The sequence below is a fragment of the Salinicoccus kekensis genome (assembly GCF_900220995.1).
Lineage (GTDB): Bacteria > Bacillota > Bacilli > Staphylococcales > Salinicoccaceae > Lacicoccus > Lacicoccus kekensis.
Map to the genome: position 1 here is coordinate 173,015 of NZ_OBQF01000005.1, position 82,453 is coordinate 255,467.

The following is an 82,453-nucleotide window of genomic DNA, read 5'->3' on the forward strand; positions in this document are numbered from 1 at the left end:
TCTCCTGTTTCAATGAAAATTCCAAAGTGAAGACGAAGCATCTGGAGGGTCTGGCGGAGTCCGGGATGATATTTACGAATACGCACGCGACTTCCGCCTTGTGTACACCGTCCCGCTACGGGCTGCTCACCGGGCGTTACAACTGGCGCTCGAAGCTGAAGAGCTACGTCCTGCCGGGGGACTCGATGCCATTGATCGAGGAGGACCGCCGGACGCTAGCGCATATGCTTAAAGACGAAGGCTATCAGACCGCGGCCATCGGTAAATGGCACCTCGGCCTCGGCTGGCAGCTGACGGATCAGCCGGACTTTGAGAAGTACGGCCTCGACCCTGAGGATTTCCCACGCATGGAGAAACGCCACGGCCGTGACGGCATATTCGACGTCCGTGCGGGGCTTGCTGATTTCGAGGGCCTCGATATCGATTACTCCAAGCCGATCACCTTCGGTCCGAATGAACTCGGATTTGACTATTTCTTCGGCACACCGGCCTCACTCGACCAGCCGCCGTTCGTCTACATCGAGAACGACCGTGTGACGGCGGAACCGAACGGCACGACGGGCGTATCGAACCTCGACCGCCTCGGCCCGAACAACCAGACGCAGTGGCAGAACGGCGTCATCGCACCGGACTTCGTCCATGAGGAGGTGCCGGACGTCATGCAGGAGAAGACGCTCGGGACGATCGACAAGTTCACGGAGGGTGATGATCCATTCTTCCTCTACTATCCGAACCACCTCGTCCACGGGCCTTTATTGCCGAATAAGGAATTCAAAGGGAAATCCGGCATCGGACTGTACGGCGACTTCATCCTGCAGCTCGACCATTACGTCGGGGAGATCATCGACAAGCTCAAAGAGAAGGATATATTCGATGAGACAATCTTCATCTTCACAAGCGACAACGGTGCTTCAGGTGTAGCCGGCTTCGAGGCGCTGCATGCCAAAGGGCACTACCCGAACCATATATTCAAGGGCGCGAAAGGCGATATATGGGAAGGCGGCCACAGGGAGCCGACGATCATTTCATATCCGCCGGCGATTGAAGCCGGCGGGGTTTCGAACCACCTGATCAGCTTATCCGACCTGTACCGCACAATCGCCGAACTGATCGATGCGGATGTGCCGGATGATGCAGCGGAGGACTCCTATTCACTGTCACCGATATTCGAAGGCCGGACGGAGGAAGTCCGGGAGGATGTCGTCCACTCTTCAGCAAACGGCGGGCTTGCCATTCGCCGGGGGAAATGGAAGCTTGACCTCGTTGAAGAGGGCGGCGGAATGGGCGTGACGCAAAAGCAGATGGAGCGCGGCGAACAGCCGTCATTCGAGCCGACCGAGCTGTATGACCTTGAAGCGGACATCCGGGAGCAGCATAACGTGATCGATGAGCATCCGGATCTCGTTGAAGATATGGTCACATCTCTTGCGGAGTACGTCCGCCTCGGCCGCTCGACACCGGGAGAACCTCAGGAGAATGAAGGCGGCAACGACTGGCCGCAGTTCGGTTGGATCGAGGAGTACAGGCAGTACGTCGATCAATTCCAGTATGACTGATCATCAAATAGACAAATAAGATGAAATAATTAAAGCCAGGCAGTATAATACAATTAAATAAAATAGTTCTCTTATTAAGAGTGAGTGAAGGGACTTGGCCCTGTGAAGCTCCGGCAACAGCTTGTAAAAGCGATGTGCCAAATCCAACAGTTGCTATAACTGGATGATAAGAAGCCGTGTTAAAGCTCTTCTTAATTCAGGAAGAGCTATTTTATTTGAAAAAATAAAAAGGTGGTAATCAAATGAAAAACGTACGCGAACTATTTTCAGAATTGGACGATTGGAAAGCATACACACCGGCCAGCACGATGAGCAGCATAGCGAAGTTGAATCATATCAGCAGTTTGGAGCGGGAAATCAAAAACCGCATCGATGTTGAGGATTACAAAGACTATATATTATCCAAAGAAGGAAACCGGTCACTGGAGAGTTGAGGAAAATCTGGAGCTCAATGTTTACTCCAGCAAAACCGGCCTGGGCATCTTAAAATCAGGATGCCCAGGCCTCTTTTTTATATATTTTTATAGATGAATTTCTGGTATAATTTAAGTGAATATTCTGTCATTCAAGGGGATGAGGCAATGGCGAATGAAAAAGAGGAACGGCATGAAGATCAGGAAGAGACCGGGGAGGTGGATGCCAACTACCTTGCCATCGGGCTCGCACTCGGCCCTGCTTTCGGAATGGTGATCGGTATGCTCGCCGGTAACGTCGGGATCGGAATATCCCTCGGGATGAGTTTCGGTCTGCTTTTAGGCACAGCGCTTGGTGCAAGGAAAAATAACAATTGAATGGACTGATATTATGTGGATACTCGTCATCGTACTTGCAGGCATACTCGCAAGCGTCATCAGTGAATACTTGAAGCACCGTAGGAAGATGGAGCAGATGCGGCTCGACCACATAGATAAGGAAATCGAGCTGGAGCGGATGAAGCAGGAAAACTACCTGCTCGAAAATGAGGAGATGCGCACCGTCCTCGACCGCATCAAGGAAGACAATAAACGTCTTGAAGCGCAGAAAGACACCAAATGGCTGATCCAGGAAACGCGTGAACGGCAGCTTGAGGAACGGAGCGGATGAAGTTGAAATAATTCACTTTTTCATATATCATATACAGGTTGGAATCTTACTATAAGCTGGAAAGAGTGAATGTTTTGCTGGACTTTTTAAAACGGCAGTCCCGTCATCTTTTCCCGGGCTACTTCGCAATGGTCATGGCGACGGGCGCGCTGTCACTGTCATTCTGGTACCTCAGTTTCGGGAAGGCAGCCGAATTTCTGATTTACTTGAATGTTTTCATATATATCATACTGCTTTCACTGAATGCCGCAAGGATCGTCTTCAATACCGATGAATTCCTGGGAGACCTCGCGAGCCATGCGAAAGGGCCTGGCTTCTTCACCCTGATTGCGGGGACTGAAGTGCTCGGCACCCAGCTGGTCGTCATCAATGACCTCGTCGTCTGGGGATTCCTCTTCTGGGCCGTTGCATTCCTGCTCTGGATCATCTTGATGTACACCTTCTTCACCCTCATCATCGTGAAGCAGGTGAAGCCCGTAATCGATGAGTCGGTCAACGGCGGCTGGCTGCTCGTCGTCGTATCGACGCAGTCCATTGCCGTGCTCGGTACACTCATATCACCCGGGATGGGTGCATTTGGTGAAGTGATACTCTTCATCTCCCTGTGCCACTTCCTGCTCGGGTGCATGCTTTACATCAATATCATCTCATTCATATTTTACCGGCTGATGTTCATCAAAGTGGAGACATCATCTTTGACGCCGCCTTACTGGATCAATATGGGCGCACTTGCCATCACGACGCTTGCCGGTTCGGTGCTGATCATGTACGGCACGGGCTTCACCACAGAAATCGCCGTCTTCCTCAAGGGGTTCACTTTATTCTTCTGGGTGCTTGGCACGTGGTGGATCCCGCTGCTCATCACGCTCGGCATCTGGCGTCATGTTGTGAACCGCCACCCGCTCACCTATACACCCGACATGTGGGGGATGGCGTTCCCGGTCGCGATGTACACCGTCGGGACGATCAACTTATCCCAGGTGCTCGGGCTGGATTTCCTGATGATCATCCCGTATGTGACGGTGTTCGCTGCCACAGGTGTGTGGCTTGCGGTCATGGCCGGGATGGCGGTCCATCACGCGAGAAGGCGGGTTTATTATAAAAACCGCATGCCGGGAGGGATTGATGTACGAAATCATGAACATATCAGTTGATGCAGGGCCCGGTTTATACGTTGATGGAATGGGTACTGAAAATTGAATGGATCAAAGATGGGAGGGTCGATCATGAGCCGTTTTGAAAAATTTGCCGCTGAACGGGATGTCATTGAAAGGATAGAAGCGCTCCGGGCCGACGGTTACCGGGATGATGAAATCACGGTGATATCGAAACAGAAGCTGGAATACGCCTATATGAAGTTCAGGGATGTCAATTTCAGGGATTCCGAAGGGACGACATGGGATAAGTTCCTCTCCATGTTCTCCGATGGCGGCCCCGAAGATAAAGTGCTCGGTGACCTGGATATCACAGACACCGAAAAGGAACACTTCAAAGAAGCGCTTGACAGGGGCGAGATACTGCTGCTGAAGGACGAGTACGGTGTGCGTGAGGAAGGCTACGTCCGGAATGAGACCCGGGACTTCCATGAAACCCAGCGCCAGGATGCGCAGGGTTTGGAATCCGAAGCGATGCAGGATGAAAGGCTGGAGATCCAAAAGGAAATGCGGCGCCGGTACGATGATTCATCTTACTCCTACCCGGACGCATCCCACGCCGCCGAGGACCGCACCTCGGGCAGCCTGAAGGTGGACGATGGAGAGTACGGCTACAGTAAGGAGCCGTATAAGCAGAAAGACCGCCGGTACGGAAAACTTGATGAAAATGAGTACAGCTATACAAAGAGACCGGGCAACGAGTATGGATATGAGCAAAAATAAGAACACCGGAGGGTCTCCGGTGTTCTTCTGTATGTCCGCGCAAGGATGTGTGAAGATTGAACCTCGATGCGATAGATGTGCTGTTTATGCACTACATCACCGGCAGGACGCCGGATGAAGTGAACAAATACGATTTCTGGCAGCTGCAGTACGGCAGGAGACCGGGCAATCTGCTCAGGCGGCTGATGGATGCAGGTGTCATATATGAAGATGACAGCCTGCCGGCGACCCTTCCGAAGCTGAGGGTCTTTGAGCTGAAATTCATCCTGAAGCAGGCCGGCCTGAAGATCTCCGGCAACAAACCGGAACTGGTGAAAAGGATTCTGCAGCATGCCGGGGCAATTGATTTCTCGGCTGTGCCTTTGAAGAATGTGTATGTGCTCTCAGATGGTCAGGCGGACTTTTATTCCGCCACGGGATTTTTAAATTTCTTCCACTTCAACGGTAATTTCGACCTGCATGAAGTGTATGAATTTTATCTGAAATCCGGCGGGTCGGATCCGCACCGGACGGCTGTCACGTTTTTGGAAGGGAAAGTCCGGACGCATCTCCACGACCGCAATAAATACACCGCGATCAAGGCTTATTTCCTCTTGTCGAATTACGCCCTGGAAGAGATGCAGGATATGCAGTCGTCCATATATTACCTCAACCATTTCATCATGCTCATCGTCCTCCAGGCGACGGAAGGTGGAGGCGGTGACGGTTCCGAGCCGCACTTCTATATCGATGCGTATACGCGGTCGCGCTACAAGTCATATATGGAAGCTGGAGGAATCGATGCTGTTGATCTCGTCCAGTATCTCGCCGGTTCCACCGCAGACCTCCCTTATCCGGGAGAGGCCCGCAGGAAAGCGGCTGAACTCATCGCAGCCTTTATAGAAGCGCCTGATTTTTATTAATGGACATGGCCGTGACGGGAGCTTTCCGTCTGGAAAGCCATGTCGCAGATGATGTCCTCGCCGTGGGCGCGGTCCCCGCATTCGATCTGGATCGTCACATGGCCGATGTTGTGCTTTTCCAGCCCGTCCTCGATTTTTTCAAGCAGATGCTGGGATTCGTACACCGTCATATCACCGTCGACAACGACGTGGGCGGACAGGGCGTTCATGCCGCTTGTGATCGTCCAGGCATGGAGGTCATGGATGCCCTTCACTTCGTCGATTTCTTTAATCTTTGAGACGATCTCATTGAGGTCGACATCGGCGGGTGTGCCTTCCATCAGTACATGGAGTGAATCTTTCGTCACCCTCCAGCCGCTGATCAGGATGAGCACCGCGACGATGACGCTCGCCAGCGGATCGGCGATTCCCCAGCCGAAGAATATCATGAGGAGTGCCGCAACGATCGCCCCGACCGATCCGAGCATATCGCCGATAACATGCAGGAACGCCGCCCTCATATTCAGGTTGTCCCCCGTGCTTCCGCTCCGCATCAGCATCCATGCGACGAGTATATTGACGGCGAGGCCGACCGTGGCAATGGCGAGCATACCGTAGGATGCCACTTCCGGCGGATTCTGGAACCTGCCGGCGGCTTCATAGAAAATGAAGCCGGAAATCAGTATGAGCGTCACGCCGTTGAAGACGGCTGCGAGTATTTCAAACCGCTTATAACCGTAAGTTTTACTGTAGTTCGCCGCCCGCTCCCCGAGTGTCAGCGCAATGACCGCCACCCCGAGGGAGATCGCGTCACTCAGCATATGCCCGGCATCCGCGAGGAGCGCCAGGCTGTTTGTGAGGAAGCCCCCCACCGCCTCCACGATCATGAAGAAGGTGATGATCAGGAATGCTGCGAACAGCGTCTTTTTATTCTTATCGTGCGAATGATCATGACTCATTATGCTGCCTCCTTAATCATGCTTGACGTGGCTGATCATCTGATCGAGCATCGTCATCACGTGTGCATCATCATGGGAATAGTAGATCGTCGTCCCTTCCCGCCTCGATTTGACCAGCCTCAAGTTTTTCAGCGTCTTCAGCTGATGGGACACCGTCGACTGCTTCAGTCCGAGCGTCTCCGAAATGTCGCCGACCGAATGTTCATCGTTGAAAAGGTATGTGAGTATCTTCATACGGGTCGGATCCCCGAGCGCCTTGAAAGTCTGCGTCACCCTTTCCATCGTGTCGTCGTCCAATGTTTTGTAGTCCATCTGGTCACCTCTGGTTTTTATTATGTATATCATTATATTAACATATGTTCATATATGGAAGAAAGGGAAATGGCAGAAAGGCCCGGCTTCCCTGCCATCAATCACGCCTGGTTCCGGAACTGTGCGCTCTCTTTCAGATGAAAAAGCGTCCAGAAGAGTGCGAGCAGTAATAATATAGCGGAACCGCCGATATATAGGTACGATAATCCGTATTCCATTCCAATGATCATGAAGCTGACGAACGGTCCGATGGAGGCACCGACATCCTGGATGATCGTATAGCCCGTCAAAAAGTTCATCGATGTTTTTTCATCGTCAATCGCGATGGCATCATTCATTGTCGTCATGACGGTGGCACCCGCCATGACGAGCAGTGTAATGGCGATCCAGGAGATGATCGGCAGATCAAAGGCGATCAGCCCGTACAGCACACCGGTGAAAATGAGCGAGCAGATGAACAGCGGCACCCTGCCGATCCTGCCATCCGACCACATGCCGACCTGCCTCGCGAGAAAAGGTTCCCAGATCCACCTGCACGATTGAAGGAGACCGGACAGGAATGCCGCACTCACAACTATTTGAAACAGTGAGACGAACTCACCCCGATGATTTTCAATCACCGAGCTCAGCGTGGACGTGAGGATTCCCTGGATCAGCATCGTCATGAAGAATCCGGTGATGCAGACGAGCAGCAGTTTATTTCTGAAATGTGCCATCTCGGCGGTGGTGAATGAAAGTCCCGGTAAAGGCCTGGAGATGACCGCTTTTCCGTTGTCTTTCTCCATGCAGATGAGAATGATGAGCAGGCCAGCCAGAGTCAGGATGCCGAAAGCGACAGCGACCGCCTTCAAACCGATGATTGGGACGAATATCCCGCCCAACAGCATGCCGAATAAACTGCCCAGCCGATGCAGTCCATTGTATGTACCCATGGATTTTCCCAGTTCATTCTTTTTTGAATAAACGGAGACGCTCGCCAGGCCGCCGATCCTGAAAAATGACCAGGCAATGCCCCACAGGCTCCGAAGGATGACCCATGCGATGAATCCGCTGAAAAATCCGTATCCCAAAGTGGTGAATGCACCGAGCAGGGTGGCGATGATGAGACCCGTCTTCAGTGAAATCCTCTTATACAGCCATCCGACGAACGGGGCGACGGGCAGTCTGACAAAACGGTTGATCGACAGAAGCACACCCACCTGCCACAATGACTCAAGCCCCGCCTGCTCCCAGTAGATCGGCAGCGCGATATACAGCATGGAGTCACCGAGCAGGCTGAGCGCGGTCACCAGTGCGACGACTTTTATCGTGCGCGGGTTTTTATTCTCCTTCATTTTCCGGCGTGATCATTCTTTTTATTCGAAGATTTTGGAAGATATCATCTGAGAGCACCGCGCTGATGTTCTCTTCATTTAAAGCGTAATAATGCCATGTCCCTTTTTTGGTCTGATTGATCAGACCCGCACTGAGGAGTATCTTCAGATGATAGGAAAGCTTCGATTGTGCCATATCCATAGCTTCTGTCAGATCACATACGCAGTTCGATTCCAGAGGTGAATCCGCCAGCAGATGAAGTATCTTCAGCCGCTTTTCATCCGCAAGCGCTTTGAATATCTGCTCATATTCTTTTAAAAGGTCACTTTTGACCAGATCCATCTGCATGATGCATTGCCCGCCTTTCTTATCAATTCATTCTGATGTATCCAGTATATATCAAAAATAATTGATGTACAAAGATGGCCCTTTCATGAAAGCGCTTAAACTGTATGTTTTGCATATTTAACTTTATATAGGGTAGAATAAATGTATGAGCTTTCAAAGCGATATTTTCAATCAATAGGAGGAATTTTTAATGGTAACGCCTTACAAAGCAGAGCCCGCAACCGATTTCACAGTGGAATCGAATAAGCAGGCATTTCAGGAAGCACTGAAACAAGTTAAGGAACAATTTGGTGGAGATTACCCGCTTATCATCGGCGGCAAAGAAGTGATGACGGATGATAAGACGACTGTCATCAATCCTGCAAATAAAGAACAGGTCCTTGGAAATGTTTCAAAGGCGAAACCTGAACACATTGAGCAGGCACTCGAAGCCGGCGAAGCGGCTTTTGAATCATGGAGCACCTGGTCAGCTAAAGAACGTGCCGATCTGCTTTTGAGAATCGCAGCGATCATCCGCCGGCGCAAGCATGAGTTTTCAGCGCTGATGGTTTACGAAGCCGGTAAACCTTGGAATGAAGCCGACGGTGATACGAATGAAGCAATCGACTTCATCGAGTATTATGCACGTTCATGGATGGATCTGGCAGATGGCAAGCCGACCCTTGACCGTGAAGGTGAATCCAATAAATACTTCTATCAGCCGATGGGCGTCGGGGTGACGATTTCACCTTGGAACTTCCCATTCGCGATAATGGCAGGTACAACGATCGCGCCGGTGGTGGCAGGTAACTCAGTACTGCTGAAACCTTCCGGTGATACACCGATCATTGCATATAAATTCATGGAAGTCCTAAAAGAAGCAGGACTCCCTGACGGAGTGGTCAACTTCGTGCCGGGCTCTTCAAGGGACATCGGCGACTATATGGTGGAGCACCATAAGACACACTTCATCACGTTCACAGGTTCGAAATCAGTCGGTCTCCACATCACCGAGAAAGCGGCGAAAGTCCAGGAAGGACAGCATTTCCTGAAGCGCACAATTTCTGAGATGGGCGGTAAGGATACGATCATCGTCGATAAGGATGCAGACATCGAAGTTGCAGCCGAGTCGATCGTCCATTCAGCGTTCGGCTTCTCCGGACAGAAATGTTCAGCCTGCTCACGTGCCGTCGTCCACGAAGATGTGCATGATGAAGTGCTGGCTAGATCGATTGAACTCGCGAAAGAACTGACAGTCGGTGACACGACGGAAAACACTTATATGGGACCTGTAGTCAACCAGAACCAGTTCGACCGCATCAAAGATTATATCGAGACAGGTAAAAAAGAAGGCAAGCTTGAATTTGGTGGGGAGACGGATGATTCCACAGGATTCTTCGTTCATCCGACGATTTTCTCCGACCTTGACCCTGAAGCGGTCATCATGCAGGAAGAGATCTTCGGACCTGTCGTCGGCTTCACTAAAGTGAAGGACTTCGACGAAGCGTTGAAAGTTGCGAACAACACCGAATACGGCCTGACCGGTGCAGTCATCACCAATACGCGTGAACACTGGCACCTCGCATGCCGCAAATTCGACGTCGGCAACCTTTACCTGAACCGTGGCTGTACAGCAGCGGTCGTTGGATACCACCCGTTCGGCGGATTCAAACTTTCAGGTACCGACCAGAAGACAGGCAGCCCGGACTACCTTCTGAATTTCGTCAATCAGAAAGTCGTTTCAGAAATGTTTTAGGGTTTGAAAGTGGAGACCCCCTCATATCAATGGATATGAGGGGGTTTTTATTTTTCTCTTTAAATTGGGAGGGGTGTCGGGTCGGTCTGTGACACAACTGGTCGGTCGGCGTCCGAGTTATGTCATTTGGAGGTGTTCTGTGACATAAGTGGCGGTCCGGTACCCCAGTTATGTCATTTGGAGGGGTTTCGTGACATAAGTGGCGGCCGAACACCCGAGTTATGTCATTTCAAGGGCTCTTGTGACATAAGTCGTCACCCGGGGCTCAAGTTATGTCATTTGAAGGGGTTTTGTGACATAAGTCGTCACCCGGGACTCAAGTTATGTCATTTGGAAACTTGCTGTGACACGAAACGCACTCCACAGACTATCTCGTGGCACACACAAAAAACCCGGACGAGCAGCACACGCTCATCCGGGTACAGTTATGAAGTTTATTTTCCTACGATCAGGTCGTTATGGTCTTTTGTGAATGGTGTCAGATATTCAAAGCCGTCTTCTGTGACGAGGACGCTGTCGCCGACCTGGGTGCGGTAATTTTCAGAGTCTGTACCGCCGTCGACCGCGAAGACCATGCCTTCTTCCAGGACGGCTTCGCTGTCCTGTGCGAGTTCGGGATAGGCGGTGTATGAAAAGCCTAGGGAACGGCCGGCCCTGAAAGGTACAGGATAGCCGTTGTCTTCTATGACATCTGCATATGCCCTGAAGACATCTTTGGCGTATGCACCGGGTTTGATTTCAGATAAAGCGGCTTTCTGTGCTTCTTCCGCAATATCCAGCATCTTTTCAACTTCTTTGTTGATGTCCCCCACGAATAAAGTGCGGTCGAACCCGACGAAGAAGTTCTTGAACTCCGCAGTGCCGCAGTGGCAGATGAAGAGCGGCTCACCATGCTCGAGCTTCGTCATGCCGCTCCTGTGATGGGTCATGGTGATGTCGCTGCCGGAGCTCATGATCTGCTTATTGCCGATGCCGGGATAATTGAACGGCTCGGCTTCCTGGTAATGTTCTTCCATCAGTTTTGCGGCGTGGCGTGTGCCTGCCTGTTTTGAAGCGAGTTCCACTTCATATTCATACACACCCGGTGCTGCGACTTTCATCGCACCTTTCAGCATCTCCACGGCCACTTCGCCGGCATGCCTTGCGATCTGGATTTCCTGAGGATCCTTGATGCTCCTCAGCCTGTCTATCTCCTGGCCGATGTCGGATATACGGTCTTTTGGAATCACTTCACCGATGTAATCCCAGACGATCCTCGGGAACGACATGTAGTCGACGGCGACTTTATCATTTTTATATTTCTCCAGATATTTCTTCAGAGGCGGGCGCCATTCACCGTCTGTGCCGTCGGTCCACGGAATCACCGTAGTGACATCGGTCTGCCTGTTCGCCATCTCCTCTTCCATCGACGGTATGATGAGCACAGATTCTCCGTCCACGGTCTGGATGAAGATGTTCGGTCTGCCCCATTCGATACCGAGGGCGGCGTGATAGCCCGTCAGATAATATACGTAGTTCGGATCCATCACGATTGCGACGGCATCACCCTGCTCCTGAAGTTTGTCGATGACCCGTGATCTTCTAGACTTGAAATCAAACATTCTATCCCTGCTTTCCTTTGGAATTACAAGTCCTCGCCCGTCAATCCTTTGACGGTGTCGACGAGGATTTCCCTGCCGTCCGCTTCAGCAAAGAAAAACGCTTTATAGACTGCCTGCTCCTTCACGATTTCAATTTCTGGATTCCTGAATGCATGGAACTTGAACATCACCCATCTCAGCACGAGCTTGCGGGCTTTTTTGACCGCCTCTTCATGTGAGACGATGGCCGGCACAAGTGCCGATGGTTTGATGTTGATGTCCGCCGTTTCCGGGAACATGTTGGAACGCAGCGGTACACCTTTCACAAGGTCCACCGTGATGACCGTCCATGCGACCCTCGGTTTCATGAACATCCGGGGCATGGACACCTTACAAAGTACGATAAGATAAGGATAACAAACCAGTTCCCTTCCGTTCAAGTCCATAGGTGTCTCTATCAGGGAGACTGATTCATATTCTTCGTTATCCATATCGATTCATCCTTTTATCCATTAGTCTGAAATGTGCTGGCCGACTTGAAGTCACGGTCGATCAGTTCCATGATGATTTCCTTCTCTGTCTTGTTATCAAGATTGCTGGCTTTCAGATTCCTGATCACTTCTTCATCAGAAGGCAGGAATGAGAATCTGCCGAGTTCGTTCTTCTCGGTATATTTATCCCACAGGCGTTCAAAGTCATCGCCTTCAGGCGGCTTCGTCATCAGGCTGACGAGCACAATCGTGATCATCGCCGCGATGAATGCCGGTCCGCCTTCATAAATGTCGACCGGCGGCCAGAAGTACCAGATGACGGTGACGACAGGTCCCACGATCATGCCGGCGATTGCACCGGCCTTCGTGACCCTTTTCCAGAACAGGGAAAGGATGATCGGCGGGCCGAAACATGTCGCAAGCCCCGCCCATGCGAAGACCGCAAGCCAGAATACCGAGTCAAGCGGGTTCAGGGCGATGATGATCGCCAGTCCGCCGAGGGCCGCCGTCGCGATCCTTGAGATGAGGATCGTCTTGTCTTCCCTCAGTTCACCTTTTTTGAGAATTTTATTCCACAGGTCTTCTGCGATCGTCGAAGATGCGATCAAAAGCATCGAGTCGATCGAGGACATCATCGCAGACAGTGCACCTGCGATGATGATGCCTGCAATCCACCATGGGAACAATTCCACGGCCATCGTCGGGAAGATGTGTTCAGGATCTGCAAGGTTCGGGAATAAAGCAAGACCCGACAGCCCGATCAGTACAGCGCCGTAGTAGGCGACCATCATCCATACGATGCCGATCATCGCGATGCGCTTCACATCGCGTGTATGGCGCAGCGCCATATAACGGACCAGTACGTGCGGGGATCCGTTGAACCCGATACCGATGAATAAGTAACTGATGATTGCGATGAGTCCGGCAAGCGTCAGTGCTGAACTGCCGAAGAACGGCGCAAGGAACTCCTGACCCATCATATCGGTGAGCTGATAACCCAGTTCATTGAAGCCACCGAGCTCGGTGATCGCTAGGATCGGCAGCACCAGGAATGCAAATGCCATCAACAGGCCCTGGATGAAGTCGGTCAGTGACACCGCAAAGAAACCGCCCATGATCGTGTAGATGATCGTGACGATGCCGCCGACGATTACACCTGTCGCAAAGTTGACGCCGAGGACGACTTCAAATAAAACACCGAATGCCACAAACTGGGCACAGACGTATACGGTCATGAACACCGTCATGACGACGATGGAGACCCATCTCATTATATGTGTATCATCTTTATAACGTGCCGACAGGAAATCCGGCACCGTGATTGAATTCTGAATTTCCGATAAGCGCCTGATCCTCTTGGCGAAGAACAGCCAGTTGAAGATCGAGAACACACTCGATACGGCGTTCCACGCCGCACTCATACCCGTCGAATACGCTTCGCCCGGCAGCCCCACGGTCATGAAACCGCTCGACTCGGATGCTTTCTCACTCATGGATAATACCCATGGACCGAGTTTCCTTCCGCCGAGAAAGTATTCCGCAGACCCTTGAGTACTTATTCTCGCCGACCAGATGCCGAGGGCCAGAAGTAATATCATGTATATGATCACTATGCTTAATATGCCGATACCACCCATACCCTACAACCCCTTGTCATCATATTTTTTTCTGAATAAATCATTTTCCAGTTTTTCCATCTTCACTTCACGTGCATACCATATGGCTACGGAACCTATCATGAGAATAGGCGGCAGAATCAAAATCAGCCACCCGGATATTGGAAAAGCGTCCATCATGAACATCCCCTTTCCTCTATATTTTTAATGTTGAATCCCACGGTAAGCTGTCAAGTGAACACACCGAATAATTCTGATAATTATAAAAAGCGTAGCACATTGAGCGGCCTTAGTAAACCGCGGGGTGGATTATTATGCAGTTAAAAAACAGTCCTATGCCATATATTTATTGGCACAGGACCGTTTTGAAATTTATCATTCGAGGTCTCTGTAAGCATCGTGGATATCTGCAAATTTCTGTGCAGAATATTCACTCATCCCGCGGTCCTCGACATCCTCGACATAGAGGGAGAGCATCATATCCTTCTCATCCTGGTCATAGCCGATGAACCATCCGGTCTCGGATCCTCTTGTGTCCTGGGACATTTTATTCTCGCTTGTGCCCGTCTTGCCGGCAAAGGATGCATAATCCCGTTCCATATCATCTGCATGGTAATCGGTGACGACGCTCCTCATCGCATCCTCCAGATAGATGAGGTCGTCTTCATCCGCAATACCTTCCACCTGGACCTCGGCCTCAGAATCCGCGAGTATGCGCGGGACATAGACGTCCCCACCGTTGACCACCCCGGAATAGATGGCGGTGATCTGGAGCGGTGAGATCAACAGCTCACCCTGCCCGTATGCACTGTCTGCAAGCAGGATTTCGCTCTCGATGGTGCCGTCGTTCGACACCTGGCTCGTGTAGATCGGATAGTCGCTGTCATATTCCTCACCGATTCCGAGTGCCTCCATCCCTTCGACGAAGCGGTCCGCACCGAGGTCAAGCATGGTCTGGGCAAAGTAGATGTTGTCGGAGCTCGTGATCGCCCGGGAAAGGTCGAATTCGCCATCTTCCACATGGTAGCGGTTCACGGTGTACCCGCCCCATGATTCGTCCGCCTGCCAGCTGCTTCCGGTGATCGTCCGCGTCGCATCACGGTCGAACCCTTCCGTATTCAAAGCCACGAGCGCGGAGAGGATCTTCTGGGTGGAGCCGGGCGAAGTCGCCCGGTTGAATTTGCCGAGCAGCGGGTTTTCTTCATCTTCCTCGAGCTCATCCAGCTCTTCCTGTGTGATGCCGAACATGAAGTCATACGGGCTAGGGGCCGGATAGCTCGCTGCAGCAAGGATGTCCCCGGTGTCCGGGGCGAGGGCGACACTTGCGCCCGAGTCCTCTTCAAGCTCGCCGTGGATGATTTCCTGAAGGTCCCCATCGATGGTGAGCACCACATCCGACCCGTCCTCGGCCTCTTCGCTGAACAGCGTGTCGACGGCATCACCGTTCACATCCGCGATGGCGATTTCATATCCGCCTGACGGCTGCAGGCGCTCATCGTATAATGATTCAAGGCCACGCTTTCCGGTCATATCCCCTGCCGCCAGGTAATCCGATGCCTCAATATCCTCGGCACTCGCCGCCCCGACGTAGCCGATCAGATGGAACGTTGCCTCATCCAGTGCATATTCGCGTGACGGCTGTTCCCGAACCTGCAGTCCTTCATAATTGAATTCCGATTTTTCCTTATCGGAGAAGCGGTGGGCTTCCTTCACGGGCACGAACATGCCGTCGCCGATCCACTCCTGGTTGAATGTGTTTTCGAGTGATTCCTCGCTGACTTCGAGCACGTCGGCGAGGTCAGTCAATTCGTCTTCCGACATCTCACCTGCCGTGAAACCGACCACTTCCTTACGGCCGTTGAACGCAAGCGGCTCGCCGGACTGGTCCTGGATTTCACCGCGCACACCGCTCGTGAAATTGAAGTCGAGCGTGCGGTTGCCGTTCAGCCCGGGGATGATCATATCGGGCGTCCATTCCACATGCCACGCGTTTTCCGCTTCATCGTAAAGCAGGCTGATGACGATATCCCTCGTCACTTCACCGTAAGCGGTCTCCACCGTCCAGTCCCCTTCATAGAGTCTGTTCTCGTCCGTCGACTGGTCCTCGTTCAATTCGAGGCCGTCGATGGACCGTGCTTCGACCCCGAGGTCCTCGTACAGCTTCTCATATCTTTCGGTGACTTCTTCCGGCGCATACCTCTCCTGCCTGTCATTGTGCAGCGATTCATATATCTCTTCGTAATCCCCGGCTTCATACTGAGATATATAATCATCCAGTGCCGCCTCTTCGCCCGCTTGGAATATGTTCGTATAATTGATCAGCAGGAACGCGCCCGCTCCGAGGACGACGATGCCCCCGATGATGATCCCAATCCATTTTTTCATTTTAACACCTGCAATCTTCCGTTATAAATTAATAAACGAACAATGACCAGCCATGCGGCTGAGTCATCGTTCGTCCGTGTTCATTTTTACTCGAGATTCAGTCTCGAATGTGTCCGTTCAAGCGAGCGGTCAAGACGCTCACGTATATCTGCGGGCAGGTTTTCATCATCCTGGAAATCCTCCACCGGCAGTATTTCATAATCGAACGGCGTGTCGTTCGTATCGCTGTGGCGGTACACCCACGTCGGTGTATAGTGCACATCAGCGACGACCGTCTCACCGGACTCGTGGTCTTTTTCGATATCGAAGTTCAGGATGACCCCGTCCTCATTCGGCTCGAAATCCGGGCCGATCGTCTCCAGACGCTGGTTGGAGATGAAGTTGCCCAGGGAATAAACGACGAATGACTCACTTTCCCCGTCGGCTGATTCAAGGTATTCCGCCCGCTGTATGACATGCGGGTGGGAACCGATGATCAGATCCACGCCCTGATCTGCGAGAAACTGTGCATATTCCTTCTGGTAGTCGCTCGGCTCCTCGACGTACTCAGGACCCCAGTGCATATATGTCAGTATGATGTCCGGATCGTCCGCTTTCGCTGCATCGATCGCTTCCGTCAGATTCTCCTCGGAAATGACATCGATCATATTGTACACTTCCTCATCAGTGTACGGGCCTTCCATGCCGTTCAGCATCTCCGTGAACGCAAGCATGGCCACCCTGATGCCGTCGACTTCCCTGATCACATGCCGCTCTTCCGGTGCGCCGTCATATGTACCGACCACGTCAAGGTCTGCTTCCTCCAGCATCTGCACCGTGCGTTCAACGCCCTGTGCGCCCATGTCGAGGCTGTGGTTGTTTGAAGTGACGAGGGCATCGAACCCTGCATACTTCACATCCTCAACAATTTCATCCGGCGTGTTGAACAGCGGATAGCCTGTGTAGCCGCGGTCTTCACCTGCGACGGTCGTCTCGAAGTTGCCGATCGCAAGATCCGCTTCCTCGAGGTAAGGCTTCACATGCTCAAACCACGGCTTGAAATCATATGAATCCGTCTCTTCGACATAAGCGCCCCAATACTGCTCATCATGCACCATGATGTCACCGACGGTTGAAATCGTGATTTCACTCGACCCTTCCTCAGCCGCCGCTTCGCCATTCTCCTCCGAATCTTCCGCCGCACCACTGTCCGCGGTTCCGTCCTCTTCCGAATCCTCCGATGCTTCTCCCTCTCCGGCCGTCTCCTCCACTGCCGCCTCTTCTTCAGAGTCATCACCTGAAAAGCTGAAAGCCATGAAGACCGCACCGGCAGCAATAAGCAGCAGCAGTATCGGTACCAGTATCTTCCACATCGACCTGTTTCCGTTATTCTCCGTCCTCTTCAATATCCATCCCACTCTCCTTGATATATTCCTCGTATGTAAGCCCGCTGTCATGGATGTCGGAAGCAAGTTCTGTCCCGAGATACCGCAGATGCCACGGCTCATATAAGTAACCCGTTATTTCTTCCTTACCTTCAGGGTACCGGATGATGAAGCCTGATTCATGTGCATTTTCACGCACCCATATCCCTTCATCCGTCTCCCCGAAAGCCTCGAGCAGTTCGAGGTTCACACTTTCTGCGGTCACATCCATCGCAAGGCCCGTCTGATGCTCGCTCGCACCCGGCGGGGCACTGAAACGGTTGGCCGCCTCTTCGCCGTGTGCCGCCCTGTAGCTGTCATAGAGGCTCGCCTGGGTATTATAGGAGCGGTAACCCGACCGGGCATATAAAGTGATGCCGTCTGCGAGCGCCGCATCGAACATCTCCGTCAGGGCATCCGAAGCTTCCTGCCTCAGCTGGTTGACCTCCGGGCTTTCCAGCACAGTCGGCACTTCGACGGGCACGAGATCCTCCGGTACATAATCCGCGCTTAGATGATGTTCTTTATTGACGAGGGCCTGGATGCTTCCGTCATCGGCCAGATCTTCCCCGTCGATGAGCGGTTCCGGCTCTTCGGATTCCGCTTCCTCATCCGGTGCATCGTCCGCCTCCGTTTCCGTCTGTTCCTCTTCCGGTACGGCTTCCTCTTCCGTCCCGCCGCATCCGGCAAGGAGCAGAATCAACAGGAGTGCTCCGGATATTTTTCCATATATGATATATTTCATCGGATCCACCTTAATATTTTTTACTTATCCTCATTTAACCACAGCACAGCGCCCGATACCACATCCAATACGAAAAAAAGACCCCGTCCCGGGTCTTTCCATCAGTCAAGATCATATGAATTGTTGTCATAATCCTGGATATGCCAGCCGATTTCAGGGTTCCATTCCGCAAAATAAACATCCTCGATGCGTTTGCCGATACCTTCCAGAGACTCTTCAATCCACCCCTTGTCCCGGTCCAGTTCCTTCAGTTCATAGTCGATGACCTTACCGTCGGCGATCAGTGTATAGGAGGGCACATCAACGACCCTGTCCTGTTCCGAACGTTTCTTAAGTACCGTGAGCTGTCCGCTGTTTTCAAAAATGGCATAATTGACTTCCCTGAAGGAGAAGATGCCCTGCTCCCTCAGCAGTTCACTAAGCTCTTCTATTTCCAGATTGAGCCTTTCCATCTGGTCATAGAGCATTTCACCATCCTTGACGATGGTGACTGGCTTGCCTTTGATGACATGGCGCAGCACACCCGACTTTTGCGTGAGCTTCTCGAATATATAGATGAGTGCACTCCAGATGGCGAGGACAAAAAGCATCTGCGGTATGGTCACCGCCGGGTCATACATCGCATCCTTGATGACGCCGCCGAGCACCAGTGCATAGACGAAGTCAAGAAGCGTCACCTGCGCCATCTCTTTTTTGCCGAGCAGGCGGATGACGATGATGACGCCAATCAGGCCGACGACCAGTTTCAAAGCCATATGGAGATATTCCGTCATTACATCCATCAACATTCATTCCTTTTCCTGTTTTGTCATATCATGATGCCTTATTCTGCGATCCAGCGCCAGGCGTCGTCGATTTCCGTCTTATTGAACGATTTGACGCTGATGCCGGGCAGCATGTCCGCAAAAGAACCGATCTTCTTGAGCATCCCGTCATCCGCCACCACCGCCAACTTATTGAACTGGTTCCAGTGCTGTGCATCGACCGGTATGCCCCGGAGCGCACCCCCGGGTGTGACGCCTTCCAGTTTTTTAACGTAGATGAGTGCATTCAGTTCCGCGTCCTCACCGTAATGCTCTTTTATGAAGGCTTCGGATTTTTCGGCATCTATATCCATCACATTTCCGTCGACCTCGACATGGACGACGTTTGGAAATTCGCTTTCCGATAATTTCAGCATTTGATCACACTCCTAATCAGTTATTATATAAACGCTACCCCTTAATTTCTCGAGAGAAACATGCCATGAGAAAAGCACCCTCACGGGTGCTTTATTCAACCGGGAGGACTGATTTTTGATCCGACTGTTATTTCCCGGGTAATAACTGATGTCCCATCATCCCCCCTTCAATTTATCAGATACAATTTCATACCAGGCAGAAGGAGTGATGATATCAGTCGGATATTTTTACAGGCTGCGGGTCTTTTTATTCGTCATCGACGTACTTGCCCTTCTTGGGCTTCGCGATGTCATCGAAGTTCTGGACCAGCTCGCCCAGCTGGGTGCCGAGTTCTTTACCGGTGAGCGGCGGGCCGTGGCCGGTGATGGCATATTTCGGTGTGAGGTCATACAGTTTCTTGACGGATTGATATGCGAGATCCCAGTCCGTCGTCAAATATCTCGGCGGGCCGTAGATGTTCTCCTTCTGCGACAGGACGTTGTATAGGGAGTCCTGTTTCACCGTGACGAATGCATCGCCTGAAATCAGCGCACCATCCTCTTTCCTGAAGAGGGAAACGTGGCCGGCTGAATGCCCCGGTGTATGGATCCATTCGAATCCGGGCATATGCGGTACACTGCCGTCTTCAGGCAGCGCCTGGACATTTGTACCGAGATCGATCGCCTTGCGCGGGAAAGCTGGGGCCATCTTCGGCACCATGCCGCCATCCACGGAAGGATCCGGCTTCGGATAGTCCTCTTTCCCTGTCAGGTAGGGCAGTTCTTCTTTGTGGGCGTAGACCGGCACATTCCAATGCTCGACGAGCTCTATCACCGCGCCGACATGGTCGAAATGACCGTGCGTCAGGATGATCGCCTTCGGTTTGCTTTCTGTGCCGAACCTCTTTTCCGCTTCCTCGATGATATCTTCGGATGATTTCGGCATGCCGGCATCGATGATCACGTAATCCCCGTCCCCTGATTCCGGTTTACCGTAAAAGACCATGTTCACGATCTGCACCGTATACTGATACAGATCCGGCAGCACTTCCACACCTTTGCCGCTGTTGACGGATGTCACCGGAAGCGCCTTATAGTCATCGCCATACTTCATCTTATCCATATTGATCCTCCTAAAAACAAAACACCGGTATCCCCGATGTTTTGTTTGATTTTATATTTGAATGTTTTCGATGTTAGAGTTTATCTTCAGGCAGCGTATTGTGTACGGATTTCGGTGAAGGCGGGATGGACGGTATTTCGCCCTCGAACGGCGGTTTCTCGACATAGCTGAAATGGCCGTCGCCTGCCGGGGTCTCCCCTTCGGCCCAGCTGCCTTCCTTGCTTTCTTCCGACTGGGAATGGTTGTACAGGCTGAACGCGATATCCTCACGCTGCTGTGCACGGTCGAATGTTGTCGGTACGATTTTACTGCCTTCTTTTTCTTCCAGTTCCTTGATCGCCTGCATCCACAGGTTCTGGTGGTAGGAATCGCGGGCAATCAGGACCGCAAGCATATCCCTGAGGCCTGGGTCGTTCGTCATTTCATAAAGGCGCACTGCCTGGACGCGCCCCTGTGATTCCGCACTCAAGTTTGAACGGAAATCGGCAAGCAGGTTGCCGCTTGAAATGATGTAGTTGCCCTGCCATGGATTGCCAATGCTGTCCGCAGGACGTGCGTTCAGGCCGGATACGATCGCGTGCTGCGGGTTCATACCGCCTAAAACCGCTGCGGTTGCAGGATCTTTCATCGCTTCTTCCTGATGGTCGAGGGAAGTGCCCTCAAGGAGTCTCGCCACCATTGTCGCGAGCATCTCGATATGGCCGAGTTCCTCGGTGCCGATATCAAGCAGCAGGTCCTTATATTTCTCGTTTCCTGCACGTACACCCCATCCCTGGAATAAGTACTGCATTGCAACTGTCATCTCTCCATACTGTCCGCCGATCAGCTCCTGGACCTTTTTCGCCATCAATGGGTCCGGGTTGACCGGCTTAGCTTCGAACTGCAGATGTTTGTCATGTAAAAACATGTTACCCCTCCATTTTAATAAGTCTTTCAAACATTATTTATATACCCGGTGCATATATATATAAACAGGGAATCTGAAAAATCATGGAAGGAAGGGAGCATGGGACAGACCTTTTTGGGTGAATAAAAAAACCGTGACAGGAAAAGTTCTTTCCATATCACGGTTCATCGCCCACACCTTATCCCCAGTGGAGTTCGTGCGATTCAACATGTGTGATTTGATTATTTTCATCGACGAAGACGACATGCGGCTCCAACGCTTCCACCTCTTCTTCGGACATCTGTGCCATGCTCAGTATGATGACAAGATCCCCCTCTGAAAAAAGATGGGCCGGCGGGCCGTTCAGACAGATTTTCCCGGATTCCGCTTCGGCGGGCAGTGCGTATGTCTTCCATCTCGTGGCATTCCTCAAGTTCGTGATCTGCACCATTTCATACGGCCGTATGTCCGCTGCCTTCATCAGCTTCGAGTCGATCGTGATACTCCCCACATAATCCAGATCCGCCTCCGTCACGGTCGCACGGTGGATCTTCCCTTTGCACATCAGTCTTAACATTCAATTCTCCCCTTTTTGAAATTCATGATATATCCCGAACCGGATAATATTCAATGTCACATTACCATAAATAAGAGTGTATGTGATAATCATATTATCCTTCCAAATAAAAAAATCCCGCGGAATACATCCACGGGATTCACACACATATCGGACATCCACACACTTGAATGTCCTTTATTTTACACACACAGTTCACACACGTAATTCGAAATCATTTCTATATCATTGAATATCTTCGCTGCATCTTAGAACGGAAGATCGTCATCACTGATATCAACCGGGCCATCCGCATTCGCAAACGGGTTCTCCTCGGCTCTGTTCTGTCCCTGTGATGACTGCGCCGGTCTTGAACCGGTGGACTGGTTTCCGAAGCTTGCCGCTCCACCAGCCGCGCCGCCTCCGCCATAAGCGTTCGCATAATTATCTGCTGAGTTATAGTTGCTTTGAGATTGATTACTGCCCTGTTGACCTTTCGGCTCCAAAAACTGCACACTGTCGCACACCACTTCGGTCACGTAAACTCTCTGGCCATCTTTGTTCTCGTAGTTTCTCGTCTGGATCCTGCCGTCAATGCCGACAAGACTGCCTTTTTTAACATACTGATTGACGTTCTCCGCCTGTTTGCGGAAAGTCACACAGTTGATGAAATCCGCACCACGTTCACCATTCTGTCCCATGAAAGGACGATTGACCGCCAGGTTGAAAGTTGTGACAGATACATTATTCTGACTGACTCTAAGTTCCGGATCGCGGGTGAGGCGACCGACCAGTACAACACGGTTTATCATGCAATCAACTCCATGTCATTATTTGACTAACTTATTTTTGCTTGTTTTCTTCTGCCTGCTCATCACGGACAACGATATGACGAATGATATCGTTGCTGATTTTTGCAAGACGTTCGAATTCCTGAGTAGCTGTTCCATCATCGTTGACTTTGATGATTTGGTAAAAACCATCTGTGAAATCATTGATTTCATAAGCTAAACGACGTTTACCCCACTCTTTTGATTCGACGATCTCCGCACCGTTTGAAGTCAACAGGTTGTCAAAACGCTCTACTAAAGCTGTTTTTTCATCCTCTTCAATGTTTGGGCGGATAACATATAAAATTTCATATGCTCTCATCTTCTGCACCTCCTTATGGACTTTGGCGGCTGATGACCATAGGCCATCAGCAAGGAATAATTTTCATTACTCACAATCAGTTATTATATCAGTAAACAGGTGTTATTACAATATTTTTCTCGCTTTTTTAAGATGGAAATTTATTAACTGTCATGTCGGGGACTTATAGTGGGTGAGTGCGGCATAACTCACTACTTCAAACCCAACTTATGCCGTTTGGAGGGCATTTGTGACATAACTTGCCGCTTCAAACCTGACTTATGTCATTTCGAGGGCATTTGTGACATAACTCACTGCTCCAACCCCGACTTATGTCGTTTGGAAGCCGTTTGCGGCATAACTTGTCACTTCAAACACGACTTATGCTGCCTCGGCAAAAAAATACCTCCTGAAATAAAAAATCACCGCAGCTCATAAGAGTTGCGGTGATATTTATTATACGTTGAACCTGAAATGGACGACGTCGCCGTCCTTCATGATGTAGTCCTTGCCTTCAAGGCGGACTTTCCCGGCCTCTTTGGCTTTCAGCTCGCTGCCTGCTTCGACCAGGTCGTCATAGGCCACGGTTTCTGCGCGGATGAAGCCTTTTTGGAAATCCGTGTGGATGATGCCGGCGCATTCCGGTGCGGTCATCCCTTTTTTGAACGTCCATGCGCGGACTTCCTGTTCGCCTGCAGTGAAGTAGGTCGCGAGGCCGAGCAGGTCGTAGGAGGCACGGACCAGCTTATCAAGACCCGACTCTGCCAGCCCGAGGTCTTCCAGGAACATTTCCTTCTCGTCATCGTCCAGCACTGCGATTTCCTCTTCGACTTTCGCCGAGATGACGATCACCTGCGAGCCTTCCTTTTCGGCATACTCATTGATCGCATCCAGATATTCATTGCCGGAGAGGTCCATCAGATCATCTTCCGAGACGTTTGCCACATACAGCATCGGCTTTGCCGTGAGCAGGTGGAAATGTCTCACAGCCGCCTGTTCCTCCTTGGAGAATTCCAAAGCGCGGACCGGCAGCCCCTCTTCCAGGCCTTCCTTGATCCTGGTGAGCACGGCATGCTCCGCCATCGAATCCTTATCTTTCTGTTTGATCATCTTCTCAAGCCTCGGCAGCCTTTTTTCAACACTTTCCAGGTCTGCAAGGATCAGCTCCATATTGATGACTTCAATATCCTCGATCGGATCCACTTTTCCTGAAACATGGGTGACGTTCTCATCATCGAACGCACGGACGACCTGTGTGATGGCGTCCACTTCACGGATGTTTGCGAGGAATTTATTCCCGAGCCCTTCACCTTTTGAAGCACCTTTGACGATGCCTGCGATATCCGTGAATTCGAATGCCGTCGGCACCGTCTTCTTCGGTTTCACCAGTTCAGTCAGTTTATCGAGACGTGCATCCGGCACCTCGACGATCCCGACGTTCGGATCGATCGTTGCGAACGGGTAGTTTGCAGCCAGTGCTCCCGCCTTTGTGATTGCGTTGAATAATGTGGATTTGCCGACGTTCGGCAAGCCGACGATACCTGCTGTTAAAGCCATAATTTTTCTCCTTTAGTCATCATTATTGATTTTTTTTACGATACGCTTCATGCGTTTTTCGAAGTCGCGCCGCGTCATCATGATGGTGCGTGCGCATTCCGTGCATTTGATCTTTATGTCTGCACCCATCCTCGTAATCTGGAAGTTGCTGTTGCCGCACGGATGCTGTTTCTTCATCTCAACTATATCATTTAATCCGTATTCTTTTTTCATCTTGTCTCTACACCCTTTTTCACCGATTCATCGAAGTCCTGTATATCCATTGTCGGCACGGAAATGTAGACGCCGTTTTCTGCGAGGTGGTTCTTGATCTCTTTCCTCACGCGTCTCGTCGCCCCGAAATGTTCCATCGGCTTCGTCACGATCATCACCCTCATGATGGCTTCGCCGTTGACGATGCCGTTCAGGCCGAGGACTTCAGGCTTCTCGACGAGTGACTCTTCCGATTCCATGGCGGTTTCGGCATAGTCGTTCAAGAGCTCCTCCACGCGGTCCAGATCTTCATTCAGCGAAAGATTGACATCCAGGAAGGAAATCGAGTTGTATTTGGAGAAGTTGATCACTTCATTGATTGTACCGTTCGGGATGATGAACAGTTCACCCTCATACCCCTGGATCTTTGAAATGCGCAGCCCCATGGACAGCACTTCGCCTTCTGCGACGGTCGTGCCGGATGTATTGATGCGCACGAAATCACCGGTGTCGAACTGGTTTTCAAGCAATATGAAGAATCCGGTCAGCATGTCCTTGACGAGGCTCTGGGCACCGAAACCGATCGCCAGGCCGACGACACCGGCACCGGCGAGCAGTGTGGCGACCGGCACGCCGAACGTTTCCAGGATCATGACGAATACGATGAACCATACGACGATGCTCACTGCATTCTGGAGCACATTGATCAGCGTCCTGTTGCGCTTTTCATTATTTTTGCCGTTCTTGCCGTTCTTACGTTTTCCATTGGCTTTCAGAGCCGCTTTGGATTTGAATGTAAAATAATTTTCGATGATGCGGTTGACTACTTTGATGATGATGCCTGCGACCGTAATCAGAACGACGGCAAACAGTACACTCATGCCGATATTCATCCACAGCTCCGGGTCACTCATCTCCTCAGCGATTTCCTGGAAGAATGTCAGCGATTCATCCACCCCGCTCTGCGCGGTACTTAATATATTGAATAAAAACGATAAAACCAATACTAAGCCTCCCTATGATTCTTCAAACAATTTCATCAATCGGTTGAATTCTTCTTCATTTTTAAATTCAAAGGCTATCTGGCCCTTGTTTCGGGTCTTTTTTATTTCGACGGATGTCCCGAACTTCTCCTTCAGGCTGCTCTCATGCCTGAGCAGGAATTTCGGTTTATCCTTTGGCGCCTGCTTCTTTTTCATCGTCTGCATGCTTCTCACATACTCTTCCAGTGCACGGACGCTCATATCTTCCGCAACGGCTTTTTTGGCAGCCGCTTCCTGTGAAACCGGATCTTTCAGGCCGAGCAGCGTCCTGCCGTGTGCACCGGATAATTTCTTTTCATTGATCAATTTTTTGACCGCTGCCGGGAGGTTGAGTATGCGCAGCATATTGGCAATGTAGGGCCTGGATTTGCCCAGACGTTCAGCGGTCTCAGCCTGTGTAAGGCTGCGCTTCTCCATCAATTGCTTATAGCTCATCGCTTCTTCCAGCGGATTCAAATCTTCACGCTGCAGATTTTCAATGATGGCAAGCTCCATCATGTCGTCATCCGACAAATCCTTCACTATTGCCGGGAGGGTCTCCATTTCTGCAAGCCCGGCTGCGCGGTATCTTCTCTCCCCGGCGACGATATCATAGCCTTTGACCGATTTCCTCAATATGATCGGCTGTAGCACACCATGGGTGCGGATGGAGTCCGCAAGCTCTTCCAGCTTTTCAGGATTGAACTCGACCCTCGGCTGATATGGGTTTTTGCGGATTTCAGACAGCTTCACTTCCGTGACCGCTTCTTTATCCGCCGTATCCGTATTGAACAGGGCATCCAGCCCTTTGCCCAGTCCCTTCCTACCTGCCACGTTCGATCACCTCTTCCGCCAGACGTGAATAGTTTTCCGCCCCCTGTAACTTCGGATCGTACACTGTGATGGGCTGACCGTAGCTCGGCGCTTCGCCGAGACGCACATTTCTAAGTATGACCGTGTCATACACCTTCTCCCCGAAGTGATCCCTCACTTCTTCGGAAACCTGGGCTCCGAGGTTCGTCCGGGCATCCAGCATCGTCAGAAGGATCCCTTCAATCTCAAGCCCGGTGTTCAGATGACGACGGACCAGTTCTATCGTATTGATCAGCTGACTCAATCCTTCAAGCGCATAATACTCTGCCTGGACGGGGATGATCACACTGTCGGCAGCCGTAAATGCATTGATCGTAAGCAGGCTGAGTGACGGCGGACAGTCGATGATGCAGTAGTCATATTCCTTATCCAGTTTTTCAAATGCTTTCTTCAGCCGGAGCTCCCTGCTCATCGCGGATACGAGTTCAATTTCTGCACCCGCAAGCGAGATGTTCGCCGGGATGAGGTCGAGGTCCATATTCGATGTCGTACAGCGGACCTCATTGATATCCGCCTCATCCAGCAATACATCATATATGGACTTCTCCAGATCATTCTTCCCGATGCCGAGTCCGCTGGTCGCATTGCCCTGGGGATCGATATCGGCAAGCAGGACCTTCTTTCCGCTGTCCGTCAATGCAGCACTGAGATTCACTGCTGTCGTCGTCTTTCCTACGCCGCCCTTTTGGTTGGCTATGGCAAAAGTCTTCATTGAGGTGTCGCTCCTTCTCAAAAATCACATAAACATATTATATCAAGGAGGTCATCAAAAGTAACACAAAACATGAAAGCACCCAACGGGAGTTGAGTGCATTACTTGTAGACCTTTATCGATACTTCGACATATCCGTCCGCATCCGTACTTACGTATGCAAGCGAGTGCCCTTTGTCCTTGAGTTTTTCGACCTGGGCCGTTATATCATTGACGACGAAGGACACATCATTATTGAAATTGATCTGTTTGATGTCTTTTTTCGACCGTTTTTTGACGACATCCTCAGTCTCCTTGACCGTGAGCTTCTTATCCCTGATATCGCCGAGCACTTCGCCCTGCTCTTCGTCTTCCAGGCTGAGCAGGCTCCTTGCATGCCGCTCCGTGATCTCTCCGGTACCGAGCGCTTCGATCACACTGTCCGACAATTTCAGAAGACGCAGCTTGTTGGCGATGAAGGACTGGGACTTGCCGAGGTTCTGGGCAAGGTCCTTCTGGGTGATGTCCTCCATCTCCAAAAGCTTCCGGTATGCCCGGGCTTCCTCGATGCTTGATAAATTCTCACGCTGTATGTTCTCTATCAGGGCGACCGCCGCCGTTTCCTGGTCCGTCAGGTAGCGGATCAATGCATCCGTCTCTTCAATGTGCAGAAGCTTCATCGCCCGAAAACGCCGTTCGCCTGCGATGATCTCGTACATGTTCTCCTCTATCGGACGGACGGTGATCGGCTGCAGGAGGCCGTGTTCCCGGATGGAGTCGGCCAGTTCCTGGATCCGTTCATGATTGAACACGGTCCGCGGCTGATAGCGGTTTGGAACAATATTTTCAAGCGGCAGCTTCTGCAGACTTTCCGTATCCGGCTTCGCCTCACTGCTTTTATCAATTAAATTAAATAACTTTGAAAATGGCTTCTTCATTGTCCCACCGCCTCCCTGATTTTATTTTAATGGTGATTTGTTCGGGGTGCCAGGTTTCCTTGGATACTTCTTGGGTGTCTTATGCACCTTTTTGATATCCAGTATATAACGTTCGCTGTCTTCTTCAGGCAGGGTGAAGCTGTGCGTTTCAACCACCTCACCGCCGAGCAGGTCCAGGGCGAAGTCGCTTTCTGCAAGTTCTTCAAGCCCCTTCTTCCCTTTCAGTACGAGGAATCTGCCGCCCGTCCGCGCCAGCGGCAAGCATAACTCGAGCAGCGTGTTCATATTGGCGACCGCCCTTGCCGTCACCATATCGAACATATGCCTGCCCTTATGCTGACCGAAAGTCTCCGCACGGTCATGGACGAGGTGCATATCGGTGATCGACAGTTCCGCCGTCAGCTCGTTCAAAAACGTGATCCGCTTATTTAAAGAATCGACAATTGTCACTTTAAGGTCGGGCCGTACGATCTTCATCGGGATGCTCGGGAACCCCGCCCCCGCGCCGACGTCGCAGAGGCGTGTGCCTTCCGGAATATCCGTATAAAACAGCGGTGTCAGCGAATCATAGAAGTGCTTCAAATAAACTTCCTCTTCATCCGTCACAGCCGTCAAGTTGATTTTTTCATTCCAGTCGATCAGCATTTCATAGTACTTTTCGAACTGTGCAATCTGTTCATCATTCAGCTGGATGCCGTGGCTTTTAAGTTCTTCTGTGAATTGCTGCCGGTTCATGCTTCCACTCTTTTCACATTCCCCTGTTCGATGTAGACGAGGAGTATTGAGACGTCCGCCGGGTTGACGCCGGAAATCCTGGATGCCTGGGCGATGTCGAGCGGCTTCACTTTCTTCAGTTTGTCACGGGCTTCGGTCGCAAGTGAATTCACTGCATCATAATCGATATCTTCAGGTATCTTCTTCTTCTCCATGCGCTTCATCTTGTCGACCTGCACAAGGGATTTTTGTATATAGCCTTCGTATTTCGTCTTGATTTCAATCTGCTCGTATTCAAGCTGATCCATATTATTTTCTTCCCCGAGTATTTCCAGTATGGACATGTAGTCCATTTCAGGGCGACGCAATAGGTCGAGTGCGAGTATGCCGTCTTTCAGCGGCGTGCCGCCGCGGGATTTGATGATGTCCTGTGTATGCTCATCCGGTTTGATGCGGATCTTGGACAGACGTTCCATCTCCGCTTCTATATTATCGCGTTTTTGGTTGAACCGCTCGTAGCGCTCCTCTGAAATCAGGCCGTTCTTATAACCGATGTCTGTAAGCCTCATATCCGCATTGTCATGCCTTAAGAGCAGACGGTGTTCCGCGCGGGAAGTCAGCAGACGGTACGGTTCATTCGTACCTTTGGTCACAAGGTCATCGATCAGTACGCCGATGTATGCATCGGCACGGCTCAGGATCAGCGGCTCTTCGCCGAGGATCTTGTTTGCGGCATTGATGCCTGCAACAATCCCCTGGCCCGCCGCTTCTTCATAGCCGCTCGTGCCATTGATCTGTCCCGCAGTGAAAAGATTTTCGATTCTTTTCGTCTCGAGCGTCGGCCACAGCTGGGTCGGGTCGAGTGCATCATATTCGATCGCATAGCCTGCGCGCATCATGCGCGCATTTTCAAGGCCCGGGATGGTTGCGAGCATTTCACGCTGCACATCTTCCGGCAGGCTTGTCGACAGTCCCTGTACATAAACTTCCTTTGTATTGCGGCCTTCCGGCTCAAGGAAGATCTGGTGGCGCGGCTTATCATTGAAACGCACGATCTTATCTTCGATGGATGGGCAGTATCTCGGACCCGTACCCATCTTCATCCCCGAATACATCGGCGATAAGTGCAGGTTCTCATTGATCACTTCGTGTGTATTTTCGGATGTGTATGTCAGCCAGCACGGCAGCTGGTCCATGATGAAGTCGGTCGTATCGAAACTGAATGCACGCGGGACATCATCCCCGGGCTGTATTTCAGTTTTTGAATAATCGATCGAATCGGAGTTCACGCGCGGCGGTGTACCGGTCTTGAACCTCACGATATCGAATCCGAGGTCCCGGATCTGGTCCGCAAGTGCGATCGACGGCATCTGATGGTTCGGGCCGCTCGAATATTTCAAAGGTCCGAGGACGATTTCCCCGCGCAGGAACGTACCGGTCGTGATGATGACGGATTTTGCATTGTAGACCACACCGATATTCGTGCGGACACCCGTCACCCGACCGTCTTCAATGATCAGTTCATCGACCATGCCCTGTAATATATCGAGATTTTCCTGATTTTCGAGTATGCTCTTCATTTCCTGCTGGTAAAGCACTTTGTCGGACTGTGCACGGAGTGCCCTGACAGCCGGTCCTTTACCTGTGTTCAACATGCGCATCTGGATATGTGTCTTATCCGTCACTTTGGCCATGACACCGCCGAGCGCGTCGACTTCACGCACCACTATGCCTTTTGCAGGGCCGCCGACGGACGGGTTGCAGGGCATGAATGCGATATTATCCAGATTTATGGTCAGCATCAGCGTCTTCAGGCCTTTACGGCTTGCAGCAAGTCCCGCTTCAACGCCCGCATGGCCTGCACCGATGACGACGACATCGTAATTCATTTCGTTCATCATTTTCCTCCTAATTACTATTTACCGAGACAGAACTGGCTGAACAGCTGATCGATGAGCTGCTCACTCACATCTTCCCCGATCACTTCACCCAGCAGTTCCCAGGTTTTCACTAAATCTATCTGCACGATATCGATCGGCACGTCCATTTGCGCCGAGTCGATTGCATCGTTGATTGCGCTGTTGGCCTGTTCAAGCAGTCCGATATGGCGGTTGTTCGAAAGATATGTCGAATCCGCACTTGTGACGGCACCGCCGAAGAACAGTTCTGCGATTTTATCTTCAAGGTCATCGACGCCGGTGCCTTCGATGATGGATGTTTTGACGATCGGAAAATCATATCTCTCTTCCAGTTCGCCGATATCCAGGTTGTTTTCAAGATCCAGCTTGTTGATGATGAGGATGACATTATCCTCCTTCACGGAATCCAGGATCTCGATGTCGCCTTCGGTCAACTCTTCATTATTGTTCAGTACATAAAGGATGAGTTCGGCCTGTTCGAGTGCCTGGCGGCTCCGCTCCACACCGATTTTCTCCACGATGTCATCCGTATCGCGTATGCCCGCAGTATCGACGAGCTTCAGCGGGATACCGTTGACGTTGACGTATTCCTCGAGGATATCCCGGGTCGTCCCCGCAACTTCGGTGACGATCGCTTTATTGTCCTGGATGAGGTAGTTCAGCAGTGAACTCTTACCGACGTTCGGTTTGCCGACGATGACCGTCCCGAGCCCCTCCCGCATGATGCGGCCCTGGCGGCTCGACTTCAGCAGGTCCCCGATCTCACTCTTCACCTTTTCCGCTTCTTCAAGCAGGAATTCCGTCGTCGCTTCCTCGACGTCGTCATACTCGGGGTAGTCGATGTTGACTTCCACCTGTGCGAGTATATTCAAAATGCGCTGCCTGAGGCCTTCTATATAGACTTTCAGGCGGCCCTGCATCTGGCCGCTTGCGACTTTCGACGCTTCGGTCGTTTTCGAGCGGATGAAATCCATCACGCCTTCGGCCTGTGACAGGTCGATCCGTCCGTTCAGGAATGCACGTTTTGTGAATTCACCCGGCTCCGCCATACGTGCCCCGTGTTTCAATGTCAGCTGCAGTATGCGGTTGATCGTGTTGATGCCACCGTGGCAATTGATCTCAACGATATCTTCACGCGTATAAGTCTTCGGTGCACGCATCACAGCGGCCATCACTTCCTCCACCACCTCTTCGGTGTCCGGGTCGATGATATGGCCGTAATTGATGGTGTGGGATTCCACTTCGTCCAGCGTCTTATTTCCCCGGTATAATTTATTGGCAATTTCCAATGCATCGATGCCCGACAGCCTGACGATGGCGATCGCCCCTTCCCCGACGGGGGTGGAGATACTGGAAATCGTTTCTAATTGCATGATGGCAAGACTCCTTTACTTCTTTTCTATCACTAAATAACGGTTCGGTTCGCTGCCTTCCGAGTATGTGTTGAGGTCATCGCGCCCGCTCAGTACATTGTGCATGATCTTCCTCTCAAAGGAAGGCATCGGCTCAAGCTTGACCGGCTGATTCGTCCGGAGCGCCTTCTTCGCCATGTTGACCGCAAGATTTTCAAGCGTTTCACGCCGCTTTTCACGGTAATTTTCCACATCTAGGATGATCATGCCGTAGCTTCTGTAAATCGTGTTCAAATAATTCTGCGCGATTTCCTGAAGGGCATTCAAAGTCTGTCCCCGTTTGCCGATCAGCTTGGCGGCAAGGTCCGACTCAAGTTCGATGTATGCACGGTTATTATCTATCTTATATGTGGCTGCGTTCTCTATGTTCATATCGCTGATGACATCCTGGATGTACCTCGCCGTACGGGCCGCCGCCTCATCGAATGACAGCCTGTCATCCGCTTCCTCCACAGGAGTTTCGTCTTCCACAGCTTCTGTTTCAGCTTCCGGCTGTGCCGCTTCCTGCAGCACCGCATCTTCTTCCTGCACATCATCTTCCGTTTCAGGGTGGGGCACGGCTCCGCTGTCCGTTTCCGCCTCTTCGGCCGGCAATTCATCTGAAGACGGAGTCCTCTCTTCCGCCTGCCCGCGGTTGATGACCTCTTCGATGCTCCCGTAGGTTTTGAGTTCAGGGTTTATGATGGTGAGCTTCACTTCGGCATCTTTTTTCCCAAAGCCGAGGAAACCTTTGGATCCGCCTTCCAATACATCGATCCTGACATCCTCTTCCGCAACTTTCAGTTCTTCAAGCCCGAGTGCGATTGCATGGTCGACTGTTTCTGCTCTGTAAATTCTCTCCATTGAAAGTACCTCCGCGTCATTTTATACATTTCGCTATCTTCAACACGTGTAATAATGACTTCTCCATCTGGTGGTAGTCCATATCGCTGACCGGATTCCGTGCTATGACGATATATTCCTTCGGTTTCAGCTCGTCCTTGTGCTGCTGGAAAAACGCCCTGATGCGCCTTTTGATCTTATTCCTTTTGACCGCATTCCCGAGCCGCTTCGAGACACTTATACCCAGCCTTAAATGAGCGACTTCCGGATGGTCACCCAAATAAACGACAAACTGCCTGTTTGCGTATGATTTCCCTTTTTTGAAGACAAGCTTGAAATCCTGTTCTTTTTTGATCCTGAACCGTTTTTTCATCATTATTACGCTCTTTCACAGTATGATATATTATTATAGCAAAATTTACACCAATCAAAAAATCATCCACTTTAGACCATAAAAAAAGATCACCTATTCTTGACATAGATGATCTTTGGATGATTATGCGGAAAGTACTTTTCTTCCTCTTCTTCTGCGGCGCGCTAAAATCTTGCGGCCGTTTTTAGTGCTCATTCTCTTACGGAATCCGTGCACTTTGCTGTGTTTACGTTTATTTGGTTGGTAAGTACGTTTTGTCATCTCTAAACACCTCCATAGACCATTTCTCACTTACATACATATTCTTCTCTTTGATTGCAACTATTAAAGGATAACAGAAACGACTCCCCATTTCAATATTTTTTTCATGATTACCAAGCCTGCTCCTGTGGAACATTTAATAAGATGTGGATAACTTTTCAGGCCGTTTTAAGTTATCAACATGTGGATAAGAGGGTTATCCAGGTTATTCACAGGTGTTGATGTGCAAATTGTGGATAATTGTGGGTTATGTGAATAACTTCAGAGAAAATGCATGGGAATCATTGTTTTTCACCCTGACTTTAGGTAGAATTTGAATATATCTCTGTGGACAACCGTATTTAACAGCACAGTTATCCACAGACTGTGCGTAACTTGTGGATAGTTTTCCAGAGGTGTGGAATTGTCTTATCCACAGGGTGTGATTTTTGTGAAGAGAGAGGATAAATATGAGTTCTATTAATGACATTTGGCAAAAAACACTGGATGCGATCCAGGAGGAAATACCGATTACGAGCTTCAAGACCTGGTTCAATGACACGACTTTGATCCATCTGGACAATAAAACCGCGGTCATCAAGGCGGAGACCAACTTCCAGCGGGACTGGCTGGAAAACCACTATACGGACATGATCAAGCAGAAGATTTACGAGTCCATCGGCGAACAGCCGTCCATCCAGATCACAATCGATGATGAACCTGGTGATGCACCTGCCGAGGCAGGCACAGGCAATACTGCCGCAGCTCCCGTCGACGTCCCCCTTCCGCCGCAGCTGAACATGAACAATACATTTGAAACTTTCGTCATCGGAAGCGGCAACCGCTTCAGCCATGCCGCTTCCCTTGCGGTCGCGGAAGCCCCGGCAAAAGCCTACAACCCGCTGTTCATATACGGGGGTGTCGGTCTCGGCAAGACCCATCTGATGCATGCGATCGGCCATTACGTGCTCGAGCACAAGCCCAACGCAAAAGTCGCCTACCTGTCCAGCGAGAAGTTCACGAATGAATTCATCAACTCCATACGGGACAACAAAACCGAGGAATTCCGCAACAGATACCGGAATGTCGACGTACTTCTGATCGACGACATCCAGTTCCTAGCAGGCAAGGAATCCACACAGGAAGAATTCTTCCATACATTCAATGCCCTGCATGAGGACAATAAACAAATCGTCATTTCAAGCGACCGCACACCAAAGGAGATCCCGACGCTTGAGGACCGCTTACGTTCACGTTTCGAATGGGGGCTGATCACAGACATCACCCCGCCGGACCTCGAGACACGGATCGCCATACTCCGGAAGAAATGCGAAGAGGAGAAAGTTGAAATCCCGAACGAGGCGATGATCTACATCGCAAGCAACATCCAGACGAACATCCGTGAGCTGGAAGGTGCACTGACGCGCGTTGCCGCATATTCGAAACTCTCCAATCAGCCGCTGACTTCGGATGTGGTCGCTGAAGCGCTGAAGGACATCGTCTCACAGAAGAAGCCGAAGAAGATCACCATCCAGGAAATCCAGGACGTCGTCGCTGCCTACTACGGTGTTCAGACCGAGGAATTCTTATCGAAGAAAAGGACCAAATCCATCGCTTTTCCAAGGCATGTCGCGATGTATCTTGCACGCGAGCTCACGGATAGTTCACTGCCCAAAATAGGAGAGGTGTTCGGCGGACGGGACCATACCACCGTCATCCATGCCCATGAAAAAATCTCCAAGCTCGTCAATGAAGATTCGCTCTTCAAGGACGAATTGGATGAAATAGAGAAAAAGCTCAATTAATCGGCCCGTATTTGATAGAATAGGAAGATGTGGACAATGTGGATAAATGATACACTTGAGCCAACAGTTTATGCACATGTGGATAACTCGGCATCATTGAACTCATCGGAGTTATCCACATATTCACAGGCCCTATTACTATTATTACTATCTTTTAAATAATTATTAATATATAAGGAGTTATGAATCATGAAAATTAACATCAACCGCCAATATTTCATCGAACAATTAAATCATTGCCTGAAAGCAATTTCCCCAAGAACGACCCTGCCGATTCTGACAGGCATTAAAATTGATGTAAAAGATGATCATATGATTCTGACAGGCAGTGATTCCGAAGTATCCATCGAAATCACCGTTCCTTTGGAAGTGGACAATGAAGAAGTCCTGGAAATAGAAAGATCAGGTGCCGTCGTACTCTCCGGCCGTTTCTTCGTCGACATCATCAAAAAACTTTCAGGGGAATTCGTCCAACTGGAAACGAATGATTCCTACCAGACGAAGATCACCGCATCCAAATCAGAGTTCAACTTAAGCGGCAACAACCCGGAGCAATACCCTTTGCTGCCTGAAGTCAGCGATGAGGAAAGCCTCGTCATTTCGGCATCGGTATTGAAGGATGTCATCAACCAGACGAACTTCGCCGTTTCCTTATCGGAGACGAGACCTGTGCTCACCGGCGTCCACTGGCAGTTCGACAACGATGAGATCACATTTACGGCAACCGACTCACACCGGCTTGCCCTGCGTAAACTGAGGGGCGGGCAGTTCAACAGCGACCTCGGCAATGCGATCATCCCGGGCAAATCCTTATCCGAACTGAACAAGATCATCAATGACACGGATGAGGAAGTGGAGATCCATCTTTCCCAAAACCAGGTCCTGTTCAGCTACGGCAACATGCGCTTCATCTCAAGACTGCTCGAAGGCAATTATCCGGACACTTCCAGACTGTTCCCTGAAAACTATGAAACGAAAGTGACCGTGAAGAACGCCGAGTTCTTCCATGCGATCGACCGCGTCTCGCTCCTTGCAAGGGAAGGCGGCAACAATGTCATCCGCATGAATGTCAACACCAGCAGTGTCGAGCTGTCTTCAAACTCACCTGAAGTCGGCACCGTGAATGAAGACATCAACACCGGGGAGATCGAAGGTGAAGGCCTGAAGATTTCCTTCAACTCGAAATATATGATGGATGCACTGAGGGCAATCAACAACGAAGATGTCACGATAGAATTCTACGGTACGATGCGCCCGTTCACATTGAAATCGAGTGAATCGGATGAAGTCGTCCAGCTGATCCTGCCGATACGCACTTACTGAGCCCTTTTAAAAAACAGAATAAGCACAGACCGTCCTGAATTTTGCAATAAAAACTATGGACGGTCTTTTTTTGTTTGTAAGTAGGTTGATACCAAATGGGCCTAAAAACGCTATAAGCGCCAAATTTGGGCTTTTAAAGTGAATTTTGCCTTAAAATGGTGTATAATATAATAGTGTGAAGTTTTAGGAGGCTGCGTATATGGAAACTAAAATTTTCGACGATATCATCACTTTGGGCCAGTTTTTGAAACATGAAGGCATCATCGGAAGCGGTGGCGAAGCGAAGTGGTTTTTAAGTGAGAATGAAGTCAGATTGAATGAGGAAATTGAAAATCGCCGCGGTAAGAAACTGCAGCATGGAGATGTGCTCGATCTGGGTGAACACGGGCGGTACAAAATAGAGTATGAACAATGATTTTAACGGATATCAGTTTAAGCAATTTCAGGAATTATGACACCCTGGATCTTGAATTCCACCCAAAGCTCAATATATTCATCGGTGCAAACGCTCAGGGAAAGACGAATCTCCTTGAGTCCATTTATTTTTTGGCCCTCGCCAAAAGCCACCGTACGGCCAAGGACAAAGAGCTCATCCGTTTCGATCAGGAAGAAGCGTTTGTGAACGGCCACATCACCACATCCTACAGTACCCTCCCCTTATCGATCAGCGTCAGCAAAAAGGGAAAAAGAGCGAAGGTCAACCATCTGGAAGTATCCAAACTCAGCCAGTATATCGGTCATTTGAATACCGTCCTGTTTGCGCCGGAAGATTTGAACATCGTCAAAGGTTCACCGCAGGTGAGAAGGCAGTTCATCAACATCGAATGCGGCCAGATATCCAAAATCTATCTGAGCGCCCTCAGCAACTATCAGAAAGTGCTTGCGACGAAGAACCAGTATTTGAAGCAGCGCAATCCGGACAGGATGATGATCGAGGTGCTGAATGAGCAGCTTTCGGATTATGCGGCGACCGTCATATTGAAGCGGGCGGAATTCATAAGGACGATCGGGGAGTTCGCTGCAGGGATACACAGGGATATATCGAATGACAGTGAAGAATTGAAAGTGGAATACGCACCGAATATAAAATACGAAAGCGATAACGCAGAAGACCTGAGAGGAGAACTCGGCGGCCTGTTCGCAGAAAATCTGCCCAAGGAACTCGAACGGATGCAGACCCTGAACGGTCCGCACAGGGACGACATCACATTCAGCATCAACGGCTTTGATGTCCAGACCTACGGTTCGCAGGGCCAGCAGAGGACGACTGCACTCAGCATCAAACTCGCTGAACTTGAACTGATCCGCGAGGAAGTCGGGGAATATCCGGTGCTGCTTTTGGACGATGTCCTGAGCGAACTGGACGAGAACAGGCAGGCACATCTGCTGACCTCGATCAGGGACCGGGTGCAGACATTCGTCACGACGACGTCGATCAGCGACATCAACCACGCGATAATGAATGACATGAAGACATTCAAAGTGACGGACGGGCAGGTCAAAGCATAATGGAAGGTGAGAACATGGAAGAGAATAATTTAGAACAATACGGCGCGAGCCAGATACAGGTGCTGGAAGGCCTTGAAGCGGTAAGGAAGCGTCCGGGGATGTACATCGGTTCCACAGCTTCGAGGGGCCTTCATCATCTGGTGTGGGAAATCGTCGACAACAGCATCGATGAGGCGCTCGGCGGCCACGCGGATACGATCAACATCACGATAGAGAAGGACAACTGGATTAAAGTGACGGACAACGGACGCGGCATCCCCGTGGATATCCAGGAGAAGATGGGCCGGCCTGCAGTCGAGGTCATACTCACCGTCCTGCACGCCGGCGGCAAGTTCGGCGGCGGCGGCTATAAAGTCTCGGGCGGCCTCCACGGCGTAGGGTCATCGGTCGTCAACGCCCTCAGTGAAACGCTTGAAGTGTACGTCCACCGGGACGGCAAAATCCATCACCAGAGCTATACGCGCGGGGTGCCCGATTTCGATCTGAAAGTCATCGATGAGACGGACAAGACGGGCACGGTGATCCGTTTCAAGGCGGATCCCGAAATCTTCACTGAAACGACGGAATACGAATATGAAGTGTTCCAGCACCGTGTGAAGGAGCTCGCTTTCCTGAATAAAGGGCTCGAGCTGAACTTATCCGACGAACGCGGTGAGGAAGTTGTCAGCGACCAGTATTATTTCGAAGGCGGGATCAAATCATACGTCGAGCAGATCAACGAAGCGAAGGAAGTCCTGCATGACGAAGTGATCTACCTTGATAAGGAAAAAGAGGATGTGGAAGTGGAAATCGCGATCCAGTACAACAAAGGCTACGCGACCACCCTCCTCTCCTATGCCAACAACATCCACACCTACGAAGGCGGTACGCATGAAGAAGGCTTCAAGCGTGCACTGACGAAGGTGATCAATAATTATGCAACGAAGAACAACCTCATCAAACCGAATGAGGACCGCCTGAGCGGCGAAGATGTGCGCGAAGGCCTGACGGCCATCGTTTCCATCAAGCATATGGATCCGCAGTTCGAAGGCCAGACGAAGACGAAATTCGGGAACTCCGAAGTCCGTCTGATCACGGACCAGCTGTTCACGGAAGGTTTTGAAAGGTTCCTGCTTGAGAACCCTTCAGTCGCGAGGGTGATCGTCGAAAAGGGCATCACTGCCCAGCATGCGCGCATGGCTGCGAAAAAAGCACGTGAAATGACACGACGGAAGTCGGCGCTCGAAGTCTCAAGCCTGCCGGGCAAGCTTGCGGACTGCTCCAGCAAAGATCCTGCGGACAGCGAACTTTTCATAGTCGAGGGTGACTCTGCGGGCGGATCGGCCAAATCCGGCCGCGATTCCACCACGCAGGCGATCCTTCCGCTGCGCGGGAAGATCTTGAACGTCGAAAAAGCGCGCCTCGACCGCATATTGAACAACAATGAGATACGTTCGATGATCACGGCACTCGGCACGGGCATCGGCGAGGAATTCGACCTGTCGAAGGCACGCTACCATAAAATCGTCATCATGACGGATGCGGATGTCGACGGTGCGCATATCCGGACACTGCTCCTCACGTTCTTCTACCGTTTCATGAAACCTTTGATTGAAGCGGGCTATGTGTATATCGCACAGCCGCCCCTGTACAAAGTCGAACAGGGCAGGAAGAAATATTATGTGTATGATGAGGCGGCGCTTGATGAACTGAAAAAGACACTGCCTGCAACGCCGAAGTTTTCATTGGCGAGGTACAAGGGTCTCGGTGAGATGAACGCCGACCAGCTGTGGGACACCACTATGGATCCGGACCACAGGGTCCTTCTGCAGGTGCGCCTCACGGATGCCGTGGAAGCGGACCAGACATTCGAAATGCTGATGGGTGACATCGTCGAACACAGAAGGAACTTTATCGAGGAAAATGCACTGTATGTGCAGAACCTGGATATTTAATGATGGAGGTCAGTATCAATGGCAGATGAAAAACGAGATCAAATGCAGGAAATCAACATAAGCAAGACGATGCGCACATCCTTTTTGGATTATGCGATGAGCGTCATCGTCTCGCGTGCCCTGCCAGATGTCAGGGACGGCATGAAGCCGGTCCACCGCCGCATATTGTACGGCATGTATGACAACGGCATGACTGCAGATAAACCTTATAAGAAATCAGCACGTATCGTCGGTGACGTCATGGGTAAATACCATCCCCACGGCGACTCGTCGATATATGAAGCGATGGTCCGCATGGCCCAGGACTTCAGCTACCGCTACCCGCTCGTCGACGGCCAGGGCAACTTCGGCTCGATGGACGGCGACGGTGCTGCAGCGATGCGTTATACGGAAGCGAAGATGAGCAAGATTTCAGCAGAGCTGATGCGTGACATCAACAAAGATACGATCGATTACATGGACAACTATGACGGCAACGAACGTGAACCCGTCGTCCTGCCCGCACGGTTCCCGAACCTGCTCATCAACGGGACGAGCGGCATCGCCGTCGGCATGGCGACGAACATCCCGCCGCATAACCTGACCGAAGTCATCAATGCAGTGCTTGAAATCTCAAGGGACCCTGACGTTACGCTGTCCGAACTGATGGAGCACGTGCAGGGGCCGGACTTCCCCACTGCCGGGCTGATCGTCGGCAAGAGCGGCATCCGCCGTGCGTATGAAACCGGGCGCGGATCCGTCCTGATGCGGGCACGTTGTGAAATTGAAATGATGAAGAACGGCAAGGAACGGATCGTCGTATCGGAGATCCCCTATCAGGTGAACAAGGCAAGGCTCGTCGAAAAGATCGCCGAGCTCGCCAGGGATAAAAAGATCGAGGGCATCACGGACCTCAGGGATGAGACGAGCCTGAAGGAAGGCGTCAAGATCATCATTGAAATCCGTAAGGATAAGAATGCGAACGTCATCCTGAACAACCTGTACAAGCAGACGCCGCTGCAGTCCACATTCGGCGTGAACATGCTTGCGCTGGTCAATGGCGAGCCGGTCATCCTCGGACTGAAGGAAGCGCTCGTCCATTACCTCGATCACCAGAAAGTCGTGGTCAGGCGCCGTACGGAATTTGATCTGAAGCGGGCACAGGACCGTGCGCATATCCTGGAAGGGCTGCGCACCGCCCTCGACCATATTGACGCGATCATCTCCCTGATCCGCGGTTCATCCAATGATGAAGAAGCGAAGAACGGCCTGATGTCGGACTTTGATTTATCCGACCGCCAGGCCCAGGCGATCCTCGACATGAGGCTCCGCCGTCTGACGGGACTCGAGCGGGATAAGATCCAGGCTGAGTATGATGAGATCATGAAGACGATCGAAGAGCTTAAATCGATCCTCGCAAGCGAAGAGAGACTGCTTGAAATCATCAGGGAGGAACTGGTTGAGATCAGGGACCGTTACGGTGACGAACGCCGTACGGAAATCACCCTCGGCAGCCTCTCCGACATCGAGGATGAGGATCTGATACCTGAAGAGCAGATCGTGGTCACACTGAGCCACAACAGCTACATCAAACGCCTGCCTTCATCGACATACCGTGCACAGCACCGCGGCGGCCGCGGCGTGCAGGGCATGAACACCGTCGATGACGACTTCGTCAGCCAGCTCGTGACGATGAGCACGCACGACTATATTTTATTCTTCACGAATAAAGGCCGCGTGTACAGGCTGAAAGGCTATGAAATACCGGAGCTGTCACGCCAGTCGAAGGGCATCCCGATCGTCAACATGCTTGAAATCGACAAGGATGAGAAGATCAGCACGATCATCGGCGTGAAGGATAAGGATACGGAAGGCATGCATCTTGTCTTCGCAACGAAAAAAGGTGTCGTCAAACGTTCCTCCCTCGACAACTTCGACCGCATCAACAAAAACGGTAAGATCGCGATCACTTTCAGGGAAGATGATGAGCTGCTCGCCGTCAGGTTGACGGATGGGGAGAAGGAAGTCATCCTCGGCACGAAGAAAGGCGCCCTCATCAGGTTTGATGAGAGGCAGATCAGGAACATGGGCCGGACTGCTGCGGGTGTACGCGGCATCAGGCTGCGCGGGGATGATGAGGTCATCGGCCTTGATGTCCTCTCTGAAGGCCAGGAAGTGCTGGTCGTGACATCGAACGGTTACGGCAAACGCACACCGGAAAGAGAATACCGCAGTGCAAACCGCGGCGGCATGGGTGTGAAGACGGCGAACCTGAACGACCGCATCGGCGACCTCGTCTACATTGCGGCCGTGAACGGCGATGAGGACCTCATGATCGTCACGGACTACGGTGTCATCATCCGGCTTGTGATGGAAGAAGTTTCCGTGACCGGCCGGAACACCCAGGGCGTGCGGCTGATACGCCTCGCCGACGAGCATAACGTCGCGACGGTCGCAAAAGTCAAGGAGGAGCTGGAAGAAGAAGAGCTCACCCTTGACGGTGATGAAAAGATCGAAGAACAGATCGAGGAAGAGATGGAAGAGAGACTCGATGAAGAGGATCATGAAATAACGAGTGATGTCGAAGAACCGGTGGAAGAAGATGACGGTTCGGCGGATCGCCCGGAATAATGATTGATGGCAGGGCGTCAGTGAAATGACGCCCTGTTTTTTTTGGAAAAGGCTTTTTATTCTGATTGTGTGAAATAATTATCATTTACAAAATTTGTCTGGTCTGCTATCTTTCAATAGATTGGACTTTTTAATTTCAAGGAGGTTTCTTATGGAATTCAGTATTTGGGATGTCTTGATCGACTTCTCCATCATTTCGGGGTTACTGCTTGTGGGTGTGCTTCTGAGAGCGAAATTCGTCATCATTCAAAAGTCATTCATGCCGGCAAGCATCATCGCAGGGCTTCTCGGTCTGATACTTGGGCCGTTTGCACTTGATATTCTGCCATTTTCGGAACTGATCGGTACATATCCGGGCATGCTGATCGCCTTCGTCTTTGCGGCACTGCCTTTTGCGACGGGTAAATTCAAAGTCAAGGAAGTCATCAACAAAGTCGGCGGACTGTGGTCCTATTCGCAGACGATCATGATACTTTTCTACAGTCTTGGACTGCTGTTTGCACTTGTCGTCCTGGCGCCTTTCTTCACCGACTTACATAACGGCTTCGGCCTCCTGCTTGCGGCAGGTTTCGTCGGCGGGCACGGTACTGCCGCTGCGGTCGGTGAAGCTTTCGCGCTGCAGGGATGGGAGGATGCAACTTCCATCGCGATGACGTCGGCGACGGTCGGCGCACTGACGGCGATCACCGTCGGCCTGCTGCTGATCAAGCGGGCTGCGTCCAAAGGGCAGACGAATTACATCGAGGATTTCAAAAATCTGCCGAACGGGCTGCGTACCGGCCTATTGCCGGAAGATGAGTGGAAATCCGCGGGTGAAAGCAAGATTTCATCCATTGTGATCGATCCGCTCGTATACCACCTGATGTTCATCGTCATTGCGACGGGCATCGGATATTACTTGAGTGTACTCGGTGAACAGCTCCTTCCGGACGTTGCGATACCGGCATTCTCCCTTGCATTCATCGTCGCCCTCCTCATCAGGCTGGCGACGGAGGCGACGGGTGCGGACAAGTATCTGGACAGGGAGATCTTCTCCAAGATCAGCGGCGGAGCGACGGATTACCTGGTCGCTTTCGGCATCGCATCCATCAACTTGACGATCGTTGCACAGAATCTTGTGCCGTTCATCCTGCTGATGGCTTTCGGCATACTCCTTGCGATCTTTTTCTACCGTTTCCTTTCCGGATACTATTTCCAGGAAAACTGGTTTGAAAAAGGAATCTTCACATTCGGATGGATCACAGGCGCTGTGGCGATGGCCATCGCACTCATCCGGGTGGCGGATCCGAAACAGGAAAGTGAGACGCTTGAGGACTTCGGTCTCGCCTACGTGCCGATTGCACCGGTTGAGATCGCCTTGATCACATTCGGGCCGCTCTTCATCGCGGGCGGACAGCACTGGCTGTTCATAGGCATATCATTCGTCCTTGTACTGATGATTTTATTCTTCTCATACTCCCAGGGATGGGTCAAAAAATCTCGTACATGATGAATATCGGAAGGACAGCTTACGCTGTCCTTCTTTTTATTTGATTGATAACTTTTCATGAAAGCGCTATAATTAAGACAGTCAATAGTGATCAGAAGAGGTAAAGAATAATGGGGAATGGACAGATGAATGATATCGGCAGGCTTGCGGCACTTGTGGTGCTGACGGATGAAGAGACGGCCCGGGGCATTGCGCCGCATTTATCGGAATATGAAGTGGTGACGGGCAGGGTCGGATCAATGGAACTGAAGAAAGTGATCGCTTCTGTTGAAACCGCAGCGAAACGCGGCAGTCTGATCGATGGGGACGTCTACCGGGAGACACATGCACTGTATCATGCCATCATCGAAGCGGCTGAAGGTGTCACAAGGGGAAAACTCAGCGTGGGCGAAATCATGCGCACGGTGGGATTGTCATTTTCAGTGGTCAGGGGCAGACCTTACGAAGACGAACGTGAAGGCGAATGGCTCGCCGTCTGTTTTTACGGGACGATCGGGGCGCCGATAAAAGGCAAGGAACACGAGACGCTCGGTCTCGGCATCAATCATATATAAAATCATTGTCATAGATATCAGTTAACAGGGACATCGTTACCAGGGGGTAACCATGTCTTTTTTTAATGGAAAAAAGGAGGGGGAGACATGACTGTTTTGGAGTTGACGGGTGAAGATTTGACGATTGAAATGATCAAAGATTTCCTGGGAAATAGTGATGCGGTGGTGGAAATCACGGAAGAAGGCTACAGGAAAATAAACGCCTCAAGGAAAATCGTCGAGAACATCATCCGGGAAGGGAAGACGATCTACGGTATAACGACGGGGTTCGGGCTGTTCTGCGATGTCCTGATCTCAAAGGAGAAAGCGATCGACCTGCAGGCGAATCTGATCCGCTCCCACTGCTGCGGCGTGGGCAGGCCGTTTTCGGAGGATGCGGTGCTTGTGATGATGATACTCCGGCTGAATACGCTGGTCAAAGGCCATTCAGGTGTCACGGCGGACCTGGCGGATCAGCTGAAGATGTACATCAACGAAAGGATCATACCGAAGGTGCCGGAACAGGGGTCGCTCGGCGCATCGGGGGACCTCGCCCCACTCGCCCATATCGCGATCACGCTGATGGGCGAAGGGGAAGTCTACTACGAAGGGGAACTGAGGCAGACTGCGGACGTGCTTGAAGTGCTTGGCATCACACCGCTTGCGCTCCGGGAAAAGGAAGGCCTCGCAATGATCAACGGCACGCAGCCGATGACGGCCCAGGGGGTGCTGAACTACATCGAAGCGGAACATCTGATGGAGGCGTCGCTCTGGATTGCCGCCCTAACCCATCAGGCACTGAACGGCATCACGGATGCCTACAACGAAAAAATCCACGCATCCCGCGGCTATACAGCACAGATATACGCCGCAGAGCGGATGCGCGAATACTTGGAAGGATCACGCCTCACCACACGCCAGGGGGAGGTGCGTGTGCAGGACGCCTACTCCATCCGCTGCATCCCGCAGGTCCACGGGGCTTCATTCCAGACGCTCGAATATGTGAAGGACAAGCTCGAGACCGAGATGAATGCGGCGAACGACAACCCGCTCATCTTCAGCGAGGATGAAGTGTTCTCGGGCGGGAACTTCCACGGGCAGCCGATTGCGATCGCGATGGACCTGCTTAAGATCGGCGCGGCTGAAATTGCCAATATATCGGAGCGGCGCATTGAACGTCTGGTCAACCCCGCGCTGAACGGGGATCTGCCGGCATTCCTGAGCCCGGAGGAAGGGTTCCAGTCGGGTGCGATGATCCTGCAGTATGCGGCGGCGAGCCTGGTATCGGAAAATAAAACCCTCGCCCACCCTGCAAGCGTCGACTCGATTCCATCGTCGGCCAATCAGGAGGATCATGTATCGATGGGGACGATCGGTGCGCGGCATGCGCGGGATATCATAGACAATATGCGGAATGTGCTTGCGATTGAACTGCTGATCGCGCTCACCGCCGTCGAATTGAAGGGGAAGGAAAAACTGTCGCCGAAGACAAGGGAGAAATTTGAGGAATACCGCCTGGTTGCGGATTTTATTGAAAAAGACCGTGTGTTCAGCATGGATATCGAAAATTTAAGTCTGGCACTGAGTGCCGTAAAATAAGGGGTGTCGGTATGTCGAGGAAAATAACTGCCAAAAAAGGTCTGGAGATCGAATGCAAGGGATGGGAGCAGGAAGCGGCGCTCAGGATGCTGTACAACAATCTGGATCCGGAAGTCGCAGAAAGGCCTGAGGACCTCGTCGTCTACGGGGGCATCGGCAAGGCCGCGCGCAACTGGGAGGCGTTCGAGGCAATCGAGAATACGCTGCGTGAGCTGGAGAAGGATGAAACGATGCTGATCCAGTCAGGCAAGCCGGTCGCGGTGTTCAGGACGCATGAAGAGGCGCCGAGGGTTTTATTGTCGAACTCGGTACTGGTGCCGAAATGGGCGAATTGGGAGCACTTCAACGAGCTCGATAAAAAGGGGCTGATGATGTACGGCCAGATGACCGCGGGTTCGTGGATCTACATCGGCTCGCAGGGGATCGTCCAGGGGACATATGAAACGTTCGCAGAACTTGCGAATCAGAATTTTGAAGGATCGCTTAAAGGCAAAATCGTCCTGACCGCGGGCCTCGGCGGCATGGGCGGTGCACAGCCGCTTGCGGTGACGATGAACGGGGGCGTTGCACTGTGTGTTGAAGTGGATGAATCGAGGATTGACAAGCGCCTTGAGACGAAATATCTGGATGTGAAGGCTTATACTCTGGAGGAGGCGCTGAAGCTCGCGGGAGATGCACGGGACGAGGGCCGGCCGCTGTCGATCGGACTGCTCGGCAATGCAGCGGAGATGCTGCCTGAAATTTTGAAGGGGGATTTCAGGATCGATGTGGTGACCGACCAGACTTCGGCGCATGACCCGCTGAACGGCTACATTCCGGAAGGTTTTTCACTTGAGGATGCGGCGGAACTGCGGAAGGAAGATTCAAAGGAGTATGTGAGTGCAGCATCTGCATCGATGGCAAAGCATGTTGAGGCGATGCTCGGCTTCAAGGAGAAAGGCGCCGTCGTCTTCGACTACGGCAACAATATCCGCCAGGTCGCATTCGATGAGGGGGTTGAAAATGCTTTCGACTTCCCGGGGTTCGTGCCTGCCTACATCCGCCCCCTCTTCTGTGAGGGCAAGGGACCGTTCAGGTTCGTCGCACTGAGCGGGGATCCGGATGACATCAAAGTCGCAGATGATAAAATGCGCGAGCTGTTTCCGGAGAATGAGAAACTGCTGCGCTGGCTCGATATGGCACAGGAGAAGATCGCCTTCCAGGGGCTGCCTGCGCGGATTGCGTGGCTCGGCTACGGTGAACGGATGAAGATGGGACTTGCATTGAATGAGCTGGTGGCGTCGGGTGAGATTTCGGCACCGGTCGTCATCGGACGGGATCATCTGGATTCCGGGTCCGTTGCGAGCCCGAACCGCGAAACCGAAAGCATGAAGGACGGGAGTGATGCGGTCGGCGACTGGGCGATTTTGAATGCGCTTGTGAACACCGCTGCCGGCGGTTCATGGATCAGCGTGCACCACGGTGGCGGCGTCGGCATGGGCTACTCCCTCCATGCGGGGATGGTCGTCGTTGCGGACGGCACTGAAAAAGCGGCCCGCCGGCTTGAACGTGTGCTGACGACGGACCCGGGGATGGGTGTCGCAAGGCACGCGGATGCAGGATATGACATTGCGATCGAGACCGCGTCGACGCGCGGCGTGAATATACCGATGCTGGAGGAGAATGAAAAATGAACGATCTGATCATAAAGAACATAAAGTCACTGATACTGCCGAAGAAGTCGGATGGGCCGTTGAAGGGCGCGGAGATGGATGAACTTGAAATCATCGATGATGCGATGATCGTCGTGGATGACGGTAAAGTCGTCTATGCCGGGGAGACCTCGGATGAATATGATGCGTCCGAAGTGGTTGATGCCGGGGGCAGGGTCGCCTCCCCCGCCCTCGTCGAACCGCATACGCATGTCGTCCACGGCGGCTCGCGCGAACATGAGATGGCGCTGAAGCGGCAGGGCGTTGATTACCTGAAGATACTGGAACAGGGCGGCGGCATTTTGAACACCGTCGAACAGACGCGGAAGGCGACGTTTGATGAACTGCTTGAAAAGGCGTCGACGAACATCACCCGCATGATCCAGCATGGCGTGCTGACGGTCGAAAGCAAGAGCGGCTACGGCCTGGACCGTGAAAATGAGCTGAAGCAGCTGAAAGTGTCGAAGGCACTGGAGGAGAAGTTCCCTATCGTGATGCGCCACACCTACCTTGGACCGCACGCGATACCTAAAGGCCGGAATGCCGATGAATTCATGGATGAGATGATCGCCCTCCTGGATGAAGCGAAGGATTACGCGGATTTTGCGGACGTGTTCACCGAGACCGGCGTGTTCACGGTCGAACAGTCGAGGAAGTACATGGAAGCGGCACGTGAGAAGGGTTTCCGCGTGAAGATCCATGCCGATGAAATCGACCCGCTCGGCGGGCTGGAGCTTGCGATCGAGCAGGATGCGGTGAGCGCGGACCATCTTGTTGCGGCAAGCGAGGAAGGGAAAAAGCAGCTCGCGGAGTCGGACACCGTCGCCGTCCTGCTGCCCGGTACGACGTTTTATCTCGGGAAAGAGAAGTACGCCGATGCACGCGGCATGATCGACGGCGGCGGTGCAGTGAGCCTCGCCACCGACTACAACCCGGGAAGCTGTGTGACCGACAACCTGCAGATGATCATGGCGATCGCCGCCTTGAAGCTCAAGATGACGCCGAACGAGATTTGGAACGCGGTCACCGTCAATGCCGCGCACGCCATCGATGCGCCCGACCGCGGGACGCTTGAAGTTGGGGATGCTGCCGATATCGTCATCTGGGACGCGCCGAACCATGAGTACATCCCCTACCACTACGGCGTGAACCATGCATATCAAGTTTTCGCCGACGGACGCCTGTTGTATGAACGGCCGGGGCTGAAGTTTTGATGATGAAGGACATCTGCGGTGGAAAAATCCGCAAGGTCTGTCTGTGAACCCACGCAGGGTTGCGAAAATCGTGTCCGGATTCGCAAGGTTGATCTTTGAACCCATGCAGGGTTGCGAAAACCGGGTCTGGATTCGCAAGGTTGGCCTGAAAACCTATGCAGGGTTGCGAAAATCGGGTCCTGATTCGCAAGGTCGGCCCGGAAACCCACGCAAGGTTGCGAAAACCACCTCCGGATTCGCAAAGTTGGGACAGAACCTCACCCAGAGTTGCGAAAAATGACCGACATACAATCCAAAACCCGCCACCCTGCCCTATCGGGCTTGCATTTTCCGCCGCTGCGTTATAAAATGGCACCAAGTCAATTGAATATTCACTGCTTTGAAGGAAACAGTAGCATGATCCAATTTCAGAGAGGCCATGGTCGGTGGGAATGGTCAGCGGACAATGTGAATTTCCATCCTTCGCACAAAAAGCAGCCGGCATTTCCAAGTGCCGTTAAATGAATGAGATGGTGCCGTCACGGCACTAATTAGGGTGGCAACGCGTAATCCAAACCACGTCCCTTACATAAGGGGATGTGGTTTTTTATTTTACAAATAAAAATCGCAGGAGGCGGATATAATGCTTGATATAAAAGTGATCAGACAGGATACCGAAATGGTGAAGGAGAAAGTGACGAAGCGAGGCATGGATGCAGGCGTGATCGACGAGATCCTGAATCTCGACGGGGAACGCAGGGACCTCATCCAGAAGACCGAGGAGCTGAAGAGCCGGAGGAATAAAGTATCCGGTGAGATCGCGCAGAAGAAAAAGAACAAGGAAGATGCCGAAGACGTGATCAAGGAGATGCGTGACGTCGGTGAGGAGATCAAGCAGATCGACAACCGGCTGAACGAGGTCGAAGACAAGTTCCATGACTTGATGAGCGGCATCCCGAATCTGATCCACGACGATGTGCCGGAAGGCGCGGACGACTCTGAAAACGTCGAAGTGAGGCGCAGCGGTGAAACGCGGACGTTCGACTTCGAACCGAAACCGCACTGGGATATCCTCGAAGACCTTGAGCTTGCCGATTTCGAGCGTGCAGCCAAAGTGTCCGGCGCCCGTTTCGTCTATCAGACCGGCGACGGCGCAAGACTTGAGCGTGCGCTGATGAACTTCATGCTCGATGTGCACAATAAAAATGATTACCGTGAAATGATGACGCCGCAGATCGTAAGGGCCGGTGCCATGTACTCGACCGGCCAGCTGCCGAAGTTCGCAGAGGACCTGTTCAAACTCGAAGACACGGACATGTATACGATCCCGACATCTGAAGTGACGCTCACCAACTACTACAAGGACGAAACGCTCCCAGACGACATGCTGCCGGTCAAGTTCACGGCACAGACGGCATGTTTCAGGAGTGAGGCGGGTTCTGCAGGACGTGATACACGCGGCCTGATCCGGCTGCACCAGTTCAACAAAGTGGAGATGGTGCGCATGGAGCGCCCGGAGGATTCTTGGGCCGCGCTCGAGGAGATGACGCAGCATGCGGAAAACATCCTCGACCTGCTTGAAATCCCCTACCGCACAGTCATACTCTGCACCGGCGACATCGGCTTCGGTTCTTCAAAGACATACGACGTTGAAGTCTGGCTGCCGAGCTACAATGACTACAAGGAAATCAGCTCTGTTTCAAACATGACCGATTTCCAGGCGCGCCGGGGCAACATCAAGTTCAAGCGCAGCAAGGATTCGAAGCCTGAACTGCTCCACACGCTGAACGGGAGCGGCCTTGCGGTCGGCAGGACGATGGCGGCGCTCCTCGAAAATTACCAGAACGAAGACGGCACCGTCACGATTCCCGAGGTGCTTAAGCCCTATATGGGTGGTCAGGAAGTCCTTAAAAAGGTATAATGAACCATAGTCAATGCTCCTATTCTCCATAGGAGCTTTATTGCGTATTGAAAGGGTGTTTATTTGAAACCAAATGTTTCGCTGGGTCAGACGTTTCTTGCGATTTTAATCAGCTTCGTGTTCATTGCCATCACCACCATAAGCGTTTTGCTCGGCGCGGTGATCCTGCCGCTCGTGGTCTATTATCTGCTCAACATAAAGCATAAAAGTAATTATCATTTCTGGCTGATATTCATCAGCTTCCTGCTGCCTGCATTTCTGTTCCTCTCCCCCGTGATTTGGATGTGGTTTGTGGTATTATATATACTGACTGCAGTGATCTACCATACTTTAAGCAAAGGTTTTTCACAGGAACTAACGCTCTTCTACGGCACATTCGCACTGATGCTGAGTGTCGTGGGCGGATTGAATCTCCTTCAGATGACAGGGGTCATCAATCCCCTGGCGGATACATATATGGATGTAAGGAACTGGTATGTCGAACAGGTTGAGGGCATGGGGGCCCTGAACTTCGCAGCACTTGATATCGACGTGTTCCGGATGGCGCTCGACCAGCTGTTCATCCAGCTGCCGGCCTTCATCACGATCATTTCATTTTTTGTCGTGCTCTACACCGTATTGATGTTAAGATTATTGTTACAGAATAAAGAACTTAAACCGTGGCCGTACTTGTCGTTCAAAGACTGGGCGTTCCCGAGGTTCATATTATATTTATTTTTCATCTTGTATATAGTCTCACTCTTTACATCTCCTGAAGACACATTCGGAACGATCATCAGCAACGCCTATGTGGTGGTTGAATGGGCAGTGTTCCTGCATGGACTCAGTTTCGCTTATTTCTTCTTCCTTGAGAAGAACATGAATAAAGTCCTCGCCATCCTGCTGCTGATTCCGCTTGCGATACTCAGACCCTTGACAGTCATAATCGGTCTCCTGGAAATGGTCTTCAGATTCAGATTATCGATGAAACTAAAAAGGAAGTGAAGCAGATGTTCAACATTATAGACAAGAAATTGATTTATATCCCGTTTGGAATAGCTGCGTTCCATATACTAGTGTTGAATATCTTTGTGATGGCCAATCACGTGCGTCTCGGCCTTATTGTACTGTTATTCAGCATCATTTTGATGCTTGCCGTATTCATGTACCTGGCGCGTTCGATCACAAGCAGCGAAGAACGTTCAAGGAAGATCGTCTACGGCATCGCCGGTTCACGGAAATATGCGGTCGATGAACTGCCTGCCGGCCTGATCCTCCTGAACGATGATGACGAAATCGATTATATGAATCCCCAGATACTGGAGGAACTGACCGAAGAAAAGATCGGTGAACCGATCAACCGGATCTTCTCAAACATCATGACCGCACTCAAGGCGAACAACATGAAAGTGATCGAGTCCTCCCATAACGGGAAGGACTACCGGATCTTCTGGGAAGAGGAGCACAAGGCGCTCCATCTGCTCGACATCAGCAAGCAGCGGCAGCTGGAGAACCGTGTGGAGGAAAAGACGCCGGTCATCGGCATCCTTTATCTGGATAACTACGATGAAGTCACCCAGAACATGAGTGAGGCTTTAAAGAGTGAGCTGAACAACTCGGTCACCAATACGATCAATGACTGGGCGGACCGCCATCACGTCTACATCAGGCGTTTCTCACAGGACAGGTTCATCATCGTCCTGAACTCCAAAATACTGAAGGATATCGAGGAGACGCGGTTCAACCTGCTGGATGAAGTCCGCGACCGTTCCGATGAGATCGGCGTGCAGATCACGCTCAGCATCGGCATCGGGGAAGGCACAGATGAGTTCATCGAGATCGGCGAGCTCGCCCAGTCCTCCCTCGACCTTGCGCTCGGCCGCGGCGGTGACCAGGTGGCCATCAAGGCGGCAAACGGCAACGCACGGTTCTACGGCGGCAAGACCGACCCGATGGAAAAACGCACACGCGTCAAAGCACGCGTCGTCGCCCACGCGCTCCGGGACATCCTGCTTGAGGGGGACAATGTGCTCATCATGGGCCATAAACGCCCCGATATGGATTCGCTCGGCGCTTCCCTCGGAATCGCGAGGCTTGCTTCAATGAACGACATAGAAGCGCGTATCATTTTAAACGAGGAAGACATAGATGATACCATGCAGAGGGTGATGAATGAAGTCATCGAGCGCGAGGAACTGATGGAGAAATTCGTGACCAGCGAGGATGCATGGGATTTGATGAATCCGAAGACGACGGTCGTCGTCGTGGATACGCACCGTCCGGCGATGGTCCTTGATGAGGACATACTGAACAAGGCGACCCGCAAAGTGGTCATCGACCATCACAGGCGCGGGGATGACATCATCTCCAATCCCCTCCTCGTCTATATGGAGCCGTATGCATCCAGTGCAAGCGAACTGGTGGCCGAACTGATCGAATACCAGAACGTCGAGAAGCGGCTGTCGCGCATCGAGGCGACGGTGATGCTGACGGGGATCATCGTCGATACGCGGAACTACACGCTGCGCACGGGTTCAAGGACATTCGATGCCGCAAGCTTCCTGAGGAGCCACGGCGCGGACCCGGTGCTTGCCCAGACGTTCCTGAAAGACGATATCGATACATTCATCGCACGGAGCGACCTGATCAAATCGGCGGAAATCCTCGACAACGGCGTCGCCATCGTCAAATCCGATGCATCGATGAGCTATCATCCGGTGACGGTCGCACAGGCGGCCGACCAGCTGTTACAGATCGAAGGCGTCAAGGCATCGTTCGTCATGGCATACCGCGAAGATGATTCGGTCGGCATCTCCGCACGCTCATTCGGCGAGATCAACGTCCAGCTCGTCATGGAGGCACTCGGCGGCGGCGGCCATCTGACGAATGCGGCGACCCGCATCCAGGACCGCCCGATCGACCTTGTATATGAAGATTTAGTGAAAGCAATCGACGAAGCTTTAGAAAACAGGAGTGAAGAAGAATGAAAGTAATTTTGTTGAGTGATGTAAAAAACCAGGGTAAAAAAGGTGAAGTCAAAGAAGTCGCAACAGGTTATGCACAGAACTTCCTGATCAAAAAAGGCCTTGCCGAAGAAGCGACGCCTGCCAACCTCGAGAAGCTCAAAAAGCACAAAGATCAGGTTGCACAGGAAAAGGAGCAGGAGCTCGTGGACGCACAGCTTCTGAAAACGGAGCTTGAGTCCAAAGAAGTGGAAATAAAGACCAAGTCCGGCGAAGACGGCCGCCTGTTCGGTTCCATCAGCTCGAAGCAGGTTGTCGATGCGTTCGAAAAACAGCACAACCTTAAGATCGACAAGCGGAAATTGAACATGGACCAGCCGCTCAAAAGCCTCGGCTACCATAAAATGAAGGCGAAACTTCATCCGGAAGTTGAAGCTGAGATCAAAGTCCACGTTGTTGAACAGTAATATGCACAGTAAAGGAGGGATTGATTATGAATGGCAATCACCAGATGCCGCATGATGTTGAAGCGGAACAGTCGGTTCTGGGTGCGATTTTAGTCAATCCCGAAATTTTCATCACGATCCAGGAAAGGCTGGATCCCGAAGATTTCTACCGCAATGAGCATCAGCAGATATACCGCGCGATGGCGCTGCTGAGTGAGGAGCGGACACAGATCGACCTCGTGACGCTGACCAACCAGCTGCGCACGATGGACCAGCTGAACGTGGTCGGCGGCCCCCGGTACCTCGGGGAATTGTCCGAGTTCGTACCGACCAGTCTGAACTGGTCTTTTTATTCCGATATCGTCAGCAAGTATTCACTGCGGAGGAAATTGATCGAAACCGTGAGCCAGATCGCAACCGACGGCTTCTCAGAAGATGTTGAAATCGAGGACATCCTGAATGAGGCGGAATCGAAGATCATGTCGATTTCCGAATCCCGCCGCAACGAAGGATTCAAATCGATGAAGTCCGTCGTCCATGAAGTGTATGAGCAGGTCGAGGCGCGGGCCGGCCAGAAGTCGCTGACCACCGGGATCCCGACGGGTTACCGGGACCTCGACTTCATGACGTCCGGCTTCAACCGGAATGACCTCATCATCATCGCCGCCCGCCCTTCCATGGGTAAGACGGCATTTGCACTGAATATCGCAGGCCACGTCGGGACGTCACAGGATAAATACACTGTGGCGATTTTTTCCCTTGAGATGGGTGCCGACCAGCTGGTCACGAGGATGATATCCTCAAAAGGCATGATCGATGCGACCAAGCTCAGACAGGGCAACCTCGAACATCAGGACTGGGACAACTTTACGACGGCCATCGGCCAGCTTGCGGATTCGAAGATATTCATCGATGACACCCCCGGCATACGGGTCACCGACATCCGTTCAAAATGCATGCGGCTGAAGCAGGAGCACGGGCTCGACATGGTCATCATCGACTATCTGCAGCTGATCCAGGGTTCCGGTTCACGGGGCAGCGACAACCGCCAGCAGGAAGTCTCGGAAATCTCGAGGATGCTGAAGGCGCTCGCCCGTGAGATGGAATGCCCGGTCATCGCCCTCTCACAGCTGTCTAGAAGCGTGGAATCGCGGCAGGACAAGCGGCCGATGATGAGTGACCTGCGTGAATCGGGTTCGATCGAGCAGGATGCGGACATCGTCGCCTTCCTCTACCGCGAGGATTACTACACACGCGGTGACGGCGAGGAAGAGGATGCCGGCGCCCAGAAGGAACAGGATGAGATCGAGATCATCCTGGCCAAGCACCGTAACGGTCCGACAGGCACGGTCAATCTGATCTTCAACAAATCGTATAGTACGTTTTTTGACCAGGATACACGGGATTACGGGGATGGATACATCCCGCCAAACTAAAATGCGAATGTTTTTATAGGGTGTCTATAAAAACGTTCGTATTTTTTGTTGCATCTTGCATGCTATATTGGTAGAATGTAACGGTATTCTATTGAATAAATTGGAGGCTCTTAAATGTCTGGTACAGTAGTGGTTGGAACGCAGTGGGGAGACGAAGGTAAAGGGAAGATAACGGATTTCCTGTCGGAGGATGCAAACATCATTGCACGTTTTTCCGGCGGCAACAACGCGGGTCACACGATTCAGTTCGGCGGGGAGACTTATAAACTGCATCTCGTGCCGTCGGGTATATTTTACGATGATAAGCTGTCCCTGATCGGCAACGGCGTGGTCGTCGATCCATTATCCCTGATCAAGGAGCTGGATGGCCTGATCGAACGCGGCATCGATGTCGACAACCTGCGCATCTCCAACAGGGCTCAGGTCATTCTGCCGTATCATCTTGCACAGGATGAGCTGGAAGAAGAAGAACGCGGTGCAAACAAGATCGGTACGACAAAGCGCGGCATCGGCCCGTGCTATGTGGACAAAGTGCAGCGCATCGGCATCCGCATGGCCGACCTCATAGACGATGAAGTGTTCAAGAAGCGTCTGGATGAGAACCTGAAGATCAAGAATAAAACGCTCAAAGCCCTGTACGGTCATGACGGTTTTGACTTCGAGGACATCTACATCCCCTACCGGGAAGCGGCGAAACGTCTCGCACCTTATGTGGCAGATACTGCGAAGATCCTTGACGATGCCTTCCAAAATGATGAAAAAGTTTTATTTGAAGGTGCACAGGGTGTGATGCTCGATGTCGACCACGGCACGTATCCATTCGTGACTTCAAGCAACCCGATCGCAGGGAACGTCACCGTCGGCTGCGGCGTCGGCCCGACAAACGTGAAGAATATCGTCGGTGTGTGCAAAGCGTATACATCGCGCGTCGGCGACGGGCCCTTCCCGACCGAGCTGTTCGATGACCAGGGAGAGCACATCCGTGAAGTCGGCCGTGAATACGGTACGACGACCGGACGTCCGCGCCGCGTCGGCTGGTTCGATACGGTCGTCGTCCGCCATTCAAGACGCGTGAGCGGCATCACCGATCTTTCGTTGAACTCGATTGACGTACTGAGCGGCCTTGAGACGGTCAAACTCTGCACCGCCTATGAAATCGACGGCAAGGAGATCACCGAATACCCTGCCACACTCGATGCACTCGAGCGTGCAAAACCGGTATACAAAGAAATGCCGGGCTGGAGCGAAGACATCACAGGCGTCAAACACCTGGATGAGCTCCCTGAGAACGCGCTCAACTACCTGCGCGAAATCGAAAGACTGTGTGATGTGAAAGTGTCGATCTTCAGTGTCGGCCCGGACCGCACACAGACTAACCTTTTGAAGGATTTCTGGAAATAGGATTTTGAATCGGACCCGCTGCTGCGGGTCTTTTTTTGTTTTTGGTGAATTCGATTAAGTTTGCGATTTTGTGTGACTTAATCGAATTTGTCCTCGCATTTCGATTAACTTGGCGATTTAGCGTGACTTAATCGAATTTACCTCCGCATTTCGATTAACTCCCTGATTTCCCGAAACTTAATCGATTCCAGCCCACAGCCGAATAAACTCCTCCACCCTCCCCGTCATCCATCTCCCCCACCCACCTCCAAACCGCAAAAGTTTCACAACAAAACAGCCAAAACTAAAAAAATCTCATAAATTCTTCATAATCAACTTGAAATCAAAAATGCTTTCATGTTATAATCAATCTTGTGCCATATGATGATGGCCCGTTGGTCAAGCGGTTAAGACACCGCCCTTTCACGGCGGTAACACGGGTTCGAATCCCGTACGGGTCACTTTTTTACAATTTCATAAACTGACATCTTTAATGATATGGTCCCGTGGTGTAGCGGTTAACATGCCTGCCTGTCACGCAGGAGATCGCGGGTTCAATTCCCGTCGGGACCGTCTTCAGAAAGTCATCAACATAATTGTTGGTGACTTTTTTGTAATCTCCAATTTTCTGGATGATGGATAAATTCATTCAAAAATGATACATTATGAATGGGTAATTTTATAATTTGGCCATTAATGTGAAAGAAATATCAATATAACCGATAATTAAAGTGAGGGAAGATAATGCCAAAAAAAATAGTGGTCGTCGATGATGAACGTCCAATTGCGGACATACTGGAATTCAACCTGGAAAAGGAAGGGTATGAGGTCCACAGTGCATATGACGGTAATGATGCACTCGAGCTTATCCTGGAAGTGGTTCCGGATATAGTGCTCCTGGATATCATGCTGCCGGGCATGGACGGCATGGAAGTCTGCCGTGAAGTCAGGAAGAAACATGATATGCCGATCATCATGCTGACGGCAAAGGACTCCGAAATCGATAAAGTGCTCGGGCTTGAACTTGGCGCGGATGATTATGTCACCAAGCCTTTCTCGACGAGGGAACTGATTGCGAGGGTCAAGGCGAACCTGCGGCGCAACACCGCCCAGGCGAAAGTCGAAGAAGAACCTGAAAACAATAATATACAGATCAAGGACATCACGATCATCCCGGAATCGTATGCGATCAAGAAAAACGGTGAAAGCATCGACCTGACGCACCGGGAATTCGAGCTGTTCCATTATCTGACCCAGCACATCTCCCAGGTGATGACACGTGAACACCTGCTTGAGACTGTATGGGGCTATGACTATTTCGGGGATGTGCGGACGGTCGATGTGACTGTGCGCCGCCTGCGGGAGAAGATTGAAGATGATCCTTCCCATCCGGAATATCTGATGACACGCAGAGGTGTGGGATACTTTATCCAAGGCACCGAATAAAGGAGCATAATATATGAAGCAGTTTTTAAGAAATCTGCAATCCCTGCATATTAAATTGGTCATTATATATGTGCTCCTGATCGTCATCGGGATGCAGATCATCGGTTTGTATTTTACAAACACCCTTGAACGTGAACTGACCGAAAATTTCCAGGATAACATCGAAACACAGGTGGATCTCATCGATACGAGGATTCAGGAGTTACATACCGAATATCAGGATGATCTGGGCACATTGAGTGAGGAAGTCCAGAGTCTGTTGTCCGAATTCGGGAACCGTCCTGAAATCGATGAGATCCGTTTTATAAACAGCGACAATATCCTGGTCGCCACCACCCGCATTTCGAACGAACCGAATATCGGTTCGCGCATCAACGAGCCTTTGACCCGGGAAGCAATATCCACGGGTTCAAGGAATGACGAGATATTCGTCAATGTCAATCAGGATAATCAGCGCACATGGCTGCTCAACCATCCGGTCGTGAACAACGGCCAGGTGCTGGGTGCGGTTTACGTTTCCTCGAATATCGAAACCGTCTATCAGCAGCTCGAGGCGATCAACAATACATTCATCATCGCAACCATCATCTCCCTGATCATCACAAGCATCCTCGGCATCTTCATAGCCAGGACCATCACCAAACCGATCACGGATATGAGGAACCAGGCGCTGATGATGTCGGAGGGCGATTACACTTCCAGGGTTAAAATCTACAGTAATGATGAGATTGGCGAACTCGCCGGCTCCTTCAACATCCTGTCGAAACGCGTCCAGGAAGCTCAGGCCAACACCGAAAGTGAAAGGAAGCGCCTGGATTCGGTCATCACGAACATGTCGGAAGGGATCATTGCGACCGACCGCAAAGGCCGGATCACGGTCATCAACGAGATGGCGCTCGATATGCTGAACATACCTAAGGATGAAGATCTCCACGGGAAGAATATGCTGAAAATACTGAGGCTCGACGAGGAGATGACGCTTGAAGACATCCAGGAGATGAATGAAAGCCAGCTCCTCTTTACAGACAGTGATTATGAAGCAGCCATACGGGCAAACTTCTCGACCATATATAAAGATACAGGATTCATGAACGGTTATATCGCCGTACTCCACGATGTGACGGAGCAGGAGAGGATCGACAACGAACGCCGCGAGTTCGTGGCGAATGTATCCCATGAACTCCGCACACCGCTGACTTCGATGCGCTCCTACATCGAGGCACTGCAGGAAGGTGCATGGCAGGATGACCAGCTCGCCCCGCGCTTCCTCAGCGTTACACGGGATGAGACCGACCGCATGATCCGCCTTGTGGAGGATCTGCTCCAGTTATCCAGGATGGATAACGAAGCCGAAGAGATCAATAAAGAAATCGTCGATTTCAACATGTTCTTAAACCGGATCATCGACCGCTTCGAAATGACGCACAAGGGCGAGGTCGAATTCATCCGGAATATACCGGATACTGCGATGTTCTCAGAGATCGCCATGGATAAGATGAGCCAGGTGCTGGATAACGTCATATCGAATGCGATCAAATATTCGAACAGGGAAAACAAACGCGTGGAATTTCATGTGAAACAAAACGTCCTGTTCAACCGTATGACCATCCGCATAAAGGATAACGGGATGGGCATCCCGGCCAACAAAGTCGACCGCATATTCGAGCGTTTCTACCGGGTGGACAAGGCGCGTGCACGCAAAAAAGGCGGCACAGGCCTCGGTCTCGCCATCTCCAAGGAGATCGTAGAGGCGCATAACGGACGTATCTGGGCCAACAGTCTGGAGGGGGAAGGCACGACGATATTCATCAATCTGCCGTGTGAGACACTCGGAGAGGATGGTTGGGATGAATAAGGAGAATGTGAAATCAGTCGTCCTCCTCCTACTCGTCATTTCAAGCCTTGTCCTCACCCTCATGGTATGGAGCTATCAGCCTGAATTCTCCGAAGTGGAGACCGAGATCGAAAGGACCGCCAACCTCGGCCCGGGCGAACCCGTGCCGTTCCAATCGGTGATGCGCGCCTACCAGCTCGTCTGGGTGAATGATGAAGATGTTCAGGGGACGATCGAAGAAGAAGCGGTCGTCGGCATACGCGAGTACATCGACGGGACGGAAATCACGGACATCGATGTCTACAACAGCTTAAGCCGGCTGTCGCCGAGCAGGAACGAAGAGGACGATGAAGAATTCCTCATCGTGGATTATGCATCCGATATGCCGACCCACTCACTGTTCGAAGTGCTTGATTTCGAATATGAAGGTGATTATCCGGACTACAGCTATAACCGCATCATCGTGGATCTGGTTGAGCCGCAAGTCAACTTTTATCTGATCAATGAAGCGCTGGACAGGGTCGCCATCGCAAAGACCAATCTCGAAAGCGACTATTTGAAGTCTCTGCTTGAAGCGCACAGCGGCCTGTTCGAAGACTACACGGCCGTGATCACCAACCAGCAGACATCCAACAATAAGACGGCGATTTACGGCCCCACCGCCCCCGGCGAGATGCCGGTCGAGACATTCCTGTACAATGTGCTCAGTGTGGACACCGTGAACAACATGCTGTTCCTGGATGATGAGTACACGATGGAAGGCAATGACGGGCCGTACGTATATGAGGGTGAATCGAACATCGCGACATACAACAGCGACTCATATGCCTACAGCTATAATAATCTGGAGGAATCCCTGACCGGCGGGAGCGATCCGCATCAGACGATTCAGCTCAGTTTTTATTTCCTGAGGTCCCATATCGGGATCGATCAGCGGCATGTCCTGTTCGACTACATCGGTGATGAGAACAATTCGGTGTACCGCTCCTCGATGAACGGCCATTTCGTCTTCAGTGACGAGATCTCCACGACGATCTCCGTCAAATACGGCGAACATGCCGTCTATGAATACGCAAGGCCCCTGATCCGGGTGAATGCCCAGGTACCGGGGTCGGAGAGCCGGGAGCTGCCGCCGATTGAAAATGTCAGATATGAAATCGCGTTGAATGAAAATTATGACCTGCAGCATGTGACGAAAATAACGATCGGCTATAATATGGCGTTTTCGACAGCCGAAAATGAAATCAACGTCGTTCAATATACACCTTCCTGGTACGTCAAATATGACGGCCAGTGGATGAGGTTCGATGAAGGGAGCCTGAACTGATGGATTGGAAATTGACTAAGTCCCTCTATATCGTCGTCTTCCTTCTGATGAATATCGCCCTGATTTATATATACATGTATGAACACCGGGAGGCTGTGGATGAAATCGAGCAGTCGCCCGATATTTTAAGCCGCACGGACATCAATATGGAAAATATCGAAGGCTACGACCCTGTCGAGATGAATATACTGACCGGTACGATCGAGGATTTTACTACCGCGGACGACCTGCCCCCGGAGGTGGAGGCGGATGACCTGACCGGTACGAAGATCACTGTGGAGTTCGAGGAAAGCGGCCCGACGATGCTCGAGCAGAATCTCGAAAATTATACGGATGATTATGTTTACAGAGGGCAGGAGTACAAGTATGATGAAGTGATGAGTACACCCGAACAGTTCGTCTTCAACCAGGTATATGAAGATTTTCCGATCTTCAACCATGAGGCGGCACGGATCGTCTTCCGCGGCGAAGGCCGTCAGGTCAAAGTCATGGAACAGACCCGGCTGACGGACCTTGTGGAGAACGAGTACACCCTGGATCTCCCGGCCAAATCCCCGACGGAAGTGGTCGAGGAGCTGTATGAACTGGAGAAGATATCTGATGAAGCCGTAATCAATAAAGCCCGCCTCGGCTATTACATCATCCTCGCAGATGACGGCAACGTGATGCTGAGACCTAAATGGGAGCTCGAGATCACGGATCAGGAACTGACCAAGACGATGTATGTGGATGCGACGACGGATTCAGGTGAAATAATTGAAAGTGAGTGAGTGACATGAGAATGAGCGTGTTAGCCAGTGGATCATCAGGCAACAGCACTTATGTGGAAACAGAAAAAGGCAGCCTGCTCATCGACGTGGGACTGACGTGCAAAAGGATAGAAGAAGGGTTGAACCATATCGGCACCTCCCTTAATAATATAGATGCGATACTGATCACCCATGAACATTCCGATCATATAAAAGGCCTGAAAGTCATCGCGAAAAGGTATGATATACCGATCTTTGCGAATGCGCAGACATGGCTGCAGCTCGACCGGAAGAACATAGAAGTGCCTTCGGAGCAGAAGTTCCATTTCAATCCGCTTGAGACGCGGGAGATCATCGGTATGGACGTCGAATCGTTCCACGTGTCCCACGATGCGATCGACCCGCAGTTCTATACATTCATGAAAGACGGCAAGAAACTTTCCGTCCTCACCGATACGGGTTATGTATCCGATCAGATGAAAGGCATCATCAAAGAAAGCGACTGCTTCATATTCGAAAGCAACCACGATGTGGACATGCTCAGGATGGGAAGATACCCCTGGGTGACGAAACAGCGTATCCTTTCGGATGTGGGCCACGTTTCAAATGAAGATGCGGCACATGCGATGAAGGACGTCATCACGGACCGGACGAAGCGGATCTATTTGAGCCACCTGAGCCTCGACAACAACATCAAAGAGCTCGCCAAAATGAGCGTCGAGCAGATATTGAACCAGTACGACATCGATACGGATAACGATATCCAGCTGCATCATACAGATAAGAACACCCCGACGGAGATTTATACCATCTGACTTACCCACAGGCTGTGGATAAACCCTGTTGATAACTGTGGATAAAAATATGCAGAAACACCGCATCTTAATGAGAGGATGCGGTTTTTTTTATTTGAAAAACCTGTTATACCAGGCTTCCGGCGTATCTTTTCCAGAGTCTGAAAATGAATATGCACCATCACCCGCAGCGTTATCCACAGAATATTGTAACATCTGTGGGTAAAGTATATTTTTTGTGAATAGTTTGATAAGATTGTGGATAAGTGAATGAATGATTAAAAACTTATTGGAGGAATTGAAATGGCGACTTTACCGAACTGTCCGAGCTGTGATTCGGAATATACGTATGAAGACAGCGGATTGCTCGTGTGCCCGATGTGCGGTCATGAATGGACGAAAGCATCCGAACTGGAAGCCGAGGAAGAGGCCCTTGTGAAGGATGCGAACGGGAATGTGCTGAATGACGGGGACAATGTGTCCGTCATCAAAGATCTGAAAGTGAAAGGCTCTTCAAATGTCATCAAGCAGGGGACGAAAATCAAGGGAATCCGCCTTGTCGACCCGGATGACGGGCATGACCTCGACTGCAAAGTGCCGGGTTTCGGCAAGATGGCATTGAAATCTGCCTTCGTCAAAAAGATAGACTGAAGATATTTCGATGAAGTTATCCACAGAATATTGTGAGCAACCTGTGCAAAACTGTGGATAACTGTGAAAAAATCGTGGATAAGGCGAGTGGAACCCGCATGAATAGGGTTTTCATTCGCTTTTATGTTTTAATGTAAGTAATAAATATAAGTGGTGATGCATATGACGGACTTGCTTGAAAATGAAGAGAAAATCAAAGACGTGGTGATGCTCGCGGCCCGGATTCTGCTCGAAGCAGGCGCCGAAGGCACCCGTGTGGAGGATACGATGACTTACATATCCTCAGCGTGCGGCTATAAGTCATCCAACAGTTTTGTCACGAACACGGTCATCACTTACCTGCTCCATAACGGCACGCACCCCAGAATATACAGGATCCAGACGAGGGACACGAACCTCATCCGGATATCGGAGACGAACCGCGTCTCCCGTCATATCGTTGAGGGGAAGATCACGCTCGATGAGGCATGGGATAAGCTGAAATACATCAATGAAAGAATCGATGACCATCCCCTGCCCTTCAAGGCATTCGCAGGCGGCATGGTGGGGCTGAGTTTCCTATATCTCCAGGGCGGCCTCCTGATTGATGTGCCGACCGCAATACTTGCAGGTGGGATCGGCTATTTCATCACGGAATATTTATCGCAGAAGATCGAAGCCCAGTTCATCCCGGAATTCATCGGCTCATTCATCATTGCACTGCTCGCGGCCTTCGGCCATATGCTGGTGCCCAGCGGCGAGCTCTCCATCATCATCATCTCGGCGGTCATGCCGATCGTGCCCGGGGTGCTCATCACTAATGCCATCCAGGACATGTTCGGCGGGCATATGCTGATGTCGATCACCAAGCTTCTGGAGGCGCTCGTCACCGCCTTCGGCATCGGGGCCGGGGTCGCCACGGTATTGATATTCTTATAAAGGAGGGATGGCCATGACATGGCTTTTGCATTTGGTATTCAGCTTCACTTCATCCTACTTCTTCGCCGTGCTCTTTGATGCACCGAGGCGCTTATTCTTCTACGCTGGCGTCACCGGTGCGACCGGCTGGATGTTCAGCCGCATACTCCTTGAGGCATTCAGCATGCATGAAGTCTATGCGACGGCGTTCGGCAGCCTTGTGCTTGGCATCATGTGCCATCTGATGGCGCGCATGCTGAAGGAACCGGCGACGATGTTCATGGTGCCCGGCATCATCCCCTTCGTGCCCGGGGGCCTGGCCTATGAGGCGACGAGCCTCCTCGTCCAGTTCGAATACAGTGCATCACTCAACACCATGCTTGAAGTGATCCTGATCGCAGGCGGCGTCGCAGTGGGTCTCCTGTTTGCGGACTTCCTCTCGAAGATGTTCATCCACAGGAATAAAAACTATGCGGATGCACGTTCCAGGAAGGTCGGCTGACCTTTCATAACCTTTCTTTAATATTTTTGATTAATTTTCCATATTAAGGGGAAGAGGATTGGAAATCGAGAAGAAAAGGAGATATGGATATTATGAGTGCGGATCAGATAGGGTTTGCATTACTTTACTTAGGATTGTTTTTACTGCTTGGAAAATGGATCAGAATGCATTCGACGCTGATGCAGAACCTTTTCCTCCCCGCCTCGGTGATAGGCGGCTTTCTCGCACTGATAGTGGGTCCGGAAATCCTCGGCCGGATCCTGCGGAATTTCACGGGGGAGGACTCATTTTGGTCGACGGGCCTGGTGACGCCTGAAATCATGGAAGTGTGGTCGGCCCTCCCCGGCCTGATGATCAACATCGTCTTTGCCACACTCTTCATAGGCACGGTGCTCCCTAACCTGCAGAGGGTCTGGGATGTCGGTGGACCGCAGCTCGCCTTCGGCTGGACGCTCGGCTGGGGCCAGTATGTCGTCGGTATACTGCTTGCGATGCTTGTACTCGTGCCATTCTATGATATGCCGCCATTCATCGGTGCGCTCATCGAGATCGGCTTTGAGGGCGGACACGGTACGGCAGCCGGACTGCAGGACACATTTGTGGATCTGGGCTTCCCGGAAGCATATGATATCGCCGTCGGTCTTGCCACCGTCGGTATTTTGACGGGTGTCGTCGTCGGTATTGCACTGGTCAACTGGGGTGTAAGGAGAGGCAAGACTAAAATCATCACTGATGTGAAAGGCTTGTCACCGACGCAGAAAGCAGGCATCGTTGAGCCTGAAGACCGCGGAAAAGGTGCCCAGAAGACGGTAAGACCCGAGTCGATTGATACATTCACTTTCCATTTTGCGATTGTGGGACTCGCGATTCTCGTCGGTTACATCATCTTACAGGCCATCACATGGCTGGAAGCGGCATTGTTCGGTTCGGATTTCATGACATATGTGCCTTTATTCCCGCTCGCGATGGTCGGCGGTTTCGTTGTACAGCTCTTCGTGAGCAAATTTGATACATCCAAGCTTGTGAACAGGGAGACCATAACCAGCATACAGGGCTTCTCACTCGACATATTGATCACGAGCGCAATCGCGACCGTCTCCATTGCGGTCATCGGCGATTACCTTGTACCGTTCCTGCTGCTTGCAGGGTTTGGTATCGCCTGGAACGTATTCGGATTCTTCGTCTTCGGTCCGAGGATGATGCCGGATTACTGGCTTGAAAGAGCCATCGGTGACTTCGGCCAGTCCACGGGCGTCACGGCGACAGGTCTGATGCTGATACGCGTCGCCGACCCGGAGATCAAATCCCCGGCGACTGAAGGTTTCGGTTATAAACAGCTTGTGTTTGAACCATTCCTCGGCGGCGGTCTCGTCACCGCACTATCCGCCCCGCTCATATTCATGTGGGGGCCATGGCCGTTCCTCATATTCTCGGTCGTCATGACCGCGATCGGCCTCGTGGCAGGACTGTTCTACTTCGGGAAGAGGAAACTCAATTAAATGAAAGAATAAAAGGACGCTCCCCCGCATCATGGGGAAGCGTCCATTTTATTTTGAAGCGGACATGGTAAAATAAGACCAAAGACATTGATGTACAGCCGAGAAATGGGAGGAAGCAGAATGAAGATCACGTTGATCACGGTGGGCAAGCTGAAGGAGAAATACTGGGTCCAGGCGGTGGACGAGTATAAGAAGCGAATCAGCAAGTACGCGAAAATCGAGCTCATTGAAGTGGCCGATGAAAAAGAGCCGAACAACGCCGGCGAAAAGGATATCGAGCAGATCAAAAATAAGGAAGCGGAACGGATACTTTTTAAAATAAAAGACAACCAGCACGTCGTGACACTTGAGATACACGGGAAGACATATACGAGTGAAAAACTCGCAGCCGAGTACCAGAGATGGATGAATACCGGCAAGAGCGACGTCGTCTTCATCATCGGCGGCAGCAACGGCCTCGGCGAAGCGGTGAAGAAGCGGAGCGACCAGGAAATCAGCTTCGGCACCCTCACCTACCCCCACCAGATGATGAAAGTCATGCTGATGGAGCAGCTATTCAGGGTGAATAAGATATTGAGGAATGAAGCATATCATCGTTGATGAGGTTTTTATAAATTTTAAATAGCCTTAGCAATCCCTAAATCGGCTGCTAAGACTATTTCTTAAATTAATTAATAATCTTTTTAATATTACCGGAATAAGTGAATAATTCTTCTATTTTTTCTACGATACGTTGTTGTTCATTTAACGGTGGCATAGGAATTGGAATTTCTTTTAAGAGTTTTGCTTTTATTCCCTTAACAGTGGTCCCTGTTGAATAATTTTCAATAAAAGAGAATATGTTTGGAGCAAGAATGCAATACATCATATATTTCGAAGTTATTTTATAATAGTTTTGGATTGTAATTAATCTTTGCGCCGTAGAAAATGGCTCCTCAATTGTATTGATTGCAACGTTACCAAGGGGGGCTTCAGTAGTGAAGAACAAATCACCTATTTCGGGGTAGCCTCTAGTCATTCTATCATTATAATCAGTTTCGCTAATAAACTCTTCTGGCTTAAGTGATATAAAACCTTTTTTAATATTTTTTGCTGTTATCAATCTTATTCCAGATGATATTTTAGTAGGCGTTTTTCCCCTATAATCAATAAAATTACTAATTTCCCCAATTTTAACCCATTCCCATGTTTCGGGTATGGGAAATGGAAATTCATCATTATTTAAAGAGGAGGGGATATCACTTCTCTTAATTTTTTTATCTCGTAAAAGTTTTTCTTTTTGTTCTTTTAATTTTTTTATAAGTAAACTTGCTGGTTCATCACTTGGATCTTGGTATACTAATTTGCCTTGTACAGCATACTGCAATATTGATTTTTCCATATTTATAGAGAAATTATTATTCAATGAAGTTATTTTTTTCTCAAGAATATCATATTCCTCTACTTTAATAAAAAGTTCTTCTATTTTCTCAACGATTCGATTTTGTTCCTCGAGAGGGGGAAGGGGGAATAATGCCAACTTAGCATCTTTTGTTCCCAATCTTGGCATCTTTACTCCATATGAACATTTGTTTACATAGTTTAAAAAATATGGAGACATTAAGGTATATTTAGCATACTTACTATTAACAAAATCCCCAAAGTGTAGTGGGAGAATTTCAGTAGTACAGTAACCATCGTCATCCGCTACTATAACTTTGTTTAAATAAGGACGTAATTTTCCATACATAACATTATTTTTTTTAAATACATACTTATTACTGTTTACACTTTTTTGTGATTTCTTGACTTTATTGAGGAGATTACCTTTGTTAGATTCTATCTCTTCAAGATCTAAAACCCAATCATTCTCTTTAATACTGTCTTTAGTTGCACTTTTAAAATTTCCGATATTTGAAATCTCACTTAACCTAGCCCAACACCAGGATTCTGGAATTTTAAATGGTATCTCACTTTTGTCTATAGGAGGGATATTATTATTCTTCAGCTGTCTTTCTGAAAAAAGAGTTCTTTTTTCTATTTTAATTTTCTCGAGCAGCAAGTTTGCTGGTTCTTCATGAGAGAATTGTGGGACTAATTTCCCTTGAGTTGCATATTGTAGAATTGAATTTCTTAAATCTTGTGATTTCATAATTTTTCACCCAGTACTGATTGGATATCTTCTAATATATTGTCTATTTGTTTATTCAATTGCATCCTCTCTTCTTGATAATTTTCTATTAATTCATCTGGTTCAAGAATGATTTCTTCTTCTTTTGGAAAACCACAAAGATCTAAATTGTAATTTCCTTCAATGATTTCTTTTGCTGTGTATTTCTTAGATTTATAATGATCATCCACTACTATCTCTTCACGACTAGCCCACCATTCAATTAATGGTTCAAAATGTTCTATTTTAATAGGTTTAGTTTTAGAAAAGTTTTTATATCCTTCAGGCATATCCAATCGGTAAAACCATGTATGCTCGGTAGGATGAGTGTTGTCGAAAAATAAAATATTCGTGTGGATAGAAGTGTATGGCGCGAAAACGCTATGAGGTAAACGAATAATTGTATGCAAATTATATTCTTTAACCAGTTTTTCTTTAATGGCCATTTTACTATTATCCGTACCAAACAAAAAACCATCAGGTAATACTATAGCTGCTCTTCCCTCTTTCTTTAGTCGGTACATGATGACAGACATAAATAGATCAGCTGTTTCGCTACTTCTTAACTCTAAAGGGAAATTCATTTTTATATTATCTTTTTCGGACCCACCGTATGGCGGATTCATTAATACGACTTCAAATTTATCTTTTTCTACATAGTCTCTCACATTTTTTTCAAGTGAATTACCATGTACAATATATGGATTATCTATATCATGAAGTAAAAGGTTGGTAACAGATAATAAGTGTGGGAGGGCTTTCTTCTCTATCCCAAATACTGAATGGTTATATTTCTCCCTGTCTTCTACAGAATCAATTTGTTTTTCAAGATAATTGAGCGAAGATGTTAAGAAGCCCCCGGTGCCACATGCAAAGTCTGCAACTTTTTCTCCCAATTTAGGTCGGATCATTTCTACAATAAAGTCAGTTACAGCTCTAGGGGTGTAGTACTCTCCTGAGGAGCGCTGGTTCTGCAAATCCTTTAGTATTTGTTCATAAATGTCATTGAAATTATGGCGTTCTTTGTGGTCAGTAAAATCAATTTCATCGATTACATTAACTACTTGTCGCAAAAGTACCCCATCTTTCATAAAGTTGAATGTATCCTCAAACGCAAACTTTACAATGGCTTTACTTATAGGTGTGTACTCATCAACTTCTATTCTCTTTAGAGACGGTATCAGTTGCTCATTAATAAAGTCTAATAAGCTTTGACCTGTCTTTGCTTCTCCATCTTTATTGTCAGTAGCCCAATTTCTCCATCTATATTCTTCTGGGATAATAGATTGATAGTTGTCATCATGAAACTCCCATATTTCTTCTTTGGCATCATAAACTTTTAAGAATAACAGCCAGACTATCTGTTCAATACGCTGTGCATCACCATTGACACCTGAATCATTGCGCATGATATTTTGCAATCGTTTAATAAAAGAGTTAATCGTCATTTTTCTTGCTCCTTAGTCATTTATGGAATAAATCTCATCCTGCAATTGTTTCACTGCCTGTAAGTACTTCTCTTTTCCTCCAAAAGCTTTTACAATCTTGAATTCATTTCCAAACTTTTCGAACTCCCTTAATTGCAACACTTTTGTGCCCTCAATCTCTTCTATTCCCGAATCTTTATATTTTTCAAGGAGAATTTCAAGCACTTCTCTAGCTACGTCTTGATATCGATGAATATAACCCCGCTTCTTTACATTGTTCACACGCTCAGCTTTTGTTAATGCCGGTTGATCGAAGGCTAAGTGGCATATTAAATCAAAGTCATCAAGATCTTTCAAATGCTCGTGTTCCTCTCGAAGTGCATCAAGGAGCACACCATTTTCAGCAAGCTCCTGTGTGATGGTTTCTTTTTTATCTTCCGACTTCCATTTTTTTAAGAATTGGTCAAGGGTGGTGTACTCTTTCAATATATTCTTTTTGGTATAAGTTTTTAGCTTTTCCGTTACCAATTGACCATTTTTATCGTAATATTGGACACGTTCATTCAGGATACGTACGTTAACATCATTTACTCTATATTTTTTTGATTTATCACCCTCCTCTTCTGGAAGGTCTTCGCCATCTTTTTGAATAATATAATCACCGTTATCTTCATATAAAGAAGTTGGTGGAGGATCACCCATGCCTGGTTCTTCAATTTCTCCAACTGGGGTAATATCTTTCACTGCTTCAGGGATACCATCAAAAGCAGGGTCTGCGAAGAGACGACTGGCGTTCCGAAAGTCCATGATAGTGAAATACTCTTTACCACGCTCGGGGTCTAAACGTGTACCACGCCCAATAATCTGCTTAAACTCTGTCATCGAATTAATATTTGAATCTAATACGATAAGTTTACAAGTTTTTACATCAACACCAGTTGTCAATAACTTTGAGGTTGTAACTATAGTGGGATATTTACTTTCTCGATCAGCAAAATTATCTAACTGTGCTTTTCCTTCGTTATCATCACCAGTTATTTTCATGATATATCGATGGTTCTCAGCTACCATGTCTTGATTCTCTCTCACAAGTGCTTCTCTCATTCGAGTTGCATGATCAATATTCACGCAAAATACAATCGTTTTTGCGAAACGGTCAGTTTTCTTTAAAAACTCGGTAATACGTTTGGCTACTTCTTTAGTCCGGTCATCAATAATCATTGTTTTATCAAAGTCCTTGGAGTTATACTCACGATCTTCAATAATGTTACCATACATGTCTTTTTTATCTTTCTCAGGTCTGTAGCCTTCGTAATCAACATTCAAGCCGACTCTTAAGACTTTGTAAGGCGCCAAGAAACCATCATCAATACCTTGTTTCAAGCTATAGGTATAGACAGGCTCTCCAAAATAACCCGTACTGGAAGCTTCTTTAGTTTCTACAGGTGTGGCTGTAAGTCCGATATGGGTAGTACCATCCAAGCTGAAATAATCCAGTATCTTTCTCCAAGCACTCTCTTCCCTCGCTGAACCTCTGTGAGCTTCATCTATGATTATTAAATCAAAGAAGTCACGTTTAAATTGGCGAAAAGGCTCGTAGCCATCATCGCCAGCTAATTGATGATATAAGGCCATGTAAATCTCATATGAGCTATCCAACACACGATTTTCAACTTTTGTCATGACTTTTTCAAATGGTTTAAAATCATTTGTCATGGTCTGATCAATAAGTATGTTTCTATCGGCAAGAAAAAGTACTTTTTTCTTTTTGCCCGCTTCCCACAATCGATGAATAATTTGAAATGCGGTGTATGTCTTGCCCGTGCCTGTCGCCATCACTAAAAGAATTCGATTCTGTTCACGAGCCACTGCATCCACCGCTTTATTAATTGCTACTCGTTGGTAATATCGCGGTGTTTTTTCATTTAATTGGTAATAGTATGGTTGATTAATCATTTCAATTTGTTCTTGATTAAGATTTTTAGTATTTTTGAACCTTTCCCAGAGTTCTTCCCGTGTAGGGAATTCATCCATTGAAAGTTCTCTCTCCATCCCCGTCATCATGTCATGTTCAAGGAAGCCGTCACCATTTGAACTATATGCGAAAGGAACATTTTGAATTTCGGCATAGTCTATTGCCTGTTGAATACCCGAGCCGATAGAGTGTTTATTATCTTTGGCTTCTATGATCGCAATGGGATTGTTTTTCTTGTACATTAAAAGGTAATCGGCACGTTTTCCCCTTGCTCTGGTGGTAAGTGACCCCCGAACTATTACGCGGCCATCCGTAAAACTATGTTCAAAAAAAACTTTATCTGATTGGACATCCCATCCGCTTTTAGAAATTGCGGGAGTAATGAATTTATTTTTAATGTCTTCCTCAGTCATTTGTTTTTTTGATTTCATTGTATCCCTCTTTTCATCTGAATACTCTTCGGCCAGCAGCTATCCTATTTACTTCTATTCTAATATAGTGTGTAATAATTAGAAAGGTTTGAAATCTGTACCACATTTATCCATGTGACATATACTTAAAATGTTACTTTATTCTATATTTGAAAGAGGCTTATATTAAATAGCTGAACATCTAGTAAGCATTAAAAAATCGGCACTGTTTTTTACATGTTCCCAAGGTGGAATACGGGGCTTTCACCGACCCAATCCATTTTTTAATTTTCAGATTATGTTAAAAGAATTTATGAAGATAAAACTATAATCGATAAAGATGGAAATGGAATACCTTATTTGGAATGACATCATATGGACTGGTCGAGTTGTGAGGGAGAAGGTATGAAGAGAATAAACGAGAAAGTTTTTGATTAACAAATTGGCAAGTGCAGCAGTTAATAAAAGTTCTGGAGAGGAAGATTTACATGGGTAAGAACGCTTTTATATCATATGCTCGAACTGATGAATTTCATATTGAAAGAGTAGTAAAAATTGCAACGACTCTAATGGAAGATCACGGCATAAATGTTATTTTAGATTTATGGGATTGTAAGGAAGGGGATGACTTACATGTATTCATGGAAAGGATGGTAAATGATCCCTCAATTGATTATGTAGTCATAATTAGTGATGTTAATTATAAGGAACGTGCGAATAATAGAACAGGCGGTGTAGGTAAAGAATCTACAATCATTTCTTCTAAAATATATAATGAAGTTAAAGATAGTAAGTTTATTCCTGTATTCACCGAAATAGATACTGATGAATCTATTCTGCCAACTTTTTGCAACACTAGAAATGCAATCGATATGACCAATATTGAGCATGATTATGAAAAAATAGAAGAAATAGCAAGGAGGATTCATAATAAGCCTAAATATCAAAAACCACAGTTAGGAAATGTTCCGGACTATGATAATGATGGTACTGAATTGAATAATCTTATTAGAAAATTACAAAGCTCAAAACCTTATAATAACTTAAAGAATATAAATCAAATTTTAAAATATACAAGAGAAAAAATTTTAGCCATTGATGATACAGAGGATACTATTACTGATAATTCTTTTTATAAGTTAAAACCATATTTAGAAGCTTGGGAAAAAATTGTTAGCTATGCAATCCATACTAGTGTAGATTTAAGCCTGATTATTATAGAGTTTTATAATAAATTTCTATTAGAACTTAGAGATGAAAATAAAAGGCCTTTATCAAGGCTGTTTCTATATTTCTCATTTTTAAATCTCACGTCTATCTTAATGTATAATGACAAACCTGACACTTTGAAAAGTTTTATTTATGGAAAATATACTTTTTTAAATCGTGATTTGCAATTCGAAGTGTTATCTATTTATCCAAGAAAAATTACTCATTTTACAGATTATGAGAGTATAAATATCAGAAGACATGTTTGTGACCTCTTGTACTCTGATGAGGAAATCTCTCGATTAGAAGATGTAGATGTGATTCTCAATACAACTACAATAATCAACCCAGCGTTAGAAAGAGGTCATAGTAATTGGCATGGTACTCTTTTGATGACCGATTTTAGTTTTCCAATAAATAATAGAAATAATATGATAATCGACAGCTTCAGAAGCAAAGACTATTATGAAAAATATAGTTTTCTTTTTGGTATGGATCTGGATCAATTCAAAGATAAATTATCTGAAGTGAGAGTTACTAGTCGAGATTTACCTATAATCAGAGATTTTATTGATATTAATCAAATAGGTCGATATTAGATTTTACACGAAATTTCATGTGTATATTTAAAAGAGAAAACAAATTATAAAATGATGTACTAATAAAACTAGTCCTTCAGTTTCTATTGATGTAGATTTAGAACCTAATATGAAATGAGGGGTCAAATATGGCAGACATTCATTATTTTCAACGGTATTCCAGTAAAGAGAATACGGTAACGAACAACACGCTACTATTGTTTAGCCGATTGTATCATCATGATAGCAGGGCATTCAAACTGTTCTTAAATCAACTGCTTGATGAAGAAACAAGCGAAATAAACACGATGATAAAATTTGAACAGCAGACAAGCGCAAGTCATAGTGTCCCGGATGGCGCAATCACTCAGGAAAGTTTCAAGATAGTTATAGAAACCAAACTATATGGGCAAGAGAACATCGACCAGATTCTCAGGCATACAGATAGCTTTGGTGAAGAAAGTAATCACTTTCTGATGCTGATCAATGTTCACGAAATCCCGGAATATTTTAAGAAAGAGATTAGAAAGAAATTAACTGAGAAAGGAACAAAGGTTAAACTCATCGATACAACCTTTGAAGATATAATCACCAGTTTCAGATCAGTCATCGCTGACTATGACACAGAAATGAACATGATTATTGATGATTACGAAGATTATTGCAACAGTGAGAATCTCATCAGTATCGAAGACAGACTGATGAGAGTACTTCCGGTTGGTAATACGTCAGAGCATAACTTTAAATACAAGCTGTACTACGCACCGACAAGTAGATCTTATAATAGACGGCATAAATATTTAGGCTTATATACTCAGAAGGAAATTAAAGGTGTCGGAGAAATTCAACTCATTGTCGATGCTGAATATTTCAAGGAGACCAAAGAACTTAAATGTAAAGTGATGGAAGGTAATGAAGATCTATTAACAGACGCAGTCAAAGACAATATTTTGCAGGCAATGATTCATGGAGAGGAAGACTTTGGCTATCAAATTTATACGGGCCACAGGTTCTTTATAGTCCCAAAGTTCCTTAAAACAAATTTTGAAAAAGATTCTCCTGGCGGACTCCTGGGGGCCAGATACTTTGATTTGACCGAGTACAAAATAGACAAAGAAGAATTGAGTATCGAAGTAATTGCTAAAAAGCTTAACAATCAGAAGTGGGAATAATCTTTATGAGATTGCTTTAAATATCAAGTAACATTGCGCTTTTCTCAGGTAATTTCTCTATTCAGGAGTTCAAAAAAAACCGCAGCATGAAGCGATACGCTGAAAATTACCATAAATAAAACCATGCAATATAATGAGAAAGTTGCAATTTCTTAATGAGAGGTAATTCATATCGTCAATTTTAAAGCTTTAAAATTTAAATGATGTTTTGAATAATTTGAGTAATCGACCCCCCTGCTTAAATTTTAGAAGATATCCCTCGCAGTCTCTATATAGTCCAAAAACCTACTACATTCTATATTATTGTATGTTGTTAATTACACAAGTTATTGAACAGGAAAACCTACAAAAACAGAATAAATATCAATGTTGAAAAAAGTTCAATAAATGGTCGTTAAATGGTCTCACTTTAAGAGTTAATTTGTCCCTGTTTCAAGTGCTGTTTTGCATATAGGGATATATCTAACTGTTGGAAGTTCTATAAGCTAAGTGAATCTTAATCTTTGTTAATGAGTGTTTCACCTCATCTCATGAAGTGAATACTATAATTAATGAAATTAAAATACGTTCAGAGAGTAGGTTGACACTTGAAAAGGCTAGTGACAGGCACGTTAGTGGGCATGTTATTCTTAACAGCTTGCGGAGATGAAGAACAGGACGAAGCAGTAAATAGTCAACAAGACACTGAATCTCAGGAAGAAGCAGAAAACAATAATATGGAAAACAAAGAAAAAAATAACGAGCTTGAAGAAGATGCTGAAGCTGAGAATAATGAGGAAACACCGTCAAATACCGAGGCTGAACAAGATGCTCATGAAGATAGTGAAATGGAAATGAATGATGCAGCATCTGTTGACACAGATGAGGGTACTTCTTCTGAAGAAGACACCCATACCAAAAACACCCATTTTGATATAAATTCCAAGGCGGTACAGGATGAATTATTTAATATAGATGATAATACCCTCACTTTTTCACAAGATGTGATTACGGAAGGCATGACACAAAGTGAAATTGAAGATTTATATGGAGAATATGATCTGGTTTATCCTGGGCATGGCCGTCCTGTAGTGATATACGATAATTTGGGCGTGATTTACTCAGAATCATTTCCCTATGGCACAGATGACGAACAGGCCAGAGAAGATATCAATCCGGATGAAAACAGGGTGGAAGATGTATTGTTCTATGCAGGTCTGCCTTACGATGAAGTAATATCAGCGATTGGTGAACCAGACACCGATGTATATGAAACGACTGAAGGTCCTGTAAGTGGTTTATTATTAATGGAATATAATATAGATGAACAAGAGGATACGATCACTAAAGGACAATTCAGCTTACATGAGGCTGAAAATGGAGAGTTAATGGTCAACATCCTGCAAATTAATGAGGAACCGACTGATGCTGAAGCAACAGGGATGAGTGAATCGGATGTCTCAGACTATGATGAGGAGACAATCACTTCTTTTATAGAATCGTACATTGATAGCTTGATGGATTACTATAATAATGGAGATGAAGATATCCTTCTTACCATGACGCCTAAAGAGTCCCCCAATTTTCAGAAGATAAAAAGAAACAAAGAAAGTGATAACTTCTCAAACCACGAAACATATCATATAGAAGTATTAGATATCACTAAAGAGTCAGGTGAATATTCAGTTACAGTAGAAAGAGAATATTCACATGCTTCTTCCGATGGCAGAGAAACGACTGAAGTTATTTATACTATTGTTAATACAACGAATGGTTTTCGTGTATTTGACTATGAAGAGTAGTAATAAGATTTAGTAAGGGCTCTCGGCTACTGGGTTTCAACAATTTGCATGCAAAATAAGACTCAAAATTGACGCGACTTTCTACCAAATTGACAAGCTGATCAAAAATTCAAGACATCTCTAGACTGGTACTGTCTATAAATAGACATAATCACTCTGCTTTTAATACACTAGGAAATACAATGTCGCAAATATTGGCTGAATACTACTCAGTGTAAATCATAAACAATTTACGCCCTGCAAGAGACTCCTGTCACTTTCAATTTTATTTTGCACTGATTTAGGAGAGAGCTTTCACCATAGTTAAGAAAACCAGTTTATCTTTGCAAAGAGACAGCTGGGTTTTAAAGTTGGCCGTGCAAAAGATATGAAATTTACCGTCAAAAATGACATATTAGAAAGTCGTGGGGAAAATAATAAACGAGCATGACTCATAAGTCATGCTCGTTGTATAATATTTAACCTTTTGGTGGATGGGGATCATTTCCATAAGAATCTGCATCTCGAAATTTACCATCTTTTCCTTGAATACGATGCTCAGAATTATTTTTTCTAGCTTTATTTCTAGAATAATTAATAGCTTCTTTTTGCGTATCGAATTTTTTACTGAGCCTACTAGCACCTTCTTTTCTAGATCCCCAACCCTCTCCACTTCTTACAGTATAAATGTTTTCCCCCATATTCTTCACTCCTTTATAATTCAATAAATATTGATGTTAGCTTTGAGTTCTTACTTAAAATTTTCAGATTCAGACGGTTTGTTAGTATATCTAAAATATCCTTGTTTTTTATTCTCATTTACTTTTTCAACAAACTTCGACCATTCATGTAAATATCTTTAATTTTCCAACCTCTGAGTGTTTTCTCCATTCTAAATACTATACCCTCAACAACAAGATGATCAGCAGTTAGTACAAAAGAAACCTTAACTTGTGGTAAGAAAAAGGTCCTCGCTTCAGTTTTATTTTTATTGAATTGAATATTATCACTCATACCTAGATCTTTTATATTACCTAAGCTGTGGTATATATTAATAAGTATTTCACGGTTAATCAATTTAATAGATTTAAAATATGCTTTATAAGTTTTTGGATTAAAATTTTCACTTTCAATTTCTTGTATGAAATTCCAGCCAAGCCCAAGAATATATCCTTTTTCCTTCGTTATTATTCTGGGCTCATCGCTTAACGCTTTCCCTGAGGTATTTATCCAATACTCGTTCTCGACTATTTTATCTTCCTCTTTAGGTAATTCTCCATATTTTATTACAGGGGCTGTTGAAAAGAGGTTGAACACAGTCCTTTATCTTCCAACCTCTTTAAGTTTATCTCACCCAATTACCAAACTATCTCGTGCAGCTTCAACAACTTCTGTTGTAACGGTTTCAAGATGATTAATCTCAAGTATTCTTTCAATCTGAGTGAAGAGCCTTTGTATCAATCTAAAGTTTTCGCCAGTAATTTTAATGATACTGGTGATTGCTTCGTAATCAGAAAAGTCTTCAAGATTTATAGAAATACCTAACTCATCCCCCTTATACTCCAAAAACTGTTTGCCGACTGGCTGGTCAGATCGATGGAGTTCCGCCTGTCGATACCGCCGCATCCATGTGAAAATCTAAGACCTGTTCTTGATGCCATATTTCTCCATGGTTTCCTTTGTCGTCAATTCCCCGCTATATTCGCTTTCACTACCGTCCATTTCACATCACTCAGGTATACGTTTTTGCCCATACAAAAACACCGCCGATTGTGTACTTTGTTCATTGTACCATTTCGAAGGTGTTTTATATTGTCTCAAATCGTTAGTTTAGTCTAGATGAATCTAAGTGTTTTTGACCTTGGTTTTTAAAACTTCTTTTCTAATAATATAAGATGTCTAACGAATTATAAACAAAATTACGTGGCGGGTTTATTACAATTATATACCAGCAGTAGTTCCGCCATCGAAAATAAATTCTGATCCCGTAGAATAACTTGAATCATCTGAAGCTAAAAATAAAACAAGTTTTGAAGCTTCTTCAACTGTCCCCAATCTTCCTAATGGGATATTACTCGCATTTGCTTCAATCATTTCTTTTGAAGCTTCAATCATCGGTGTTTCTATCACACCTGGATGAACGGGAACGCATACGCAAACGGCAACGGGAAGGGATTGAGGCAGCAAAGAATCAAGGAAAAGTTTTTGGCCGGCCGAGAGTACAGATTACAGATACATTCATGGCTGTCTATCATGAATGGAAAAAAAGGTGAAATGACAGCGACACAAGCGATGCAGCAAGCGAATGTAAAAAAACAACGTTCTATAAACTGGTTAAGCAAGTCGAAAGCGATTCTGCAGACACTTGATATTCCAATCATTTTAGGTAGGAGTGGGCTCTATCCAAAGAGTTGGGTAAAAATATTATCATATTTAGATTTAAAATTATCTTGTTAAATTAATCCGATTTCTTCATTTTAAAAATTGACCAATAAACCGTGGAATCATTAATATATAATCTAATAGAGAAAGTGTAACTTCTGTTTTATCCCATTTATCCATTCTATTCTCTTCTAAATTATTTTCATTAATATTTAAACTTTGAGCAACATAATCGCCTTGGATAGGTTTAGTTCCATTTGAAAATCGAATAGGTAAGGAGCAACAATTATATAAATCAGGACTGTCCATTACCTGAAAGTGAATATGTGGTTCAGAAGAATTTCCTGAGTTACCACATAATCCTAACTGTTGCCCCTTTTCAATATATTCTCCTTCTTTAACTATAATAGTAAATTGCTTGAAATGTGCAATTAAGCTATATTCGTTTTCTGCATGTTCAATAATGACATAATTGCCAAAAGGATCGGTTTCATTCATTTCTCCGGGTATATTATCATGAATGTCGTTTACTATTTCTCTAACCTTTCCTTCAGCAGGAGAAATAATATTTTTGTTAAATGCATAAAAATTTTCATTTTTAATACTATTATTTTCAAAAGTACATTCGTCATTCATAATAACTAAATCGTATGCATATCTTTGCGGTTCATGTAAATAGTGATAATTAAGAAATTCATTCTTACCGCCCCATATGACAGTCCATTGCTCCTCGATAGGCATTGTATATGAGATATCGGTCTCTAGATTATCTGTTTCAGGGAATTTGACGTAATTTTTTACAATGATACGATGTATGTTTCTCAGATTATCAAAAACCACACTTATTATTTTTTCATTTTTATCGTCTATCCATATAAAGTGCATATTACCATTCAGATAAGATTTCTCTTCAAGATAATAATATTGTACGCCTTGGTTAAATGATTCTACTAATTCTTCAAACTCTCTAAGGGTTATCATTTCTCGAAATTCTTTAATACATAAATTATAAATATTTATCGGTTCATCATTTAAAAATACTTCACCAAAGTTATCTTTTACATATTCAATATCATATTTAAACAAATAATTACCCTTTCTTTATTAGTTTTTAGGAAGAATATTTACGAATTCTTTTTAAAAGTATAAATTCCATCTACAATATTCTGTACAAAACTATCTAGATTGTTATCCGCTTTTATACGTTCATACTCTGTTAGATTGTGAGCTAGAAAAACAATTGTCATATCATTAAATTCTTGTTCTACTCTTACCGCTCTATTGATTATGTTTACGGTCTTACCACTCTTACCATAAAAAAAATAAGAATCAGTTTTTTTAAAAGATAATAATTTTTTAATTAACTCTTTAGAATCAGTATTCGAAAGTATATTATCGAAATTATTTAATATATCTCCATAATCTTTAGCAGTGGACTTCGGGCTATTATTAGACCAAACCTCTTGCTCTTTAATTGTTGGAAAGTAATTTTGTAATTCTTCTTTGTCATAGTTATCGTATTGTAGATACTTATTCACATCATTTACAATTCTATTATATTGATCTTCGGTATAATTTTTAATTGTTTCGATTACTAATGTTTCTTTAACGTCTTTAACATCTTTTAAATAGTAAGGAATCACAACACTCGCTCCAATAGGATTTATTGTACTATGGTTTTTTTTGGTTATCCTTTTAGCTGTAGCATTTATGTTCTCTATACCTAAAGCATCAATTAAATAGTCTGTATTTGGATTAGCACTATAAGTCATCATCCCTCGTGCTATTTCAAATACAGTAACGTACTTATTCTCTCCCACCATATCTCTCTTCCATTCCAGATAATTCGGGTTGGTTCTTTCAATATAATTATATTTTTCTATATCTCCAATAGGTTCAGTTCCGTAAATGTAAATACTCTGTAGATCCCCAGTATATTGGAAAGACGGTCGAAATTGAACTGTCGGATACTGAGGATGACATACACA

Annotated in this window: 74 protein-coding genes, 2 tRNA genes, 3 pseudogenes and 1 riboswitch (1 of these 80 only partly in view); of the genes and pseudogenes, 42 read left to right on the forward strand and 37 right to left on the reverse strand. The window is 48.3% G+C overall.

The genetic code is table 11. The annotated features are described in order from the left end of the window. The 7 genes from CRN96_RS10400 to CRN96_RS10430 form a co-directional block, all read left to right on the forward strand. On the forward strand, positions 1-1,556 hold the 3' portion of the coding sequence (locus CRN96_RS10400; protein ID WP_097041870.1) for a sulfatase family protein. It extends 61 nt beyond the left edge of the window; the window shows 1,556 of its 1,617 coding nt (coding positions 62-1,617); the start codon falls outside the window, past its left edge; it ends in the stop codon at positions 1,554-1,556. 68 nt (positions 1,557-1,624) lie between these two features. Further along, positions 1,625-1,729: riboswitch (SAM riboswitch) on the forward strand. Between the two features lie 69 nt (positions 1,730-1,798). Then, positions 1,799-1,990, forward strand: a complete 192-nt coding sequence (locus tag CRN96_RS10405; protein WP_097041872.1) for a hypothetical protein — start codon at positions 1,799-1,801, stop codon at positions 1,988-1,990. A gap of 93 nt (positions 1,991-2,083) precedes the next feature. After that, complete coding sequence (locus CRN96_RS10410; protein ID WP_218839932.1) at positions 2,084-2,347, forward strand: glycine zipper domain-containing protein; 264 nt, start codon at positions 2,084-2,086, stop codon at positions 2,345-2,347. A gap of 13 nt (positions 2,348-2,360) precedes the next feature. Beyond that, on the forward strand, positions 2,361-2,639 hold the full coding sequence (locus CRN96_RS10415) for a hypothetical protein (protein ID WP_097041877.1): 279 nt from the start codon (positions 2,361-2,363) through the stop codon (positions 2,637-2,639). Between the two features lie 74 nt (positions 2,640-2,713). After that, the gene (locus tag CRN96_RS10420) at positions 2,714-3,793 is read left to right on the forward strand and encodes a tellurite resistance/C4-dicarboxylate transporter family protein (protein WP_097041879.1); all 1,080 of its coding nucleotides are present in this window, start codon (positions 2,714-2,716) and stop codon (positions 3,791-3,793) included. Positions 3,794-3,865: 72 nt separating this feature from the next. Beyond that, positions 3,866-4,516, forward strand: coding sequence for a general stress protein (locus CRN96_RS10425; protein ID WP_179647191.1), 651 nt, complete (start codon positions 3,866-3,868; stop codon positions 4,514-4,516). Between the two features lie 56 nt (positions 4,517-4,572). After that, positions 4,573-5,418 carry an SAP domain-containing protein gene (locus CRN96_RS10430; protein WP_097041883.1) on the forward strand — a complete coding sequence of 282 codons (846 nt, stop codon included), beginning with the start codon at positions 4,573-4,575 and terminating at the stop codon, positions 5,416-5,418. On the opposite strand, the gene CRN96_RS10435 is transcribed toward CRN96_RS10430, so the two are convergent. The 4 genes from CRN96_RS10435 to CRN96_RS10450 all read right to left on the reverse strand — a co-directional run bounded on the left by CRN96_RS10435 (position 5,415) and on the right by CRN96_RS10450 (position 8,324). Then, positions 5,415-6,356 (reverse strand): cation diffusion facilitator family transporter, encoded by a 942-nt coding sequence (locus CRN96_RS10435; protein ID WP_097041886.1) that lies wholly within the window; start codon positions 6,354-6,356, stop codon positions 5,415-5,417. The genes CRN96_RS10430 and CRN96_RS10435 overlap by 4 nt on opposite strands. 12 nt (positions 6,357-6,368) lie before the next feature. After that, on the reverse strand, positions 6,369-6,668 hold the full coding sequence (locus tag CRN96_RS10440) for an ArsR/SmtB family transcription factor (protein ID WP_179647193.1): 300 nt from the start codon (positions 6,666-6,668) through the stop codon (positions 6,369-6,371). 101 nt (positions 6,669-6,769) lie between these two features. Then, entirely contained in the window at positions 6,770-8,002 is a 1,233-nt protein-coding gene (locus CRN96_RS10445; protein WP_097041890.1) for an MFS transporter, read from the reverse strand. Further along, entirely contained in the window at positions 7,989-8,324 is a 336-nt protein-coding gene (locus CRN96_RS10450; RefSeq protein ID WP_097042035.1) for an ArsR/SmtB family transcription factor, read from the reverse strand. Before CRN96_RS10450 ends, CRN96_RS10445 begins: the two co-directional genes overlap by 14 nt. Positions 8,325-8,520: 196 nt before the next feature. Here CRN96_RS10450 and pruA point away from each other — a divergent pair, with 196 nt between their 5' ends. Continuing rightward, the gene (gene pruA, locus CRN96_RS10455) at positions 8,521-10,065 is read left to right on the forward strand and encodes an L-glutamate gamma-semialdehyde dehydrogenase (RefSeq protein ID WP_097041892.1); all 1,545 of its coding nucleotides are present in this window, start codon (positions 8,521-8,523) and stop codon (positions 10,063-10,065) included. Between the two features lie 434 nt (positions 10,066-10,499). Here pruA and CRN96_RS10460 read toward each other — a convergent pair whose 3' ends face one another. The 25 genes from CRN96_RS10460 to rpmH form a co-directional block, all read right to left on the reverse strand. After that, the gene (locus CRN96_RS10460) at positions 10,500-11,666 is read right to left on the reverse strand and encodes a M24 family metallopeptidase (protein ID WP_097041894.1); all 1,167 of its coding nucleotides are present in this window, start codon (positions 11,664-11,666) and stop codon (positions 10,500-10,502) included. A 23-nt stretch (positions 11,667-11,689) separates the two neighbouring features. Further along, the gene (locus CRN96_RS10465) at positions 11,690-12,136 is read right to left on the reverse strand and encodes a hypothetical protein (protein ID WP_097041896.1); all 447 of its coding nucleotides are present in this window, start codon (positions 12,134-12,136) and stop codon (positions 11,690-11,692) included. Positions 12,137-12,150: 14 nt separating this feature from the next. Continuing rightward, positions 12,151-13,773, reverse strand: a complete 1,623-nt coding sequence (locus CRN96_RS10470; RefSeq protein ID WP_097041898.1) for a sodium/proline symporter — start codon at positions 13,771-13,773, stop codon at positions 12,151-12,153. 354 nt (positions 13,774-14,127) lie between these two features. Then, on the reverse strand, positions 14,128-16,137 hold the full coding sequence (locus tag CRN96_RS10475) for a penicillin-binding transpeptidase domain-containing protein (protein WP_097041900.1): 2,010 nt from the start codon (positions 16,135-16,137) through the stop codon (positions 14,128-14,130). Positions 16,138-16,223: 86 nt separating this feature from the next. Then, entirely contained in the window at positions 16,224-17,489 is a 1,266-nt protein-coding gene (locus CRN96_RS10480) for a CapA family protein (RefSeq protein ID WP_143544315.1), read from the reverse strand. A gap of 13 nt (positions 17,490-17,502) precedes the next feature. Next, a complete protein-coding gene (locus tag CRN96_RS10485; RefSeq protein WP_097041903.1) occupies positions 17,503-18,285 on the reverse strand; it encodes a M15 family metallopeptidase in 783 nt (260 codons plus the stop codon). A gap of 101 nt (positions 18,286-18,386) precedes the next feature. Beyond that, positions 18,387-19,073, reverse strand: a complete 687-nt coding sequence (locus tag CRN96_RS10490) for a DUF421 domain-containing protein (protein WP_097041905.1) — start codon at positions 19,071-19,073, stop codon at positions 18,387-18,389. A 35-nt stretch (positions 19,074-19,108) separates the two neighbouring features. Next, positions 19,109-19,465, reverse strand: a complete 357-nt coding sequence (locus CRN96_RS10495; RefSeq protein ID WP_097041907.1) for a SpoIIAA family protein — start codon at positions 19,463-19,465, stop codon at positions 19,109-19,111. A gap of 247 nt (positions 19,466-19,712) precedes the next feature. Beyond that, positions 19,713-20,567 carry an MBL fold metallo-hydrolase gene (locus tag CRN96_RS10500; RefSeq protein ID WP_097041908.1) on the reverse strand — a complete coding sequence of 285 codons (855 nt, stop codon included), beginning with the start codon at positions 20,565-20,567 and terminating at the stop codon, positions 19,713-19,715. A gap of 73 nt (positions 20,568-20,640) precedes the next feature. Further along, a complete protein-coding gene (locus CRN96_RS10505) occupies positions 20,641-21,474 on the reverse strand; it encodes a manganese catalase (RefSeq protein WP_097041910.1) in 834 nt (277 codons plus the stop codon). Positions 21,475-21,652: 178 nt separating this feature from the next. After that, positions 21,653-22,030: an aspartate 1-decarboxylase gene (gene panD / locus CRN96_RS10510; RefSeq protein ID WP_097041911.1), complete on the reverse strand. Its 378-nt coding sequence runs from the start codon at positions 22,028-22,030 to the stop codon at positions 21,653-21,655. Between the two features lie 248 nt (positions 22,031-22,278). Further along, positions 22,279-22,821: a single-stranded DNA-binding protein gene (gene ssb / locus CRN96_RS10515; protein ID WP_097041913.1), complete on the reverse strand. Its 543-nt coding sequence runs from the start codon at positions 22,819-22,821 to the stop codon at positions 22,279-22,281. Between the two features lie 31 nt (positions 22,822-22,852). Next, positions 22,853-23,161 carry a 30S ribosomal protein S6 gene (rpsF, locus tag CRN96_RS10520; protein WP_097041915.1) on the reverse strand — a complete coding sequence of 103 codons (309 nt, stop codon included), beginning with the start codon at positions 23,159-23,161 and terminating at the stop codon, positions 22,853-22,855. A 435-nt stretch (positions 23,162-23,596) separates the two neighbouring features. After that, positions 23,597-24,697 (reverse strand): redox-regulated ATPase YchF, encoded by a 1,101-nt coding sequence (ychF, locus tag CRN96_RS10525; protein ID WP_097041917.1) that lies wholly within the window; start codon positions 24,695-24,697, stop codon positions 23,597-23,599. 12 nt (positions 24,698-24,709) lie between these two features. Continuing rightward, complete coding sequence (locus CRN96_RS10530) at positions 24,710-24,910, reverse strand: DUF951 domain-containing protein (protein ID WP_097041919.1); 201 nt, start codon at positions 24,908-24,910, stop codon at positions 24,710-24,712. Further along, on the reverse strand, positions 24,907-25,893 hold the full coding sequence (locus CRN96_RS10535) for a mechanosensitive ion channel family protein (RefSeq protein ID WP_245844644.1): 987 nt from the start codon (positions 25,891-25,893) through the stop codon (positions 24,907-24,909). Before CRN96_RS10535 ends, CRN96_RS10530 begins: the two co-directional genes overlap by 4 nt. Positions 25,894-25,905: 12 nt before the next feature. Continuing rightward, the gene (locus CRN96_RS10540; RefSeq protein WP_097041921.1) at positions 25,906-26,745 is read right to left on the reverse strand and encodes a ParB/RepB/Spo0J family partition protein; all 840 of its coding nucleotides are present in this window, start codon (positions 26,743-26,745) and stop codon (positions 25,906-25,908) included. Beyond that, complete coding sequence (locus tag CRN96_RS10545; RefSeq protein WP_097041923.1) at positions 26,735-27,496, reverse strand: ParA family protein; 762 nt, start codon at positions 27,494-27,496, stop codon at positions 26,735-26,737. The genes CRN96_RS10540 and CRN96_RS10545 overlap by 11 nt, the downstream gene beginning before the upstream one ends. A gap of 101 nt (positions 27,497-27,597) precedes the next feature. Next, entirely contained in the window at positions 27,598-28,413 is an 816-nt protein-coding gene (locus CRN96_RS10550; protein WP_097041925.1) for a ParB/RepB/Spo0J family partition protein, read from the reverse strand. A gap of 21 nt (positions 28,414-28,434) precedes the next feature. Beyond that, the gene (gene rsmG, locus CRN96_RS10555) at positions 28,435-29,148 is read right to left on the reverse strand and encodes a 16S rRNA (guanine(527)-N(7))-methyltransferase RsmG (RefSeq protein ID WP_097041927.1); all 714 of its coding nucleotides are present in this window, start codon (positions 29,146-29,148) and stop codon (positions 28,435-28,437) included. Beyond that, positions 29,145-31,028, reverse strand: coding sequence for a tRNA uridine-5-carboxymethylaminomethyl(34) synthesis enzyme MnmG (mnmG, locus tag CRN96_RS10560; RefSeq protein ID WP_097041929.1), 1,884 nt, complete (start codon positions 31,026-31,028; stop codon positions 29,145-29,147). The genes rsmG and mnmG overlap by 4 nt, the downstream gene beginning before the upstream one ends. A gap of 14 nt (positions 31,029-31,042) precedes the next feature. After that, positions 31,043-32,419, reverse strand: a complete 1,377-nt coding sequence (mnmE, locus tag CRN96_RS10565) for a tRNA uridine-5-carboxymethylaminomethyl(34) synthesis GTPase MnmE (RefSeq protein WP_097041930.1) — start codon at positions 32,417-32,419, stop codon at positions 31,043-31,045. Between the two features lie 15 nt (positions 32,420-32,434). Then, positions 32,435-33,301 (reverse strand): RNA-binding cell elongation regulator Jag/EloR, encoded by an 867-nt coding sequence (jag, locus tag CRN96_RS10570; RefSeq protein ID WP_097041932.1) that lies wholly within the window; start codon positions 33,299-33,301, stop codon positions 32,435-32,437. A gap of 16 nt (positions 33,302-33,317) precedes the next feature. Next, the gene (gene rnpA / locus CRN96_RS10575; protein ID WP_179647196.1) at positions 33,318-33,653 is read right to left on the reverse strand and encodes a ribonuclease P protein component; all 336 of its coding nucleotides are present in this window, start codon (positions 33,651-33,653) and stop codon (positions 33,318-33,320) included. 123 nt (positions 33,654-33,776) lie between these two features. Continuing rightward, on the reverse strand, positions 33,777-33,914 hold the full coding sequence (gene rpmH / locus CRN96_RS10580; protein ID WP_097041937.1) for a 50S ribosomal protein L34: 138 nt from the start codon (positions 33,912-33,914) through the stop codon (positions 33,777-33,779). 449 nt (positions 33,915-34,363) lie between these two features. On the opposite strand from rpmH, the gene dnaA reads away from it, so the two are divergent. From dnaA to rlmH, 29 genes are all read left to right on the forward strand, one after another. Beyond that, positions 34,364-35,698: a chromosomal replication initiator protein DnaA gene (gene dnaA / locus CRN96_RS10585; protein WP_097041938.1), complete on the forward strand. Its 1,335-nt coding sequence runs from the start codon at positions 34,364-34,366 to the stop codon at positions 35,696-35,698. Positions 35,699-35,884: 186 nt separating this feature from the next. Beyond that, the gene (gene dnaN, locus CRN96_RS10590; protein ID WP_245844653.1) at positions 35,885-37,021 is read left to right on the forward strand and encodes a DNA polymerase III subunit beta; all 1,137 of its coding nucleotides are present in this window, start codon (positions 35,885-35,887) and stop codon (positions 37,019-37,021) included. A gap of 199 nt (positions 37,022-37,220) precedes the next feature. After that, a complete protein-coding gene (gene yaaA / locus CRN96_RS10595) occupies positions 37,221-37,436 on the forward strand; it encodes a S4 domain-containing protein YaaA (protein ID WP_097041942.1) in 216 nt (71 codons plus the stop codon). Beyond that, a complete protein-coding gene (gene recF, locus CRN96_RS10600) occupies positions 37,433-38,530 on the forward strand; it encodes a DNA replication/repair protein RecF (RefSeq protein WP_097041945.1) in 1,098 nt (365 codons plus the stop codon). The genes yaaA and recF overlap by 4 nt, the downstream gene beginning before the upstream one ends. Further along, a complete protein-coding gene (gene gyrB, locus CRN96_RS10605; protein ID WP_281254134.1) occupies positions 38,530-40,464 on the forward strand; it encodes a DNA topoisomerase (ATP-hydrolyzing) subunit B in 1,935 nt (644 codons plus the stop codon). The genes recF and gyrB overlap by 1 nt, the downstream gene beginning before the upstream one ends. Positions 40,465-40,482: 18 nt before the next feature. Then, on the forward strand, positions 40,483-43,074 hold the full coding sequence (gene gyrA, locus CRN96_RS10610) for a DNA gyrase subunit A (protein WP_097041947.1): 2,592 nt from the start codon (positions 40,483-40,485) through the stop codon (positions 43,072-43,074). Between the two features lie 151 nt (positions 43,075-43,225). Then, positions 43,226-44,563: a sodium/glutamate symporter gene (locus CRN96_RS10615; RefSeq protein ID WP_097041949.1), complete on the forward strand. Its 1,338-nt coding sequence runs from the start codon at positions 43,226-43,228 to the stop codon at positions 44,561-44,563. Positions 44,564-44,673: 110 nt separating this feature from the next. Continuing rightward, the gene (gene hutP / locus CRN96_RS10620; RefSeq protein WP_097041952.1) at positions 44,674-45,117 is read left to right on the forward strand and encodes a histidine utilization transcription antiterminator HutP; all 444 of its coding nucleotides are present in this window, start codon (positions 44,674-44,676) and stop codon (positions 45,115-45,117) included. A gap of 87 nt (positions 45,118-45,204) precedes the next feature. Continuing rightward, entirely contained in the window at positions 45,205-46,695 is a 1,491-nt protein-coding gene (gene hutH, locus CRN96_RS10625; protein WP_097041953.1) for a histidine ammonia-lyase, read from the forward strand. An 11-nt stretch (positions 46,696-46,706) separates the two neighbouring features. Further along, on the forward strand, positions 46,707-48,368 hold the full coding sequence (gene hutU / locus CRN96_RS10630; RefSeq protein WP_097041955.1) for a urocanate hydratase: 1,662 nt from the start codon (positions 46,707-46,709) through the stop codon (positions 48,366-48,368). After that, positions 48,365-49,600: an imidazolonepropionase gene (gene hutI, locus CRN96_RS10635; protein ID WP_097041957.1), complete on the forward strand. Its 1,236-nt coding sequence runs from the start codon at positions 48,365-48,367 to the stop codon at positions 49,598-49,600. Before hutU ends, hutI begins: the two co-directional genes overlap by 4 nt. A gap of 622 nt (positions 49,601-50,222) precedes the next feature. Then, complete coding sequence (gene serS / locus CRN96_RS10640; protein ID WP_097041959.1) at positions 50,223-51,500, forward strand: serine--tRNA ligase; 1,278 nt, start codon at positions 50,223-50,225, stop codon at positions 51,498-51,500. Between the two features lie 63 nt (positions 51,501-51,563). Beyond that, positions 51,564-52,484 carry a DUF2232 domain-containing protein gene (locus CRN96_RS10645; RefSeq protein ID WP_097041961.1) on the forward strand — a complete coding sequence of 307 codons (921 nt, stop codon included), beginning with the start codon at positions 51,564-51,566 and terminating at the stop codon, positions 52,482-52,484. Between the two features lie 5 nt (positions 52,485-52,489). Continuing rightward, positions 52,490-54,466 carry a DHH family phosphoesterase gene (locus CRN96_RS10650; protein ID WP_097041962.1) on the forward strand — a complete coding sequence of 659 codons (1,977 nt, stop codon included), beginning with the start codon at positions 52,490-52,492 and terminating at the stop codon, positions 54,464-54,466. Then, positions 54,463-54,909, forward strand: coding sequence for a 50S ribosomal protein L9 (gene rplI, locus CRN96_RS10655; RefSeq protein WP_097041964.1), 447 nt, complete (start codon positions 54,463-54,465; stop codon positions 54,907-54,909). The genes CRN96_RS10650 and rplI overlap by 4 nt, the downstream gene beginning before the upstream one ends. 26 nt (positions 54,910-54,935) lie before the next feature. Beyond that, a complete protein-coding gene (gene dnaB / locus CRN96_RS10660; RefSeq protein ID WP_097041966.1) occupies positions 54,936-56,324 on the forward strand; it encodes a replicative DNA helicase in 1,389 nt (462 codons plus the stop codon). Positions 56,325-56,438: 114 nt separating this feature from the next. Continuing rightward, positions 56,439-57,725: an adenylosuccinate synthase gene (locus CRN96_RS10665; protein WP_097041968.1), complete on the forward strand. Its 1,287-nt coding sequence runs from the start codon at positions 56,439-56,441 to the stop codon at positions 57,723-57,725. 368 nt (positions 57,726-58,093) lie between these two features. After that, positions 58,094-58,165: transfer RNA gene (locus CRN96_RS10670), tRNA-Glu, on the forward strand. Positions 58,166-58,204: 39 nt separating this feature from the next. Continuing rightward, positions 58,205-58,277: transfer RNA gene (locus tag CRN96_RS10675), tRNA-Asp, on the forward strand. Between the two features lie 171 nt (positions 58,278-58,448). Beyond that, the gene (gene yycF, locus CRN96_RS10680; RefSeq protein WP_097041970.1) at positions 58,449-59,150 is read left to right on the forward strand and encodes a response regulator YycF; all 702 of its coding nucleotides are present in this window, start codon (positions 58,449-58,451) and stop codon (positions 59,148-59,150) included. 13 nt (positions 59,151-59,163) lie between these two features. After that, the gene (gene walK, locus CRN96_RS10685) at positions 59,164-61,005 is read left to right on the forward strand and encodes a cell wall metabolism sensor histidine kinase WalK (RefSeq protein ID WP_097041972.1); all 1,842 of its coding nucleotides are present in this window, start codon (positions 59,164-59,166) and stop codon (positions 61,003-61,005) included. After that, positions 60,998-62,311 (forward strand): YycH family regulatory protein, encoded by a 1,314-nt coding sequence (locus CRN96_RS10690; RefSeq protein WP_097041973.1) that lies wholly within the window; start codon positions 60,998-61,000, stop codon positions 62,309-62,311. Before walK ends, CRN96_RS10690 begins: the two co-directional genes overlap by 8 nt. Then, positions 62,311-63,081, forward strand: coding sequence for a two-component system regulatory protein YycI (gene yycI / locus CRN96_RS10695; RefSeq protein WP_097041975.1), 771 nt, complete (start codon positions 62,311-62,313; stop codon positions 63,079-63,081). Before CRN96_RS10690 ends, yycI begins: the two co-directional genes overlap by 1 nt. Positions 63,082-63,086: 5 nt before the next feature. Further along, complete coding sequence (locus CRN96_RS10700; protein WP_097041976.1) at positions 63,087-63,875, forward strand: MBL fold metallo-hydrolase; 789 nt, start codon at positions 63,087-63,089, stop codon at positions 63,873-63,875. Between the two features lie 282 nt (positions 63,876-64,157). Then, complete coding sequence (locus CRN96_RS10705) at positions 64,158-64,505, forward strand: zinc ribbon domain-containing protein YjdM (RefSeq protein WP_097041978.1); 348 nt, start codon at positions 64,158-64,160, stop codon at positions 64,503-64,505. 156 nt (positions 64,506-64,661) lie between these two features. Continuing rightward, positions 64,662-65,423, forward strand: coding sequence for a threonine/serine exporter family protein (locus CRN96_RS10710; RefSeq protein ID WP_097041980.1), 762 nt, complete (start codon positions 64,662-64,664; stop codon positions 65,421-65,423). A 13-nt stretch (positions 65,424-65,436) separates the two neighbouring features. Further along, positions 65,437-65,904 carry a threonine/serine exporter family protein gene (locus tag CRN96_RS10715; RefSeq protein ID WP_097041981.1) on the forward strand — a complete coding sequence of 156 codons (468 nt, stop codon included), beginning with the start codon at positions 65,437-65,439 and terminating at the stop codon, positions 65,902-65,904. Positions 65,905-65,996: 92 nt separating this feature from the next. Continuing rightward, on the forward strand, positions 65,997-67,403 hold the full coding sequence (locus CRN96_RS10720) for a sodium/glutamate symporter (RefSeq protein WP_097041983.1): 1,407 nt from the start codon (positions 65,997-65,999) through the stop codon (positions 67,401-67,403). 120 nt (positions 67,404-67,523) lie between these two features. Further along, a complete protein-coding gene (gene rlmH, locus CRN96_RS10725) occupies positions 67,524-68,003 on the forward strand; it encodes a 23S rRNA (pseudouridine(1915)-N(3))-methyltransferase RlmH (protein WP_097041984.1) in 480 nt (159 codons plus the stop codon). A 67-nt stretch (positions 68,004-68,070) separates the two neighbouring features. Here the strand turns inward: rlmH and CRN96_RS10730 are convergent, their stop codons facing one another. From CRN96_RS10730 to hsdR, 3 genes are read right to left on the reverse strand one after another with little or no spacing between them, the layout of a single operon-like run. Continuing rightward, complete coding sequence (locus CRN96_RS10730; RefSeq protein WP_097041986.1) at positions 68,071-69,534, reverse strand: restriction endonuclease subunit S; 1,464 nt, start codon at positions 69,532-69,534, stop codon at positions 68,071-68,073. Continuing rightward, positions 69,531-71,000, reverse strand: a complete 1,470-nt coding sequence (locus CRN96_RS10735; RefSeq protein WP_097041988.1) for a class I SAM-dependent DNA methyltransferase — start codon at positions 70,998-71,000, stop codon at positions 69,531-69,533. Before CRN96_RS10735 ends, CRN96_RS10730 begins: the two co-directional genes overlap by 4 nt. A gap of 12 nt (positions 71,001-71,012) precedes the next feature. Beyond that, the gene (gene hsdR, locus CRN96_RS10740; RefSeq protein WP_097041989.1) at positions 71,013-73,385 is read right to left on the reverse strand and encodes an EcoAI/FtnUII family type I restriction enzme subunit R; all 2,373 of its coding nucleotides are present in this window, start codon (positions 73,383-73,385) and stop codon (positions 71,013-71,015) included. 467 nt (positions 73,386-73,852) lie between these two features. Between hsdR and CRN96_RS10745 the strand changes: the two genes are divergently transcribed. The 3 genes from CRN96_RS10745 (at position 73,853) to CRN96_RS10755 (ending at position 78,104) form a co-directional block, all read left to right on the forward strand. Then, entirely contained in the window at positions 73,853-75,172 is a 1,320-nt protein-coding gene (locus CRN96_RS10745; RefSeq protein WP_097041991.1) for an SEFIR domain-containing protein, read from the forward strand. Positions 75,173-75,300: 128 nt separating this feature from the next. Then, positions 75,301-76,323 (forward strand): hypothetical protein, encoded by a 1,023-nt coding sequence (locus CRN96_RS10750; protein ID WP_097041993.1) that lies wholly within the window; start codon positions 75,301-75,303, stop codon positions 76,321-76,323. Positions 76,324-76,910: 587 nt separating this feature from the next. Next, positions 76,911-78,104, forward strand: coding sequence for a TcaA NTF2-like domain-containing protein (locus tag CRN96_RS10755; RefSeq protein WP_097041995.1), 1,194 nt, complete (start codon positions 76,911-76,913; stop codon positions 78,102-78,104). A 458-nt stretch (positions 78,105-78,562) separates the two neighbouring features. Here the strand turns inward: CRN96_RS10755 and CRN96_RS10760 are convergent, their stop codons facing one another. The 4 genes and pseudogenes from CRN96_RS10760 to CRN96_RS10775 all read right to left on the reverse strand — a co-directional run. Beyond that, a complete protein-coding gene (locus CRN96_RS10760) occupies positions 78,563-78,784 on the reverse strand; it encodes a DUF2188 domain-containing protein (protein ID WP_097041997.1) in 222 nt (73 codons plus the stop codon). Positions 78,785-78,902: 118 nt separating this feature from the next. Continuing rightward, positions 78,903-79,400, reverse strand: coding sequence for a hypothetical protein (locus CRN96_RS10765; protein WP_097041999.1), 498 nt, complete (start codon positions 79,398-79,400; stop codon positions 78,903-78,905). 33 nt (positions 79,401-79,433) lie between these two features. Further along, a pseudogene (locus CRN96_RS10770) lies at positions 79,434-79,649 on the reverse strand (AAA family ATPase); the annotation flags it as partial. A 375-nt stretch (positions 79,650-80,024) separates the two neighbouring features. Further along, positions 80,025-80,225, reverse strand: a pseudogene (locus tag CRN96_RS10775) (SDR family oxidoreductase); the annotation flags it as partial. Between the two features lie 111 nt (positions 80,226-80,336). On the opposite strand from CRN96_RS10775, the gene CRN96_RS13415 reads away from it, so the two are divergent. Next, positions 80,337-80,540 carry a hypothetical protein gene (locus CRN96_RS13415; protein ID WP_245844648.1) on the forward strand — a complete coding sequence of 68 codons (204 nt, stop codon included), beginning with the start codon at positions 80,337-80,339 and terminating at the stop codon, positions 80,538-80,540. A 15-nt stretch (positions 80,541-80,555) separates the two neighbouring features. On the opposite strand, the gene CRN96_RS10785 is transcribed toward CRN96_RS13415, so the two are convergent. Continuing rightward, positions 80,556-81,551: a M23 family metallopeptidase gene (locus CRN96_RS10785; protein ID WP_097042003.1), complete on the reverse strand. Its 996-nt coding sequence runs from the start codon at positions 81,549-81,551 to the stop codon at positions 80,556-80,558. Positions 81,552-82,395: 844 nt separating this feature from the next. On the opposite strand from CRN96_RS10785, the pseudogene CRN96_RS13505 reads away from it, so the two are divergent. Continuing rightward, positions 82,396-82,453, forward strand: a pseudogene (locus CRN96_RS13505) (hypothetical protein); the annotation flags it as partial.

Coding starts and splice junctions, on each gene's coding strand:
- CRN96_RS10425 (WP_179647191.1), top strand. CDS start 3,866: ATGAGCCGTTTTGAAAAATTTGCCGCTGAACGGGATGTCATTGAAAGG.
- gyrA (WP_097041947.1), top strand. CDS start 40,483: ATGGCAGATGAAAAACGAGATCAAATGCAGGAAATCAACATAAGCAAG.
- gyrB (WP_281254134.1), top strand. CDS start 38,530: ATGGAAGGTGAGAACATGGAAGAGAATAATTTAGAACAATACGGCGCG.
- CRN96_RS13415 (WP_245844648.1), top strand. CDS start 80,337: ATGAATGGAAAAAAAGGTGAAATGACAGCGACACAAGCGATGCAGCAA.
- CRN96_RS10710 (WP_097041980.1), top strand. CDS start 64,662: ATGCATATGACGGACTTGCTTGAAAATGAAGAGAAAATCAAAGACGTG.
- serS (WP_097041959.1), top strand. CDS start 50,223: ATGCTTGATATAAAAGTGATCAGACAGGATACCGAAATGGTGAAGGAG.
- CRN96_RS10460 (WP_097041894.1), bottom strand. CDS start 11,666: ATGTTTGATTTCAAGTCTAGAAGATCACGGGTCATCGACAAACTTCAG.
- CRN96_RS10745 (WP_097041991.1), top strand. CDS start 73,853: ATGGGTAAGAACGCTTTTATATCATATGCTCGAACTGATGAATTTCAT.
- CRN96_RS10530 (WP_097041919.1), bottom strand. CDS start 24,910: ATGAAAAAAGAATACGGATTAAATGATATAGTTGAGATGAAGAAACAG.
- ychF (WP_097041917.1), bottom strand. CDS start 24,697: ATGGCTTTAACAGCAGGTATCGTCGGCTTGCCGAACGTCGGCAAATCC.
- CRN96_RS10490 (WP_097041905.1), bottom strand. CDS start 19,073: ATGTTGATGGATGTAATGACGGAATATCTCCATATGGCTTTGAAACTG.
- recF (WP_097041945.1), top strand. CDS start 37,433: ATGATTTTAACGGATATCAGTTTAAGCAATTTCAGGAATTATGACACC.
- CRN96_RS10750 (WP_097041993.1), top strand. CDS start 75,301: ATGGCAGACATTCATTATTTTCAACGGTATTCCAGTAAAGAGAATACG.
- hutI (WP_097041957.1), top strand. CDS start 48,365: ATGAACGATCTGATCATAAAGAACATAAAGTCACTGATACTGCCGAAG.
- CRN96_RS10550 (WP_097041925.1), bottom strand. CDS start 28,413: ATGAAGAAGCCATTTTCAAAGTTATTTAATTTAATTGATAAAAGCAGT.
- CRN96_RS10650 (WP_097041962.1), top strand. CDS start 52,490: ATGTTCAACATTATAGACAAGAAATTGATTTATATCCCGTTTGGAATA.
- CRN96_RS10760 (WP_097041997.1), bottom strand. CDS start 78,784: ATGGGGGAAAACATTTATACTGTAAGAAGTGGAGAGGGTTGGGGATCT.
- CRN96_RS10470 (WP_097041898.1), bottom strand. CDS start 13,773: ATGGGTGGTATCGGCATATTAAGCATAGTGATCATATACATGATATTA.
- CRN96_RS10735 (WP_097041988.1), bottom strand. CDS start 71,000: ATGACGATTAACTCTTTTATTAAACGATTGCAAAATATCATGCGCAAT.
- rpmH (WP_097041937.1), bottom strand. CDS start 33,914: ATGACAAAACGTACTTACCAACCAAATAAACGTAAACACAGCAAAGTG.
- CRN96_RS10720 (WP_097041983.1), top strand. CDS start 65,997: ATGAGTGCGGATCAGATAGGGTTTGCATTACTTTACTTAGGATTGTTT.
- CRN96_RS10690 (WP_097041973.1), top strand. CDS start 60,998: ATGAATAAGGAGAATGTGAAATCAGTCGTCCTCCTCCTACTCGTCATT.
- rnpA (WP_179647196.1), bottom strand. CDS start 33,653: ATGAAAAAACGGTTCAGGATCAAAAAAGAACAGGATTTCAAGCTTGTC.
- yaaA (WP_097041942.1), top strand. CDS start 37,221: ATGGAAACTAAAATTTTCGACGATATCATCACTTTGGGCCAGTTTTTG.
- CRN96_RS10505 (WP_097041910.1), bottom strand. CDS start 21,474: ATGTTTTTACATGACAAACATCTGCAGTTCGAAGCTAAGCCGGTCAAC.
- CRN96_RS10545 (WP_097041923.1), bottom strand. CDS start 27,496: ATGAAGACTTTTGCCATAGCCAACCAAAAGGGCGGCGTAGGAAAGACG.
- walK (WP_097041972.1), top strand. CDS start 59,164: ATGAAGCAGTTTTTAAGAAATCTGCAATCCCTGCATATTAAATTGGTC.
- CRN96_RS10715 (WP_097041981.1), top strand. CDS start 65,437: ATGACATGGCTTTTGCATTTGGTATTCAGCTTCACTTCATCCTACTTC.
- CRN96_RS10730 (WP_097041986.1), bottom strand. CDS start 69,534: ATGAAATCACAAGATTTAAGAAATTCAATTCTACAATATGCAACTCAA.
- CRN96_RS10705 (WP_097041978.1), top strand. CDS start 64,158: ATGGCGACTTTACCGAACTGTCCGAGCTGTGATTCGGAATATACGTAT.
- yycI (WP_097041975.1), top strand. CDS start 62,311: ATGGATTGGAAATTGACTAAGTCCCTCTATATCGTCGTCTTCCTTCTG.
- hutP (WP_097041952.1), top strand. CDS start 44,674: ATGGGGAATGGACAGATGAATGATATCGGCAGGCTTGCGGCACTTGTG.
- mnmE (WP_097041930.1), bottom strand. CDS start 32,419: ATGCAATTAGAAACGATTTCCAGTATCTCCACCCCCGTCGGGGAAGGG.
- CRN96_RS10475 (WP_097041900.1), bottom strand. CDS start 16,137: ATGAAAAAATGGATTGGGATCATCATCGGGGGCATCGTCGTCCTCGGA.
- CRN96_RS10410 (WP_218839932.1), top strand. CDS start 2,084: ATGAATTTCTGGTATAATTTAAGTGAATATTCTGTCATTCAAGGGGAT.
- hutU (WP_097041955.1), top strand. CDS start 46,707: ATGTCGAGGAAAATAACTGCCAAAAAAGGTCTGGAGATCGAATGCAAG.
- jag (WP_097041932.1), bottom strand. CDS start 33,301: ATGGAGAGAATTTACAGAGCAGAAACAGTCGACCATGCAATCGCACTC.
- CRN96_RS10615 (WP_097041949.1), top strand. CDS start 43,226: ATGGAATTCAGTATTTGGGATGTCTTGATCGACTTCTCCATCATTTCG.
- pruA (WP_097041892.1), top strand. CDS start 8,521: ATGGTAACGCCTTACAAAGCAGAGCCCGCAACCGATTTCACAGTGGAA.
- rpsF (WP_097041915.1), bottom strand. CDS start 23,161: ATGAGAGCATATGAAATTTTATATGTTATCCGCCCAAACATTGAAGAG.
- dnaA (WP_097041938.1), top strand. CDS start 34,364: ATGAGTTCTATTAATGACATTTGGCAAAAAACACTGGATGCGATCCAG.
- mnmG (WP_097041929.1), bottom strand. CDS start 31,028: ATGATGAACGAAATGAATTACGATGTCGTCGTCATCGGTGCAGGCCAT.
- yycF (WP_097041970.1), top strand. CDS start 58,449: ATGCCAAAAAAAATAGTGGTCGTCGATGATGAACGTCCAATTGCGGAC.
- CRN96_RS10435 (WP_097041886.1), bottom strand. CDS start 6,356: ATGAGTCATGATCATTCGCACGATAAGAATAAAAAGACGCTGTTCGCA.
- hutH (WP_097041953.1), top strand. CDS start 45,205: ATGACTGTTTTGGAGTTGACGGGTGAAGATTTGACGATTGAAATGATC.
- hsdR (WP_097041989.1), bottom strand. CDS start 73,385: ATGAAATCAAAAAAACAAATGACTGAGGAAGACATTAAAAATAAATTC.
- CRN96_RS10415 (WP_097041877.1), top strand. CDS start 2,361: ATGTGGATACTCGTCATCGTACTTGCAGGCATACTCGCAAGCGTCATC.
- CRN96_RS10500 (WP_097041908.1), bottom strand. CDS start 20,567: ATGGATAAGATGAAGTATGGCGATGACTATAAGGCGCTTCCGGTGACA.
- CRN96_RS10440 (WP_179647193.1), bottom strand. CDS start 6,668: ATGGACTACAAAACATTGGACGACGACACGATGGAAAGGGTGACGCAG.
- CRN96_RS10450 (WP_097042035.1), bottom strand. CDS start 8,324: ATGGATCTGGTCAAAAGTGACCTTTTAAAAGAATATGAGCAGATATTC.
- dnaB (WP_097041966.1), top strand. CDS start 54,936: ATGAATGGCAATCACCAGATGCCGCATGATGTTGAAGCGGAACAGTCG.
- rlmH (WP_097041984.1), top strand. CDS start 67,524: ATGAAGATCACGTTGATCACGGTGGGCAAGCTGAAGGAGAAATACTGG.
- CRN96_RS10665 (WP_097041968.1), top strand. CDS start 56,439: ATGTCTGGTACAGTAGTGGTTGGAACGCAGTGGGGAGACGAAGGTAAA.
- ssb (WP_097041913.1), bottom strand. CDS start 22,821: ATGATAAACCGTGTTGTACTGGTCGGTCGCCTCACCCGCGATCCGGAA.
- CRN96_RS10480 (WP_143544315.1), bottom strand. CDS start 17,489: ATGTGGAAGATACTGGTACCGATACTGCTGCTGCTTATTGCTGCCGGT.
- rplI (WP_097041964.1), top strand. CDS start 54,463: ATGAAAGTAATTTTGTTGAGTGATGTAAAAAACCAGGGTAAAAAAGGT.
- CRN96_RS10700 (WP_097041976.1), top strand. CDS start 63,087: ATGAGAATGAGCGTGTTAGCCAGTGGATCATCAGGCAACAGCACTTAT.
- CRN96_RS10485 (WP_097041903.1), bottom strand. CDS start 18,285: ATGAAATATATCATATATGGAAAAATATCCGGAGCACTCCTGTTGATT.
- rsmG (WP_097041927.1), bottom strand. CDS start 29,148: ATGAACCGGCAGCAATTCACAGAAGAACTTAAAAGCCACGGCATCCAG.
- CRN96_RS10465 (WP_097041896.1), bottom strand. CDS start 12,136: ATGGATAACGAAGAATATGAATCAGTCTCCCTGATAGAGACACCTATG.
- CRN96_RS10495 (WP_097041907.1), bottom strand. CDS start 19,465: ATGCTGAAATTATCGGAAAGCGAATTTCCAAACGTCGTCCATGTCGAG.
- panD (WP_097041911.1), bottom strand. CDS start 22,030: ATGTTAAGACTGATGTGCAAAGGGAAGATCCACCGTGCGACCGTGACG.
- CRN96_RS10405 (WP_097041872.1), top strand. CDS start 1,799: ATGAAAAACGTACGCGAACTATTTTCAGAATTGGACGATTGGAAAGCA.
- CRN96_RS10445 (WP_097041890.1), bottom strand. CDS start 8,002: ATGAAGGAGAATAAAAACCCGCGCACGATAAAAGTCGTCGCACTGGTG.